We start from the raw sequence: 113,001 nt of genomic DNA, 5'->3' as shown, positions 1-113,001 counted from the left end.
TCAGGCCGCTGGACACGCCGACGCCAAGGTCGGTTTGCCAGCGACGCTCACCGCTCTGCGCGTCGAAGGCCATGACCCGGCCGCGCTCGTCGGCGGCATAGATCACTCCGTTGTCGAGCGAGGGTGCGATGGGGTAGGTTGCCCGGCCGAGGCCTTGGCCGACCCGCTGGCGCCAGTCGGTGTCGAGTTCGGCCTGGGCCTCGAAGCGCTGCAGCTGCTTGGGGCTGTAGCGCGGCTCCGCCTTGTTGGCGCAGCCGGCCAGCAGGCCGAGAGCCAGGATTCCCACCAGGGCGAGGGCGGATTTGCGAGCATTCATCGTCTTCATAGCGTGGCCTCTTCGACACCCAGGTCGTCGAGCTTGAGCTGGACGCCATAGATCGGCTGGTTACGTTGTTCGGCGACCGCGAGGGCCTCCTGCCAGGCCTGGCGGGCTTCGTCGTCGCGACCCAGGGCGCGCAGGGCATCGCCGCGCACATCGGCTTGCTGGGCGGCCAGGGCGGCGGGTACGTCACGTGCCAGCGTCTCGAGTGCGCCATCGGCATCGCCGTCGGCCACTTGCAGTCGGGCCAGGCGCAGTCGTGCCAGGCCCTGCACGTAGTCGCGTCCGCTGGATTCGATCACGCTCTCGAGCACCTGACGGGCTTCGCTCAGATCGCCCTCCTCGACGGCGAGACGGGCATCGATCAGGCGCGCCAGGTCGGCGTACAGCGTACGACCATGATTGTCGGTGATCTCGACCACCAGGCTGCGGGCCTCGTCGACGTTACCGCCGTCGGCCAGGTTGATCAGGTGCTGATAGCGCATGGAGGCGGCTTCCGCCTGGTTGTCCTGATAATTCTGCCAGGCGTTCCAGCCCACCACGCCGGCGATGGCGATGGCAACGCCGGCAATCAGCGAGGTGCCATTCTCCTTCCACCAGCGCTTGATGGCTTCCAGCTGCTCTTCTTCGGTTCTCAGCTCCGCCACGGGCGGTCTCCTTTACACGGCAAAATGCGGTTCGGTCAGGCGTGCTCGCTGCCCACCAGATCGGCCAGGGTCTTGGCCAGGGCGTCCTGGGTTAGGTTCAGCTGGTCGCGTTCTTCGCGCAGGAACTTCAGCGTCACGCGACCCTGGGCCAGCTCGTATTCGCCCAGCAGCAGCGCCAGCCGGGCGCCGCTCTTGTCGGCCTTCTTGATGCGGCTCTTGAAGCTGCCGCCGCCGCAATGCAGCTGCAGGCGCAGTGCGGGCAGCTCGCTTCTCACCCTTTCGGCCAGCAGCATGGCCTGGGCGGTGGCGACATCATCCATGGGCAGCACGTAGAGGTCCAGCTCGCCCAAGGCGGCCTCGGGCACCAGTTCCAGGGTCTCGAGCAGCAGGATCAGCCGCTCGATGCCCATGGCGAAGCCCACCGCCGGGGTCGGCTTGCCGCCGAGCTGCTCGACCAGGCCGTCGTAGCGGCCGCCGGCACACACGGTGCCCTGGCTGCCCAGCGCGGTGGTGGTCCACTCGAACACGGTGCGGCAGTAATAGTCGAGGCCGCGCACCAGACGTGGGTTGATCACGTAGTCGATGCCGGCGGCCTCGAGCAGGGCGGTGAGCCCCTCGAAATGCTCGCGCGAGGCGTCGTCGAGGTGGTCCATCAGCCGCGGCGCGTCGGCCAGCATTGCCGCCATGTCCGGGTTCTTGGAATCGAGGATGCGCAGCGGGTTGCTCGACAGGCGGCGCAGGGAGTCCTCGTCGAGCTGGTCGCGATGCTGCTCGAAGTAGGCCACCAGCTTGTCGCGGTAAGCGGCACGAGCCTCGTTGGAGCCAAGTGAGTTGAGCTCCAGGGTGACGTGCTCGATGAGGCCCAGCTCCTTCCACAACCGTGCCGACAGCATGATCACCTCGGCATCGATGTCCGGCCCCTCCAGGCCGAAGGCTTCCAGGCCGACCTGATGAAACTGCCGGTAGCGGCCCTTCTGCGGACGCTCGTGGCGGAACATCGGGCCCTGGTACCACAGCCGCTGGGTCTGGTTGTGCAGCAAGCCGTGCTCCATGGCGGCACGCACGCAACTGGCCGTGCCTTCGGGACGCAGGGTCAGGCTGTCGCCGTTGCGGTCCTCGAAGGTGTACATTTCCTTTTCGACGATGTCGGTGACTTCGCCGATGGAGCGCGCGAACAGGGCGGTCTGCTCGACGATGGGCGTGCGGATCTCGGCATAGCCGTAGCGCTTCATCAGCGCCTGGACGGTGCTCTCGAAGTACTGCCACAGGGCGGACTGGCCCGGCAACAGGTCGTTCATGCCGCGAATGGCCTGGATCTTCTTCTTGGTGCTGTCGGACTTGCTCAACTGCTGCTCCTTGATGGTCGACGACGAATCAGGCCCCGCGGGCGATGACGTCCTTCTCGGCCGCTTCCTTCTCGCGTACCTTCTCGCGAATCAGACGCTCCAGGTCGTCGACCAGATGGTCGTTGGTCAGCTTGGTGGCAGGCTTGCCGTCGATGTAGATCAGATTGTTGGGAGTGCCACCGGTCAGACCGATGTCGCTCTCCTTGGCCTCGCCAGGGCCGTTCACCACGCAGCCGATCACCGAGACGTCAAGCGGCGTCATGATGTCCTCGAGGCGCTCCTCAAGGGCGTTCATGGTACCGATCACGTCGAAGTTCTGGCGCGAGCAGCTGGGGCAGGCGATGAAGTTGATGCCCTTGCTGCGTAGGCGCAGGCTCTTGAGCATGTCGTAGCCGACCTTGATCTCTTCCACCGGATCGGCGGCGAGCGAGACGCGGATGGTATCGCCAATGCCGTCCATCAGCAGCATGCCCAGGCCGATGGAGGACTTGACGGTCCCCGAGCGCAGCCCGCCAGCTTCGGTGATACCCAGGTGGAGCGGCTGTTCGATCAGCTTGGCCAACTGGCGGTAGGCGGCCACGGCCATGAACACGTCGCTGGCCTTGACGCTGACCTTGTACTCCTGGAAATCGAGGCGGTCGAGGTGATCGATGTGGCGCATCGCCGACTCCACCAGCGCCTCCGGCGTAGGCTCGCCGTACTTGCGCTGCAGCTCCTTCTCCAGCGAGCCGGCGTTGACGCCGATGCGGATCGGGATGCCGTTGTCGCGGGCGGCGCCGACCACGGCGCGTACACGCTCCTCCTTGCCGATGTTGCCGGGGTTGATGCGCAGGCAGTCGACGCCGAGTTCGGCGACGCGCAGGGCGATCTTGTAGTCGAAATGGATATCGGCCACCAGCGGCACGCTCACCTGCTGCTTGATGCGGCCGAAGGCTTCGGCGGCGTCCATGGTCGGCACCGAGACGCGTACGATATCGGCACCGGCAGCCTCCAGGCGCTGGATCTGGGCCACGGTGGCGGCGACGTCCAGGGTGTCGGTGTTGGTCATGCTCTGCACCGAGATCGGGGCATCGCCCCCGACCGGTACCTGGCCGACGTGGATCTGGCGCGACTTGCGGCGCACGATAGGTGATGGGGAATGCATAGGCATCACTCTCCCAGGGTGAAACGGGCGACGTTATTGGCCCCGGCGCGAGCGCCCAGGTCGATGCGTTCGCCGGCCCAGCTCAACTCAACGCCAGTGGCATTGCCGATGGTCAGGCGGAACGGGGGCTCCCCTTCGACGGTCGCCGTGGTGCCGGGTTCCTGAAGACCGACGAAAACGCGCCGATTGTTGGCGTCGAAAATCTCGGTCCAGGACTGTTCGTTGAAGGTCAACTGCAGCACCGTGCGCTCGGTGGGCGGTGCCACCTCGGCGACTTCCGGCTCGTCCTCAGCGACGATCGGCTGCTCGACGGGCGCCTCGACGCTGGCCTCGTCCTCCATGATCGGCTCTTCCTCGCTCATGCCCGCGATCAGTTCGGCGCCGGCGGGATCGACCTCTCTGGGCGGTGCGGTTGCGCCTTCGATCGGATCGACGCCTTCCTGCGGTACCGGCGGCAATGCTTCCTCGACCTCGGGCCGCGGCTCCTCCTCGATGGTAGTGGTGCCATCCAGCGTTTCCACCGAAACCGGGCCGCTCTCGTCGACGGCCGGCGGCTCATTGCCGTCGCGGCTCTGCCACCACACCAGGGTAAGACCGATCAGGCCGGCAATGACCAGCAGGGTGACCAGCTTGAACAGCCAGGCGCCGATGCGCGACGGCGGTCGAGTGACCTGCACCGGCGTCACGCGCTGTTCGCTCTCCTGACTGCCGAAGCGTGCCGAGTAAGCCTGCAGTATGGGGCGGTCGTCGATGCCCAGCAGGCGAGCATAGGCGCGCAGGTAACCGCGGCGGTAGGTGGCCACCGGTACCTGCTCGTAGTTGTCCTCCTCCATGCCGATGACGACGGCAGGCCGAAGGTTCAGGGCGGTGGCAACCTCTTCGCGAGACAGTCCTTGCGTTTCACGCTCACGGCGAAGCAGCTCCCCTGGGGAGGCCGCGGATGCGAAGTCGATGGCATCGATGTCGTGGTTGTCGCTCATGGCTGAGCATCCTTCGTCTAGAGTCGTTGATCAAGGTGCGTCACGCGGGGTATCAGTGCCGGGGGTGACGGGCATGTTCGGGGCGCTGACGGCAATCTGCCGGGCCAGTACCTGGGCGTCCGGCGTCATGCCGGCGAGCCCTACGAATATTTCCAACTGCTGTCGAGCGCGTTCTGGGTTGCCCTGCTCCAGCTCGAGTTCAGCCAAGGAGAAATAGCTTCTCGGATTGCGCGGGTCGAGGCTGCGGGCGCGTTCCAGGCTCTGCCTCGCCTTGGCCGTTTCGCCGAGGCCCTGCTGGCACTGGCCGAGATTGACGAACAACTGGGCCCGGTTGGCATAGCCGGTATCCTGGGAGGCGACTTCGAGCTGCTCGCAGGCTTGCCTCACCTGGCCCTGCTCGTAGAGAAACACGGCATAGTTGTTGCGCGCCCGGCTGTTGCCGGGCGCGGCCTGGATGGCCTTCCGGAACATCTCGTCGGCACGCTCCTGTTCGCCCTGGCGCTGGTAGACGATGGCCATCGCCTGCAATGCCTCGGGGTGGTCGGGCGTGCGTTCCAGGGCGCGGTTGAGGGCCGCCATGGCGCGCGGCAGGTTGCCACGCTCGAGATAGGCCATGCCCAAATCGGTAAAGGCCTCGGTCGGATCCGTGTCGGCCTGCTGCTCGGGCTGACTGGCGCACCCGGCAAGCCACAGCGCAGCGACCGCCATCGCGACCAGCGGCATGCGTCGGCTTGGCAGATGGGGGAAGCGCGTCATGGCATCCTCATGGTCGGGCCTGTCGGGCTGTGGTTGTGTTGCTTGCCTGGCGCCCGAGCGGCGCTGGCCAGGGGCGAAAAAAAAGCCTGTCCATCAAAGCGCCGTGACGTGTTGAAGTCAAGGCGACACCCCGCTTCAGTCGGCGTCGATCTGGATCGAGCGGATATAGCGCTCGTGGCGGCGTGTGCGGTCCTTCACCCGGCCCACCAATTGGCCACAGGCAGCATCGATGTCGTCACCGCGGGTGCTGCGGATCGGTGCCGTGTAGCCCAGCTCATAGAGCCATTGTTGGAAGCGCATGACCTGGTTGCGCGAAGGCTTCTCGTAACCCGAATGGGGGAACGGGTTGAACGGAATCAGGTTGATCTTGCACGGCAGCTCGCGCAGCAGCTCGGCCAACTGCCTGGCGTGCTCCTGCTGGTCGTTGACGTCCTTGATCACCGTGTACTCGACGGTCACCATGCGCGTGTCGTCGCACTTGGCCAGGTAGCGATGGCAGGCGTCCAGCAGGGTGCGGATATTGTACTTGCGGTTGAGCGGCACCAGCTCGTTGCGCAGCTCGTCGGTGGCTGCATGCAGCGAGATGGCCAGGCTCACGTCGAGTTCGTCGCCGAGCTTGTCGAGCATCGGCACCACGCCCGAGGTCGACAGGGTTACGCGACGCTTGGATAGCCCGTAGCCGTTGTCGTCGAGCATCAGCTTCATCGCCGGTACGACGTTGTCGTAATTCAGCAGCGGCTCGCCCATGCCCATCATCACCACGTTAGTGACCGGGCGGTTGGCGGTGTCCTTGCGCGGGCCTACGCTGCGCTGTGCGACCCACACCTGGCCGATGATTTCGGCGGCGGTAAGGTTGCGCTGGAAACCCTGCTTGCCGGTGGAGCAGAAGCTGCAATCGAGCGAGCAACCCACCTGGGACGATACGCACAGGGTACGGCGCTTGCCGTTGTCGGCCGGAATCAGCACCGTCTCAACGTAGCTGCCATCTTCCACCTCCAGCACCCACTTGCGGGTACCGTCGCTGGAGGTACCTTCATAGACCACGCCGGGGCCGCGAATTTCTGCCACTTCGGCGAGTCGCTGGCGCAGCGCCTTGGAGAGGTTGGTCATGGCTTCGAAGTCGTCGCAGCCCTCGTGATGAATCCACTTCATCACCTGGGCAGCACGGAACTTCTTCTCGCCGATGGAGAGGAAGAAGTCCTCCATCTCCTCACGAGTCATGCCGAGCAGATTGGTACGTTGGGCGGTGGTGGTGGTCATGGCATCACGTAGATCGGGGCGGGACGAGAGCGGGGGCTGAAGTGCCCCCGCGAAGTGCTCGCTTGGCCGTGTTGGCTCAGCGCGGGCAGATCTCGTCCGCGTTGAAGAAATAGGCCACTTCGCGCTCGGCGGAGGCCGGCGAGTCGGAGCCGTGCACGGCGTTGGCGTCAATGGTCTCGGCGAAGTCGGCGCGGATGGTGCCCGGCGCGGCTTCCTTGGGGTTGGTGGCGCCCATCAGCTCACGGTTCTTGGCGATGGCATCCTCGCCTTCCAGAACCTGCACCACCACCGGGCCGGAGGTCATGAAGCCCACCAGGTCCTTGAAGAAGGGGCGCTCCTTATGCTCGGCGTAGAAACCGCCGGCCTTCTCTTCGGAGAGGTGCAGCATCTTGGCAGCGACGACCTTGAGGCCGGCCTTCTCGAAGCGAGCGATGATCTCGCCAATGGCGTTCTTGGCGACGGCATCGGGCTTGATGATGGAAAGGGTACGTTCGGTTGCCATGGGGGGCTCTCCGTTGTGATGGGCTTCGGTTCGAATGGCGATAGCGCCACGCCGCACCCGCTCCCGGCTGGGGTCGGTACGGCGCGGCGCTAAGGAAATTCACGGGTTCTCGCTGCCGCCTGCCTCGAGCGGTCGGCAGAGCGCTGCAGCGACGCTGTCGATAATGGGCGCAGAGTATACCGCTGTCGGCGGGCGTTGAACAATCGTCACCCGTGTGTCGGCCCTACGGTCACACGGTGAAGCTTTCACCGCACCCACACTGGTCCTTCACGTTGGGGTTGTTGAAGCGGAAGAAGCGGTTGAGCCCCTCCGAGACATAATCGACCTCACTGCCGTCGAGCATCGGCAACGCCTCGGGGAGACGAAGACGGTAACGCCGTGGTCCTCGAAGACTACGTCGTCATTGGCGGCTTCGTCGGCGAAGTCGAGTACGTAGCTGTAGCCCGAGCAGCCGCTGGGCTTGACCGAGACCCGCAGGCCCAGGCCGTGCCCGCGCTCCTCGAGCACGCGCTGGATCTGCTCGGCGGCGGCGTTGGTGATGGATAGTTGCGCCATGTTCGTTCTCCTGCAGCGAAGGTGGCTGGACAGCGATCGGCTGCGCGCGAAGCCGGCTAGTGTCGCAGGCCCGGGAGGGCGTGTTGGATGGCCTCGAGCGCCGCATCGATGTCGGCTGCGGTAGTAAAGCGGCCGAAGCTGAAGCGAAGCGAAGCCAGCGCCAGCGAGCGCGGCACGCCGATACCCTTTAATACATAGGATGGCTCGACGCTGGCGGAATTGCATGCCGACCCGGTCGACAGGGCAATGCTGCGCAGCGCCATCAGCAGCGATTCGCCATCCACGCCCTCGAAGGCCAGGTTGAGAATGTTGGGCACCGCCACCTCAATGGCGGTATTGCGGTGTATCCCGTCCAGGTCCGACAGCCCATCGAGCAGCCGGTTCCTCAGCGCCAGGATACGCGCCTGGTCTTCCTTGCCCTCGGCGCCGGCCAGACTGAAGGCTTCGCCCATGCCGACGATCTGATGGGTGGCCAGGGTGCCGGAGCGCATGCCGCGCTCGTGACCGCCGCCATGGATCAGCGGCTCGATGCGAATGTCCGGGCTGCGCCTGACATACAGGGCACCGATGCCCTTGGGGCCGTAGGCCTTGTGGCCGGAGAGCGACATCAGGTCGATACCCAGGCGGCCCACGTCGAGGTCGATGCGTCCTACGCCCTGGGCGGCGTCGACGTGAAATGCCGCGCCGCCGGCATGGGCCACCTCGGCCAGCGCCGCCAGGTCATGCACGCAACCCAGCTCGTTGTTCACTGCCATCAGCGACACCAATGCGGTGTCGGGGCGCATCGCCTCGCGCAGTTGTGCGGGGGTGACACGGCCATCGGCGCCCGGGGTCAGCCAGGTCACCTCGAAGCCTTCTCGCTCGAGGGCGGCGGCGGTGTCCACCACCGCCTTGTGTTCGATGACGGATGTCACCAAGTGACGGCCGCGCTCACGGTTGGCCCGCATGAAACCGATCAGGGCGAGATTGTCGGCCTCGGTGGCGCCACTGGTCCAGACGATCTCGCGCGGGTCGGCGGCGATCAAGTCGGCCACCTGGCGGCGTGCGCTCTCCACCGCCTGTTCCGCCTGCCAGCCGAGCATGTGGCTGCGCGAGGCCGGGTTGGCGTAGGTGCCATCCAAGGTGAGAAAGCGCTGCATGACCTCGGCGACACGGGGGTCGACCGGGGTGGTGGCAGCATAGTCGAGGTAGACGAGGGCGCTCATGGTCTCGCGGAAATCTCCAATCTGTTCCTCGACCGGTGTCAGGGCGAGGAGGTCAGGATGGTGTTGTCGTCGTGGCGGCTGCGCTGGCGCGCGGCGATGCGGCGCACATCGCCGTGTTCGACCAACTGGCCGAGGGTGATGCCGTCGAGGAAGCCGCGGATCTGCTCGGAGAGGTCGCACCACAAGTGGTGGGTCAGGCAGGTATCGCCCTGCTGACAGTCCGACAGTCCCTGGCAGCGAGTGGCGTCGACCGATTCGTCGACGGCGTCGATCACCCGTGACACCGAGATATCGGCGGCAGGTACCGCGAGCAGGTAGCCGCCACCCGGGCCGCGCACGCTATTGACCAGTCCGGCGCGACGCAGGCGGGCGAAGAGCTGCTCCAGATAAGGCAGCGAGATTTCCTGACGCCGCGAGATGTCGGCCAGGCAGATGGGGCCCTTGTCGGCGTTCAGGGCCAGATCGAGCATGGCAGTGACGGCGTAGCGTCCCTTGGTGGTCAAACGCATGGCGGGCTCTTCTGGCGCATCGGGAAGCGTACCTCGACACTGCGAACAGGCCGGTAGGTCAGCGAGCGCTCGCCGTTGGCGGCGAGCCGTCGTTCAGTACGCCATTATGGTAAAGCCTGACTGCCAAGGTCAACCATTCCCCCGAGGAGGTTCGGATCCGCCTTGATCCCGGTCATGTTCGGCGCCGGAAGCGGTGGATGTCGGGCCGCAGCAGGAGTCGACGTCGGACAGGATATCGGCGAAGTCCTCGTCGCGCAGCTCCGGCAGCTTGCCCTCGCGGTAGCTGGCATCGAGCTTGCGCAGCGTGCCGCACATGCGCTCGATACGCTCATCCACGGCATGCATGTGGTCGAGCATCGCCTGGATCGAGCGTGCTACCGGGTCGGGCATGTCCTCGCTCACGCCGTAGGCATCGAAGCCGAACTTGCGCCGCATCGCCTCGCGACGCTCGGGATCGACCTCCAGTACCTCGGCGACGTCCGGATCGGCGCGCTTGACGATCTTGCCGGGGATGCCGACCACCGTGGCACCGGCGGGCACTTCCTTGGTCACCACCGCATTGGAACCGACCTTGGCGCCGGCGCCGACGGTGAAGGGGCCGAGGATCTTGGCGCCGGCGCCGACGATGACGCCGTCTTCCAACGTCGGGTGGCGCTTGCCCTTGTGCCAGCTGGTTCCGCCCAGCGTCACGCCCTGGTAGAGCGTGACGTCGTCGCCGACCTCGGCGGTCTCGCCGATCACCACGCCCATGCCGTGGTCGATGAAGAAGCGCCGGCCGATCTTCGCCCCGGGGTGGATTTCGATCCCGGTAAGCCAGCGCGAGAAGGTCGACAGCGTGCGGGCCAGCCACTTGAGCTGTTTCTGCCACAGCCAGTGGGCGAGGCGGTGAAGCAGCAGTGCGTGCAACCCCGGATAGTTGGTAAGCACTTCCAGGAAGTTGCGTGCCGCCGGGTCGCGGGCGAATACGCTATTGATGTCCTCGCGCAGTCGTTGAAACATGCAGCGGTCCTTGGTGACGGAGGGGCGGCCTGGGCGGCGGGAAAACCTTCATGTAACGGTAGTTTGACCATATGGGGACGCAGCGGGCAACGTTCAAGGCGTCTACCGCTCGGAGCCCGAACGGCTGGTGCTGCTATCCATTCCACCGTTGCGACACTCCTGTTCCTTGGCGCTCGCCTCCATGATATCCGCCCCTGGCGTGGCGGCGCACTTTTCCGTGGCCGACAGGATGCCGCGCAGGATGTTGAGTTCCATGCGCTCCGGCCGGGCACGCAGGGTGAAGCGGCGCAGCCGGGCCATCAACTGGCGCGGCAGGGCTGGATCATGGAAGCCGATGGCGACCAGGGTACGCTCGAGGTGGGCGAAGTAGTGTTCCAACTCCTCGTGGCTGGCCAGCGGTTGCTGCGGCTCCTCGTCCTGCGCGGGCTCATCGCGGCTGGCTTCGAGCGACGCCAGACGGCACTCGTAGGCCAGCACCTGAACCGCGGCGGCCAGATTGAGCGAGCTGAAGTCGGGGTTGGTGGGGATGTGCACGTGAGCGTGGCAGCGCTGCAGCTCGGCATTCGAAAGCCCACTGTCCTCGCGGCCGAATACCAGCGCCACCCGTGAGTCGGGTCCGGACAATTCCTGCGGCAGGCGCTCGCCCAAGGCGCGGGGGGTGATCATCGGCCACGGCAGGGTGCGCGAGCGGGCACTGGCCCCCACGGCAAGCGTGCAGTCGGCCACGGCCTCCTCGAGAGTGGCCACGAGGTGTGCCGTGTGAACGATGTGGTCGGCTCCGGAGGCCCGCGAGATGCTCTCGCTGGTCAGCGGTTCGCAGCGCGGTGCGACCAGGGCCAGATCGGCGAGCCCCATATTGTGCATGGCGCGGGCGGTGGCGCCGATATTGCCAGGATGGCTGGTGCCGATCAGCACGATGCGAATGCGGTCGAGCATGGGAACTGCCTCTGCCGGTGACGGGTGATTCCGGAAAAGGCCAAGTCTAACACGCCCTTCGGCGGCGATGGCGCGGGGCCGGGAGTTCTGCTAGGATGCGCGCCACGCGTTCGGCCGAGCTCCTCGTGCGATACGGACTCCATGTCGAACTAGCCTGTTCTTTAACATCACCGACGCTCCAAGGCCCGATCATGCATCCGATGGTCCAATTCGCCCTGCGCGCCACGCGCAGCGCCGCCGAACAGTTCTTGCGCATCCGTGAGCGTATCGAGAACGCTCACGAGGAACACAACCTCGAGCGTCTGCTCGAGGACACCGCTCGCAATGCCGAAACGCTGATCGTTCGTCAGCTCAACCGCGGTTACCCCCAGCATGGGGTTGCCGGCCGCTTCACGCCCTACCGCGCCGGAGAAGGCGAAGGTCAGGATATCGAATGGCGCATCGAGCCCTTTCACGGTTACTCCAGCCTCGGCGTGGCCGGCAGTGGCTTTGCCCTCTCGCTGGTATGCCTGGTGAAGGGTCGCCCGGAGCATGCGGTGGTGATCTGCCCCTTCAGCGATGACGAATACCTGACCAGTCGTGGCCGCGGTGCCCAGCACAACGGCAAGCGTATTCGCGTACCCAAGGCCAGCACCATTCTCGGTGCGCGAGTGGCCATGAGTCTGCCCGAGAGCTGGCAGCGTTCACGTCATCTACCCGCCTACCTGACCCTCGTTCAGCAGCTCGGTCCCCAGGTCGAGACCCAACTGGCCAGCGGCAGCGGCCTGCTTGACATGGCCGAGCTGGCCGCGGGGCGCGCCGATGCCGTCTTCGTGCTGGGGTTGGAGGAGCAGGATCGCCTGGTCGGCTCGCTGCTGCTCAAGGAGGCCGGGGCGCTGATGGGCACCCCTGACGGCCAGCCCAGCGTAGAGACCGAGGGCCAGCTGATGGCCGCCGGCCCACGCCTGTACAAGGCCTTGGTACAGCAGCTCAAGCCGCATTTCTAAGCGTTGTCACAGCCCGAAACGAAACCGCCCCCGCAGTGCTGTTGCGGGGGCGGTTTGCGTTGCAGACCCCAAAGCACGGAAAGGCTCCGGGACGAAGCAAGTTGCAATGCCATTACCTAGGGAAGCTGTTCTTCCTCCTCATGCTCCTCCTTCTTCGGCGGAATCAGGTCCTTGCGCTCCAGTTTCACGGTGAGCAGCAGGGCCGCCGCTACGTAGATGGAGGAGAAGGTCCCCACCACGATGCCGATGATCAGGGCGACCGAGAAGTAGTGGATCATGTCGCCGCCGAGGAAAAACAGCGCGAAGAGCACCAGCAGCGTGGTACCCGACGTTGCCAGGGTGCGCGACAGGGTGAGGTTGATCGCTTCGTTGAAGATCGCCGGCATGTCGTCGATACGCGAGGTGCGGATGGTCTCGCGAATGCGGTCGTAGACAACGATGGTGTCGTTGAGCGAATAGCCGATTACCGCCAGCAGCGCCGCCAGCACGGTCAGATCGAAGTCGAACTGGAACAGCGAGAAGATGCCGACCACGACGATCACGTCGTGCATCAGCGCCAGCAGCGCGCCGATGGCGAACTTGTACTGGAAGCGGAAGGCTACGTATAGCATCACCACGCCCAGGGCCACCAGCAGGCCAAGCCCGCTCTGGTCGCGCAGCTGTTCGCCGACTTGGGCGCCGACGAACTCGGCGCGTACCAGCTGCACGCTTGTGCCATCGGCGCGCAGCAAGCCGACCACCTGGTCGCCGACATCGGGATCGAAGGCCTGCTGCAGGCGAATCAGCACCTCGGTGGAAGCGCCGAAGGTCTGCACCGAGACGTCACGGAAGCCGGCGGCTTCGAGGGTCTGGCGCACGGCGTCGAGCGAGGGTGCCACGGCGTAGCGCACCTCGACCAGCGTGCCGCCGGTGAAATCCAGCCCCAGATTCAGCTGCTGGAACAGCAGTGAGACGATCGACGCCAGGATCAGCAGGCCGGAGACCACGAAGGCGATCCGACGCTTGCCCATGAAGTCGAACTGTCGGTTGACGAGGGTCTTCATAACCACCTCATGTTGGTAAGCCTTAGATCCAGAGCTTCTTGACCGGTTTGCCGCCGTAGACGAGGTTCACCATGGCGCGGGTCACCAGCAGTGCGGTGAACAGCGAGGTGATGATCCCCAGCGACAGGGTCACGGCGAAGCCCTTGACCGGGCCGGTGCCGATCGAGAACAGGATGACCGCCACCAGCAGGGTGGTGATGTTGGCGTCGACGATCGAGCTGAAGGCGCGCTCGTAGCCGGCATGGATCGCCTGCTGAACCGACAAGCCGTTGCGCAGCTCCTCGCGTATTCGTTCGAAGATCAGCACGTTGGCATCCACTGCCATGCCCAGCGTCAGCACGATACCGGCAATGCCCGGCAGCGTCAGGGTGGCGCCGAGCAGCGACATGGCGGCGATCAGCAGGGTCAGGTTCAGCGCCAACGCCACGTTGGCGAAGATGCCGAAGATCTTGTAGCGAATCAGCATGAACAGCACCACCAGCAGCAGGCCGATCTGCACCGACATCACGCCGCGCTCGATGTTCTCGGCACCTAGGCTCGGGCCGATGGTACGCTCCTGAACGAAGTAGATCGGTGCCGCCAGCGAGCCGGAGCGCAACAGCAGGGCCAGCTCGGCCGCCTCGGTGGGCGAGTCGAGCCCGGTAATGCGGAAGCTGTTGCCCAGTGCGCTCTGGATGGTGGCCAGGCTGATCAGGCCGCGTTCAGTATAGGGCTCGCGTACCGTGACTTCCTCGCCATCTTCCATCACCACGCGATCACGGGTCTTGTGCTCGATGAACAGCACCGCCATGTTGCGCCCGATGTTGGTGCGGGTGGCGCGGTTCATCAGCGTGCCGCCGGTGCCGTCCAGGTTGATGTTGACCTGGGGGCGGCCGTTCTCGTCGAAGCTACGGTTGGCACTGGAGACACTGTCGCCGGTGATGATCACGTCGCGCATCAAGTCGGCGGTGCGACTTGGGTTGTTGCGGAAGGCGAAGGACTCGGTCTCGGCGTCCGGTGTATCCGGGCGAGCCTCAAGACGGAACTCCAGGTTGGCGGTGGCACCCACCACGCGCTTGGCGGCCACGGTGTCCTGCACGCCGGGCAGCTCCACCACGATACGATCCGGCCCTTGGCGCTGTACCAGCGGTTCCGCCACGCCCAGCTCGTCCACCCGGTTGCGCAGGGTGGTGAGGTTCTGGTTGATGGCGTAGTCCTGGATCTCCGCCACGGCCTGGTCGGTCAGCGTCATCACCAGCAGCGAGGCGCGGCCCTCCTGCTCGCTGGCGTAGTCGAAGTCACGGAATTCGCGGGCGATCAGGCGACGGGCGGTGTCGCGATCCTCATCGCTGGTAAAGACGATGGAGAGCGTGCGGCCCTCGATATCGGTGCCACGGTAGCGGATGCGCTCGCTGCGCAATTGCTCGCGAATGGCGCTGGCGTTGACCTCCAGGCGCTGGGTCACCGCGGCATCCATGTCGACTTCGAGCAGGAAGTGCACGCCGCCGCGCAGGTCCAGGCCCAGGGTCATGGGCGAGGCGGCCAGGCTCTGCAGCCAGGCAGGGGTCGATTCTGCCAGGTTGAGGGCGACCACGAAGTCGTTGCCGAGCTGTTCGGCAACCAGGTCGCGGGTACGCAGTTGGTGGTCGGCATCGTCGAGGCGGATCAGCACGCTGGCTTCCTCGCGTTCCACGGCCTTGATGCCGATGCCGGCATCGCGCAGCGTGCGTTGGACGCGTTCGAGCTGTGCGTCGTCGAGGGTGGAGTCGCCCTGGACGCTGCTGATCTGTACCGCCGGGTCCTCGGGGTAGAGGTTGGGCAAGGAGTAGATCAGGCCGCCGAGCAGCACGATGAGTATCAGCAGATACTTCCACAAGGGATAACGGTTGAGCATGGGAGCCCTGCCTAGGTTGCGTAAAGAAGGCTACGGGACGGCAGCGCGGCCGTATGTCCCGCTCCGCCAGGAGCGAAGGACACCGGCCGCCATGCGACCCTCGCCGTCACCCGGCTCGAGGAGGAGCCACCGGCAAGGGCGAGGAGCATCGACGTCAGATGGACTTGATGGTGCCCTTGGGCAGCACGTTGGCCACGGCGTTCTTCTGTACGTTGACCTCGGTGTTGTCGGCGATCTCCAGGGTAAGGAACTCGTCACCCACCTTGGTGATCCGACCCACCAGGCCGCCACCGATCACCACCTCGTCGCCCTTGGACAGCCCGCCGACCAGCTCGCGATGCTGCTTGGCCCGCTTGGCCTGGGGGCGCCACAACAGGAAATAGAAGATCAGCACGAAGCCGACCAGCATGACGATCTGGGCAATACCGCCACCTGCGGCGCCGGCGTCCTGGGCCATGGCCGGGGAGATGAAGAAGTCCAGCATGAGAAGCGTATCTCCTGAAAGGTAAGTTAAGTCGCGAATGAGAGTGTCGCTGCCGGCCGCTGCCACCACGGAACTGGTGCTGGCGGCCGGTCATTCAATCCGGTGCGTCAGGTACCGGCAGCCCCCGCTGCGCATAGTAGCCTGCCACGAAGTCAGCCAATGTACCCGCTTCGATGGCACCGCGCAAACCGGCCATCAGGCGCTGATAATAACGCAAGTTGTGGATGGTATTGAGCATCGAGCCGAGCATTTCGCCGCAGCGGTCCAGATGGTGCAGGTAGCTGCGGGAGAAGTTCTGGCAGGTGTAGCAGTCGCAGTCCTCTTCCAGCGGGCGGGTGTCGTAGCGGTGCTTGGCATTGCGGATCTTGATCGTGCCCTCGGCGGTGAACAGATGGCCGTTGCGCGCGTTGCGAGTGGGCATGACGCAGTCGAACATGTCGACGCCGCGGCGTACGCCTTCCACCAGGTCTTCGGGCTTGCCGACTCCCATCAGGTAGCGCGGGTACTCTTCGGGCATCCATTCAGGCAGATAGTTCAGTACCCCGATCATCTCCTCCTTGGGTTCGCCCACGGAGAGGCCGCCGATGGCCAGGCCGTCGAAGCCGATCTCGAGCAGGCCTTCCAGAGAGCGGCGGCGCAGTTCGGGGTACATGCCGCCCTGGATGATGCCGAACAGCGCCGAGGGCGAGCTGCCATGGGCATTCCGCGAACGCTTGGCCCAGCGCAGCGAACGTTCCATGGAGAGTTCGGCTTCCTTCTCGGTGGCCGGGTAGGGCGTGCACTCATCGAAGATCATCACCACGTCGGAGCCCAGCGAGCGTTGCACCGCCATCGACTCCTCGGGGCCCATGAATACCTTGGCGCCGTCCACCGGCGAGCGGAAGTGCACGCCCTCTTCGGTGATCTTGCGCATCTCGCCCAGCGAGAAGACCTGGAAACCGCCGGAGTCGGTGAGAATGGGCTTGTGCCACTGGGCGAAGTCGTGCAGGTCGCCGTGGGCCTCGATCACCTCGGTGCCCGGGCGCAGCCACAGGTGGAAGGTATTGCCGAGTATGATCTCGGCGCCGATCTCTGCCACCGAAGCGGGCGTCATGCCCTTGACCGTGCCGTAGGTGCCCACCGGCATGAAGGCCGGTGTCTCCACCGTGCCGCGGGGAAAGGTGAGGCGGCCGCGGCGCGCCCGGCCGTCGCTGGCCAGCCGCTCGAAGGACATGAAGCATTCGTTGCGCATGGAGTTCTCTTCTTTCGGCAAGACGTCGGTTCGGTGGACGTCTCGCGGGTCAGCCATTCTTGGGGTTCAGGAACGTTTCGGCTCAGGAGCGCTTGCGGGTCAACAGCATGGCATCGCCATAGCTGAAGAAGGCATAGCGCTCGGCCACGGCCTCGCGATAGGCCGCCATGATCGTCTCGTAGCCGGCGAACGAGGAGACCAGCATCAGCAGGGTCGACTCGGGCAGGTGGAAGTTGGTGATCAGGCCGTCCACGCAGCGCCACTCGTAGCCGGGATAGATGAAGATGTCGGTCTCGCCGCTGTAGGGCACGATCCTGCCATCGGTGCTCTGCCGGCACGCGCTCTCCAGGCAGCGCACGCTGGTGGTGCCCACCGCGATCACGCGGCGCCCCGCCGCCTGGGCGACGCGCACCTTGTCGCAGGCCGCTTCGTTCACCTCGATCCATTCGCTGTGCATCTGGTGCTCGCGAATGTCGTCGGCACGCACCGGCTGGAAGGTGCCGGCGCCCACGTGCAGGGTGACGAAGGCACTTTCGACGCCCTTCGCCGCCAGGCGTTCGAGCAGCGGCTCGTCGAAGTGCAGGCCGGCGGTGGGGGCGGCCACGGCGCCGTCGCGACGGGCATAGACGGTCTGGTAGCGGTCGCGGTCGGCGAGTTCGTCGGCGCGGTCGATGTAGGGCGGCAGCGGCATGTGGCCGTGGCGCTCCAGCAGCTCGATCAGCGGCGTCTCGCCGAGAAAGCGCAGTTCGAACAGCGCCTCGCGGCGGCCCTCGACCACGGCGCGAACGTCCCCTTCGAAGATCAGCTCGGTGCCGGGCTTGGGCGACTTGCTGGAGCGAATGTGGGCCAGGCCGCGGTGTGCGTCCAGTGGGCGCTCCAGCAGCATCTCCACCTTGCCGCCGCTGGCCTTGTGGCCGTGCAGTCGCGCCGGGATCACCCGGGTGTCGTTGAATACCAGCAGGTCGCCGGGCTCGAGCAGCTCCAGCAGGTCGGTGAAACGACGATGGGCCAGCTCGCCGCTCTCGCCGTTCACGCACAGCAGGCGGCAGTCGCTGCGTCGCTCGGACGGGTAGCGGGCGATCAGCTCCTCGGGAAGCTCGTAATGAAAGTCGGCGCGCTGCATGCAGGTCGGGTCCGCATTGGTCATCGAGAGGATTCGTGCGCGGCGGCTGGCGAGCCGCCGGAACAGCGGGCAAGGATACCGAAAAACGCCCTGCACGTCAGGCCTGGCGATTGACCTGTCGCACCGGCCACGTATAATGCTCGGCGCTGCCGGCGTGGCGGAATTGGTAGACGCAGCGGATTCAAAATCCGCCGCACGCAAGTGCTTGTCGGTTCGAGTCCGACCGCCGGTACCACTTTGAAAACAGTCGCTTACGAGCGACTGTTTGTGTTTCTGTCCTCCCTCTTTCTAGTGCGTAGTCGCAGTTTTTCTAGTGCGTAGTCGCAGTTTGGTCGCAGAAGGCCCCGCTCAAGCTCGGTAGACGTGAGCCAATATCGTCCAGGCCCGCATCGAACATGTGCGAGTAGCGACTGGTGACGATCAGGCTGGAATGCCCAGGCTCAGCCCGATGAGCGCTGCTAGGGCGATCACCCGTTTCTCGACAATCGAGTGGTCGGGGATGGCTTGGTTGTTGATGGTGCTCTGTGCACCTGTAAACACCTTGGTGAGACCTGCATAACGCTTCAGGCCGTATGAGGTTTAGTGATTTAGCTCCGCGAAGTGAAGATTCTGATCGAAATATTCGATAAGCAATTCGGTAAGAACCCGTATTTTTCTGGCGGGATGATGCCCTGGCGGGCGGATAACATAGGCACCTCCAGGACGCACAGGATAGCGAGTCATAACCGGATCGAGTGCACCAGAGGCTAGATGTTCCTTAATCAGCCCACTTGGAAGCATACCGATGCCAAGTCCGGCAACGGCGGCCGCGACCAACGCTGCACCATTATCGGCCTTGAAGCGCCCTTGCGGGCGAACTGTGATGATTTTGTTGCCATCCATGAATTGCCAGGCTTCGCTGCCTTGCAACAGGGCCTGATGGGCAAGGAGTTCTTCCGGTGTCTCCGGCGCCCCGTGCGCTTTTATATATTCTGGACTCGCAACAACTGTTCCGTAAATTGTTCCTACACGCCTTGCTACCAAGCTTGAATCCTCAAGATAGCCAAGTCGTATAGCGCAGTCATATCCTGCTGCGATAAGGTCAACGACATGATCACTATAGCAAGTGTGAATGTGGAGATGCGGGTGCCGTCGTGCCATTTCTGCGATCACGGGCGCGAAGTGAGTTGAACCGAAAGACAGAGGCGCAGAGACCCGCAGCCGGCCACGTAGGTCACCGGCGGGCAGGATCGTTTCCCTAGCCACATCAATTTCTGCGCAAGCTCTGGCTGCATGGTCGCGGAACGTAGCTCCAGCTTCTGTCAGTGCAGCGCCGCGAGTGGTTCGTGCTAGCAGTTGGATCCCAAGCTCCGTTTCAAGCCGGAAAAGCCGCCTGCTAACGATCGACTTGGAAACACCGAGTCGGCGAGCAGCGGGCGATATCCCCCAGTTTCAGCAACTTTCACAAACGTTAGCAAATCTTCAATGTTCAATTCTGTGTTCCCCTCTTTCACGGCGTAGCTGTTAAGAATTACAATAATGAACCTTTATAACAGTCGGGCTACACTTGTTCGTCCCCAAGACACGGCGTTCGTTCTGATAAAGCACCAGCCTTGCCAGCTAGCCAATCTGAATAGCCACGATCCCTGGATTTGTTCTAGAAAGTCGGCACGTAGGCAATGCTCTATACAAGCCAGGCATACCCTCGTGCGAAAGCTACGGGCCAGCTTGTCATAGCGCGTGGCGATTCGCTGTAGCTCCTTGAGCCAGCCAAAGTCGCACTCGATTGCGTTGCGCAGCCGAACCCCGAGCTTGTCGAACCCATATGGTAGTCTAGGGCGAGGTTATCGATGCATTTTTCGCTGTGCGATGATCGGCTTCATCTGGCGTCGATCGCAGTAGTGGCTCATCGCGCCCTTGGCGGAATCGAGCATATGCTATAAATCCCGCTACTTCGTTGGCTCGGGCTGCCCTGGAGCGGCCCCGAGCCTGTTGTGGCGTACAGTTGCGGATCAGTACAGTTTAGCCAACGCTTCCTTGGTGAAATCGCCCAGCGATTCCTCATCACGGGCACGCACCTTTTTCACCCACGCCGGATCGGCCAGCAACGCACGACCCACAGCGATTAAGTCGAACTCGTCACGTTCCATCCGTGCCACGAGATTATCTAGACTGGCTGGGGCCGAGCTTTCGCCGCTGAAGGCGCCCATGAAGTCGCTGGATAGGCCGACCGAACCGACGCTGATCGTGGGCGCGCCTGTGAGTTTCTTGGCCCATCCAGCGAAATTCAGACCATCGGTACCATCGAGTTCAGGATACTCCGGCTCCCAGAACCGGCGCTGCGAGCAGTGCAGAATATCCGCGCCGGCTTCCACCAGTGGGGCCAGCCAGGCAGCCATCTCATCCGGCGTATTGGCCAGGCGTACGTCGAAGTCTTGCTGCTTCCATTGACTGACGCGGAGAATGATCGGCATATCGGGGCCAACGGCTTCGCGAACGCTCTTGATGACGTCGGCGGCGAACCGGGAACGATCCTTGAGCGTGGCACCGCCGTAACGATCGTTACGCTGATTGGTGGCCGCCCAGAAGAACTGGTCGATCAAATAGCCATGGGCTGCGTGGATTTCGACCGTATCGAAACCGAGCCGCTTGGCGTCGGCAGCGGCTCGAGCATAGGCATCGAGCGTGTCAGCGATCGCTTGGTCGCTCATGGCGTTGCCGCGCGGCTGGCCGGGTGCGACGAGGCCAGACGGGCTTTCCACCGGCACGTCCGGTACCCACTCCGTGAGGAAACTGGCGACCGAGCCCACGTGCCAGATCTGTGGCCCCATGCGGCCACCCGCTGCATGCACACCATCGATGACGTTTTGCCAGCCAGCGAGCGCTTGCTCGCCATGGAAAAACGGGATGTTTGGCTCGTTGCGAGCGGTCGGTCGGTCGATGGTAGTGCCTTCGGACAGAATCAGGCCGACCTCGTTTTCGGCACGCCGACGATAATAGGCGGCGACGTTGTCGTCGGGTACGCCCGATGGCGAAAACGATCGCGTCATCGGTGCCATGACGATACGGTTCTTGAGCGAGAGTGATTTCAGTTGAAAAGGCTGAAACAGAACGTCGACGTTGGATGAGGCCATGGATGCTCCCAGTGATGGATGAGTCTCTAATCGTGGTATATGGTTTATACCAGATACCCGCTGGCCACTTTCAACTCACTAGGTATCCTTGAGGAAACCATCATGCCCAACTCAACTTATCCGATGGCGGCGGCTGATTGCCCCAGCCGCGTGATTCTCGACCAGATCGCAGACAAGTGGTCAGTACTGGTGCTGGCGGCACTGTGCAACGAGCCTCTGCGCTTCAATGCGCTAAGGCGTCAGTTGGAAGGCATCACTCAAAAGGCACTGAGCCATACGCTGCGTCGGCTGGAGCGCAATGGCATCGTCGAACGCCGCGTGATCGCATCGGCGCCGGTCGCCGTGGAATACCGGATTACGCCGCTTGGTCGAACGCTTGAAGCGCCTTTTCAGGCGCTGCATCAGTGGACGCTGCAATACCATCATGAAGTCGAAAAGGCGCGAAGCATTTACGATGCGCGCCAGCAGGCATTGGAGGACGAAACCGAGGGCTGCTAGCGGCCTCTGTGCAATTTTGAGAAGGCTATGGTCTTGCTTGATATGGCTTAGAAACTGAACCATGGTCTTCGAGCATGAGGCCGACTACCCCTCGCAATGGGCGCCTCTCGGCGCGCTCGATGCCGCAAGTTCACGTATCTCGAACTGCCCAGCGATAGTCTGTCGGGCTCATGTGCCGATACTTTTTGAATACCCGGGCGAGAACCTGATTCGACGAGTACCCGACCTCCTGGGCGATCTCAGTGACCGAAAGCTCCGTCAGTTCAAGGAGTTCGCTGGCTTTCTCCACTCTCAGTTCCGTCAGGTAGACTCGTGGCGGGACACCGACGCTCTGCTTGAACATGCGTGCAAAATGAAAAGTTGAGAGCTGTACCTCCGCTGCCAGTTCATCGAGGCTGATGTCTTCCGCAAGTCGTTCCCTCATCAGTTCCATGCAGCGACGCTTTGCCCACGGGGCCAGGCCGCCCTTTGTCGGCGCGAACGGCGTCCCGCTCAACCGGCACAGTTCGGCGAGAATCTCGCAGCCGGCGGCCTGCGCCAGGAGACGCGACGGCACCCCCTCCTCGTCAGACAAGGCCCACAGATTCCGCACCGCAGATTGTATGGCCAGCGAGTGAAATGACCCTCTATTCAGTCGCATGTTTTCCATCGAGAGCCGTCCGTCTGCGGCTTCATCGAGCACTTTCTGCCAGTGCGTTAGAGGAAACGACAAACTTCGAAGCTGATGGCTGGCATCGACCATGACCGTATTGGCGAAGTTCGGCGCGGCGAGAAAAAAACCGCCCCTTTCGCTCATCACATCGAAATGTCCGCCTCCCATGTTCCCGCTGACACGGCAGCCACCGAGCAGGTCCTGATACAGAGTGAGGTCCGGTACGGCCGGGTCGGACATGTCCCCGGCCGGTTGCGCTGCCTCAAGTAGACTTAGGATTCCGCCGGGCGATTTCATCATGCGTACATAGGAGGCGAGGCGCCCCTCGCAGTACCATTGGGTGAAGGACGAATAGGTTGTTGTTGTCACTGTAGTGTCCTCTAGTATTTTAGACTGACTCATGCGGAGAGCTTTCGGGCCGGCATGCACCTCATATCGCTCAGGCCCTATTAGGCGAACCCGGCCTCGGCCTCGTCTTAGTGATGGATTTTCTTCATGCCATGTTAATAAATAATGACGAAAAAATCCGTCTGTCGTCATGAGTGGCCGTTAGATACAGAGTATTTCGTAGGCCAATGTAAACTTAGGAGTCGAGTTTGTTGAGCTGGATAACCGATGCCTACTCTTTGTCAAAGGTACTGCTGTTTATTGAAAGGATATTGCGCACTATTCACTTCCTTTGAGTCGCCATCCAAAAATAACATTTCTTCCTTGCGATTAAGGTATAGCGTATCCTTGTAGCGCCCGGTAGATCTGGCACGCAAATAGCTGTGTTGCCAAATCCGGAACGCATACAGGATCGGCTGCCACCACAGTCACCATGGGGAAATTCACCACGCCGGTCGCTCCCTTTCCACGCTGTAAAGGGAGCAAGATCACCGCCGGTTTCGACGGCGGCGAGATCATCACCAATGATTGTTTCCTGTTGCTTCGCTAGCTTGATCGATTGCGCAGTGCGTTCGCGGACCTCCGCTCGTCCATGGTGACTACGCTGATTCCCCTCAAGCGCGATGAGTACCTTCCTCGGGATTGAACATCGATATGCCGGCTGCGCCTGCCGCTGCCGGCACTTCGTTCTGCAAGACATCCCAGTGCTCGGCTAGCTTGCCGTCCTCGACCCGGAAGATGTCGATCACCACCTGCGGCTCTTCCGCCCAGCCTCGGATCCGGCCGTGAATGGCGACAAGATCGCCTTCGGCGATGATAAGGCCCGGCTCGTAGTGGACGGAGGGTGACAGGGTCTCAACGACCCCCCTGTGGGATGTTCGGATTATGTTGGATGTAATTCTCCGTGTAGAGCCGTTCGACTGCCGAGGCATCGTGGCGTTGGAAAAGTGACGTCATTGCTTCAAGCACTAACGCCTTATTGCGCTGAGGGCGATCATCAGAAGTACGATCTGCGGGGCGTGTGATCGTAAATGCGCCGGTCATCCGCAGAAACTGGCCGTCAGGTAAGGTTGCGTGTGAATGAATCAGACCACGATCATAGTCTTGAACATTGGTGACCGTCGCACCACTCTGCTCCTGCCAGCTTACCGCGAAGAGGCTGTTGCCGAGAGGCACGACCTGAATATCTACCGTCTCGATTCGGGCAAATGACCCTTCCTTGAGCTCGAATTTCAATTGCGTCACTGATAGTAGCGTCAGAATGACTCGAAGCTTTGGATAAGAAACATGCATTTCCAAGCCAACAGGGAAGCTGGCTGTGGACATTTTACGGCCCTTTATTTTGACCCAGCCGGGCTGGCTGCGGTCATAGCCAATGGCATGACGGCTTCTTGTAAGAAGGATGACGAGACTCGAACAACCATTAGCTTTCTCGCGACGCGTCGCTGAAAAGTCTCGTCATCCCAGCTCAGGTTATCCTGCGCTGCCAGGCACCGGCGTATTGAGCAACTGCTGCTCCCACATGTAAGCGATGCTGCTGCCACCGCCATGCTGCTTCACGACCTCAAGCACCTCTGCAAGGTGTTCGGTCCGCGCCCAGTCTCGCTGCCATTCGGAAACCAATGCCATCCAGGTCATCATGTTCACGCCGGCCGCAATCATGCGCTGGATGGCAACTTCGTGGGCCTCCACTGACGTACCGCCCGACGCATCCGTGATTACAGTCACGTCCCAGCCCTCGCCAGCGGCCTGGATAGCAGGCATGGCAACGCACACCTCGGTCCATAGACCTGCAATGATCAGCTGCTTGCGGCCTGTTGCCTTGACCGCATCCACGGTCGGCTTGTCTTCCCAGGTGTTGACCCAGGTGCGGTCGATGATTTCCTGCCCAGGGAATACATCAGTGATCTGAGAAAAGATGTCGCCGCCCTGGGCAGCGACCACGCTTGTCAGGATGGTGGGAACGTTGAAGGCTTTGGCAGCCTTCGCCAGGGCCGTCGAATTGTTAAGCACCATCGTTGGTTCATGGCTATTCAGATTCGCGAGCTGGTAAGGCTGGTGGTCAATCAGCACTAGTACCGATTCTTCAGGACGGAGAAGAGAATCAAGACCGTTGCGAAATTTCATGCTTAAATCCTTTTGATTAGTGGAACGAAAGGGGCCACAGGAACAAAGTTTAGTGATTGGTTTTGAACCTTGTGGCGCACAACCTGCTGCGTTGGTGCCGATCTTGCTGCCGATGCGATTCATGTGACAGGGCAGGATCAAAGAAGATTGCAAATACGGCCGGAAACGGGGGAGACTGATTCTTTCCACAGCAGCATCATCGATCGGCCGGTCGCTCGCAACGATCCGAACGCTCCGTTATTCCATGGCGAGAAAGCGCGAGCCGGCTCGCAGAGTGTCATCGCCGACATGTACGCGTTGCGTGGCCGCTGGACCTTGTGAACTTACCGAAGGGCGATACCGCACCGAAATTGACCGCAAGATCGGCTACTGAACCGCAGCTTCCGCGCCGTCCTTCGTTAACATGCTTGCTAGAGTCAGCAGACTGGAACCACTGGGTGCTTTCGTTCGCAATGGAATTTATTTAAATAGAGAACGGCACGGCTCAACTGCCGACACCGCTCACCATGCCACCATCCTGACCCTGTCGTCTCCAGAATTGCTTAATCTCAACCAGAAGGAGCGCAGTCATGACTATAATTACCACATCCGACGGTACCAATCTCTATTACAAAGACTGGGGCCGAAAGGCGCGCAGCCAATGATGTTTCATCACGGCTGGCCGCTGAGCGCCGACGACTGGGACAGCCAGATGTTGTTCTTCCTGTTTCAAGGCTATCGAGTCATTGCACATGACAGGCGCGGCCATGGCCGTTCGGACCAAACCGATACGGGTAACGAAATGGACACGTATGCCTCGGATGTCGCAGCAATCGTTAAAGCGCTGGACCTCCGTGATGTCATCCATATCGGGCATTCGACCGGTGGGGGCGAGGTCGCTCGTTATGCCGCTCAAGCCGAGCCAGGCCGCGTTGCCAAGGCTGTGCTGATCGGCGCGGTTCCCCCTGTGATGGTCAAGTCCGACAAGAACCCGAACGGCATCCCGATGGAAGTTTTCGACGGATTTCGCGAGGCGCTGGCCCGGAACCGCGCGCAGTTCTATAAAGGTATCCCAAGTGGCCCGTTCTACGGCTTCAACCGCGAGGGTGCGGAGGTGAGCCAGGGCCTGATCGACAACTGGTGGCGACAGGGCATGGCCGGCGGTGCGAAGGCGCATTACGACTGCATCAAGGCGTTTTCCGAGACCGACTTTACCGAGGACCTGAAAGCGATCACCGTTCCGGTTCTTTTCCTGCACGGCGAAGACGACCAGATCGTTCCGATCGAGAACTCGGCGCATAAGGCGATCAAGCTGGTGCGGGACGGAACACTGAAAATCTACCCGGGCCTTTCGCACGGTCTGTTCGCTACCCACCCCGAGATCGTGAACGCCGACCTGCTGGCATTCATTCGCTCATGACGTGAGCATATGGCCCTGAACGGAGCATTCCGCTCAGGGCCAATATTCCAAAGCCGTGGCAGGACCGAGCACAATTGCGTCACGTTACTGGCAGGCTATCCGCCATGCTCGGTGTGAAAGGATCAATACATGAATGTTGCCAGAGTTGCAATCGCGGGTTTCGGAAGCGTCGGCCGCGCCACGGCCAATCTGCTCCTCTCCCGACGCGAAGCCTATCGGCAGGTCTATCGGACGGATGTGCGCCTGGTTGCGGTCTGTGGTTCGCGGTCCGGTATAGTGGATGCGAACGGCCTCGAAGCTGAGCGTTTCGATTTACTCGAATTTGGGCTGTCGGGGCCGGACTTCATTGAAGCGAGTGGCGCCGACATATTGATCGAAGCAGGGCCGAGTGATTTTCGCACCGGAGGCCCAGGCCTTGCCTACATTCGCTCGGCGCTATCAGCGGGGCGCGACACGATCGTCATATCCAAGGGAGCGTTAGTCCACAGTGGTCGAGAGCTACGGTCGCTCGCGCAGACTTCGGGCGTGATGCTGAAGCTCAGCGGCGCGGCAGCCGCCGCTTTGCCTACGGTCGATCTCCTCGAACATAGCCTGAAGGGCTGCAGGGTGCTCGAGATCGAGGGCATCCTCAACGCCACCACCAATTTCTTGCTCGATGCAATGACGACGCGAGGACTCGGCTTCGACGAGGCGCTGCGGCAGGCGCAGGCGGGCGGTTTCGCGGAGGCCGACCCGCGCAACGACACCGAGGGCTGGGATACCGCCAGCAAGCTGCTTATCATCGCCAATTTCGGGATCGGGGCCGAGCTGACGATGAACGATCTTGCCGTGGAAGGCATCCAGACCGTCACCCGTGAGCGCATCGAGGCGTGGCATGCTCAAGGCCTCGTCCCCAAGCTCGTCGGCCATCTCACGAACTCGAATGGTGAAATTCGCGCAAGCGTCGGCATCAAGACCTATCCCCTCGCCGACCCGCTGGCGAATGTGCGCGGAAAGGACAAGGCAATACGCATCATCACCGATGCGATGGGCGAGACCGTTGCCATCGGTTCAGGCAAGGAGCCGCTCGCCACCGCCGCCGCCGCGCTGAAGGACCTCGAGCTTATTCTCATGTCTCGTTGCGGCAGGCCGATACCTCTCAAGAAAACATCGAGCTGAGCGGGGCCTCACCCAACCGGTAAAGCTCGGCGAGTATTTCACAGCCAGCAGCCCGAGCCAGCAGACGTGATGGCGCGCCCTCACACAAAGCCTTGTGTCTCTCCGGGATTGTTGATTAGCTACCAGCAGGCCTGTCCTAGAAGCCTTCCAGCACGATCTTGCCACGTGAACGGCCGCTCTCGATCAGGGCGTGGGCACGGCGCATGTTGTCGACGTCGAGGGGCCCGAAATGCTCGGCCAAGGTGGTCCTCAGTACGCCTTCGTCGATCAGGGCGGCAACGCGCTCCAGCAGTTCGTGCTGGCGGATCATGTCCGTGGTCTGGAATATGGCGCGGGTGAACATCAGCTCCCAGTGCAGCGACAGGCTCTTGCGCTTCAAGGGCAGCGCGTCGAGCCGCTCGGGGTCGTCGATGAGTGCCAGGCGGCCCTGTGGTTTCAGCGCTTCGATCAGGTGCGCATAGTGCCTGTCGGTATGGATCAGGCTGGCGACCCCGGCGTGTGATCCTCAAGGGACTGCCATCGCACGATCAGGTTGAATAACTCTGGTGTTTCGATGCCTTGCGCGAGCATATGACCGCCGTAACCCTTGGCGCGGCTGAGCAAAGGCGCAACTTCGGTGAATGCACGCCTGAACTGCTCAATAAGCTCTTTGCGAACGGGCAGTAGCGCGATTTCATAAATCATTGGATGCTCCCTCAAGTCGAGTCCAACGGTTAAATATTCACACTGACGAGATGAGCTTGTGGCTCGACTGCTATTGCGATCTTTCCCTGAAGACCGTTCTTGGGGCTCTCCAGCAGAGCGTGAGCGACTGGAATGTCGGCTAGGGAGTACACCGCGCCTACATGTGGACGCAGCTGACCGCGCGCTACCAACGCACTCAACTCGTCCAGTTTGCCGCGGTTTTGTCGGGTGAAAACGAAGTGATAACTAGCATTTTTGCCCCAGGCCTCCACAAGGTTTTGTGGCTGAGTAATGTCCACAATCGATACCACTCGGCCAAGTTGTGCAAGCGCGTCGGGGCTGCGCGACAAGGTGTTGCCTCCAATGGTGTCGAACACTACATCGACGCCGTGGCCATCGGTTTCCCGCAGGATGACGTCGACGTAATCCTCCTCCTCGTAGTCGATGACCACATCTGCACCCATATTTCGTACGAAATCAACGTTTGTGTCGCGCACGGTGGTGAACACCATGGCGCCCATGGCTTTTGCCACCTGGATCGCCACATGGCCGACGCCGCCAGCGCCGCCGTGCACCAGGATGCTCTCTCCCACCCTGAGCGCCGCACGCACGACCAGCGCTTCCCACACCGTCCCGCCAACCAGGGTCAGGCTGGCCGCCTCGAGATGACTCAGCGAGGGCGGCTTCTTCCGATAATGCCTTCGGCAGCAACGTGGTACTCGGCATAACTTCCAGGGCCGTCAAAAATCTGCGGGGTGTACCAGACTTCATCGCCTGGCATGAAGCTCGTCACACCCGGCCCGACCGCTTCGACAACGCCGGACACGTCATGCCCGGTAATGGCCGGTAGTGACACCAGCTCGGGATAGTCACCACGTCGGACCTGGTAATCCAGCGGATTGATGGAGGTTGCGTGTACCCGCACCAGAACTTGTCCCGCATGCGGCACTGGCTTGGCTACCTCACTAAGCTCGAACGATTCTGGGCCGCCAAATGCTTTAAGTATCAGCGCTTTCATGATAGGTCCTCATTTCGACAAAAAGGGATATCAGGAGATGCAGCAATTAGGACATTTTTCAGTCGTGGATCATCGCGATGCGTACCTTGAGGGGCAGGATGGCGCCAAAGCTCCAGTGGCGAGCGGCGTCGACGGTAGGGCTGTGCCGCGCTCTTCAAGATGGGGTCCAATCCGAACGAAAGTGCTCGGTGGTTCCAGTCTGCTGACTCTAGCAAGCGTTTAGACGAAGCGTGGTGCAATCGCTGCGGTTTAGTTGCCGATCTTGCGGTCAATCACGGCACGGTAGCGTATTTCACCCTCGCGGGCATATAGCAGAAGCAGTTCGTTAAGCTACCGTCTGCTCAATGGCAAAACTTCTGGAGCAGCTGCGTCAAACGTTAACGCCGACTTCAAACTAGATTAGGAGAAGGCAACATTATGGCCCTTTCAAAAAACACCGTCAGAATCGAGGAAGCCAACTCGACTGTCTTGGTCTTGGAGCGTGGGCGCGGGGACATGCGGACTTGACTTAGGACGACAGCCTCGCTGCGATTGACCGCAAGACCGGCAACTAAACCGCAGTTTGCGCGCCGCAACTTGTCGAAGCGGTTGCTAGAGTGATCAGACTCCCATAGTGATCGCTCACTACGCGCAGTAGACCGGTTCCGTTCAGGTTCTCTTTTTCAGGATGCGACTGAGAAGAAGGCCTAATGATGGGCGCTATTGGCTTTGGCTGGCTGTAAGCAGTTGCTCTGCTAGGGGGGCACCGTCGCTGTGCCGCTTTTCGAGACACCTGGGTCAGCACCATATTCAAGGCGCGATCCATCAGTGCTGATATAGCCACCATTCAGCATTCTCCAGGAGAATTCTATCATGGCCAAAGCATCCGACCTGTTCATTCAGTGCCTTGAAGAGGAGGAGGTGGAGTACATATTTGGGGTCCCTGGTGAGGAAAATCTCGACATGCTCGACAGCCTCAGCCGCTCGACCTCGATTCAACTGATCCTTGCCCGGCACGAACAGGGGGCAGGCTTCATGGCTGCGACCTATGGCCGGCATACCGGCAAGGCTGGGGTGTGCATGGCAACGCTAGGGCCAGGTGCGACTAATTTAGTCACCTCCGCCGCCTATGCGCAGCTTGGCGGTATGCCGATCCTGATGGTCACCGGGCAAAAGCCGATCAAGAAGTCGAAACAAGGCCGATTCCAGATCCTCGATGTGGTTGACATGATGAAGCCGCTAACCAAGTTCACTCATCAGCTCGCCAGCGCCGACAACATCCCCAGCCGGGTGCGCGAAGCATTCCGGCTTGCCGAAGAGGAGAAGCCCGGCGCGACCCATATCGAGTTTCCCGAGGACATCGCCGCCGAGAAGACCGAATCAATGCCGCTCAAGCGCAGCCTCACTCGGCGACCCAATGCCGATGTGAAGTCGATTCGCGCTGCGGTGCATGCGCTTGAAAATGCCCAATCGCCGATCCTGGTGGTTGGTGCAGGCGCCAACCGCACCATGACCTGCCGGATGTTGCGGCAGTTCATCGAGAAGACCGGCATTCCGTTCCTTACCACTCAGCTCGGCAAGGGCGTGATCGACGAACGTCACCCAAAGTTTGTTGGTTGCGCGGCTCTGTCAGCGGGCGACTTTGTCCACCACGCGGTCGAAGCCGCCGATCTGATCGTCAATATCGGTCATGACGTAATTGAGAAGCCACCGTTCTTCATGCAGCCGGGCGGTGCGCAGGTGATCCATATTTCGTCCAAGACCGCTGAGGTTGATCCGGTCTATTTTCCGCAGATTGAGGTTGTCGGCGACATAGCCAATGCGATCTGGCAGATCAAACAGAACATCGTCCCCAATGGAGGCTGGACGTTCGATGCGATGCTGGCGGCGCGCAAGGGGCAGGTCGCGCACACCGCGTCGATCTCGGGGGATGCACGCTTCCCTATCTTCCCACCTTACCTAGTCGAACAGGTCCGCGCGGCGATGCCCGAAGACGGCATCATCTGCCTCGATAACGGGGTGTACAAGATCTGGTTCGCGCGCGACTATCCGGCCTACCGCCCCAATACCGTGCTACTCGATAACGCGCTCGCCACGATGGGCGCGGGCCTGCCCTCTGCCATGGCATCGGCGATGGTCTATCCCGAGCGCAAGGTGATGGCGATCTGCGGAGATGGCGGCTTCATGATGAACAGCCAGGAAATGGAGACCGCCGTTCGCTTGAAGCTCAACCTCACCGTGCTGATCCTCAACGACAACAGCTATGGGATGATCCGCTGGAAGCAGGCGAACATGGGTTTCAAGGACTGGGGACTCACCTATGGCAACCCCGATTTCGTCAAGTACGCGGAAAGCTATGGCGCTTTCGGCTATCGCGCCGAAAGTGCCGAGCATCTCAAGAAGCTGCTTGTACATACCCTCGATACGCCGGGCGTTCATCTGATCGACTGTCCGGTCGACTATTCAGAGAATGATCAGATCCTCAACATCGACATCAAGATGCTGTCGAAAGAGTTGCAATCGTTGCCCCTATCCCCGGCTTCGCCGGAAAACGGTATGCATCCCGGGAGTTTCGAATGACCAAGCTCAAGTCCATCTATCCGCTCTATCTCAACAACGTGGCGCAGCAGCCGAACGCCGATCTCACCGTGACCGACAAGTTCACCGGCGAGGTCGCGTTCCGCGTCGCGCAGGCCGATGCCGCGACAATCGATGCGGCAATCGCCGGCGCAGTCGAGGCGGCAGGACCGATGGCGCGGATGGCAAGCTACGAGCGACAGGCGGTGCTCACCCATTGCGTCACCCGCTTCACCGAGCGGTTCGACGAGCTCGCGTACGCGCTGTGCGTCGAGGCGGGCAAGCCGATCAAGGACAGCGAGGGGGAGGTCGGCCGGCTGATCGACACCTTCCGCATCGCCGCAGAGGAGTCGGTGCGGACGACCGGAGAGGTCCAGTCGCTCGACATTTCGGCGCGCGCCAAGGGCTATCAGGGCATCTGGAAACGCGTGCCCATCGGACCGTGCTCCTTCATCTCGCCGTTCAACTTCCCGCTCAACCTGGCCGCCCACAAGATCGCTCCGGCGCTTGCGGTGGGCTGTCCGTTCGTGATGAAACCGGCTAGCCGCACCCCCTTGGGCGCGATCATCATCGGCGAAGTGCTGGCCGAGACCGACCTGCCCAAAGGCGCATTCTCTATTCTGCCCGCCAGTCGCGACGGAGCCGACCTGTTCACCACTGACGATCGACTCAAGCTGCTCTCCTTCACTGGATCGCCCGATGTTGGCTGGGACCTCAAGGCCCGCTGCGGCAAGAAGAAGGTGGTGCTCGAGCTAGGCGGCAATGCCGCGGTGATCGTCGATGCTGATGCTGATCTCGACGATGCGCTCGAGCGCATCATTTTCGGCGCCTTCTACCAGTCGGGGCAGAGCTGTATCGGGGTGCAGCGCATCATCATCCATGCAAATATCTACGACCGTTTCCGCGATATGCTGGTCGCCAGGACAAAGACCCTGGTGGTGGGCGACCCCAAGCAGCGCGACACGTTCATCGGCCCGATGATTCATGTCAAGGAAGCGACGCGGCTCGAAACCTGGATCGACGAGGCAGTCGCCGCTGGTGGTACTCTGCTCTGCGGCGGCAACCGCGAGGGTGCGATGCTCGCTGCCACCCTACTCGAAGCCGTGCCTGCCGACACCAGGATCGTCACTGAAGAGGCATTCGGGCCAGTCGCTGTGCTGTCACGCTTCACTGATTTCAATGCTGCTCTCACCGAGGTCAATGCCTCCAAATTCGGGCTGCAGGCGGGCGTCTTTACCCGCGACCTGTTCAAGATGTTCGATGCCTGGGATCATCTCGACGTCGGCGGGGTGGTCATCAATGATGTGCCCAGCTATCGCGTCGACAACATGCCCTATGGCGGGGTCAAGGACTCGGGCCTAGGCCGCGAAGGCGTACGTTTCGCAATGGAGGACATGACCGAAATCCGCAACCTGGTGATTCGCCGACCCTAAGACGCGCCTTTAGGGGACGAAGCCGAGGACGTTAGGAAGAAATTCCTTCAACGCAAGCAACTTCTACGAATTTCTGTAGTTCTTCAATGTCCACTTTGGCGTTCCACGTATAGAGGCAATAGTTTCTATAAGGTGGTATCGCCAAATGGAAACTAGAATAGAACAATGCTGCTCCTAATAGGTATCGCCGTTGAGGGGGCACTGCCAACGGAGCTGGAAGAAGCTTCCCTGTTAGGAAATGCTGCTATATTTCAATGGCTTGTGGGTTACTTTGGCCTAGCGGACAGCTGCAATCTTCTCGCGTCACGCCGATCTGCCTAAATTAGGTATTCGCACGCGGCCGGTCGTGCTTAGGCTCCCGTTAAAGGCATGGCTTATTGGATATTGTGCAGTTGCGGTCATCCGGACCCCGTACACCAAACCGCAAGATTGGCACCGTCTCAGCAGAATCGGCGACGTAGAGCCAGAAAATGCTCGCTAGAATTTTCTTCAATACGTGGCTCCGTACCGCAACCGCTGCCAGCCAGCGGGATCACGGACCAGCATGCGCCATCAGCCGGAAAAGCGGCTAGACCGGAACGGAATGAACTGACAATGCCTACTCATGACACTCCGCCCCCACGCCTGACAACCAGCTCCGGTGCTTCCGTCGCTGAAAATCAAAACAGCCTTACTGTTGGTGCGCGCGGCCCGATCCTCATGCAGGACTGGCAACTGATCGAAAAACTGGCTCACCAGAACCGCGAGCGGATTCCCGAACGCGTCGTCCATGCCAAGGGTTGGGGGGCGCATGGCATGCTCAGGATAACGGGTGACATATCTCACCTGACTTGTGCTGACGTGTTACAACCCGGTGCCGAGACGCCGATGATCGCGCGATTCTCGACAGTGGCCGGTGAGCTGGGTGCCGCGGATCACGAACGAGACGTGCGTGGTTTCGCACTCAAGTTTTATACGGACGAAGGTAATTGGGACTTAGTCGGCAACAACTCGCCGGTCTTCTTCGTGCGTGATCCGCTCAAGTTCCCGGATTTCATCCACACGCAGAAGCGCCACCCGCGCACCAACCTGCGATCGGCGACGGCGATGTGGGACTTCTGGTCATTGTCTCCCGAGAGCCTTCATCAGGTAACGATCCTCTTCTCGGATCGCGGCCTGCCTGTGAGCCCGATGCATATGAACGGCTACGGTAGCCACGCCTACAGCCTTTGGAACGACAAAGGGGGTCGGGTCTGGGTCAAATTCCACTTCAAGACACGGCAAGGCCATCGCCATTACACCAACGCCGAGGCTGAGGAGGTCGTGGGCCGAACCCGCGAAGGCTATCAGGAAGCGCTGTTCGGCGCGATAGAGGCGGGAGAATTCCCGCAATGGACCGTGCAGGTACAGATCATGACGCAGGATCAAGCTGATGCCTGTCCATTCAACCCATTCGACCTTACCAAGGTCTGGCCGCATGCGGATTTCCCGCCGATCGAAATAGGCATTCTCGAACTCAACCGCAATCCAGAGAACTACTTCGCGGAGATCGAACAGCTTGCCTTCAGTCCATCAAATGTCGTCCGAGGCATCGGCCACTCGCCGGACAGAATGCTGCAGGGCAGGATCTTCTCCTATGCGGACGCCCATCGCTATCGGCTTGGCACCCATTACGAATCGCTGCCGGTCAACAGGCCACACTGCCCCGTGCACCATTATCACAAGGACGGGGCGATGCGCTTCTTCGACAACATGCCCAACCCGGATGCCTATTACGAGCCGAACAGCTTCGGCGGTCCGATGGAGGACCGATCATTCACCGAACCTCCGCTCGATCTGTACGGCCCGGCTGCTCGGTTCGATCATCGGGACGGTAACGACGACTTCAGCCAGCCGCGCGCCCTGTTCCTGCTGTTCGATGACGAACAGAAGGATCGGCTGTTCGCCAACATCGCGGCTGCGATGTGCGGGGTCCCCGCTTGGATCAGCGAGCGGCAGATAGAACTCTTCCGACAGGTCCATCCGGATTTCGGCGCAGGCGTCTCGGTGGCGCTGGACGCATTGGACCCGCAATTCTGAGTAGGTTCGAGCAGAAAAGGATGACATTCATGAATAGGAACCTAGTAATCGAAGCCATCATCGTTTCGCCTTCCCGGAAGATGCTGAACTAGTGTTGGCGGATGACAATAGCAGATTTGTGTATGAGGAGTAGGGAGAACTAGCGGCACCCCTTGCTCCATTTCACTACCCGTCGCTGATTGTTTTCCAAGATATTGAAATGCGCCCTATCCTTCGAAGGAGTAGTGTCATGTCAAAAGAATTTCTCGAAGTTTTGACCCCCGGAACAGCCAGATAATCTTCATCGATCAACAGCCACAAATGGCTTTTGGTGTGCAGTCTATTGACCGGCAAACCTTGAAGAACAATGTTGTAGGCTTGGCCAAGGCAGCGAAAGTGTTCGGCATCCCAACGACTATCACGACCGTCGAAACCGAAAGTTTTTCGGGTCACACGTACCCAGAGTTACTGGCTGTCTTTCCCGACCATGCGATTCTTGAGCGTACCTCGATGAACTCCTGGGATGATCAGAACGTGCGTGACTCTCTGGCTTCTAACGGCCGCAAGAAAGTGATTGTCTCCGGGTTATGGACTGAAGTGTGTAACACAACCTTCGCGCTTTCTGCCATGCACGATGCAGGATACGAAATCTACATGGTCGCGGACGCTTCCGGCGGTACCTCGCAGGAGGCCCACGACTATGCCATGCAGCGTATGATCCAGGCCGGCGTAGTACCGGTGACCTGGCAGCAGGTACTGCTGGAGTGGCAACGCGACTGGGCCCATCGGGATACTTACGATGCTGTTATGGGGATCGCTAAGGAGCATTCTGGCGCCTACGGTATGGGCATCGACTATGCTTACACCATGGTTCACAAGGCTCCTGAGCGTGTCAAACATGGTGACCGGATCGGTCCTAATCCAGCTGACAAATAAACACAGATCAAGTCTGGGTGAACGATACAGGGACGACTGTTCTCCCAGGCTAAGGCTAGGTAAAGAGGCGTTCAACTCCTTGTGAGAACAGTTTTCGGGTAAAGCGGGACACACGTATGTCAACCATTGAGGTGGGCTATGAAAATCTATGTCTTGTCATTGGGAGCTGGCCTACTAGTTGGCGTCATCTATAGTCTACTGAGCGTACGCTCACCGGCCCCCCTTTGGTAGCGTTAGTCGGTTTGCTCGGCATTCTGATCGGCGAACAGGTCGTTCCAATTAGTAAACATTTATTGGCTGGATCCGTATTCAGTGCCGCTTGTGCTAAGTCACAAACGCTCGATCATGTGCTTGGACAATTACCCGGTCGATATTCTTCGAAAAAGGCGCCAGAAGACAAACCGTCGTAAGCAGCGTATTAGAACGCTGACACGCTTCTTGTAAAGGAAGTACCCTCATGCCTAACTCTACTCCCGACATTATTTTCTATAACGGTCAGATAACAACGCTCGATCGGGCCAACCCAACTGCCACTGCGGTCGCGATCAAGGATGGTAAGTTCCTGGCCGTTGGTCCAGATCAGGAAGTCATGTCCCTGGTTGGCGTCAGTACCCGGGTCGTAGACCTAAGGCGTCGCAACGTGTTGCCTGGACTATACGATAACCATACCCATGTGGTACGCGGCGGCCTGAACTACAATATGGAGCTACGTTGGGATGGTGTGCGCTCGTTGGCTGACGCAATGGATATGCTTAAGCGTCAAGTCGCCGTGACTCCGGCGCCACAATGGGTACGTGTGGTGGGTGGTTTCACCGAGCACCAATTCGTTGAGAAACGTCTGCCGACGATCGCTGAAATCAATGCGATCGCCCCCGATACTCCTGTCTTTTTGATGCACCTGTATGACCGTGCGCTACTTAATGGTGCCGCCTTACGCGCCGTCGGCTATACGAAGAATACGCCCGAACCGCCTGGCGGCCAGATAACCCGCGATGCCAATGGCAACCCCACTGGCCTGCTGTTGGCTAAGCCCAACGCGATGGTTCTCTACTCCACGCTCGCAAAGGGGCCGAAGCTCCCGTTCGACTATCAGGTCAACTCCACACGCCATTTCATGCGTGAACTAAACCGCCTGGGGGTGACTGGTGTGATCGATGCGGGTGGGGGCTTCCAGAATTACCCAGAAGACTACGAGGTTATTCAGAAGCTTTCCGACGAAGGGAAGATTACCGTTCGTCTGGCCTACAATCTCTTCACGCAGAAACCGAAGGAAGAAAAAGAAGACTTCCTGAAGTGGACGTCCAGTGTGAAGTACAAGCAGGGTGACGACTACTTCCGCCACAACGGCGCCGGCGAGATGCTTGTGTACTCGGCTGCTGACTTCGAGGATTTTCGCGTTGAGCGTCCCAACATGCCGCCAGAAATGGAAGGCGAGTTGGAGGAAGTCGTGCGTGTGCTAGCAGAAAACAAGTGGCCCTGGCGGTTGCACGCCACCTACGACGAAACCATTACTCGCGCACTGGATGTATTCGAGAAGGTTAACCAGGACATTCCGCTGGATGGTATCAACTGGTTCTTCGACCACGCTGAGACCATCTCTGACAAATCCATTGACCGTGTCGCTGCACTGGGTGGCGGCATCGCGGTGCAGCACCGCATGGCCTATCAAGGTGAATATTTTGTCGAACGCTATGGTGCTCGCGCTGCCGAGGCGACCCCACCCGTCAAACGCATGCTCGAGAAGGGGGTTAAGGTATCCGCTGGAACCGATGCTACCCGTGTGGCCTCCTACAATCCCTGGGTGTCGCTGTCGTGGATGATTACCGGAAAAACAGTCGGCGGTCTCGGTTTGTATCCACGAGATAATCTGCTCGACCGCGAGACGGCGCTGCGCATGTGGACCGAGAAGGTGGCATGGTTCTCCAACGAGGAAGGCAAGCGGGGCCGCATCGAGGCCGGCCAGTTCGCTGACTTTATCGTACCGAGTCAGGATTTCTTCAGCGTGCCTGAAGACGAGATCTCCTTCCTGACTTCCGACCTAACGGTAGTAGGTGGGCGCGTTGTCTATGGTGACAATGATTTTGCGCCACTGGACGACAACACACTACCGCCTGCCATGCCTGACTGGTCGCCGACACGCACCTTTAAGGGCTACGGAGCCTGGGGCGAGCCAGAAGGCGCAGGCAAGAACTCCCTGGCACCCTTGCACGCTCAGGCGATGGCCACCTGCGGCTGTGCCAGTGCCTGTGGTCTACATGGCCATGCTCATGCCCAAGCTTGGGGCTCCCCAGTTCCAACATCGGATCTTAAAGGTTTCTTTGGAGTTCTCGGCTGCTCTTGCTGGGCCGTGTAAGGGGATACATCTCATGCATATATTTGTTTCGTTGGGGCCAAAGCCACGTGGTTTGCAAGGGCTAGAGACATGAACAAGGCCCCGTCCACTTCTCTTCCCGTATCGCCGGACAATGCGTTTTCTCCGTTGCGGCAGACCCTCTTCGCCGTACTCTGGGCGGCCACCATCATCGGCAGCATTGGTAGTTTCGTGCGTGATGTCGCCAGTGCTTGGTTGATGACGGATCTATCTTCCTCGCCCGCGGCTGTCGCGATGGTGCAGGCTGCTGCTGCACTGCCGATTTTTCTCTTGGCGATTCCGGCAGGTGTGCTTTCCGATATGCTTGACCGGCGTAAGCTGCTGATCGGCGTTCAGCTTCTGCTTGCTGGTGTCAGCGTTTGCCTTGTCATCTTATCGCTTACGAATCAGCATTCTGTAACATCGCTGATAATGCTCACTTTTATAGGAGGCATCGGCGTTGCTCTGATGGGGCCAACTTGGCAAGCTATTGTTCCTGAACTGGTAGACAAGAAAGACTTCAAGAACGCAGTGGGACTCAACTCGCTGGGGATCAACATTGCCCGTGCCGTAGGTCCTGCGTTGGGCGGCCTGCTACTGGCCAGTATGGGGGCAGCGTTTACCTATGGAGTAGACGTTCTAAGCTATGTATTTGTGATTGCTGCACTGATTTGGTGGAAACGGCCAGCAACGCAACGGGATGCCCTATCCGAACGTTTTCCAGGCGCTTTCCGGGCCGGGCTACGCTATGCCCGAGCCAGTCGTGAGCTGCATGTAGTTCTGCTGCGCGCCTTTCTATTTTTTGCGATGGCCAGCTCAGTCTGGGCACTGCTGCCTCTAGTAGCGCGTCAGTTACTGGAAGGTGGCCCAAGCTTCTATGGCATATTGCTTGGAGCTGTTGGCCTGGGGGCAATCGGAGGGGCTATTGTGATGCCTCGCCTGCGTATGTATCTTAGCGCCGATGGTCTACTTCTCACCTCGGCTTTAGTCACTTCGGCCGTCATGGTGTTGCTATCTCTGGCACCACCTAAATGGCTTGCAGTGTCTTCTCTATTAATCCTTGGGGCCGCTTGGATTACTGCACTGACGACGCTCAATGGTGTGGCTCAAGCCATTCTTCCTAACTGGGTGCGTGGCCGCTCTCTAGCGGTGTACCTGACGGTGTTTAATGGTGCCATGGCTGCTGGAAGTTTGACATGGGGGATAATCGCCCAAGGGATTGGCGTGCCGTTGGCGCTACTATCTGGCGCGGTCGGACTAGCGGCGATCGGATGTGTTGCACATCGTATCAAGTTGCCCAAGGGCGAATCCGACTTAGCACCGTCCAATCACTGGCCCGAGCCGCTAACGGCCACTCCAGTCGAGTATGACCGTGGACCGGTACTTATCCAAATAGAGTATCGAGTCGCCCCGGAAGATCGTTCAGCTTTTCTGAAAACATTGGCTAGGCTCTCGGCTGAAAGGCGGCGCGATGGCGCCTATGCGTGGGGAATTACCGAGGATTCCGCCGATCCCTGCCTGATGCTGGAATGGTTCCAAGTCGAATCCTGGGCCGAGCATCTGCGCCAACACAAGCGCGTTTCTAAATCAGCCGCCGATATTCAAGAGGAAGTTCTGCGTTTCCATCAAGGAAAGGAAGGTCCGGTTGTGCGCCATTTCCTGACTTTCAATTATCCACATGAAGGACGAGCGTGAGACTTTGTTCAAGGGGGTAAGTTCTGAGTATTGGTAGTTCTGTTAGATGCTATAGAAATAACAGGCTCCTGATGGCTATGGTTTATGGGGCGCATGTTGAGTTGTTTGCCGGGTAATTCAACAAGGAGAAAGCAATGTCTGGTACACCCGAAGCCTCTTTTTCCATTGAGCATGAAGCTGGCGATACCAAAGGGCGCTATATGGTCAAGCTCAATGGAATTAAAGCAGAGATGACCTACTCGAAAGCAGGTGGATCGGTGATTATTATTGATAGCACCGAAGTGCCTGATGCCATGCGTGGGCAAAAAGTGGGTGTGGCGCTAGTGTCTCAAGCGGTGGAGGATGCTCGCTCTTTGGGTAAGAAAATCATGCCGTTATGCCCATTTGCAAAAGCACAGTTTGCACGCCCTCAGAGTGGCGCGATGTGTTGCTGTAAGGTGCTCGCCACATTTACCTGCCCCTCATTTTGGAGAAAAACCATGAGTTGGATGCCTGATTTAGAGCCAAAGTGCCCATCCGTCGGTAGTTTGAATGACATAGAGACACTGATTGTTCCTCGCGCACGAGACTTGGGTGGTTTCGAGGTGCGTCGTGCGCTGCCTGCCCCAAAACGGCAGATGGTAGGGCCGTTCATTTTTTTCGATCAGATGGGGCCAGTCGAATTCCTTAAGGATGAAGGCATTGATGTTCGCCCACACCCCCATATTGGTCTGGCCACAGTTACTTATCTATATCAGGGAGAGTTTCAGCACCGTGATAGCTTGGGTACTAATCAAATAATTCGTCCTGGTGCGGTTAATTGGATGGTGGCGGGTAATGGAGTCACCCATTCGGAGCGCACCAGTGCTATCACTCGTCAGAGCAAGCACTCGGTATTGGGGGTGCAAACCTGGGTTGCGCTTCCCGAAGCTGATGAAGACCAGCCTGCCAGCTTCGAGCATCATGGCGAGGAGTCTCTACCGGTGCTGGAAGGTGAGGGTAAAGAAGTGCGCCTGATTCTAGGCACGGCCTGGGGAGAGCGGGCACCGGTGCAGACCTTCTCTGAAATGTTTTATGCGGATGCGATACTGCAGCCAGGTGCAAAGCTCCCGTTGCCGGATGGCCATGAAGATCGTGGTATTTATGTCATGTCTGGTAGTGTCGTTGTCGCAGGGGAAACCTTCGGCGCTGGCCGTATGATGGTGTTCCGGCCAGGCGACCCTATAACCATTGGGGCTGGTGAGGCTGGAGCTCGATTAATGTTGCTGGGAGGTGAAACATTAAATGGTCCTCGTTATATCTCCTGGAATTTCGTCGCTTCTTCCCGGGAAAAACTTGAGGATGCCAAGCAAGCATGGGTAGAGGGCGATTTTGAACATGGTCGCTTTCGCCTTCCGCCGGGCGATGACGCTGAATTTATCCCTTTCCCTGGACAGTCTGGAAAATGAAACCGAAAAAGTTAGCTGCCTAGGGTAAGGTGCGTGGAAAGCAACGCCCCGCGGCGGGGCAGGCTGAGCGAAGCGTCATGCCACTGCTGGGCTTCGCTATTTGCACTTTCCTTGATGTAGCTCCCTATCCGCTGCATGCTGAGGCCTATACTCGGTATTGAGGACTGCGCAATGGGTGTGAAGACATTTGCCTGGGTGCTGCTGGCACTGGGACTGGTGCTGGCGGTATTCGGCTGGCAGTCGTGGAATCCGGTGGCATTCGTGGGAGTGGCGCTGGCCGCGGTGGGTATCGTGGTGCTGGCCACGTCGGGGCGTCGCCCAGGCGGCTGAGCGTTCGCGCAGGTATGATCCAGGCCTGACATTCCCCGGGCTTGGGCTTATGATAGTGAGAGCCACAGTCCTTCTCCCCGCCCGGGGCGAAGGGCTGTTTTTGTTGCATGGCCGGCAGCCACTATTGCAAAGAGCGGCGCTGCCGGTGCCAAGGAGGTCGTATGTCGTCCCGTCCCCCCATCATCATCAACCGCCTGGATGCGGAGCGGCTGCAGCGCCTGATCGATCAGGCCAGTGATAAGGATCGTTTCGTCGCCGACTGCCTGGAAGAGGAGCTCGAGCGCGGCGAGGTGATCGATCCCGAGGAGATCCCGACGGACGTGGTCAGCATGAACAGCCAGGTGCAGTTCACCGATCTGACCCGTAACCGGCAGATGATACGCACGCTGGTCTATCCCCATGCGCTGGCGAGCACCGAGGACGGTATCTCGGTGATGGCGCCGATCGGCGCCGGGCTCATCGGCTTGCGCATCGGTGATGAGATCGACTGGCCACTGCCGGATGGCAGCAAGACGCGCCTGCGTATCGATGCCATCCTGTGGCAACCCGAGCGGGAAGGTCAGTTCCACCGCTGAGCCGACGCCGTCGTCGCCCACGAATCGTAGAGGAGCAGGGGATGCCGCTTTCCTTATGGATGTCACTGGTCGCCGTGTGCGCCATGGGTGCGATGTCACCGGGGCCGAGCCTGGCCCTGGTGCTGCGCCATACGCTCGGCGGCGGGCGCATGCCCGGCATCGTCGCGGCGCTTTCCCACGCCCTCGGGGTGGGCTTCTATGCCCTGCTCACGGTGCTTGGGCTGGGGGCGCTTATCGTGCGCTTCCCCACGCTGTTCCAGGCGATTACCTGGGGCGGGGCGGCCTACCTGGCCTGGCTCGGGATCAAGGCGCTGCGTGCCGGCAGGGCCGCGGCGCTGGAGGCCTCCGGTGTGGCCACGACGCGTCGCCAGGCGGCCCGCGAGGGGATGCTGGTGGCACTGGGCAATCCCAAGCTGATCCTGTTTTTCGTCGCCCTGCTGAGCCAGTTCGTCACGCCCGACATGTCGCTGTTGGCCAAGGCACTGATCGTACTCACGGCGATGATCATCGACGGGGGCTGGTACGTGCTGGTGGCGGTTTCGCTGACACATTCGCGCGTCCTGCCCTGGCTGCAGGTGCGGGCGCACTGGATACACCGCATTACCGGCGTGATGCTGCTGGCCCTTGCGCTGCGGGTGGTGATCGGCCCGCTCGGTTGAGCAGCAGCGTTGACAAGCGAGCCGGTCCATCTTCAGGGATGATGGTAGTCTCAGGATAATTCGAGAGCGAGCCTCCCTGATGAACCTTTTGGCGGATGTGGAAGAGGAGCGGGCACTCGCCATGGTGCTCGACGAGGATCCCGACGTGGTGGCGATCCTCTCGCTGCAGCTGCATGTACTGGGGCTCGAGAGCCGTTGTTACCGCCGTGCCGATGCCCTGTTGGCAGAACTCGATGAGTGTGCGCCGCAGCTGGTGATCATGGGGCTCGAGTTCGACGACCCGGATGGCATCGAATTGCTGCGGCTGCTGGCCGAGCAGCGCTTCGCCGGCTGGGTGCTGTTGCTTGGCGGCGTCGAGCGCAAGATTTCACGCATCGCCGAGCGGGTCGGCCACACCTTGGGACTACAGATGCTCGGCTCGCTGGACAAGCCGATGCGGCTGGCCGAACTCCGCCAGCGCCTCGATCGGCTGCGTCCCGGTGGCAAGCCTGCCATCGCGCCCGAAGACAGCCCATTCTTTTCCGCCGAGGAGCTGGAGTCCGCGCTTCAGCGCCATGAACTCACCGTGCACTACCAGCCGCAGTTCGAATTGATCAGCGGGCGCCTCAGTGGCGTCGAGGCGCTGGTGCGCTGGGCGCATCCTGCCATCGGCCTGATTGGCCCGGCGAACTTCCTGCCGATGCTGACCGCCCAGCAGAGCCGGCGTCTGACCTGCCATGTACTCGAGCAGGCGCTAGCCGATGCCAGGCGTTGGCGCGAACAGGGGGTATTGCTGTCGATCTCGGTGAACGTTACCGCCGATGACCTGATGGAATCGCACTTGCCGGCATTGAGTCGCAAACTGGCACCGAAGGATTCCCCCCTGGTGGTGCTCGAGATCACCGAGACGGCGGCCATGAACGATGAGCTGCTGGGGTCGGAGATCGCCGCGCGGCTGCACCTGAGCGGCATGGAGGTGGCGGTGGACGACTTCGGCGTCGGTTTTTCGTCGCTGGCCCGCTTGCAGATGTTGCCGATCAGCGAACTCAAGATCGATCGCAGCTTCATTCGCCACGTGCAGCAGGACAGTCAGGACGCGGCGATCGTCGAGGCCATCGCGCTGCTCGGCCGTCGCCTGGGTATCCGCGTGGTGGCCGAGGGCGTCGAGGAACTCGACTGCCTGCCGACGCTGGCCCACTACGGCTGCACTCACGTGCAGGGCTTCGGCCTGTCACGACCGGTGCCTGCCGAGGAGATTCCGGCGCTGGCGTCCGCTCAATCGCCGATTCGTGCCAGGATCGCCGCTAGCGGCGAGCCGGCCGGCAATACGCCATAGGCGGGACTGGCCTCCACCCCCAGCCGCGAACGGCAGAAGGTCTCGGCCACCTCGCCGGGAGCATGGCGCAGCAACAGCGCGGCTTGCATGCCTTGGGCCAGGCGCTGAGCCAGCCAGCGGGCACGTGGCTCGAGTTCTTCGGCAGGTAGCGCCAGGTCATGCTCGAGCCCGGCCAGGGCCAGATCGAGGTCCTGCTGCATGCCCTGGGCCGCGCGCAACTCGCTGCGCAGGGCTTCGATCGATTCAGGGTGGCGCGCCAGTACCCGCAGCAGGTCCAGGCAGATCACATTACCCGAGCCCTCCCAGATCGAATTGACCGGCGCCTCGCGGTATAGCCGCGCCAGGGGCGTCTCCTCCACGTAGCCGATGCCGCCCAGGCACTCCATGGCCTCGGCCATGAATCCCGGGCCGCGCTTGTTGTGCCAGTACTTGGCGAGCGTCGGCAGCACCCTCGCCAGGGCGGTCTCGTGGGGTTCGCCGCGGGTGTCGCCGTCGAAGGCGCGGGCGGCGCGCAGCACGAGCGCCAGGCCGGCTTCCACCTCCAGCGCCAGGTCGGCGAGCACCGCCTGCATCAGCGGTTGCTCCGCGAGTGGCCGGCCGAAGGCGTGGCGCTGGCGCACGTGGCGCCATGCTTCATCCAGCGCTTGGCGCATCATGCCAACCGGCGCGGTGGCGGCATCCAGCCGGGTCTGCTGCACCATGTCGATGATGGTGGCCACGCCGCGGCCGGGCTCGCCGACGCGCACGGCCCAGGCGCCGCGATACTCGATCTCGGCAGAGGCGTTGGCGCGGTTGCCGCATTTCTCCTTGAGCCGCTGGATCTCGATGGCGTTGCGCTCGCCATCCGGCGTGAAACGCGGTGCCAGGAAGCAGGTCAGCCCTTCGTCGGTCTGGGCCAGGGTAAGGAAGGCGTCCGACATCGGCGCACTGCAGAACCACTTGTGGCCGGTCAGCCGCCAGCCCTCGCCGTTGCGCTCGGCGCGGGTGGTGTTGCGGCGCACGTCGCTGCCGCCCTGTTTTTCGGTCATGGCCATGCCGAAGGTGAGGCCGCGCTTCTCACCAGCGGGCAGGGCGCGAGGGTCGTAGGCGCTGGCCAGCAGGCCCGGGGCCCATTCGCCTTCGACCTCGGGGCTGCGGCGCAGTACCGGCATGGCGGCATGGGTCATGGTCACCGGGCAGCAGAAGCCCGGCTCGGCCTGGGTCAACAAGTAGAGGGCAGCGACATGAGCCTGGTGTCCGCCTTTTCCCTCTTCGTGCCAGGCCACGGCGTGCCAGCCGCCCTCCAATGCCAGACGCATCAGCTCGTGGTAGGCCGGGTGATAGCGCACTTCGTCCAGGCGGCGGCCGTGACGATCGAACAGGCGTAGCTCCGGCGGGTGGTGATTGGCGGCCTCGCCGAGTTCCTGGATGCGAACGCTGCCCGTTTCGCGGCCCAGCGGTACCAGGCGTTCGGCCACCCAGGTCGGGGCCTCGCGCTGCAGCGCTTCGCGCAGCGGCAGGTCTCCGGCCAGCAGGTCCCGGTCGCCGGCGGGTTCGGGCTGGTTGGTCACATCATGAGTGGCCAGGCGGCTACGGGGGGCATAATGGCGCATGTCACCTGTCCTCGTATGCGTTTTCCCGGAGGGAGTCCTATCGCAGCATGGCCAGTCGTACGAGAGTGGTCAACGCTGCGGGCGTGACGAGGGTGGCGCTTCCCGGTAGGCTGGGAGGCCGGCGCGGGACGGCCGAAGATTGGGTTGCCCTGGTGCACGGAGTGGTGCTACGTGTAAAACGTGGCGTGGGGAAAAGCGACAGCAAGGCGGGCAGAGCATGGCCATCCACGAACACGAGTGCCGCACCTTCCGCGGCGAGCCCTTCAACCTGCGTGCCCTGCAGGGGCAGGTGCTGTTGATCGTGAACGTGGCCAGCCGCTGCGGTTACACGCCTCAGTTGGGAGAGCTGGAGCGTCTCTATCGCCGCCACCGCGACCGTGGCTTCACCGTGCTCGCTTTTCCCTGCAACCAGTTCGCCCGCCAGTCGCCGGAAACGGCACTCGATTTCTGCGCCTTCAGTACGAGCCAGTACGGCGTGACGTTTCCGCTGATGGAGAAGGTCAAGGTCAACGGTCCCGGGGCGCACCCGCTGTTCGCCGAACTCAAGCGCGAGGCGCCGGGACTGCTGCACACCAAGGTAATCAAATGGAACTTCACCAAGTTCCTGGTGGCGCGAGACGGCAGGGTGTTGCGGCGCTTCGCACCGCGGGAGAGCGGTCAAGAGCTGGAGCGTGAGCTGGAACAGGCGCTGGATGAGGACTTCCAATCCAATTCAGGAGTGCGGTGACTCGCCGCGCTCCATCATCACGCGAGCCATCAGTTCGTTCCAGCGATGCCGGGTCATCATCGTGGTCAGTCCCGAGAACAGCGCCCAGGTCTTGCGTCGCCACCCCTTGAGCCGCAGGTTGTGCGACACCAACTGCTGCATCAGCCGGTAATCGTCGAAGTCGCGCCACTTGCCGGCGATTGACATCTGGTTGCGTGCCAGTACCGGGGCCAGCTCGAGACGAAAGATCCACTCCAGTTCGTGCAGGCTCAGGTCGTGGCGCTGGATCACTTCCACCATATGGGCGAAGTCGCGCTCGCTGGGCTCTCGGTCCAGCCACAGCGGAGCCAGCGCCAGCCACAGCTCGCCACGTTCATCCACCAAGCTTTGGGCATCCATCGTGCTCTCCTGTGCGGGGCCGGGGTTGCATCGTGCCCCAGCTGCCGGCATCGCTCAAGTGCGGACAGATGGAGACGTGGCCGCTAGAATGTCGCCACTGCTCATTCGTATCGATCCGGCGCCTGCGAGGCGTTGGCACACCAATAACGAGGTATGTCGTGATCATCAAACCCAAGGTTCGCGGTTTCATCTGTACCACCACCCATCCGGTCGGCTGCGAGAAGAACGTGCTCGAGCAGATCGAGGCCACCCGGGCGCGCCAGTTCGACAAGGCTAACGGGCCGAAGAAGGTCCTGGTGGTTGGTGCCTCCAGCGGATATGGCCTGGCGGCGCGCATTACCGCGGCGTTCGGTTACGGTGCCGATACCCTGGGCGTGTTCTTCGAGAAGCCCGGCAGCGAGAAGAAGCCTGGCACCGCCGGCTGGTACAACGCCGCCGCCTTCGACAAGTTTGCCAAGGCCGAGGGGCTCTACAGCAAGTCGATCAACGGCGATGCCTTCTCCCACGAAGCGCGCGAGAAAGCCATCGAATTGATCAAGCAGGACATGGGCCAGGTCGACCTGGTGGTCTATTCGCTGGCCTCGCCGGTGCGCAAGCTGCCCGATTCGGGCGAGCTGAAGCGCTCCAGCCTCAAGCCGATCGGCGAGACCTATCGCGCCACCGCCATCGACACCAACAAGGACACCATCATCGAAGCCGAGGTCGAGCCCGCCACCGAGCAGGAGATCGAGGATACCAAGGCGGTGATGGGCGGCGAGGACTGGGAGCTGTGGATCGATGCCCTGGACAAGGCCGGCGTTCTCGCTCCCGGTGCCCGCAGCGTGGCGTTCAGCTATATCGGCACCGAGATCACCTGGCCGATCTACTGGCACGGCGCCCTGGGCAAGGCCAAGGAGGATCTCGACCGCGCCGCCGGTGAGATCGACGCCAGGCTCAAGGCCAGTGGCGGCGGTGCCAACGTGGCGGTGCTCAAGTCGGTGGTGACCCAGGCCAGCGCGGCGATCCCGGTCATGCCGCTCTACATCGCCATGGTCTACAAGGTGATGAAAGAGAAGGGCCTGCACGAGGGCACCATCGAGCAGCTCAACCGCCTGTTCGGCGAGCGCCTCTATGGAGGTGAGTTCACCACCGACGAGGCTGGCCGCCTGCGTCTGGACGACTGGGAGCTGCGTGACGACGTGCAGCAGGCGTGTAAGGATCTGTGGCCTCAGGTGACCACCGAGAACCTGTTCCAGATCACCGACTATGCTGGTTACAAGCACGACTTCCTGAAGCTGTTCGGTTTCGAGCGCGACGACGTCGACTACGACGCCGATGTGAACCCGGACGTGGATTTCGATGTCGTGACGTTATAGGGCAACACTGCACAACTGCCTGCGCGAGCGAATCGCTGCGTTGCGCGGTGCTCGGAATCCTCACCTATACCCCATAGGCTCCGGTTCCTGCGCTCCGTGCGCCTTGCGCTTCATCTCTCTCGGCGATTTGTGCAGCGTTTCCCTCAGGCCCGTCATTGCGGAACCCTGTTTCCCGACGGGCGAATCCAGTGCCAATGGGGAGGTGCCTCATGGATACCCGGGAGAGCAAGACGCCGCAAGAAGAGTACGAGCATCTCAGGGAAGTGAGAATGCCCGAGGACTACGAGCACCCCGAGCCCGATGCCGAGCAGCCGGAGGCCCAGCGTCCGGCGAAGGGCTGGCACTGGTTGCTGTTGGCGGTGGCCGTTGTCACCGGGCTATTCCTGGCCTACCGGTTGATGTCGGTGGCCTGGCTCTGACGCTTTTCTCATGCCTCACGGTACGCCCCGTAGCGGTTCAAGCTACGTGGCGTCGCTGATTCGGGTATTGCCGACGCTGCCGATCAAGTACCATTTCTGCTCCGCTTCGGCGTATGGCGCTGTGCAATGCCCGATATTTCGCCTCCCTCTTACCACAAGGCCGACTCCCGCTGGGTCGGTGTGCTGACGTTGCCGGGCTTTTCCCTGCTGGCGCAGGCCTGCGCGCTGGAGCCGCTGATGGTGGTCAACCAGTTGGCCGGGCAGCGGCTCTATCGTCTCCAGGCGTTCACTGCCGCGGGCAAGGAAGTGGCCAGCATGGCCGATATCAGCCAGGCGGCCGGCACGCCCTTCGAGCTGGCTTCCAGCGAGCTGGACATGCTGATCGTGTGTGCCCCGAGCCCGCTGCCCGCCATGCACGAGCATGCTCTGCTCGGGCATCTGCGGCTGCTGGGACGCAGCGGTGTGGTGCTGGTCGGGGTCGGTGGGGGCACCGAGCTGTTGGCCCGTGCCGGTATGCTGGACGGTTACCGTGCCACCTTGCCCTGGCAGCGCTTCGCCGCCTTCACCCGCGCCTTTCCCCGCGTGCGCCTCACCCAGCAATTGTTCGAGATCGACCGCGACCGCCTCACCTGCGGCGGCGGCACCGCTGCGATGGACATGATGATGACCTTGATCGCCTCCCATCATGGCAGTGAGTTGGCCGAACGCGTCTCCGAACACTTCGTGCTGGAGCGGGTGCGCATGGCCGACGAGCCGCAGCAAGTACCGCTGCGCTCCCGACTGGGACATGCCCCGGCATCGCTGGTGGATGCGGTGATGCTGATGGAGGCCAACATCGAGGAGCCCCTGACCACCCATGAGCTGGCCGAGCACCTGGGCATCTCGCGGCGTCAGCTCGAGCGGCTGTTCAAGAAATACCTGCAGGCGGTGCCGGGTCGCTACTACCTCGACCTGCGCCTGAAGGAGGCGCGGCGCCTGCTGCGCGAGAGCGACCTGCCCGCCGGCGAGATCGCCATGAAAACGGGCTTCTCCTCGCCCGCACACTTCTCCACCGCCTACCGTAACCATTTCGGCGTCACGCCCCGCGAAGAAAGGTTGTAGCCGGGCGCATGTGAAACGAGGCCAGGAGGGCGGGTGTTGCCTCTCATCAACAGCCTTTTATACAAATCGGGGTCCCATAGCTGAAAGCCGGCGTCGGCCAGGCTCCTTATACTCGACTGACATCACTGCGTTGCTATCACCCCCTTTGCAGGAATGGAGACCGAGATGAGCCATACCCCGACCCGCGCCGACTTCGACCGGTACATGGTGCCGAACTACTCCCCCCAGAAAGTCATTCCGGTGCGCGGCGAGGGTAGCCGGCTGTGGGATCAGGAGGGGCGCGAATACATCGACTTCGCCGGCGGCATCGCCGTGAACTCCCTGGGGCACTGCCATCCGGTGCTGGTGAAGGCCCTCACCGAGCAGGGCAACAAGCTTTGGCACCTCTCCAACGTCTACACCAACGAGCCCTCGCTCAAGCTGGCCAAGACCCTCGTGGAGCGTACCTTCGCCGACAAGGCCTATTTCTGCTCCTCGGGTGGCGAGGCCAACGAGGCGGCGCTGAAGCTGGCGCGGCGTTGGGCGCACGACAACTTCGGCGAGCACAAGCATCGCATCGTGTCGTTCTATCAGTCCTTCCACGGCCGCACCTTCTTCACCGTCAGCGTCGGTGGTCAGCCCAAGTACTCCCAGGGCTTCGGTCCGGTGCCGGGCGGTATCGTCCACGGCGAATTCAATAACCTCGACAGTGTGCGCGAGCTGATCAATGACGACACCTGTGCCGTGATGGTCGAGCCGATGCAGGGCGAGGGCGGCATCACTCCAGCCACCCAGGAGTTCCTGCAGGGGCTGCGCGACCTGTGCGACGCCCACGATGCGCTGTTGATCTTCGATGAGGTGCAGACCGGCGTGGGCCGTACCGGCTCGCTCTACGCCTACATGGAGTACGGCATCGAGCCGGACATCCTCACCAGTGCCAAGGCGCTGGGCGGCGGCTTCCCCATTGGCGCCATGCTCACCACCGACCGGGTCGCCCCGGCGCTGGCCATCGGTACCCACGGCTCCACCTACGGCGGCAACGCCCTGGCCTCGGCCGTGGCCCTGGCTGCGGTGGAGCACATCGACACGCCGGAAGTTCTCGGCGGCGTCAAGCAGCGCCATGACCTGTTCCGCGAGCATCTCGAGGCGATCAACCGCAAGTACGGGGTATTCAAGGAGATCCGCGGCATGGGCCTGCTGATCGGCGCCGAGATGACGCCCGAGTACGAAGGCCGGGCCAAGGACATCCTGCCGCTGGCCATAGAGGAGGGCGTGATGGCCCTGATTGCCGGTCCCAACGTGCTGCGCATGGCGCCGTCGCTGGTGATCCCCGAGGCCGACATCGCCGAGGGCATGGCGCGGCTGGAGCGTGCCATCGAGCGGCTGGTGGCGGCCGGGTGAAGGCTGGCCGAGCCATGCGCGACACCGCCAATCGACCAGGAGATCCCACCATGATGGTCGTACGCCCCGTTCGGCCGGCCGACCTGCCGGCCCTGGAGCGGCTGGCGGGCTTGGCCACGCCGAGCCTGACCAACCTGCCGGCCCATCGCGACCGCCTCGAGGAGCGCATTGCGCGCTCGAGGCAGTCATTCGGGCGCGAGGTGGACTTTCCCGGCGACGAACACTACACCTTCGTGCTCGAGGATCTCGAGCGCGACGAGGTCGTAGGCACGGCCACCCTGCGCGCCGAGGCCGGCGCGCGGGAGGCCTATTACACCTACCGCCAGGAAACCCTGATCCACGCCTCGCAGCAGCTCAACGTGCGCCGCGAGGTGCAGACCCTGTCGCTCTCCCACGAGGTTTCCGAGACTACCCAACTGTGCGCCCTGTCGCTGGATCCGCGCTACCGCGGTACCAGCGCCGAGAGCCTGCTGCGCCGCGCGCGACTGATGTTCATCGCCCAGTACCCCGAGCGATTCGCCGAGGTGCTGGCGATGGCGTTTCCGGGCTATCTCGACGAGCAGGGCGAGTCGCCGTTCTGGAACAGCGTGGGGCGCCACTTCTTCGTCCGCGACTACCACGACATCAACTACCTCGCCGGGGTGCGCTCGAAGAGCTTCATCGCCGAGGTGATGCCGCAGTTTCCGCTCTACCTGGCGCTGCTCACGCCCCAGGCGCGGGCCGCCATCGGCCGCGAGCACCCCGCCCATGAGGCGGCCATGGCCGAGATGCTGGCCGAGGGCTTCATGCGTTCGCGTCATGTCGATCTGTTCGACGCGGGTCCGGTGATCAAGGGCGAGCGTGATCGCCTGCACACCTTCCGCCGCGCCGCCTGGCATCCGGTACGGGTGCGGCCGGCCCATGCGCTGCCCGACGCCGAGCCGGCGATGATCGCCAACCAGCGCCTGGCCGAGTTCCGCTGCGTGGTGGCCCGCTATGCGCTGTCGCCAACCGGCCAGTTGATGCTATCGCCGGAGCACGCCGAGCTGCTCGGCGTGGAAGAGGGGCGGGCAGTACTGGCCGCGCCGCTGGCGCTGCCGTCCTCCGGCGAGGACGAACCGGGCTTCGACGAGGGAGAGCTGTGATGCGTATTCGACCGATTGCCGAGGGCGACCTGGACGAACTGCAGAAGATCGCCCGCGAAACCGGGGTCGGCTTCACCTCGCTGCCCGACAATCGCGAGTTCCTGAGCGACAAGATTGCCGCCGCCGTCGCTGCCTTCGAGCAGCGCACGCCAGTCGAGCGGCGCAACTACTTCTTTGTGCTCGAGGACGAGGCGAGCGGTGAGCTGGCCGGCTGTTGCGCCATCGAGAGCCAGGTGGGGCGCGAGGTGCCGTTCTATCACTATCGCCTGGGCACGCTGGCCCATTCGTCGGTGCAGCTCGACCTGCATCGCACCATCGACACCCTGTTCCTCAGCTCCGACCACACCGGCGACGCCGAGGTGGCTTCGCTGTTCCTGCGGCCGCAATACCGCGGCAAGGAGCGCTCGCACCAGCGCAATGGGGCGCTGCTGTCGATGATGCGCTGGCTGTTCATGGCCGAGTTTCGCGACCAGTTTCCCGACAAGGTGCTGGCCGAGATGCGCGGCGTATTCGACGAGCGTGGCAAGAGTCCGTTCTGGGAGTGCCTGGGCAGCCATTTCTTTCCCATGGACTTCGACGAGGCCGACCGCCTCACTGGGCTGGGCCAGAAGAGCTTCATCGGCGAGCTGATGCCCAAGTTCCCGATCTACACGCCGTTTCTCTCCGACGAGGCGCGGGCCTGCATCGGTCAGGTCCACCGCGACACCCGCCCGGCGCTGGTCATGCTCAAGCAGGAGGGGCTGCGTTGGGAAGGTTACATCGACATCTTCGATGGCGGACCGACGGTAGAGGCCTACATCGATGACGTACGCGCGGTGCGCAAGTCGCGTTGCTGCCGGGTCGAGATCCGTGCCAGCGACGAGCCGCCCCCCGCACGCCCGCGCTGGCTGGCGGCGAGTACGGTGATGGCCGACTTCCGTGCCGCCTGGGTGTCTCACGGCCCCGACGAGGAGGGCACCCTCACCCTGAGCGAAGCGGAGGCGCAGCGGCTGGGCGTGGTGGCCGGTGATTCCCTGCGCGTACTGGATACCGAGGAGACTTCATGAAAGCAATGCAACAGCTGATGATCGGCGGCAGCTGGCAGCCGGGCGAGGCAACGCGCTTCACCAAACGCGACCCGGTCTCCGGCGAGGCCCTGTGGCAGGGCGCGGCAGCCAGCGACGGCCAGGTAGCGGCGGCGGTAGAGGCCGCTCGCGGCGCCTTCCCGGGCTGGGCCCGGCTCGGCTTCGCCGAGCGCCTGAGCGTGGTGGAGCGCTTCCGCGAGCTGCTCGAAGCGCACCGCGAGGATCTGGCCCGCGCCATTGCCGGCGAGACCGGCAAACCGCTGTGGGAGGCGCGTACCGAGGTGGGCGCGATGATCGGAAAGGTGGCGATCTCGGCGCGTGCCTACCAGGAGCGCACCGGCGAGCGCAGCCGCGACGTCGGCGATACCACCGCCGTGCTGCGTCATCGCCCGCATGGCGTGATGGCAGTGTTCGGCCCCTACAACTTCCCCGGTCACCTGCCCAATGGACACATGGTACCGGCGCTGCTGGCGGGTAACACGGTGGTGTTCAAGCCCAGCGAGCAAACCCCGCTGACCGCCGATCTGACCCTGCAGTGCTGGCAGCAGGCGGGCCTGCCCGCCGGGGTAATCAACTTGGTGCAGGGCGCCGCTCCGGTGGGCCAGGCGCTCTCTTCGCACCCGGGCATCGATGGCTTGCTGTTCACCGGCAGCGCCCGTGTGGGCGGCCTGCTCAACCGCCAGTTCGCCGACCAGATGGAGAAGATTCTCGCCCTGGAGCTTGGTGGCAACAACCCGCTGGTGGTCAAGGACGTGCACGACCAGGACGCCGCGGTGCTCACCATCCTGCAATCGGCCTTCCTCTCCGGCGGGCAGCGCTGCACCTGTGCCCGGCGCCTGATCGTACCCGAGGGCCAGGTCGGCGACCATCTGCTCGATGCCCTGGTCGACGCCATCGCCCGCCTGCGGGTGGCGGGACAGTTCGAGGAGCCGGCGCCGTTCTACGGCGGCCTGGTCAGCCAGGAGGCGGCCCAAGGGTTGCTCAAGGCCCAGGACGAGCTGGAGGCGCTGGGTGGCGTGGTGCTGTCGCGCATGGAGTGCCTGCAGGAGGGCACCAGCCTGCTGTCGCCGGCACTGATCGACGTCACCGGGCTCGACGTGCCCGACGAGGAGCACTTCGGCCCGCTGCTCAAGGTCTATCGCTACCACGACTGGGACGAGGCCCTGCGGCTCGCCAACGATACCCGCTACGGCCTGGCCGCCGGGCTGATCGGCGGCGAGCGCACCGACTGGGACGACTTCCTGCTGCGCATCCGCGCCGGCATCGTCAACTGGAACCGCCAGACCACCGGCGCCTCCGGCGACGCGCCCTTCGGCGGTGTGGGCATCAGCGGCAACCATCGCCCCAGTGCCTATTACGCCGCCGATTACTGCGCCTACCCGGTGGCCTCGATGGAGGCCGAGACCCTCACCCTGCCCGACAACCTGCCGCCCGGAGTGGTGTTATGAGCCAAATGACGAACACCGACTACCGGGAAGTCAACTTCGACGGCCTGGTGGGGCCGACCCACAACTACTCGGGCCTGGCCCACGGCAACGTGGCCTCGATGCGCCACGGCGGGCTGGTTTCCAATCCCCGCGAGGCGGCGCTGCAGGGGCTGGCCAAGATGAAGGCGCTGATGGATGCCGGTTACGCCCAAGGCGTGCTGCCGCCCCAGCAACGCCCCGACCTCGGTGCGCTGCGCTCGCTCGGCTTCACCGGCAGCAACCGCGAGGTGCTGGCGCGGGCGGCCGAGGAAGCCCCCCAGGTGCTGCGCGCGGTGTGCTCGGCCTCGAGCATGTGGACGGCCAACGCCGGCACGGTGACACCGAGCCGTGATGCGCCGGACGGCCGGGTGCACTTCACCCCGGCCAACCTGCAGTCGAGCTTCCATCGCTTCCTCGAACCGGAGACCACCGGTCGCGTACTGGCGGCGATCTTCCGCAACGAGGCGCACTTCGCCCATCACCCGGTGTTGCCGGCCACGCCGGCCTTTTCCGACGAGGGCGCGGCGAACCACACGCGGCTATGCGGTGAGCATGGCGATGCCGGTGTTCATCTGTTCGTCTACGGCCGCCAGGCCTTCGGCGGGGACCCCGCCCATGAGCCCAAGCGCTTTCCCGCACGCCAGACGCTGGAAGCGAGCCAGGCGGTGGCACGCCAGCATGGGCTGGCCGCGGCGCAGACGGTGTTCGCCCAGCAGCACCCCGAGGCCATCGATGCCGGCGTGTTCCACAATGACGTGATTGCGGTGGGCAACGGACCGGTGCTGCTTTACCACGAGATGGCCTTCCTCGATGAGCAGGCAACGCTGGATGAGCTGCGCGCCAAGATGGCCACCCCCCTGATTCCGGTGCGTGTGCCCAGCGAGGCGGTGAGCATGGATGACGCCGTGGCCTCCTATCTGTTCAACTCGCAGCTGCTGAGCAACTCCGACGGCAGCATGACCCTGGTGGTGCCCGGCGAGTGCCAGGAGCGCGAAGCGGTGTGGCGCACCATCCAGGATCATCTGCTGGCCGGCCACAATCCCATCGGTGAAGTGATCGTCAAGGACGTCAAGCAGAGCATGCGCAACGGCGGTGGCCCCGCCTGCCTGCGCCTGCGGGTGGTGCTCTCCGCCGAGGAGCGCACCGCGCTGACCGGCCGCGTGCTGCTCACCGACGCGCTGCACGACGAGCTTGCCGCCTGGGTCGAGCGCCACTACCGCGACCGCCTGGCGCCCGACGACCTGGCCGACCCGCAGCTGGCTGACGAAACCCTCACCGCACTGGACGAGCTCACTCGCATCCTGCAAATTGGTTCGGTCTACCCCTTTCAGTTGAGATCTTCCAGTTGAGATAAGGACGTCATGCACGGGATCACCATCGTACGCCTGAGCCCCGAATCGGATCATGTCGCCACCGTGGCAAGCTGGACCTATGCCGAGTGGGGGCACCTCAACCCCGGCTATACGGCCGACACCTGGCGTGAGGCCTTTCGTCGCGAGTGCGGTGAAGGCGGCGTGCCTTCGGTCTTCGTGGCCATGCAGGGCGATCAGCCGGTGGGAACGGCGGCGCTGTTGGCCGAGGACATGGACAGCCGCCGCGAACTCACGCCCTGGCTGGCCTCGGTGTTCGTGCTGCCGGAGTGGCGTGGACAGGGCATCGCCTCGACGTTGATCCGGCGGGTAGAAGAGGAAGCCGTAGCCTGCGGTGTTCGTCGATTCTATTTGTTCACGCCCGACCAGCAGGCGCTCTACCGCCGGCTCGGCTGGCGCGACCACGAGGAACTGCGCTACCGGGGCGAAGACGTCACCATCATGCTGCGCCGGCTCGAGACATGACGGCCGCTTCACCGCTGGCACTGTACCGCGAGGCGGTGGAGCGCCAAGGCTTCGCTCCTGACGAGGCCCAGCAAATTGCCGCCGCGCGGCTCGACGCATGCTTCCAGGCGCTGCACGGGGAAGGCGCCTCGTCAGAGAGCCGGGCCGTACCTGGTGTCTACCTGTGGGGGCCGGTAGGCCGCGGCAAGACCTGGCTGATGGACGGTTTTCAGCGCCACCTGCGGGTGCCCTCCCGGCGACTGCACTTCCATCACTTCATGCGCTGGGTGCACCAGCGCCAGTTCCAACTCAGCGGCACCGCCGACCCTCTCACTGCGCTGGCCCGTGAGCTGGCGTCCGAGGTGCGCGTGCTCTGCCTCGATGAGCTGTTCGTCAGCGACATCGCCGATGCCATGCTGCTTGGCCGCCTGCTGCAGGCGCTGTTCGACCACGGTGTGGTGCTGGTGTGTACCTCCAATCAGGCGCCGAGCCAGCTCTATGCCGATGGCTTCAACCGCGAGCGCTTTCTGCCCGCCATTGCCGCCATCGAACGCTGTATGGAAGTGGTGGAGCTGGACGGCGGCTTCGATCACCGCCTGCACCCCGGCCGGGCGTGCCAGCGCTATTGGGTGGCCGAGCCCAGCCGGCCGAGCGCACTGGCGGCGGTATTCGGGTGCTTGAGCGAGGGGCAGCCGACGAGCAGCGAGCCCATCGAATTGGGCCATCGCAGCATCAGGGTGGAACGGCGCAGTGAAGGAGTTGTGTGGTGCCGCTACGCCGAGCTGTGCGAACAGCCGCTGGCGGCGCTCGACTTCATCGCCCTGGCCGACGCGTTCGACCATGTCATGCTCAGCGAGGTACCGCGGTTGAGCGGTGCCGCTTCGGCGGGACGCATCGCCCGCGGCACCGAGGATGGCGCCGAGCGCATCGAGGCCGGGGAGCGGGAACTGCCGCCGCTGTCGCGGCGCGACGATGGGGTGCGCCGCTTCATCGCCCTGGTCGATGAGTGCTACGACCGCCGCGTGCCGCTTTACATCGAAGCCGAGGTCGCCATGGACGAACTCTACGCCCATGGCTACCTGTCGTTTGCCTTCCGGCGCACCCTCAGCCGGCTGCGCGAGATGCAGCTGGCGAGGTTTGGGGGCGGCGCTTAGCTGCTGGCCGCCCCACCGACGATGCCGCCGTGCAGGCTGCCCTGGCGGTCGCTGCCGCGCAGGTGCTTCGCCACGGTGTCTTCCGGCGAGCCGGCCATTTCGCGGAACATGCCCATGGAGCCGAGCAGGGCGGAGGACTCGTAGGGCACGAACACCCGTTCGCCGTCCTTGGCCATGTTCGGCAGGACCTTGATGTAGCTCTGGCCGAGCAGGTAGCCCACTACGGTGCGCTTGTGCTCGTCACTGTCGCCGATGGCGTTGAGTACCAGCTTGATCGACTCCTGCTCGCCCTGGGCGCGCAGAATGGCCGACTCCTTGTCGCCCTGGGCGTTGAGGATCGCCGATTCGCGCTGGCCCTGGGCCTTGGCGATGGCGGCGGCCTTCTCGCCCTCGGCTTCCGTCACGGTGGCACGGCGCTTGCGCTCGGCGGCCATCTGCAGGCGCATGGCCTCCTCGACCTCCTCGGGCATGGCGATGTCCTGCACCTCCACCCGCGAGATCTTCACCCCCCACTTGGAGGCGGGCTCCTCCATGGCGGCCTGGATCTCATTGTTGACCTCGGCGCGGGACTCGAACAGCTTGTCGAGTTCCATCTTGCCCACCACCGAGCGCAGGGTGGTCTTGGCCAGTACCTCCACCGCCTGGCTCATGTTCTCCACTTCGTAGACGGCGCGGCGCGGGTCGATGATCTGGAAGTAGAGCGCACCGTTGATGCGCACGGTGACGTTATCGGTGGTCACCACCGGCTGGCCGGGGAAGTCCATCACCGTCTCGCGGCGGTCGATGCGCACCTCGCTGGTGGTAACGGCAACATACTCCTCGCCGCGCTTCTGGTAGCGGATCATGGTGATGGCACGGGGCTGCTCGATGAACGGAATGATGATGTTGATACCGCTCTCCAGCAGTCGGTTGAACGACCCCAGTCGCTCGATGACCATCACCTCGGACTGGCGCACGATGACCAATCCCTTGGCGATGATCAGGATGCCGATGACGACGACGATGAGGGCCAATAGCAGCCCCGGATTGATGGGTAGATCCATGTTCACGTTCCCTTATGCAGTGGCGTAGATGTGAGCGGGGCCGTCGTGCGCCCCCCAAACGGTCATGCTCGGTTCAGCGCGGTTGAGCGTGGCTGACGATGGCGGTGGTGCCGTCGAACTGTTGAAAGACCACAAGGGTGCCTTCAGGCAGCTCGGTCTCGCCGGTTTCGGCCACGCGCAGGCGGTAGAAGTCGCCGTTGATCTTGACCCCGCTGGCGCCGTCGAAGTCGCGCTTCAGGGTGGTGTAGGTGCGCCCCTGCTCCACGCCTGTGCCGGTGGTGCCATAGGACACCCCGCTAGGCGAGAACCAGGGGCGGATCACCTTGACCGCCAGCGGGATCAAAATGCCCGAGAACACGCCCATGGCGAGCAGTTGCCAGGGTAGGGTCAGCCCCAGTGCCGCCAGTGCCGAGGTGAGAGCGGCAGCCACCCCCAGCGACAGCAGCACCAGGCCGCCGGAGGAGAGTTCGGCCAGGCCCAGCAGCAGGGCGATGGCCAGCCAGATCAGGGCGGGGTTCCAGTCCATGGTAGTCTCGGTAATGAATTGTTTCCCGATGCGCCGCTGCAACGCACTGCGCGGCGCTTGGTTCTATCGTAGTCGTACGATCCCTATGGTAAAGGAGAGCACCATGTCGCACACCCTGGCATTACGCCCCCTTTCGGCACTTGCCGTCATTCTCGCCGGTGGCGCCCTGCTGGCTGCCCCAGTGCTGGCGGCGGAAGAGGAGGCCCAGGCGCAGGAACGGATCGAGCAGGCTTCCGAGCGAGCCGAGACGCAGCAGGACGACGCTCAGGTGAACGAGGCCGAGGACGGGGCAGGCGAGGGGGGCGAGTCGGAGGAAGACGTGACCGGCGTAGAGGCCGATCATGCGGGGCACACCGAGCATGTCATCGAGCCCGAAGAGGACGAGCATGCCGACAACCCGGCCGTACAGGCCTATCGTGAAATTGCCGAGCGCATGCACGCCGAGATGCAGACCGAGTACAACGGTGATCCTGACGTCGACTTCGCCCGCGGCATGATCGCCCACCATCAGGGCGCCATCGACATGGCCAACGTGGTTCTCACCCACGGCGAGGACGAAGCGATCCGCGATCTCGCCCGCGAGATCATCGAAGCCCAGGAGGAGGAGATCGCCTTCCTGCGCGACTGGCTGGCACAGCACGGTCACGACGAAGCCGAATGAAGGCCTTCGCGTGAGAGCGTTCGGTTCTTCATGAATCCGTCGGCGGCATGCCTCCCATGCCGCCGGCTCCTACCCCGCCGTTTTTTCCTACGCCCCACCCATACGCCATCGCTACGCCCCCGGGGAGGAGGACGCCTGCGCCGCGATTGGCGAGCCTAGGCGAGTTCCTTTCGCCGTGCCGCAACGGCAGCGGCATCGATAACAACAACCAGGAGGTTCTCTCATGCCTTGGACACGCCATGCTGTGAGCTTCACCATGCTGGCCGCGCTCGGCAGCGGCCTGGCCTTTTCCGCCTATGCCTTCGACGATGATCGGTTGACGATCTGGATGGGCGACAACAAGGGCTACGACGGCATCCGTGAGGTGGCGAGCCAGTTCACCGACGACACCGGCATTGCCGTCGACATCGTCAATCCCGACAACCTCACCGACCGCTTCCAGCAGGCTGCCGGCAGCGGCCAGGGACCTGACATCGTGATCTGGGCGCACGACCGCATCGGCGAGTGGGCCCAGAGCGGGCTGCTGGACCCCGTCTCGCCCTCCACGGATTTCCGCGAGCGCTACTTCGATTTCACCTGGGATGCCACCCTGTGGAACGGCGAGCACTACGGCTACCCCATTTCGGTAGAGGCGCTGGGGCTGATCTACAACAAGGCGTTGGTCGAGACGCCGCCGGAGAGCTTCGAAGAGCTGAAAGCGCTCGATGCCGCACTCGCCGAGCAGGGCAAGAAGGCGATCCTGTTCGACTACGGCGAGCCCTACTACGGCTGGACGCTGCTGGCGGCCAACGGCGGCTATCCCTTCCGCCAGACCGAGGAGGGCTTCGACGTCGACGACATCGGCGTCAACAACGAAGGGGCCCTGCAGGGCGCCGAGCTGCTGGTGGAGCTGATCGAGAGCGGCGTGCTGCCGCGCGGCACCGACTACAGCATCATGGACACGCGCTTCAATCGCGGCGAGGTGGCCGCCATGATCAGCGGCCCCTGGGCCTGGAGCAACCTGGAGCAGAGCGGCATCGACTATGGCGTGGCGCTGCTGCCCAGGGTGGGCGAGGAGCGCGCCAAGCCGATGTTCGGCGTGATGGCGGCGATGATCAACACCGCCTCGCCCAACGACTTCCTGGCCGTGGAGTTCCTCGAGAACTACCTGCTCAGTGAGGAGGGCATGCGCACCTTCAACAGCGACGGCACCCTGGAGCGGTGGCGCATATCGCCTACCAGCAGGAGCTGGCGAGCGACCCCAACATCGCCGCCACCCTGGAGAACGCCGAACTCGGCATGCCGATGCCCAACATTCCCGAGATGGGAGCCTTCTGGGCCGCCATGGAGCCGGCGTTGCAGAACATCGGCAGCGGCCGTCAGTCGCCGCGCGAAGCGCTGGATGCCGCGGCCCGCCGCATGCGCCAGTAAGCCCACCTCGCTCGAAGCCCAGCCGGCGGCCAATGTCGCCGGCCCGGCGCAGGACGCTACCCATGTACACCACCAATGCTTCCCGGGGGCTACCCCGGCATCGCTCCCGCTACCCCGCCGAGCGCTATACCCGCTGGGCACTGCGCGGCCTGGTGGCAGCGCTGGTCTTGGCCCTGCTGTGGCTGGTGCTGGCCTTCCACCTCCACGGCCAGCCGATCTTTGCGCTGCTGTTCCTGGTGCTCGGCGCGGCGCTGGGCGTGGTCTTCTCCCGCCGTCGGCTGATGAGTCATCGCTATATCTTCCCCGCCGTGGCCGGCATGGCACTGTTCGTCATCTTTCCGCTGCTCTATACCATCGGCATCAGCTTCAGCAATTACAGTTCCAGCAACCTGCTCAGCGAGGAGCGGGTGCGTTCCCAGCTGCTCTCGCGTACCTATCAGGAGGAGAGCGCCACCTTCGGCTTTCAGCTCTATTCGACCGACGAAGGCGTGCGGCTCCATCTGGAGCGCGAGGGTCGCCCGAGCGAGTCTGGCGGGAACGTGGACGAGGGCGAGGCAGAAGCCGAGGCAGCGCTGCGCGGCGTGACGCGCTTCACCACGGGGCCGATTCCGCTTGAGGGCGAAGGGCCGCGCCATGTTCAGATCCACCCCGCCGAGGGCGAGCCAGTGGGCGAGCCGCTGGCCATGCGCGAGGTGATCGCCTATCGTGCTGCGCTGCAAAATCTGGTGCTGGCGACGCCTGAAGGGCTCGAGCTGCGCATGGCCGGCCTGCGCCACTTCGCTCCCATGCTGGATCGCTTCGAGGCGCGCGACGACGGCAGCCTGTACGATCGCCGTGACGACCGGCTATTGATCGCTGATAGAGAGACGGGTTTCTTCGTTACCGACGAGGGTGAACGCATCACCCCGGGCTGGCCGGTGGCGGTGGGGCTGGACAACTACGCCAGGATATTTCTCGACCCCGACATCCGCGGCCCCTTCATTCAGATCTTCGTCTGGACCTTCGCCTTCGCCGGGCTCACCGTGCTGTTCACGCTGATGGTCGGCTTCGTACTCGCCTCGCTGCTGCAGTGGGACCAGCTGCGCGGCAAGGCGCTCTACCGCACCCTGCTGATCCTGCCCTACGCGGTGCCGGCGTTCATCTCGATCTTGATCTTCAAGGGCATGTTCAACCAGCACTTCGGCGAGATCAACCTGATCCTCGACGCCCTGTTCGGCGTACGTCCCGGCTGGTTCACCGACCCTTGGCTCGCTCGCAGCATGCTGCTGATCGTCAACACCTGGCTCGGCTATCCCTACATGCTGCTGCTGTGCATGGGGCTGATCCAGTCGATTCCCAAGGATCTCTACGAAGCCTCGGCGGTGGACGGAGGCGGTCCGCTCACCAACCTGTTCCAGATCACCCTGCCGCTGATCATCAAGCCGCTGACGCCGCTGTTGATCGCCTGCTTCGCTTTCAACTTCAACAACTTCGTGCTGATCGCGCTGCTCACCGGGGGCAACCCGGACATTCTCGGCGCCAGTACGCCGGCGGGCACCACCGACCTGCTGGTGAGCTACACCTACCGCATCGCCTTCCAGGACGCCGGGCAGAACTTTGGCCTGGCCGCCGCCATCGCCACGCTGATCTTCGTGCTGGTGGCAGGACTGGCGCTGCTCAACCTGCGCCTGGCCAAGGTCAGGGTCTGATTCGCAAGGTCACAGGAGAATCGTCATGGCCATGGTTCAACCGCGTACCCTACGCTGGCGCAAGCTGGCGGCCCATCTCAGCCTGTGCGGCTTTCTGGTGCTGATTCTGTTTCCCTTGCTGCTGGTGATCTCGATCTCCTTTCGCGAGGGTAACTTCGCCACCGGCAGCCTGATTCCCGAGAGCTTCTCCCTGGAGCATTGGTCGCTGGCGCTGGGCATACCCTGGGAGCGCGCCGACGGTAGCGTAGTGCAGCCGCCGTTCCCGGTGCTGCTGTGGCTGTGGAACTCGATCAAGGTGGCGCTCGTTTCATCGTTGCTGATCGTGCTGCTCTCCACCACCAGCGCCTATGCCTTTGCTCGCATGCGCTTCGCCGGCAAGGGGCCGATCCTCAAGGGCATGCTGATCTTCCAGATGTTCCCGGCGGTGCTCTCGTTGGTGGCGCTCTACGCCCTGTTCGACCGCCTGGGGCAGTTCGTCGGCTGGCTCGGCATCAACACCCACGGCGCGCTGATCGTCGCCTCGCTGGGGGCGGTGGCGCTGCATATCTGGACCATCAAGGGCTACTTCGAATCGATCGACGGCTCGCTGGAGGAGGCTGCCATGGTCGACGGCGCCAGCACTTGGCAGGCGTTCCGCTATATCCTGCTGCCGCTGTCGCTGCCGATCCTGATGGTGGTGTTCATCCTCGCCTTCGTGATGAGCATCATGGAGTACCCCATGGCCTCGGTGCTGCTGGTCGACGAACACAAGCTGACGCTGGCCGTCGGGGCCCAGCAGTACCTCGCCGACCACAACCAGCGCTGGGGCAACTTCGCCGCGGCGGCGGTGCTCTCCGGCCTGCCCATCACCGTGGCCTTCCTGATCTGCCAGCGCTGGATCATCGGCGGGCTGACGGCGGGGGCGTGAAGGGCTGACGACAAGCCAATACTGGCTGCACTCATGGCAAGACGCCCCGATCTCTGACGAGATCGGGGCGCCGTTGGTAGCCGTGGACGCTGGTGCTAGGGAAGCGCTGCACAAATTGGCGAGCGAGATGAAGCACAAGGCGCCCGGAGCGCAGGAACCGGAGCATATGCGGTATATGTGAGGATTCCGAGCACCGCGCAACGCAGTGATTCGCGCGCGTAGACATTTGTGCATTGTTTCCTAGTGGGTCACGCCGGGAATCCGTACTTGCCTGGGGCAGGCCGTGCCGTCGGCTCCGAACAGGTGGCAGCGTTCGCCGGAGAGGCCAAGCTCGATGTGCTGGCCGTCATCGAGGTGGGCCAGGCCGTCGAGGCGCTGGGTCAGGGTCTCGCCGACGCCCTCCACGCGCAGGTGAGCGAGGGTCTCGTAGCCGAGCTTCTCGGCTACCAGCAGTCGCGCGGCGAGACGCGCCTCGGCGTCGGTCGGGGCGACGAAGTCTTCGGCGCGCACCGCCAGGGTGGCACTGTCGCCGGCTTTCAGGCGAGCGCCATCCACCGCCACGGCCAGCGTCTCGCCGCTGGGCAGGCGCACCGTGGTGCGCTGGCGGCCGGGGTCGAGCACCTCGACCGGCACGACGTTGATGCGCGGCGAGCCGATGAAGCGCGCCACCTCTAGCGTGGCCGGGTAATGGTAGAGCGTGAGGGGAGCGCCGACCTGGGCGATGCGGCCGCCGGCCAGCAGCACGATGCGGTCGGCCAGCGTCATCGCCTCGGTCTGGTCGTGGGTCACGTAGATCATGGTGGCACCCAGGCGCCGGTGCAGCTCGGCGATCTGCACGCGCATGTCGACCCGCAGGGCGGCATCGAGATTGGAGAGCGGCTCGTCGAACAGGAACACCGCCGGCTCCTTGACCAGGGTGCGGCCGATGGCCACCCGCTGGCGCTGGCCGCCGGAGAGTTCCTTGGGCTTGCGTTCGAGCAGCTCGCCCAAGTGCAGTATTTTGGCGGCGTGTTCCACCCGGCGCCGGATCTCGGCCTTGTCGGTGCGAGCGAGCTTGAGGCCGAAGGCCATGTTCTCGGCCACGCTCATGTGCGGGTAGAGGGCGTAGGACTGGAACACCATGCCGATGTCGCGCTCCTGCGGCGGCACCTCGTTGATGCGCTCGCCATCGAGACGCATCTCGCCGTGGCTGATCTCCTCGAGTCCGGCAATCATGCGCAGCAGGGTCGACTTGCCGCAGCCGGAGGGACCGACGAAGACGACGAACTCGCCGTCCTCGATGGTCAGGTCGATGTCGCGGGAGACCTCGACCCTCTCGTAGTCCTTGCCAATACCGGTCAACGTCAAACGTCCCATGTGACTTCCTCCTCGACTGGGCAGCGAGCGATGGCGACGCCGTGGGGGGTAGGTGCAGCCGGCCCTCTTGCCAACGGCCGTTCACCAGCGCCGGGGCATCGTCGAGGGGGCTCGCTTCGCGCGGTGCGGGCAGGGTGCGCGGCTCGGCACTGAAGTTGAGCGCCACCAGCAGGCGCTCGTTCGGTGCCCGGCCGGGATGGCGGCGCTCCAGGCAGAGCACGTCGTCGCGCAGCGGGTGGTAGCGCACTTCGCCTTTTACCAGCGCTGCGTGCTCGCGACGAAAGGCGAGGAAGGCGCGGTAGGCGTTGAGCAGCGAGTCGGGATCGTCGTCCTGCCGGTCCATGGCCAGCGCCAGGTGTTCGTCGGGCACCGGCAGCCAGGGCTCGCCCCGGGAGAAGTCGCCGTGGCGGGTATCGGCGCACCAGGGCTGCGGGGTGCGACAGCCGTCGCGGCCCTTGTAGGCCGGCCAGAAGGTGATGCCGGCCGGATCGACCAGTTGCTCGAGGGTCAGTTCGACCTCGGGCAGGCCCAGCTCTTCGCCCTGATAGAGGCAGACGCTGCCGCGCTGGGTCAGCAGGAAGGCCAGGTACAGGCGCAGCCGGGCTGCGTCACCCTCGGCGTGCCAGCGCGTGGCGACACGTGGCACGTCGTGATTGCCCAGCGCCCAGCACGGCCAGCCGTCGCCGATGCGTGCCTCCATGGCGGTCAGCGTTGCGTGCAGGAACTCGGGGTCGTGGCGCTCGCCGAGCAGGTCGAAGGAGTAGGCCATGTGCAGGCGGTTGCCACCCTGGGTATAGGCCGCCATCACGCCCAGCGAATCGTCGTCGCCCACTTCGCCGACGCTGGTGGTGCCGGGATACTCCTCGAGCAGGGCGCGCAGCCGCTCGAGGAAGATCAGGTTCTCGGGCTGGGTCTTGTCGTGAAGATGCTGCTGGAAGCCGTAGGGATTGTCCGGCCGCGTGCCGAGGAAGCTCTCCACCGCCTCGTGGCGGGGCGGATTGTCCCGAAGCTCGCCATGGGTACAGAAGTTGATGGCGTCGAGGCGGAAGCCGTCGACACCGCGATCGAGCCAAAAGCGTACTTCGTCGAGGATGGCTTTGACCACCTCAGGGTTGCGGAAGTTGAGATCCGGCTGGCTGGCCAGGAAGTTGTGCAGGTAGTACTGGCAGCGACGGGTATCCCACTGCCAGGCGCTGCCGCCGAATACCGACTGCCAGTTGGTGGGCGGCGAGCCGTCGGCCTTGGCCTCGGCCCATACGTACCAGTCGGCCTTGGAGTTGTCGCGGCTGGCCCGGCTCTCGCTGAACCAGGGGTGCTGGTCGGAGGTATGCGAGAGCACCTGGTCGATGGTGACCTTGAGCCCGCGGGCGTGGGCGGCCTCCACCAGACGGTCGAAATCCTCCAGGGTACCGAACATGGGGTCGACGCCGCGATAGTCGGCGACGTCGTAGCCGAAGTCCTTCATCGGCGAGGTGAAGAAGGGCGAGAGCCAGATGGCGTCGACGTTCAGCGAGGCGATGTAGTCGAGCTTGTCGATGATGCCCGGCAGGTCGCCGATGCCGTCGCCGTTGCTGTCCATGAAGCTGCGCGGGTAGATCTGGTAGATCGCCGCGCCGCGCCACCACTCCTGCCCCTGCCTGCCGTAGAGTTGCTGTGCGTTCATGCGTTGTCCTTGTCGCTTGCCATACGGGGAAACGTAGGGACGATGGTGACCCCGGGGACAACGGGAGGAATCCTCTACGCCCAGGATGAGTGAGGCGTAGAAAGGGGGAGGAGGCGTAGAAGGGAGGAGACCGGTGTCTACTCCCCCTGGATGCGCGTGAGCAGCTCGCCGGCCAGCGCGATGGCCTCCTCGCGGCGGCGGATGTGCTGCTTCTGGTAGAGGCTGCGGATATGGGTCTTGACCGTGGTAGGCGCCACCGAGAGCTGCTCGGCGATCTGCTCGTTGGAGAGCCCGGCGTGGATCAGGCCGAGGATCTGCCATTCGCGGCGGGTCAGTGGCGAGGTACGGATCAGCTCCGGCACGTCGGGGCGGGAGACGATCTCTTCGATCACCGAGTCGTCGAGCAACAGGCGCACGGCGCGGCCGAACTCGCGCTGGCGCCGAGCGAGTTCGAGCAGCCGTTCGGCGTGACTCCTGGCCAGCGGGTCGAGGCCGTCATCTTCCAGCAGCGGCGCGAGCATCTCGGGCAGTGCCCGTCCCAGGCGCAGGAAACTGCCGGCCAGTGCGGTGCGGGTGGCAAGCGTCAGTGCCTGGCGCAGGTGGTCCGAGGCTTCGTCGTGACGGCCGCGCTGCCAGGCCAGCGCCGCCAGGCACAGGCGGTTGCGGTTGGCGTCGGTGACGAGCCCCAGGCGTTGGGTCTGGCGCTCGAGCTCGACGAGCAGCGCTTCGGCTTCGTCGAAGCGGCCGAGCAAGGTCAGTGCGCGGGCGTGGTTGCGCAGGTTGCACTGGGCGAAGTGGTTGCTGGCCCGTGCCGGATCGCCCGCGGGGGCCTCCTGCAGCCACCGGGCCACGGCGTCGAGGTCGCCGTTGGCCTGCCACCAGGCGAGCAGGGTGGCGTGGGCATTGGCCTGCCAGTCGATGTGGTAGTCGCCCTGGACCAGGATCTTGCGTACCCGGCGGATATGGTCGGCGCACTGGGCGGGGTCGCCCCGCGACAGTGCCACCTTGGCCAGGCCGACGTGGCACTGCAGGGTCCAGCGCTCGCCCTGGGTGTCGAGCACCTCGATGCCCTTCAGCGCCGCCTGCTCCGCTTCGTCGAGGCGCTGCCACTCCCACAGCAGCTGGCTGCGAATGCGATAGAGGAATTCCGCCACCGGCAGACGGTCGAGGCCGCAGCGCTCGACGTGGGCCATGGCGCGCTCCTGCACATCGTAGGCGGCCTGCAGGCGTCCCTGCGCCACCAGCGTCTCGGACTGGTGGCACAGCGCCCACAGCCGGCGCTGCTCGTCGCCGAGGCGCGCCGCTTCGTGCTCCACACGGCGGGTCCGCTCGAGCGATTCGGCCAGCTCTCCCTGGACGAAGCGAGCCTCGGCGAGAATGGATGCGGCGGTGAGCGGCGTGCTGGCCAGGTAGCGAGGCGGCAGGGTTAGGGCCTGCTCGGCCAGCGGGGCGGCGCGCTCGGCGTCACCCTCGTTGATCGCCAGTTGGGCACGCAGGGTGGCGAACTCGGCGGCAAGCGCGGCCCACTCGGGCGCTTCGAGCTGCGCCTCGATCCAGTCGATGGCCTGGCGGGTGCGGTCGAAGTGGTACTGGGCATGGGAGGCCCAGCCGTGCAGCAGGGTCAGCCGGGGCGAATCGACCAGGCGAGTGTCGCCGAGGGCGGCAAGCCCGCGTGCCAGCAGCGCGAAGTGGCCGTTGGCCAGCAGGGTGGGCCCCTGCTGCTCGAGCAGTTCGGCCAGCGCCTTGGGCGCTTCGGCCTCGATCGCCTGGGCCAGCGCCAGGGCCGGGTTGCCCAGGCGCAGCCAGGCGGTGCTGGCGCGCTGGTGCAGTTCGCGCTGGGTGGCCAGGCTGAGTTCATGACGTCGGTGACGCAGATAGCCGGCGAACAGCGGATGGAAGCGCAGCCATTGAGAGTGAGGCTCGACTCGCTCGAGGAACAGGCTACCCTGTTCGAGCGCCTCCAGCCGCTGCGAGAGCCGTTCGCCCTCCAGCAACCGGGCCACCAGGTTAGGCGAGAAGCGCTCCAGCACGCCAAGCTGCAGCAGCAGCTGACGGTCCTGGTCGTCGATGCTGCGTTCGAGCAGCTCGTCGAACCAGGCGACGAAATCCGGATGGCTGCCATCGAGACGCTCGAGCAGGCTGTCGAAAGACGCCCGGGTGGTGGTGCGCTCGATCAGCCAGGCCAGCGCCAGCGGCCAGCCCTCGGTGCGGCGCAGGGCACGTTCCAGGCTGACCCGGGTCGGCGGGAAGCTGAGCTGCTCGGCGCACAGCGTCTGGGCCTCCTCCAGCTCGAAGGCCAGCTCGGCCATGCCGATCTCCTCCAGCTCGCCACGCAGCCGTAGCCCCGCCGTACCCAGCGCGGGGCGGGTGCGTGACGCCAAGGTGAGAGTGAGCCAGGGAGGCTGATGGTCGAGCCAGTGGCGCAGGGCCTCGAGAATCTGCGGATGGCGCAGGTGGTGGAAGTCGTCGAGCACCAGCCTGCCAGGCGGGGCCTCGCGCGGCAGGGCGGCGAGCCAGGCCTCCATGGTGGCTGGCAGGTCGCCCGGTGGAGGCAGCGTCGGCGCGAGACCGAGCCGGCGGCAGAGTTCGGCCAGGGTGGCGTGGAAGTAGGCAGCGAAGCGTTCGGGGTGTCGTCGCGTGCATCCAGGCGCAGCCAGGCCGCCGGTTGGTCCAACTGCGGCAGACGCTCGGCCAGCAGCGCGCTCTTGCCGTAGCCCGGGGGGGCCTGAACCACCAGCAGGCGCACCCGCTCGGTCAGCGCGAAGCGATCGTTGAGCCGCTCCCGGGCGACGACGCTGACGGGCAGGGCAGGCGGAGTGAGCTTTTCCTGGAGCAGGGGCATGGCGGCCGGCACGAATCTGTAACGATTCAGTCAGTATGCCTGCTATCGCTCATCGAAAGGACAGGCTTCGACCAAGGGCGTAGAAGCCGCGCCGTTCTCGCCGAAGCGGCGCGGTATTCAGGCAAAGCCCCTCACAAAGGCCCCTCACAACAGCCCGTCACAGCCCCAGGCGCTCCTTGACCCTGCCGAAGGCGGCCAGGGCGAACTCGAGGTCGTCGCGGCTCAGCGCAGCGGACATCTGGGTACGGATGCGCGCCTTGCCCTGGGGCACCACCGGGTAGGAGAAGGCGATCACGTAGACGCCCTCCTTGAGCATCTCCTCGGCGAAGCGCGCGGCAAGCCCGGCATCGTGCAGCATCACCGGCACGATGGGATGCTCGCCGGGCAGCAGCTCGAAGCCGAGCCGCTCGAGGCCTTCGCGGAAGAAAGCGGTGTTCTCGGTAAGGCGGTCGCGCAGCTCGCGGGACTCGGCGGCCAGCTCGATGGCCTTCAGCGCGCCGGCGACCACCGGCGGCGCCACGGTGTTGGAGAACAGGTACGGGCGCGAGCGCTGGCGCAGCAGCTCGACGACTTCGCGCCTGCCGCTGGTGTAGCCGCCGCTGGCACCGCCCAGTGCCTTGCCCAGGGTGCCGGTGGTGATGTCGATGCGGTCCATGCAGCCGCGGTATTCGTGGGTGCCACGGCCGCCCTTGCCGAGAAAGCCAGTGGCGTGGCAGTCGTCGAAGTGCACCAGGGCGCCGTAGCGTTCGGCCAGGTCGCAGATCTCATCGAGCCGGGCAATGTAGCCGTCCATGGAGAACACGCCATCGGTGGTGATCAGCTTGAAGCGCGCGCCGTCGTGGTCGGCGGCCTTGAGCTGCGCCTCGAGGTCGGCCATGTCGTTGTTGCGGTAGCGGTAGCGCCGGGCCTTGCACAGGCGCACGCCGTCGATGATGCTGGCGTGGTTGAGTTCGTCGGAGATCACCGCGTCCTCGGCGCCGAGCAGGGTCTCGAACAGGCCGCCGTTGGCGTCGAAGCAGGAGGGGTAGAGGATGGTGTCCTCGGTGCCGAGGAAGTCGGTGAGGCGTTGCTCGAGCTGCTTGTGCAGGCTCTGGGTGCCACAGATGAAGCGCACCGAGGCCAACCCGTAGCCCCACTCCTCGAGCCCGGCCCTGGCGGCGGCGTTGACCTCGGGGTGCTGGGCCAGACCCAGGTAGTTGTTGGCGCACAGGTTGAGTACCTCAGTGCCGGTATTGATGCCGACATGGGCGCCTTGAGGCGTGGTCAACTGGCGCTCGTGCTTGTACAGCCCGGCCTGGCGAATGGCGTCGAGCTCGCCGTGCAGGTGCTGCTTGAAGGCTCCGTACATGTCATGTCTCCCAGTTGAGAACGACCTTGCTCGCTTCGCCGCTGAGCATGGCGTCAAAGCCGCGCTGGAATTCGCTATAGGGCAGACGGTGGGTGATCACCGGCGAGATGTCGAGGCCGGAGTCGACCATCACCGACATCTTGTACCAGGTCTCGTACATCTCACGGCCGTAGATGCCCTTCAGCGTCAGCATGTTGAAGATCACCGTGTTCCAGTCGATGGCCATCTCCTCGGTGGGAATGCCGAGCATGGCCACCTTGCCGCCATGGCACATGTTGGCCAGCATGTCGCGGAAGGCGGCGGGGCTGCCGGACATCTCCAGGCCCACGTCGAAGCCTTCGCTAAGGCCGAGCTCGCGCTGCACGTCGGCAAGCGTCTCGTGGCGTACGTCCACGGTGCGGGTGGCGCCCAGTTGCCTGGCCAGTTCAAGGCGGCCCGGGTTGAGGTCGGTGACCACCACATGGCGTGCCCCGGCATGGCGGCACACTGCCGCGGCCATGGCGCCGATCGGCCCGGCGCCGGTGATCAGCACGTCCTCGCCGAGCAGATCGTACTGCAGCGCGGTATGCACGGCGTTGCCCAGGGGGTCGAAGATGGCGGCCACGTCGAGGTCGATGCCGGGCTTGTGCTCCCACACGTTGGACATGGGCAACGCCACGTATTCGGCGAAGGCGCCGGGCCGGTTGACCCCCACCCCGCTGGTGTGAGCGCACAGGTGGCGGCGCCCAGCCAGGCAGTTGCGGCAGCGCCCGCATACCACATGGCCCTCGCCGGAGACGATCTGGCCGGGGTGGAAGTCGTTTACGTTGGAGCCGACCTCGACGATCTCGCCGACGAACTCGTGGCCCACCACCATGGGTACCGGAATGGTCTTCTGCGCCCAGCTGTCCCAGTTGTAGATGTGCACGTCGGTGCCGCAGATGGCGGTACGCTTCACCTTGATCAGCACGTCGTTGATGCCGACCTGTGGGTCCGGCACCTCTTCCAGCCAGAGGCCGGGTGATGCCTCTTTCTTGATCAGTGCTTTCATGTTCTGCCTTCCTGACTTGTGGTTGGAGATTCAGGTGGTTGAGCTGCGAGGGGCTGGCATTTCGCAACGAAATATTTACTATAGGAGAACGATTTCCAGTATTGCAGAACACTTCCTCAATGCAAGAAAATTATCCTTCATGTTGGATTTTTTTCTGGCAAGGCATGGGTTGAGTCGTCTGTCTTGGTCCTATTCATGGTCCATGTCTTAGCCCCATGTCTTGGGTATAGAGGAAAGAGCGAGGTGAATGACAAAACGATGGCAGACGAAGCACAAACGGAAGCCGGTAGCCTTTCCAGCCGCGTGATCGAGCTACGCAAGGGGCGTGGGCTCACCCTGGAGCAACTGGCGGCGGCGTCTGGCGTCAGCCGCTCGATGCTCAGCCAGATCGAACGCGGCAAGGCCAACCCGACACTGGCGGTAACGCTGCGTATCGCCCAGGCTTTCGACATGAACATCGGCGATCTGGTGGATCAGCCCTGGACGGCCTCGCGTATCGAAGTGGTGCGCGGCAACGATGCCAGCCAGCTGTTCCGCGACGACCGCGACTGCCGCATCCGCACGCTCTCGCCGCTGCACATGGAAAAGAACGTCGAGTTCTACGAGATCCGCCTGGCGCCCGGGGCGCGCTTGAAAAGCGCAGCCCATTTCGAGGGCACTCGCGAGCTGCTGACCGTGACCCAGGGGCAAGCTCGGGTCATTGCCGGGGAGAATCGCTGCGAGCTCAATCCCGGCGATTCGGCCCACTACCATGCCGACCTCGAGCACACCATCGAGAATGACGGCGAAGAGGAGCTGGTGAGCTTTCTCGTCGTGACCTATCAGTGACAGCGCAGTTGTCTGCCTGGCAATTTTCTGGTCCGCGTTTCAGGAGAAGGACTTGACGTCTCTGGTGTACTGGCTGGACATGGCGGGCGTAGTCGTCTTCGCCCTTTCGGGAGTGATACTGGCCTGCCGCTCGCGCATGGATCCCTTCGGCATGCTGGTGCTGGCGGCGGTTACCGGTATCGGCGGCGGCACCCTGCGTGACCTGGTGCTGGGCGTGCGGCCGGTATTCTGGGTCGCCGACCCGACCTACCTGTGGGTGATTCTTGCCACCGTGGGCCTCTCCATCGTCGGCTTCCACTACATTCATCGCCTTTCTCGCGTGTTTCTGCCGGTGGCCGATGCCTTCGGCCTGGCGCTGTTCACGGTGATCGGGGCGCACAAGGCGCTGCAACTGGAGGCGCCCGGCGTGGTGGCGGTGTTGATGGGATTGTTGACCGGCGTGGCCGGCGGCATGGTACGCGACGTTCTGGCACGCCGTGTGCCGATGGTGCTGCGCGAAGAGGTATATGCCACCGCCTCCATCGCCGGTGGTATCGCCTATGTGGGCCTGGGGGCGCTAGGCGTACCGGCCGGTGTCGCCATCGGCCTGGCGCTGGTGGTAACGCTGGGGCTGCGCCTGGCGGCCATCTACTGGGGGCTGGCACTACCGGTATTCGCCTGGGTGGTCATTCCCCCACCCGCTCCGCTGCCAGCGGCAGTCGAAAACGAATCTCCGGAGGAGTCGGATTCCCGGAGGCAGGTCGACCAGCCCAGGGTAAGGCCCAAGGTCAGGGTGCGCATGATCTCGCCCAAGCAGAGGCGTGGGCGGCAGAACAAGGACGGTAGCGGAAGATGACGACAGCAATGAGCGAGGGCGCGGCACAGAGCGGCGCGTGCGTGGCGGCGTTGCGTCTTGCGGTGCGCAGTTGGCTCGCTCTGCTCTTGCTGGCATGGCTCGCCGGCTGCGCCACTCCCCTGGTGTCGCCAACGTTCGATGAGAAGGCAACGGGCCAGGCCATTCAGGCCGTCTACGAGGCCGCTCTGCCCGGCTTGCCCCAGGACAAGCAGCGCCACTATGCCCAGCGGCTCTATCGCATCAGCGGCGATCCGCGTTATCTCTCGATCATGGAAACCCATGGCCGGCTGTTGCTGGGCCAGCTCGAGCGCGACATCGCCGGGCTCGAAGAGCCGGGTTATGCGGCGGAACGCGCCCGTGAGGTCGTGGCAAATTATCCGCAGCGCACCGCCAAGCAGCGTGCGCGCAAGGCCATGCTGGCGGAGTGGGGCGAGATCGCCTTCGGCAGGCAGCTTCTCTTTCGCTTGATGCAGGCGGACTACTACGGATTGCTGGATGCAGTGCCGCAGCGGCACCTCGCTTTCGGCTATCTGGCAGGCCTCGAGTGGCAGCGATTCCTGACGGATCCGCAGGTCATTCGCATTTACGCCGCCCAGGTGGCGAACCAGGCCTGGTTCCTCCACCAGCTCGGCATCGTCGATCTGCGCGAGGAAATGCTCGAGGCGTTCCGCGGGGTGTATCCCACCGCTGCCGTGGCGGCGCTGGGCGAGGCGGATTACCACAACAGGCTATACGGTATGACCCACGTGGTGATTGCCGACAGTCGCTACTACCAGCGTTGGGTAGAAACTGAGCCGCATGCCTGGATCCTCGATGCCTTTGCCGCCGAGAGCGAGCGTATCCTCGCCGAAGCCACCGAGGACATCCTGGCCGAGGTGGCGCTGACGTTCCTGCTGACCGGTTATGAGGGACATCCTCTGGTGGCCCGGATTCGCCAGCGTCTGGTGGAGGCGGTCGATCCGCAGGCCGGCATCATTCCTTCTACCAGAGGAGGCAGCGACCTGGCGCGTGGCGAGCATCGCAACGTACTTGCCATCATGGTGCTCACCTGGCCTGGGCAGTTGCATCCCGGGCCCGATCTATCACGGCTCTTCCAATATGCGGAGCGGGAGTGGGGCAACATTGGCGATCGCCCGCGGCAACTGGCTGGCGAGCTGCCTGTGAATATGCCGGTAGGGTTCGAGCAGTTCACGACGCATCTCGCGCTGCGCCATGACGTTGTCGATATAAAAGGCATTGCGTCGGCCATGTAGCTCGATGGCATCGCCGATGCGCTGGAAGCGAAATCCCGACATGGCCAGCAGCCGCGGCAGGCGAGACGCCATCATGGCAAAGATATGGCGGCGATCCACCAGTCCAACCAGCGCATGGGTGGCCAGGAACAGGGCGATTGTCAGTAGTGGAAAGACGCGTCGCTCCTCAAGGGTAAAGTCGTAGGTGGGTTTGTCGAGCGTCTCATGATTGATCGGGCGATTGCGGAACTCACGGGCGGTAGCAAAGCGCGATATCTCGCAAATTTCCTCAATGGGCAGCAGGCTTGGGTGCAGCGCCTTGTGGGTCAGACTAGTTCCGCCATATTCCTGTAGCGGGAGCCTTATCTTCGGATCTTTGCCTGGAGCGGGCAGTACTAATCGGAAACAGCCCGCTGCAATACCCGACTTGCGGTGCACAAGGAGGCAGTGTAGAGCGCTTTCGTCGTAGGCATCCTGCTCTAGGGCCGCATCGTCCTCGTTAGGTGGGTTGTATCCGATCTCCTGGCAATAGATTCGATATCTCAGGCGATAGACGCGTTGCCTGGACCGTTCGTCATGAGCCAGCGTGAAGGCAAAATCCTCCTCCAGTTGCGAGAAAAGGTCGCTTCGGTTATCCCTTCCAAGCTCGGAAATTCTGCTGCGTCCCATCGTGCACTCCTTGCCTGGCTAGTGTTGTGGTGAAGTCCTCTTTCGAAACGTCAACTGCTGGCAATGGCAAAGGTATCGCTCAGTAGAGCCGGTTTCCCCAGATAGTAACCCTGACCATACGAGATACCATAGGAAGTCAAAAGGGGTATCAATGCCTCCTGATCGACGAACTCGGCAATGGCCAGCTTGCCGAAGCCTGCCGCGATATCGGCAATGGCCTTGACGATGACCTGGCTGTCCGGGCTGGTGATCAGGGTGCGTATGAAGGCGCCATCGATCTTGATGAAGTCGACGGGGAGTTCGCCGAGATAATGGAAGCTGCTGAAGCCAACCCCGAAGTCGTCGAGGGCGGTGCGGCAGCCCAGGTCGCGCAGGGCCTGGAGGACGCCTCGTGCGCTGGAAAAATCGGTAACCGCCGCGGTCTCGGTAATCTCGAGGATCAAGTGGCGAGGATCCGCGCCGGTGGCCGACAGCTCTTCCATGAGAAACTGTTGAAGCTCCTCGTCGTGCAGCGTCTGCCCCGACAGGTTGACGGCGAGGCTGATGCCCTGCGCCTGGACATGACTCAAGGCGCGCAGGCTATGGCGCAGTACCCAGCGGTCGATCTGTACAATCTGCCCGCTGCGCTCCGCCACCGGAATGAAGTGGGCGGGTGAGATGAGTGCTCCCTTGGGGCCGCGCATGCGCAAGAGCACTTCGTAATGACGCACGTCGCCATCGCTCAAGCGTACGATCGGCTGTACCATCAGCTCGAAACCCTCTTCGTCGATCGCCTGGCGAATCCGTTCCACCCAATAAACACGCTCCTGCAGCTCGTCCTTGGCGCGCTCGAGGGTCGAGAGCAGATGCCAGCGCTGGGCGCTGCTCTCCTTGGCCTTGTACATGGCCAGGTCGGCATTGGCCATCAGGTCGGCGGGGTTGTCGCCGTGGATCGGGAACAGGGCGATACCCAGGCTGGCTGTCGCCCGGTGAAGCTGTCCTCCGGCATCCAGGCCGGTATTGTCGAGCAGCGGGGTGATCTGTTTGGCGATGCTGATGGCGCGCCGGGTGTCGGCGCCTTCCAGCAACAGCGCGAACTCGTCGCCGCCCAGGCGGGCGATGATGCCGCAGTGACCGAACTCCTGATATAGCGTATCGCCCACCCTGCGCAGGAGCTGGTCGCCGGTGTGGTGCCCGCTGAGCTCGTTGACGTCCTTGAAATGATCGAGGTCGAGCAGCAGAACCGCGCCGCTGCGTCCGCGCCGCATGGCGCTGCCTAGCGCTTCCTGGAAGTAGCGCCGATTGTATAGCTCCGTGAGCGGGTCGCGTTCGGCTAGCCAGGTGAGGCGCGCCTCGGCGAGCTTACGTTCGGTGATGTCGAGGCCGACCGAGATGCGTGCCGCCCGCGCGTCGCTGCGTGATAGCGGGGCGTGGTACCAGGCGATGGTCCGCTGGAGTCCATCCGCCGTGGTCAGGCTACGCTCCTCCTGGGGCACTTCTTCGCCGGCGTTGTCACCGTCACCGCCGCGTGAGAGAAAAACCTCATCGAACGAGCGGCCAAGCAGGCGCTCTTCCTGCATGGCCAGGGTCGTGAGGGCATAGTCGTTGACCAGCGTGATGTAGCCTTGCTCATCCTGGGTGACGATGAAAACGCGTGCCGTGTCCAGCAGGCTGCCGACGAAATCGCGCTCGCGGGCCAGCTCGTCGACGCGCTCGGCAAGCTGAGCGCCACGTGCGCTGACCTCCCGTTCCAGGGTTTCCAACTGCTCCGATAGCGCCAGCGTGGTGCCTTCCAGCACGTCGATCTCGTCCTCCAGCCGGCTGCGTGAAATGGGAATCGCGCTGCGAGCTTCGGCGAAGCCGCCGTGGGCCAGGGCCGGGAGAACACCGGCCAGCCGGCGCAGCCTGGCCATGGGGCGCAGCAGGATGGCCAGCAGCAGCAACTCGGCTGCCAGCCAGCCGCCGATGCCGACCAGCAGCAGGTTGCGTGTGTCCTTCTGGATGGCGCGAATCTGTGCGGTAATGTCGGTCGCGAGGAGAAAGAAGCCGGTGCTGCGCCGCCCGTTATCGGCCTCCATACGCACCACGGACAGCTCGTAATCACGACCGTCGTGCTGTAACCGCAGCGGCGTTTCAAGAATGTCGTTGAGCATGGCCATGCGAGCGGCCCGCTGCAGTATCGGAAGATAGTGTTCGGCATGGGTCAGTGCGACCAAGTAGCCGTTCCAGTTGGTCAGGTGTCGTTCGGGCTCTTCCTCCGTTTCATGGCTGCCGCTGACCAGCAGCGCAACGTCGCTGCCAGAGACCTGCTGGGCCTGGCGGGTCACGTCCGCCAGGGAGCGCGACAGAATCACCATGCCCACGCTCGCGCCCTCGACCAGTATGGGGACGGCGGCATATTGTCGGCAATCGTTGGCGCAGCGCAGTGCCGAGAGCGGGTACTCGGTCTCCATGACTTGATGAACCCAGTCTTGCATCGGCCGATCCTGGTCTAGCTGGCCTTCGCCCCACTCGGCCTGTTGCCTCCCATCGGCGTCGAATACCAGGATCTCCTCGATACCTGCCTCGAGCTGCAGCGTGGGCCATTGTGACGCAAGCGAGCCGACCAGCTCCGCCTGGTTCCTCGCGGCCAGGGCCGGGCCCAGATCGGGAGATGCCGCGATCAGCGCGGCGATACGCTGCAGGCCGATCTCGGAGCGCTGCAATGCGAGTTCGATCTCGCGCGACTCGCGTGCATTGCTCTCCTTGCGACTTTCCTCGAACTGACGGGTCAGGTTGGTGTGGCCGAGCCAGGTGAACAGTACCACCAGCACGAGCAGTACCAGGCTGCTCAAGGCCAGCACTCGCCAAGTCAGGCTCAGGCGGGGGCGAGGTACTTGGGAGGTGGGTTCGCTCATACTGGCATTCCCTGGCCGATTCATGAAAGATGGCGGGCCAATTCTCAGAAGCGCAGAGAGAGCTGAAATAGCAGCATGTTCCAGCGTCGGCGCGTCTCTGAGGGGTCGGGCTCATCTTGTAGTGGTAACCAGCCCGTACCATCGACGTGATGGTATTCAGCAGCGAGAAGAACCCGAGGTGTCACGGTCCATTGAACGCCTAGAGTCACGTCATTGGCGTATTGGGTGTGGGCTGGCCCGCCTCCCATGGCCTCGAAGGCCTTCCCCGACCTATCGTCCCGATTATTGACCAGGCGATCATAGCGAATCAGCCATTGCCAATTGCCATTGAACCGACGCGCGTATTGTACGTACCAGCTCTCTCCGGTGACATCGAAGTTCATGAATGGATTGGCAAAGCCATCCAAGGTCGAGCTTCTGAGAGCGTACTCACCCGTTAGGCTCCACTGTTCGGCGTTATATTGCAGCGACAGTATCCAAGGTTGGAACTTGAAATTCCCATCGCTCATGCCGGGGGTGCCGGCCTCGAAGCGAGCACGAGCGCTGGCGCCGCTGAGTGCGGCCACAATGCGGCCCCCGTCATGTTCGTAACGCACCTGTCCGATGACCGAACTCCTGGGTTCCAACGATCCAGGAGTGTTTTCCAGTCGCATGGTGCGTCTCAGGTCGTCACCTGCTTGTGTATTACCTATCCCCAACTGCGTACGAACGGTGCCGGTAGGAATTCTCTCTTCGTAGTAGGCGGTCAAGCCATCCGCAGCAAGTCCCAGCGAGCGGGTACGATCGAAATAGATCGACTGGGGCAGCAGGATGCTGGGGCGTGTGAAGGCGACGTCCCGGGTTTGGTTGTAGAAGCCGAAAGGGTTCTTGAAACGCCCGAGCTGAATGCCCAGGGTACGCCGCTGGTCGGAGAGCGGTTGATAGTCGATCACGCCATAGTCGAGCGCCGGTCGAGCATCGCTGCCGTCGCCACCGGCCCGGCGGCTGAGCACTTGGGCGGCCACCAGGACATCGGGGCGTGGGCGGATCGAGGCATTGGCGCCGATCTCGGTGTACTTGAGACTGCCGCCGCCACTGCTGCTGGGCCCGAAGAAATTGTTGTGATCGGTAATGACCAGCGCCTGGCTGAGGAAGCCATGTACCTGCAAGGTATCCATGACGCCTTCCGCCACGGCCGCAGGCGCCCAGGCGAGAGCCAGTGCCAGGAGCACCGGACGCGAGCGGCGGCTAATCCATGGTGATGACTTGGACTCTCTCATCCAGATACTCCCTTTCCAGATACCCAAGGGCGCCAGGCGTGGTGGCGACGCGTTCCAGCATCTCAGACTGGGTGTTGACTTGGCTCGGGGCCTGTCCCGTTCCCGAGAACACCATGCGATCCCAGGCCAGCTGCAACTGGTGTGGATACACGGTCAGCCGCTCCTTGGCGAAACGTGCATGCACGGGATGATCGTTGGGCAGCACGAAGACCCGAACGGCTTGGCCATCGGGCCAGCTGCGCTGACGCATGGCGAAGATCGCCCGGGTGGTATCGCGGGTCAGTGAGGTGTTGGCGACGTTCGGATGAGCGATCAGCACGACCTGCCGCTCAAGAGCAGTGGCCGACAGGGGCAGAAGTCCCAACACCAGGGTCAGCATCAGCGCACGTGTCAGCCCAGCCACGTGCCACCTTCCCGAAGGCATTGCTGGGCTGATCCCGTTCGGCTCGGCAAGATGGCCCTCATGCCTGGCCCATCGGCGCCGACGGTCGGCCAGGACTTCATGAGCGTCTCGATAGCGTTATCCCCCCGATCCCTTACCGAGCCGGAACGGCCATGACCCGGTAATGTCGTGCTCCCTGATGATTATGTGTCGTACTTTAGCCGTTAGGCGTCGTTGCACAATATAGGCATTTCGCGAGAATGACGAGCCCATGCAAGGACGTCAAAACCCATGATGCCCTGTCATGCTTCGTTTCACATTAACATGGATTCCATGGCTGATGCGGCGGTGCGGCGACCATGTACCGAAGCGACGGACGGGCCGCCATCCTGCCCGGTCGAAGTGGCCGCGCCGGTGGAAAAAATGGCATCATCAACCCCTTGAGCACTTCCAACCAAGGACAGGCCAGAGCACGCATGTTTCTCGACCCTTACCACACGCAGGCTGACGCGGGCATCCGCATCTCGGCACAGCAGGCCAGCGACTTCGCCAAGCGCGTCGCCGGGGACTTCAATCCCATACACGATGCGGGGGCCCGGCGCTTTTGCGTACCCGGCGACCTGCTATTTGCCCTGGTGCTGAGCCGGTTCGGCCTTTCACGGCACATGGACTTTCGCTTTCGCAGCATGGTAGGCGATGGAACCTTGCTGAGCCTGGAGAAGAACGCGGCGGGCCAGATCGAGGTCAGGGACGAAGAGGGCAAGCAGTACCTGGAAGTGAGCTGCGAGGGCGATACCAACCACGATGCCGCGGCCATTGAAGCCTTCACTCGCTGCTATGTGGCCTTTTCGGGAAAGAACTTCCCGCACGTGTTGAAGCCGCTGCTCGAGGCGCAGGGCGTCATGTTCAACCCCAAGCGCCCGCTGGTGATCTACGACAGCATGGGCTTTTCGCTCGACCGGATCGACCTTGTCGCTCCCTCCCTGGAGCTGGTCGACTCGAGCCTCGACGTCACCGGCAAGCGTGGCGACGTCAGGCTCGAGTTCCGCATCACCGATGGCGGCGTGCCTGTCGGCAGCGGCTCGAAGAAGCTGGTCGTCAGCGGCCTCAGCGACTACGATGCCGCCGCCATGAACGACATCGTCGCTGAGTTCTATCGCCTCAAGTCGGCTTACGAGAACGGCAGCTGAGCGAAGCCGGACGGAGCGAGGCTAGACCACTACCGTGATCGGGCAGTGGGCCAGATCGATGGCGCGATGACTGACGCTGCCTACCAGCTTCTCACGTAGAGTCCCCAAGCCTCTGCGTCCCATGACGATGACCGGGTTATCGGGCAGGCTGTGGGCGAATTCGGTGATCGCTTCCGCGTAGCGGTCGCCTTCCAGCAGATGGGTTGCGATACCTGCCGGTATTTCCCCCAAGTGCTGTCGCGCCTGGGCGAAGAGCTGTTCGGACTCGTCTTGCTTGCCCTTCTGGGGCGGCGGGGCGCCTGCCGGGCGGCAGAACAGCAGGTCCACTCGGGCGCCTGCGCTACGGGCCAGGTCGCCTGCCAGTCTGGCGGCGTTATCGCTGTGGCGGGAGCCATCGACTGGAACGACCACTCGGCCGATACGCTTGATGTCTTCGGTGACTGCCTCGGGGTGCACCACGGTGACCGGACAGGGGGCCTTGTGTACGACCTCGTCGCTGATGCTGCCCTCGACGAACTTGCCGAGATCGCTCAGGTGACGGGCACCGACCACCAGCAGGCAGCCCTCGTGCCGGCGCGCATAGTCAACGAGGGTGCGGGCCGGATGATGGACGAAGCCCTCTTCTTCCAGCGTGACTTCCTCTGGAGGGGAGTCGAGCGTTGGGTCGATGGCCTGCCTGGCGCTGGCGAAGGCATTCTGGGCTGCTGCCAGGCGCTGCGAGCGGTCGCGGTCCTTTTCGGCCTGTCGATTGGCCGGGATATCGCTGAATTCGGCCGGGTTGAGAGGCATGACATGCACCAGCCGCAGGGGGGCATGGAGCAGGTGAGACAGCAAGGCGGCATGGCGTGTTGCCGCATGTGCCGTGGGTGAGTCGTCCACCGGTACGATCACGAGCGAAATGAGCTCACTCATGCAAGGTTCCCTCTGAGTTCGAGTAACAGGCGCCCGAACGGGGCCATCCTTCGCTTTCCAGGCATAGCCTAGCGTACTTGCGTTGCGGAAGTCTGCTGCTCTTCCGGTACGTAAAGCGTCTTGCCGAACAGCATGCCACCCCAGGGTAGCCGATTGGCTACCCAGTTCAGCCCTATCGAGCCGGCCATGCCCACCACGATCAGCAGCAGGGAATAGACCAGTAGCGAGAAGGGAGCGAACTCTTGCGCGAAGTCGACCATGGCGAAGAACATGGGATGCGCGAGATAGATACCGAACGAATAGCGGTTGACGGTCTTTACCAGGGGCGTGGCTCGAACGTTACGCAGCCGAGTGACGGTGAACAGCGTGAACAGGATGAAGAGCGGCACGACCCAGGTTTCCTTGGAGGAGTATTCCAATTCGCCGCGCAGGGTCAGCAGCACGATTACGCCGACGAAGACCAGCAGTAGTGCCGGCCGCGAAAGCCACTTGAGCCAGGGCACTTCCGCCAGGCGATCGGGGGCGAGCCGAGGGTAGTAGTGCACCACCAGCATGGCCAGGAAGAACAGGTAGATCCAGCCGAGCGGGGCGATCCAGAGCAGGTAGCCTGGCGGTTCGATGTCGTAGTGGCGGGTCAGGCCCCAGTAGGCGATGCCGATGAGACTGCCGAGAACCAGCCAGGGGCCGGGCGGCAGCCAGCGCTCCAGACCATAGCGGGAATAGAGCCAGTAGAAGGCGTAGAACTGCATGGCGATGATCAGGAAGTAGCCGTGCCAGCCGGCGTAGATCAGATACTCGACCAGGTTGGCGACGAAATCGATCGGCACGCCCTCCCGCCTCAGGTTGACGTACTTGGTCAATGAATAGATCAGACCGTAGACGACATACGGCACCATGACGTACTGCAGGCGCTTGACCAAAAATCCCGAAGGAGGGCGGTCGCCGTAGCGGAACGAGAACAGGAAGATCGAAATGAAGATGAAGATGGGGGTGCCAAGCACGGTGGGAATACGTGCCAGGTCGACGTAGACGTTATCGATATGCTGGTTCAAGCGATCGAGGAAGTGGTAGCCGAACACGGCCAGGCAGCCATAGAAGCGCAGCCAGTAGATTTCTTCGATCCGCCTCATGAGCGCCTTGCCTTCCTTGGTACCAGATCCTCGGTGCGAGGAACATCGATCGTCGACATGATGTCGGACCATGACGAAGCGGAAAAATTCCATTAACAGGCTAGTGTTATTTTCGCACAGGGAGTCAAGTGCTATGCGACTCAAGCGCACCATTGCCGCGTGGATCGTGGCAGCGCTGTGGGGCGGCTCGCCAGTCCATGCCGGCGAGGTCACCTACCATCACTTCGCATCGGAGGTGCTGGGGCGGGATTACCATTACGCGCTCTACCTTCCGGATGGTTACCACGAGTCCAATCAGGCCTATCCCATCCTCTACCTGCTGCACGGCTCGTTCGGCAACGAGCGGGACTGGGTCGAGAGCGGCGATCTCGAGCGGACCGTCGATCGCATGATCCGGGACGGCCTCATCCCGCCGCTGGTCATCGTCATGCCGGGCAGCGAGAGCTGGTGGATCGACGGGCACAACGAGGCGGCACGCACGGCTTTCCTCGACGAACTCATGCCTTGGGTAGAGGAGACCTGGCAGGTCGTGCCACTGCGTGAATGGCGCGCCATCGCCGGACTCTCCGCCGGTGGCTATGGCACGCTCAACTTCATGCTCGAGCGCCCCGACCTGTTTGCCGCCGCGGCGGCCCTGAGCCCGGCGAGCTATCATCCGCTGCCGCCCCGCAACTCCTCGGCCTGGCGCCACCCGGCCTTCCTCGACGAGACGGGAAACTTCGATATCGCGCTGTGGCAGCGGCGCAACTATACCGCCCACCTGGATCGCTACCTGGAACGGGAAGAGATCGTGCCGCTCTATCTCAGTGCCGGCAATCGCGACGCCTACAATGCGGAACACCATGCTCGCCTGGTGCGTCAGGCGCTGGCGCCGCATCAGCCTGACCTAGTGGCGATGGAGGTGCTCAATGGCGGCCATACCTGGCGCGTGTGGCGTGCCAGCCTGCCCAATGCCTTGGCCTGGATGGGGCGTTTCCTGCAGGGACCCGTGCCGCTCGAAGCGCTGGCCGAGGACGCCGCTGTGGCAGAGAAGGCCGCTCTCGACGACTGACTACTACCAAGCGACGTGACGGGGGGAGTCGAAAGCGGGGTTGGCGAAGGGCCTTGCAGACTTTAGTCTCATAGGCTCGACTTCTTTCAGGCCCCTGAAATGCACCCACAACGCGAACGTCTGCACAACGAACTGCACGCCCGCCCATCGATCTACTTTTCGGAGCCAGCCCATCTCTATCACTACGCCTTCCTGGCCAACGCCGAAGAGCATGCCGGCCTGCTGGCGCACCTGGGCGAAACCACCGGCCGCGCCTTCGATAACGAGCAGGTTCAGCAGATCGTCACCCTTGACGGCAGGGTGCTGAAATGGGAACGGCATACGGAGTTCTCCACCCTGACCCTGATGGTACCCAAGGCGCCCGAGAGCGATCCCTGGGCGGCTCCTCCAGCATGGCTGGCGCAGGTCGTCGAGGCTTACGGTGCCACCCTGGTCAACGCCACGCTGGTGCTGGTGGAAGGCAGCGATGCCTGGCGGGGAAGCGCCGAGGCCTACGGCTTCATCGACCCTGCCGGTTCGCAGGTGGGCGGCGGCGATGCCACGGTGTGGGGCGACTTTCATCTCGATGCGGACGGCGTCAATCGCCTGCTGCTGCTCAACCATGGCCTCAACGACTTCCGCCTCGGACGCATGGTGCGCCGCCTGCTGGAGATCGAGACCTACCGCATGATGGCCTCGCTGTCACTGCCCTGGCCAAGGAACTGGCGCTGGAACTGCATGCCTACGAGATGGAGCTGGGCGAGCTATCCGACCGCAATGCCGAACAGGAAGACGCCAACCCGCGCCCGTTGCTGACTGCCCTGTCGCAGCTCTCAGCCCGGCTGGAGCGCAGCGGTACCCGATCGCGCCAGCGCTTCAGCGCGACCGATGCTTATGCGCGCATCGTTTTCTCACGCATCGAGGAACTGAGAGAGTCGCGGATCGATCACTGCCCGCGGCTCGGTACCTTCATCCTGCGGCGCTTTCGCCCCACGGTGCACTACTGTGCTGCCATTCATCAGCGCCAGGAGAGCCTGGCCGAGAGTGCTGCCCGCCTCAACGACCTGTTGCGTACCCGTGCCCAGGTCGAGATCGAGGAGCAGAACTCGAGCATCCTCAACAGCCTCAACGAGCGAGCCAGCAGCCAGCTCAAGATTCAGAAGGCAGTGGAAGGGCTCTCGATCATCGTCATCAGCTACTACATCTTCAGCTTGTTCAAGCTGGGCCTGGAGAGCCTGGAAGCGCTTGGGGTCGAGGTGCATCCGCACACGGCAGCGGCCATCCTCGGGCCACTGGGCGCGGCCATCATCGCCTTGCTGGCCTGGCGCATCTGGCGGGTGAAGCGGCACTGAACGGCAGTCTCAGCGGCCCGCCAGCCGCACCCGGGCGCGCAGCAGGATGAGACCCAGGATCAGCAGCGCGATCAGGGCGACCAGCAGTAGCGGGAAGGCCGCAGTGCCGGCACGCTCCAGCAGTGGTCCGGTCAGCGAGGGTAGTGCCATGCCGCCGATCCCGCTGGCCAGGAAGATCCAGCCGGTGGTACGCCCGTTGGCCGGCATCAGTTGGTTGCTCAAGCCGAACAAGGTGGGAAAGACCGCCGAGGCGGCGAGGCCGAAAAGCAGGGCGACGAGTGGCAGCGGCAGCCACTGGCCGTGCAGTGCCAGCGTGCTAACCAGGCCGAGCCCGAGGCAGCCGCGCAGTACCATCCATGGCGTCAGCAGGCGCACCAGCGGAATCGCCAGCAGGCGCCCGGCCGACAGCGTCAGCCAGAACAGCGTCACCAGCAGGGCGGCATCGGCCGGCGCCATGCCGCTGAGCACGCCATAGGCAGTGATCCAGCCGGCGAAGGTGACTTCCATGCCCACGTAGAGGCCGAACATCAGCAGGAAGATTGCCAGTCGCCAGCCATCCTGTGGCGGTGGGGCCGTGCGATCGCCCAGCGACATGTCGGGTGGGCGTGGACTCGGCAGGCGCAGCAGCGGAAGCAACAGCAGCACGACGTACAGGGCGACGAGCCAGAACGCCCAGGCGAAGGAGAGCTGCAGGTGGAGTACCGCCACCAGCACCAGCGGGACCAACATGTTGCCCAGGCCGAAGCAGAAGTGCAGCGCGCTGATCCAGGGGGGCGATGCGGGGCCGTGGGTCCACAGCAGCAGGGTGTTGGCGCCGGCGTTGACCGACACCTCGGCCAGGCCGAGCAGGAACATCACGGCTGTGAGCAGTGCCAGCGCCTGGCTGAACGGTACCGCGGCGAGCCCCGCCGCCAGCAGCAACAGCATCGCCGCCAGCACCCGGTGGCCATCGAAGCGGTCGATCAGCAGGCCGGAGAACACCGATCCCAGCATGGTGCCCAGCGCGCGGGCGGTGAACAGGATGGCGATCTGCCCCATGCCCGATCCCGTCATGACGGCAAGGTGGGGCAGGGCCGGGCCGAGCAGGCCGACGCACATGCCGATGGCGATGAAGGCGACGAAATAGGTCAGGGTGACCCGTCTTCCATGATCGAGCGTCGGCATGTCGTCTCCAAGGGTAAACGTAGGGCAAGCGGGGCTCGCGCGCGCTTATACTCTCCGAGAATGGCGCCTGGGGAAACACCCGTCGCCAGCAAAGACACCAGTGAGGCTTTATGACTCTTATCGCCAATACCCCGGAACCGCCCTACTACGCCGTCATCTTCACCTCGCTGCGCACGCCGGAGGATCATGGTTACGGCCTGATGGCCGAGCGCATGGCCGAGCTGGCCGCCCAGCAGCCGGGTTTTCTCGGCATGGAGTCGGCACGCGACGAACTCGGCGTCACGGTTTCCTACTGGGAAAGCCTGGAGGCGATCGCGCAGTGGAAGCGACAGGTAGAGCACCGCGAAGCGCAGCGCCTCGGGCGCAGCGACTGGTACGCGGCCTACCGGGTGCGGGTCGCTCGGGTGGAGCGCGACTACGGCTTCGGTGAGCAAGACGCCATCTAGGCCGTTTCACCCCCCGCTTGATTCACTGCTCGCCGTCGATCCTCTCGAGTAGATCGGCCACCGCCGCCTCGAGCTGACGGTCGCGCTCGGCCACTTCATCCTGGGGTGTCTGCTCGACCAGCAGATCCGGCCTGGCGCCGTTGTGCTCCATGTCGGTGCCGTCCGGCATGTACCAGCCGCGGAAGGGGCGGCGCACGGTAGCTCCGTCGATCAAGGTATGGCTGTTGGTGGAGATCACCCCGCCATAGGTCTGCTGGCCCACCAGCGTGCCGCGACCCAGCGTGGTGAAGGCGTGGGCCAGAATCTCCGCATTGGAGTAGCTCTTCTCGTTGGCCAGCATGTTGATCGGCAGGGTATAACGCGGCGCGTCGAGGCGATCCTGCGGGTAGTGGCCGGTTTCATCGCGGTCGGCACCCGCCGGTATCGTGTAGGCATGCTCGCCGGCCATGATCGAGGTGAGGATGCGGTCCGTGGTGTTGCCGCCACCGTTGTTGCGCACGTCGATGATGAGACCGTCCTTGTCGGCCGCCGCGGCGTAGAGATCGCCCTGAAAGCCCTCCAGCGAGGTCTGGTTCATGGCCTGGATGTGCAGGTAGCCGAGGCGTCCGTCCGACAGCTCTTCGACGAGGCGCCGGCTCTCCTCGCGGAAGGCGTCGTACTTGAGCCGGGCCAGCTCGGACAGCCCTACGGTCCTCAGCATGGTACGGTATTCGGTATAGCCCTCCTCGCCCGGGCGGTCGAAGGTGACGATCACCTCCTGGTCTACTTGGCCGCTCAGCCGTTCCAGCAGCGTCTCGTTCTCCTCGAAGGGGCGCAGGCCGATCGCAGTGACGATGTCGCCCGGGGCCAGGGGCATGGGGCCGCGGGAGGCGGGGCCGGCGGGAATCACCTCGGTGATGCGATAGCCGATACGGCCGTCCTGTTGCGAGACGATGCGTTCGTATTCGAGACCCAGCCGGCCCGAAGGCTCGCGCAGGGCCGACACCGGTCCCGGGTTGGCCACCCCCATGTGCGAGGCCGCCAGCTCCCCATCAGGCGATTGGCGATATCGCTGAATTCGCTCGAGGTGCGGGCACGGCGGATCAAGGCGGCATACTCCTCGACCACCGCGGGCCAGTCCAGGCCCTTCAGGTCGGTGCGATAGAAGTTCTCGCCGATGACCCGGGCGGCCTCGTGGAATTTCTGCAATGCCTGCTGGCGCAGGTCGATGCGCAAGCGGTCGGAAATGTCGAGGTAGCGGGGTGAGCCACTGCCGGAAAGATTGGCCACGGCGACCCGGCCGTTGGCGATATAGACCACCTGCTCGCCGGTGATGTTGAGGTGCTGGACGTTGGCGCTCGGGCCGATGCGGGTACGGTTGCTGCCATCCCAGTCCATCGCCACGAGCCCTTCGCTGCCGGCGTTGAAGACATAGCGGTCGCCGCCCGGCGTCATCTCGTTGGCGGTCTGGTGCGCGGGCGAGGCAGTGATGCGTTCGACGCGTCGCCAGGCATCTTCCAGTTCGAGCTCCGCGACTTCCCGATCCGCCTCTGTCGCGTCTTGTGCATCGTCTACCGGTAGCGGTGACTGGGCCAGCGCCTGATTCCGGGCGTTGCGGTAGTACGTGCTGAGTTCGCGCGGGGTGTAGCTTTCGATGTCGCGGTCCAGGTAGACCCGGTAGAGATCGTAGTTCTCTCCGGAACGGTTGGAAATGAAGGTCAGCTTGCGGCCGTCGGCCGACCAGCGCGGGTTGAGGTCGTTGCGTGGATGCCGGGTGATGTTGACCGGTTCCGCCGAGCCGTCGGCCGGCACCACGAAGATGTTGGCACTGAAGTCGAGATCGTTCTGGGAGTAAGCGATGTAACGGCCGTCGGGCGACCAACGCCACTGCATGAAGCTGTCCCAGCCCTCTACCAGGGTGCGTTCTTCGCCGCTCTCGAGGTCGCGGATCACCAGGTCGCCACGACCACGACGGAAGGCCAGGGAGCGTCCGTCCGGCGATGGCGAGACGTCGCGGTCGTTGGTCTCTTCGGCGATTACCGGGGTGACCTCGAACTGGATCGCATCGTGCCAGCGGGTCGGGTCGCGATCGGCGGGGACGTCCTCGGGCAATTCCTCCTCAAGTTCCTCTTCGGGAATGCTTTCGACATCTACCGGCGGCTCCTGGGGCGGCGGTGGAATGTCGGCGGGATCGCCTGGCAGGGGAATCAGGATCGGGTCCAGTATCAATCCGGGATCCTGGGGGCGAAGGGATCTTCCGGCTCCTCGCCGCGCACGGCCAGGTCGGGGTCGAGTTCGGCGTCGGGATCGTCTTCCCGGTCCGGGTCCTCGGCGGGGCTCGCAGCGGCGAGCGAGACGGTGGGATCGCCGTCCCAGCGGTGGGAAACGCGGCCTCGCGCGCGCTGGCGCTCGTGGCTGCGGCGCACCTCCTCGCGGGTCAGCGTCACGTGCGCCTGGTAGATCGACTCGCTGCCATCGGCATCGTTGACGAAGTAGAGCCGCAATCCATCCGGCGACCAGGCCAAGCTGTGGTGGCGGGCATGGGTCCCTGGCGTAACCAGCAGCGTCGGACTCTGCTCGTCGACATGGCGCAGGTAGACGCGCCCGTAGGCGACGTAGGCCATGGTCTGGCCGTCCGGGCTCAGGGCCGCTTCGCTGATGTCCCGGTCGATGCGGCGCAGCGCATGGGTATCGCGGCCGTCGTCGGGGGCGCGCAGGGCGATGGACTCGGGCTGGGCATCCTCTTCTTCGAGGTCGAGAGTCAGCAGGGTGTCCCAGACCTGGAGCACGGCCGTGCTGCCATCACGCGAGACGTCGAAATACTGCAGGTCACGCTCGTCGAACTGGGTGAGCCGCTCGATAGTGCGCTCGGCATCGAGTTCCATGCGATAGAGGTTGACCGTCTGGTCCTCGCGGTCGGACATGAACAGCAGGGTGTCCTCGTCGACCCAGCGTGCCATGCCGTCGTCGCCGTCGCGTTCGGTCAGCGGCTCGAAGCGATCGGTCCCGAGCTCGTGTAGCCAGACGTTCATCGCATCCGGGCCGCGGTAGTGGCGCCGGTTCCAGTCGTGATAGGCGCCGCCCCGGGTAAAGACGACGCTGCGGCCATCGGGCGAGAGCTGCGGCTCGGAGCCAAACGCATCGTGTAGCCGGGTATACTCGCCACCCTCCGCGGAGAGCAGATAAGGCCGCTGGTCGCGATACACGTCGGCCTCGAGCATTCCCGAGAACGTGATGACCGTCTCGCCGTTCGCATCGCGGCCGAAGGCAGGGTTGCGCAGGTGCTGGTCGCCGTGGGTGAGCTGCATCAGTTGACTGCCGTCGCGGCGCATACGCCACAGGTTGAGGTAACCGTCGCGCATCGAGGCGAACACGATCCACTCGCCATCGGGGCTCCAACTGGAGTGCAGGTCGTCGAGATTGTGGCGCGTCAGCCGCACCGCCTCACCACCTTCGGTCGCGACGCGCCACAGGTCGCCGCGCCAGCTGAAGATGAGTTCCGAGCCGTCCGGGCTGATGGAGGGGAAGCGCGGTAGGCCGACCTGCCCCGATTGTGCCAACACGCCCGCCGGCAGGCTGGCCAGCAGACCCCCCAAAGTCGTCACGAGAGAGAGCCTGCGCAGGGCGATACAGAGTGGCGTGCGAAGATTACGAGAGCCTAGCATTCCCGAGCCTGTCCTTTGCCGATGCCGTGCCTTCCCAACGTAGCAACGATTGCGCACCTCTTCGAATGCGAATCGGTCAGCTTTGGCTCGTTCAGCCAGCCTGGGCTAGGCTGCTGGCTGGAAGCGGGCGTTTCGTCATCCATGCAAGGAAGGAGAGGCCATGAGCGACGCACGCGATCCGTATCCCGATGCGCTGCGTGCGGTTGCGCTGCTGATCGTGGTCCTCGGGCACTGGGTGGCCACGCTGCCACGGGTCGAGCATGGCATGCTGGTGGAAACCGGGCACCTTCTCGACGCCTGGACGCCGGCCGGCTTTTTCACCTGGCTGTTCCAGGTCGTGCCGTTGTTCATCTTCGTCTCCGCCGCAGTCAGCTCGGAAGGGGTGTGGGAGCGTTACCGGGCCGGCGACCCGCATTCCCACTGGTGGGCGGAGCGTGCCCTGGGGCTGGCCCGACCGACCGTGACCTACCTGGCCATACTGACGCTCTTCGTGGGCATCGCCTTCTTCACTCGCGAGGGGGTGCTGGGGCCGCTCAACCACTCATTGACCGTGCATCTCTGGTTCCTGCTGATCCTGCTCGGCGTACAGCTGCTACTGCCGCTCAGCGTGTGGGCCGACCGGCGCTTCGGCCTGTGGGCGGCGGCCGGCCTGATCGTCGGCATCGCCATGGTGGACCTGCTGCGCGCACGTCCCGCCGCGCTTGAGGAGTGGCTCGCCCTGGGCCGGTTCGTCACCGCGCGGCACGATGCCTTCGCCTGGATCAATACACTGCTCTTCTGGCTGCTGCCGCAACAGCTCGGCATTGCCTGGTGGAACGGACGCTTCGCCGGGCGACGCCTGGGGCTTGCGCTGGTGGCGGTAGGGCTGGCCTGGTTGGTAGGGGCCGTCGCTCTCGGCTACCCCGCCTCGATGGTCAACGGTAACCCCGGTGGCGATACCAACCTGCTGCCGCCGACGCTGGCCCTGCTCGGGGTCATGTGGTTCCAGGTGGGGCTGGTGGTGTTGTTCGAAACACCGGTAAGGCGCTTTCTGCAGCGTCAGCACTTGGGGCGCTGGATGGCAATGTTCGGCGCCTTCGGGCTGCAGCTCTATCTCTGGCACAAGCTGGCCGAACTGCCCGCGGCATGGCTCGGCAAGCGGCTCGACTGGCCGATCGATGCCGGCATCCCGGGCGAGCCGGGATTCTGGATCGGCCGCCTGGAGTGGATCGGGTTGTGCGCCCTGATGATGGTACCGGTGATGGCCGCAGTGGTGGCCTTCGAGCGCTACCGCAAGCAGCATGTCGCCGTTACGCAGCAACCCTGGCGCATTGCCGTCGGCGGGCTGGCGCTGTTCCTGGGGCTTGCCGTCAGCCTGGTGCTGGGAGCGCGCCCCGGAGCGCTGTTCGGCCTGGCGCTGGTGGCCGTAGCCTCCTGGCTGCTGCGCGCTCCGCGCCAGGCCTGAGGGAACCTACGGTACCGTCCATGGCCTGGTGTCGTGGACTGTGTTCAGGTATCGCCGGTTGCCCGGGGAGGCACTATCACCCAGGGCTCACGCGCGACCTCATCGCGACAGCTGTCGTCGACGGGGCTGTAGGGGTCGTCGAGAAACGCCTGGACCATGGTCGAGCGGCACTCGTTGACGGGGTTATGTCCGAGCGCTTGGTAAACGACATATTGCAGGTTCGGCATGGTGCGTCCCAGGTGCTCGCTCCAGCGCGGGGTGCAGCAGGGGTCCATCTCGCCGTGAATCGCCAGCGCCGGTGTCTCGCTGACCGGCGGGTCGTTGTGCTCGGCGGGCACGTCGCCATCCTCGCCCCACCAGGCGCACAGCCAGGGCGGCTCGAAGCCGAGCACGGCAGGCTCGCGGGCCACCGCAGCGGTGGAATCGGCCACGCTCGGGCGGTTGGTTCCCATGTCGTTGCATACGTGGGCGAGGAAGTAGCCTAGCGCATAGTTGGGTGCCTCGGGCTCGGGGTCGTAGTCATCGACACGGAAGAAATCGGGCAGGCGTGAGTAGTCGCCCGCTTCGACATCCGCGATGAGGCTCGGCAACTCAGCGTAGTCGCTGGCCAGGGTCAGGTAGAGGGTGTCGAGGAAGGCCGCGCCATCGAAGTAGAGCGTTTTGTCGCTGCCATCGGTCTCTTCCACCTGGGTGATGAAGGGGCGGCCGTCCAGGGCGCGGCGTGTGCGGTCTATGGCTTGCAGCCAGTTCGGCAGCAGCTCGCGGCAGGCCTCGTCGTCGGCAACGCACAGCGCCAAGGCGTCGGTGAACGACTGCTTGGCCGTGTAGAGTTCGTCTACCGGTGGACGGTTGCGCAGGTGGTTGTACCAGGCCCAGCCGAGTATCGCGGCGCGGATGCTGTCGGGGTGATACTGGATGAACGAGACCAGGGTGCCGCTACCCGTGGACGAGCCGAAGCCGTCGATCCGCTCGTAGCCGAGCAGCTGGCGTATCTCGTCCACGTCGCGCGATACCGCACGGGCGTTGTATTGGCTGACATCGATGCCCTCGTCGACCAGCTTGCGATAGCAGTCGCTCACCACGCCGGAGATCGCGTCCAGGCGCTCCATGGGATCCAGCGAGGCGGTGATGGCCGGGGTATGGATGATGTTGTGGTACGGCGAGACGGCGGCGTACTCCGGACACTCCAGGGCCGGTTCGGCATGGATGAACCCGCGGTTGTCCATGGTCACCAAGGTGCGTTGGCCGATGTCCTCGAGTAGCTGTTCCATGTACTCGCGTTCGCCCAACGACGAGTAGCCCGGGCCACCGGGAAAGAAGAACACCGGAAGCGCCTCCTCGTCCGGTGCACCACCCTCCGGTTCGATCACCGCCACGGGCAGCGAGATCGTGTTGCCGCTGGGAGCGTCCCAGTTCTCGGGGGCATGGAAGGTATGGCAGGTGGCGCCCAGCTCGCGCAGGGCCTGGGTCGGACACTCCGCACTCTCCAGGCGGGGCAGGTCGTCGGTCGCCGCCTGGACCAGGACGGGGGAGACGAGCAGAAGCGTCAGCGGCAACGCCCCCCGCCACCAGACTCGAGCATCCTTTCCGGTCATGATGCGATCCCTCTGAATTGTCGTTGTCGATTTGGGATTGGCTTGGCTTCGCTAGTCAAGCTAGCAGCCGAGAGGGACGCGTCAACGCCGAACACCTGCGGTAACCGACGGCAATAAACAAAGACAGAGAGGGTTTTGAAGCCCGCATGGGGGGCAGCTATTTTTCTACGGTAAGACATCGCAAAGCAGGAAGCGGCACGGCTTCAGCCGTGCGATACGTCGATGAAAGGAGGTACGAGATGCAAGTTCGCGAAGTGATGACCAAGCGCCCGGACTACTGCCCGGCAGACGCTACCATTCGCCAGGTTGCCGAGCGCATGCGCAAGGACAACTCTGGCTTCGAGCCCCTCGTCGAGGGAGACCGCATCGTGGGTACCGTGACCGATCGCGACCTCACGGTTCGCGCCCTCGCTGAAGGCAAGAGCCCCGACGACAAGGCGAGTTCCATCGCCACTTCGGATGTGCTGTACGCCTTCGAGGATCAAGATGTGAAGGATGTGCTGCGCAACATGCAGGAGCAGCATGTGCAACGTCTGGTAGTGCTCAATAATCAGAACGACAAGAGTCTCGTCGGCGTGGTGACGCTCAGCGATATCGCCGACCGCTGCGAAGACGACCAGATGGCTCGCGAGATTGCCAACTGCAGCAAGCACTATCACTGAACCATTGCCCAGCTCCACTGCTGAGAGCGAGCAAGAACGTTCCCCTATGGATGCTGAAGGGCATCGCCGAGGCGATGCCCTTTTTCATGGGTCGTGCTCTTGGCGTGACGCGGCCAGGGAGATACGTTAGCGTGGCGGGAGGTTCCCGTATTGAGAAGCACGATGCTCCCGCCACGTCTCGATATCGCCACGCCCATCGGGGTGATCTCAGACACCCACGGCTTGCTGCGTGAGGAGGCGGTAACGCTGCTGGCAGGCTGTGAGCTGATCCTGCACCTGGGCGATGTGGGAGCGAAGCCGGAGGATGTCGCCATACTCGAACGCCTGGGCGAGCTGGCGCCACTTTACGCCGTTCGCGGCAACATCGACACGGCCGGCTGGGCCGAGTCCCTGCCGCAGTGCCAGGATCTCGTCGTCAACGGCTGGCGCCTGCACCTGGTTCATGCCCTGGCCGATTTCGACCCTACCACCGCGTGCGATGCCGTGCTGCACGGCCATTCCCACAAGCCGCGCCATGAGTGGCAACGGCAGCGGTTGCTGTTCAACCCCGGGGCGGCGGGCAAGCGCCGCTTCCGGCTGCCGATCACCCTGGGCAAGCTGTGGGCCGACTCGCGCGGCCTGCGTGGTGCGATACTTCACCTGCTTTAGAGACTCTCGACCCCTCATGACGCCTCGCGAATCTCGCCTGCCAGGGTGCTGTCGTGGGCGCCCACCACGCCCTGGCAGGCGACCTCCAGCACGGCGCGCCGGGTAAAGGCCGAAACGTTGGCCATACGCCCCATGGTTTCGCCATCGGCGGTGAGTGTACGCGCATGGCGCAGCTGTACGTGGCACTGGGGCGAGCGCAGGTGAACCACGGTGTCGTCGCCTTCGGGTGGATGCCCCAGCAGGCGCGTGGAGAGATAAGAGAGCAGCAGGCGAAACCAGGCGCGTTGCCGTACCGCCACGATGTCCAGTTGGCCGTCGTCGATACGCGCACCCGCGATACCGTGACCGCCACCGAAATAGGCTCCCGAAGCGATGGCGATGGTCAGCCAGCGTCCCTCGACGGTCTGGTCGTCGCCCTCGATGCGCCCGTGAAAGCCTCGCTGTACGCCGAGCTTTCTGGCCAGGGTGACGAGATAGCTGAAGCGTCCCAGCAGTTTCTTCTCTCGTGGGGAGGCCTCTCGGGCGGGCACAGTGCCAAGCCCGATATGGGCAACGTTGAGATAGAGCTGGCCGTTGATCCAGGCCACGTCGACCTTGGCCGTGTGCGCCCCGAGCGCCACCCGGCATACGTCCACGGGATCGTCGGGCAGCCCCAGGTTGCGGGCGAAGTCATTGGCCGTGCCTGAGGGCAGCACGCCCAGCACGGCACGGCGCTCGATGCAGAGCGCCGCGGCACTGTTCACCGAACCATCGCCACCGGCGACCAGTAGCCGGTCGCCGGGTTCGATCTGGCGGTGCCAGTCGGTTTCGACAATATCTCGCACCTGTAGGCTATCGAGGCCTGCGGCGAGCAGGCGCTCGCGCCAGAAATTGGCATCGTGGCTGCCGTCGCCGGCAGCGGTGTTGGCCATCAGCCAGTAGTTCATGGTGTCTCCTTCACCTGGGCCCTCTCCTGATCACAAGGATAGCGAGCTAGCGGACGCGTCGCCCGTGTCATTTGCCACCGGAAGCAGAGGGCGGCGGTACAAGAAAGAATCCCCAGTCGCAGCCGCCCAAAACAGAAAAAATACCCAATCATCAACGGTATGCAGCCCCCAGCAGGGCATGATTCAATCTGCCCATATCGACACGCCGGACAGGCTGCCCCACCTCATTCGTTTCCCCGTTGCACTTCGACCCCGGTCGGCGCGAACCGCGCGCTGGCTCTTCGGCATGTCGTTGCCTGGGGCCGCGCGGCGACGAGGGCAGGGGAGGGAGGCTTCGGCCAAGCGTGGAGAGCAGGTAACCGCCAACGAGGCTCAGCCAGGAGGACCATCGTGCCCACAGAGAACGTACCGACCATTCCGGCCACCATGAACGCCATGGTCCTGACCGGCCACGGCGGGATCGACAAGCTGGTGTATCGCACCGATGTCGCCACGCCCCGGCCGGGTCCGGGTGAAGTGCTGGTGCAGGTCACCGCCACGGCCAAGAACAACACCGACCGCAAGGCCCGAGAGGGACTCTATCCGACCAAGGACAAGGGCGAGGTAACCTCCTTCGCCATGGGCGGCGAGCCGACCCTGACCTTTCCGCGCATCCAGGGCGCCGACGTGGCCGGACGCGTGGTGGCGGTGGGCGAGGGCGTGGATGCCTCGCGTATCGGCGAGCGCGGCCTGCTCGACTTCAACCTCTACGCCGACGCGCGGCGCGACATCAACCTGACACCGGACTACTACGGCCACGGCGCCGACGGTGGCTACGCCGAGTACGTCGCCGTGCCGTCGGATCAGTTCCATCACGTACCCAACCCGGAGCTCGCCGACGCCGAGCTGGCGGCGATGGGCATGTGCTCCTACCAGACCGGCTACCACATGATGACTTCGGCCAGGGTCGCGGCGGGCGAGCGGGTGCTGGTCAGCGGCGCCAGCGGCGGCGTGGGCGCGGCGCTGATCCAGATGTGCCGGATCGTCGGCGCGATTCCCTATGCGGTGAGCCAGCCCGACAAGGCGGAGGCGCTGCTGGCGCTGGGCGCCGAGGCGGTGATCGACCGCGGTGACTTGCCCACCTTCGTCGAGCGCGTGCTCGAGGCCACCGGCAGTGCGCCCATCGATGCGGTGATGGACCTGGTCGGCGGCGAAATGACTGATCTGTTCATTGACACCATGATCGGCGACATGAAGGCGCGCAGCACGTATCCGCGGCTCTCCATCGCCGGGGCCAGCGGCGGCAATCTCAGCGAGATCATGTGGACGCGAATCTACCTCTACCAGGTGCAGATCTTCGGCGTTTCCCACGGTACCCGCGAGGAGGCCGAGCAGCTCGTCGAGTGGATTCGCACGGGGGAGCTCAAGCCGGTGCTGCACGCCGCGTTCAAGCTCTCCGAGCTGCACGAGGCGGAGCGCTACTTCGTCAACCGCGGCAGCAACTACCTGGGCAAGATCGTCATCGTGCCCGATTCCCAGTGGGCCGAGCATGGCGCGCCCTTCGCTCTCAAGGAAAACGTATGAGCCACGAACTCACCCTGCAACTGCTCGACACCCATGCCGGCGGCGACGTCAGCCGCATCGTGATCGGCGGCATCGACCCGCTGCCCGGCACCACCGTGCGCGAGCAGATGGAGTACCTGGAGAACGACGCCGACGGCCTGCGCAAGCTGCTGCTGAACGAGCCCTATGGCATCCCCGAGATGTCGGTGGACCTGATCGTGCCGGCCTGCGATCCCCAGGCACAGATGGGCTACATCATCATGGAAGTGATGGGCTACCCGGTCTATTCCGGCTCCAACACCATCTGTACCGCCACGGCGCTGCTCGAAACCGGGCTGATTCCCAAGCGCGAGGGGATCCAGCACTTCACGCTGGAATCCCCCGCCGGCCTGGTGCAGATCGAAGCGCGGGTCGAGAACGGCGTGGTCGAGGCGATCACCTGCGGCGGGCTGCCCAGCTACATCGACACCCACCGGGCGCAGATCCACGTGCCCGGAGTGGGCGATGTGACCTACAGCATCGCCTACAGCGGCGGGTTCTATGCCCTGGTGGACGCGGCCGAACTCGGCTTCTCGCTCAAGCGCGAGGAGGAGCGCGCCCTGGCCGAGTGCGCGCATCGCATCGTCGAGGCGATCCAGGCCCACAGCGGCTTCTCCCACTACACCCTGGGCGACGTCGGGCCGCTGCCGTTCCTGCACTTCATGGGGCCGGTGGAACAGATTGCCGACGACTTCTACCGCTCGCGCTCGACCACCTACGTGCATCCCGGCGTGATCTGCCGCAGCACCACCGGTACCGGTACCTCGGCGCGGCTGGCGCTGATGCACTATGAGGGCACCATCAAGCCCGGCGACAAGCTGGAGACCGTATCCCTGCGCGAGACGGGCTTCATCGGTGAAGTCGTCGCGGTGCGCGAGGCCGGCGGCAAGCATCAGGTGGTGGAGAACACCATCACCGGCAAGAGCTATGTGTTGGCGCGCTCGGAGATCGTGGTCAACTGCGACGACCCGATGGTGGATTGTGGCGGCGTGCACCACATTCTCAGTGATCGTCATCCCGTGGCGGTCAATCGTAGCGACGCCGCCACTGCTTGACGGCGATCTGTTCCTTCATCAGTTCGAGCATGTCGACGAGCACCTGTTCGGTCACCCGATCGGTGTGCTCGTCGACCTGTAGCCAGGTATCGAAACCGCTGTCGGCCAGGCGCTCGACCAGTGCGGTGAACTCCGGCGAGCGCAACCCTTCCATGGCCTCGTGGACCAGGCGACAGGCCAGCTCCGAGAGACTCGACTGCATGCTGCGGGCCACGGCATCGCCCATCGGTAGCCTGCGCAGACGGCGTATCTCCTGGCTCTCCGCCACGGTGCGACCGACCAGGGCGCTGACGTAGCGCATCGTTTCCTCGCGGTTGCGCGCATAGGCGTTACCGGTCATCTCCTCCAGCCGCCGTGACAGTTCATGGATCAGCTGCTGCTTGCGCGGCATCACCACCCGGTCGATGACCCGTGTCGACAGCGAATCGCTGGAACGGATCTGCTCCTGCATGTTGCCCAGCAGGCGGATCGCCACCCGGTCCGAGAGCTCTTCGAAGAAGATCTCGTAATACTTGGCATAGACGGCATAGAGCCGCCAGCGGCGCACGTCGATCAGGCCCAGGCGATGCAGACGGGTGAGCAGCGAGATGACGCGCAGGATGCGCAGCAGGCGAAAGCCGCCCACCGGGATGCAGCCCAGCACGTCGTACCAGTGCACGAAGGGATAGAAGAACCAGCGATGATAGCGTCGTTCGGCGATGGCCACCGCCCAGCCCAGTAGGACGTCGAGCACGAACACCGCCACGAAGATCAGGTCGATCTCGATGAAATTGGCATGAACGTGGCGGTCGTAGGCGCCATGCAGGCCCGGGGCGAGGGCAGCGAAGGCATCGTTGAGCGGGCCGAGCAGGAACAGCGCGTCGAACAGCAGCAGCGTTAGATTGGCCACCACCAACACCAGGATCAGCAGATCCCATACCAGATGCAGGCGCTCCAGCCCCGGACTCAGCGGGCGCGAGACTCTTCTCGACGGCATGGGGGCTCCTTGGCTCGACACAACGTTGCGTTAAGCCTAGCAGCCGCCAGTGAACTAGAGCTTGGGCTTGCTGCGCAGTGCCTTGGTCTGCCCCTTCTTCGTCTTGCTATCCATGCGCTTCTGCTTCGAGGCGCGGGTCGGTTTGGTCGGCTTGCGTGCCTTGCGCGTCTTCACCGCCTCCTGGATCAGCGCCTTGAGGCGCTCCAGGGCATCCTCGCGGTTCTGTTCGAAGGTGCGATGGCTCTGGGCCTTGATCACCACCACGCCTTCCTTGGTGATGCGGCTGTCTGAGAGCGCGAGCAGGCGCTCCTTGTAGAAGGGCGGTAGGCTGGAACGGGGGATGTCGAAGCGCAGGTGTACCGCGGAGGCCACCTTGTTGACGTTCTGGCCGCCTGCGCCCTGGGCGCGTATCTGGCTGATCTCGATCTCGTGGTCGGCCAGCTCCACGCTATTGGAGAGTCGCAGCATGTCGGCCTCTTGCGTACGGGTTGAGTCGTCGAGCAGCAACAAAGGCTAGCACAACCGCTACAGTCCTTGCCTGGCGACCCTCCATGGCGTGAGTTAGGCTGCTCGGGTCATCCACGAAAGCTGACGGTGGAGGAGCGCATGACCACGCTGGTGATCGGTGCCAACGGCCAGATCGGCCGCCAATTCTGCGAGCTGGCCGAGGCGGCAGACCTACCCATCCGGGCCATGATCCGTGATGTGGCGCAGCAGCCCTGGTTCCAGGAGAGAGGAATCGAGACTGTCATCGCCGATCTCGAAGGTGAGCTCGACGGCGCCTTCGACGGCTGCGACCAGGTCATTTTCACGGCCGGTTCCGGGCCGCACACCGGCCCCGACAAGACACTGCTGATCGACCTCTATGGCGCCATTCGCGCTGCCGACCTCGCTACCGAACGTGCCCTGTCGCGCTTCATCATGGTCAGTGCCATGCGCGCCGAGCGTCCGTTGGAGGCACCCGAGAAGCTGCGACCCTATATGGCGGCCAAGCATGCCGCCGATGCCCACCTGCGTGTCGCCCCGGTGCCTCACGTGATCCTCAAGCCGGGACGGCTGATCGATGAGCCCGTTACCCAGCGCGTTGCCACCTCGCTGGAGGAAACCGGCGGTGAGAACAGCGTCTCGCGAGCCAATGTCGCTCATGCCCTGCTGCACCTGGCCCAGGCACGCGATCTGCTGAATCGGGAGTTCGTGCTGCTCGACGGCGAGCGACCCATTGCCGAGGCGCTGAGCTGAGCGAGGCAGTCTCTCAGGCTTCGTGGCCATAGGCCAGGCGCACCTCGTCGAACAGCCACGCCTCGAAAGCCTCCATGGCGCCGCTAGGCGGTCTCGACTTGAGCCGGGTGAGCCAGTAGCTGCCGAGTGCCGCGTGGATGTCGAAGGGCTGCACCACCTGGGCACTGCTCAACTGGCGAGCGAACATGCGCGGCGGGGCGAGAGCCACGCCCACGCCCTGGACCGCGGCCTCCATCATGGCCAATGAGGAGTCGAAGGTGACGCCGTGGGTACGCGCCGGAGGGCGCGACACACCGGCGGCGGTGAACCAGTGTGTCCATTCGTTCTCGCGATAGGAGCGCAGCAGGGTGTGACGGATCAGGTCCGCCGGCGCCTCGAGGGACTGGGCCAGACGCGGCGTACACAGGGGGGAGAGTGGCGCATCGAACAACCGCTGTGCCTCGAGCCCATGCCAGGCACCGTCACCGAAACGAATGGCGTAATCCAACCCCTCGAGTGTCATGTCGACCCGGTTGTTGTGGGTCGACAGGCGTACCTCGATCAGCGGGTGGCCGGCCTGGAAGCGTGCCAGGCGCGGCAGCAGCCAGCCCACGGCAAACGTACCCACGGCCCCGATATTGAGTATGTCACGCACCTTGCCGCCCTCGAGCCGCTCCAGCATGTCCGCCATGCGGTCGAAGGACTCTCGCATCACCGGCAGCAGCGCCTCGCCCTCGGCAGTGATCATCAGCCCGCGGGGCAGACGCTTGAACAGCGCCACGCCCAGCCGCTCCTCCAGCAGCTTGACCTGGTAGCTGACCGCCGCCTGGGTCACGTTCAGCTCGTCGGCGGCGCGGGTGAAGCTCAAGTGGCGGGCCGAGGCCTCGAAGGCTCGCAGGGCATTGAGCGGCAGGTAGGGTCTCGTCATAAGCCCAAGCTCAGTTTATGTCTCCTGCAAGATATCATGGTTTGTGGGCTTGGGTGCCATCCCGCTAACCTGCCATCCGACGCGTCCTCAACCCTTGAATAACTGAAGCATGACGAGTGGATGGAGCCATGACCCTGAAAACGATACCCATAAAATCATTGGTGGCCGGCGCCTTGCTGTTGGCACTAACGCCCTTGAGCGCCATAGCCGAAACCTGGCAGGAACGTGCCGATTGGCATGAGATCTTCCGCGCCAACGAGGCTAGCGGCACGCTGCTGGTGGTCGACAAGCGCGATGGTGCCGCCACCGCGATGGTGCACGACGGCGAGCGTGCCCGGCAACGCTTCGTGCCCGCCTCAACCTTCAAGATACCGCACACCCTGTTCGCCCTGGATGCCGGCGTGGTGGAGGATGAATTCCAGGTCTTTGCCTGGGACGGCGTCGAGCGGGACTTCCCGCAGTGGAACGCCGACCACGACCTGCGTTCGGGCATGCGCCTTTCGGTGGTGTGGCTCTACCAGCACTTCGCCAGGGAACTGGGCGAGGAGCGCGAGCGCGACTACCTGGAGGCGATCGACTACGGCAACGCCGACATCGGCGACCGGTTGGAGCACTTCTGGCTGGAAGAAGACATGCTGGAAATCTCCGCTGAAGAGCAGATCGAGTTCCTCGAGCGGCTCTACCGCAATGAGCTGCCGTTCGACGAGGCGGACCAGCGGCTGGTCAAGGACCTGATGATCGTCGGCGCAGGAAACGACTGGATTCTGCGTGGCAAGACCGGCTGGACCGGCCAGCTCGGCTGGTGGGTGGGCTGGGTGGAGCGCCCCAGCGGCCCGGTGTTCTTCGCCCTCAACATGGAAACGCCCAACCGCATGGCCGACCTGCCCAAGCGCCAGGGCATCGTCGCCGAGGCGCTGCGCACCATCGAGGCGCTGCCTGCCGAGGACTGATGCCGCAATGCCGGAGCCGCTCCGCGCCGCCGTGGGGCGGCTTCCAGGCTCAATCGAGGCGTCGTTCGATGGCCTCGAAATAATCGCGTATACGGGCCGCGTTGGTGCCCATGTCACCTCGGCCCAGCCGCGAAGCCGAGCGCACGTCGATACGCACGCCCTCGTCGGTTTCGGTCAGGCGGATCGACACGTCGTCCTTGAAGCCGAACCAGGTGGTGGTGTCGGTGGCCTCGATCCGGGTCAGCGAGTTGTCGGCAATCTCCCAGCCCAGGTCCAGCACTGCGGCTTCGGCGACGTCACGTGCCAGGCCCAGTGGCAGCTCGAGCACCAGCGGCTCGATGTCGGGATAGGCCTCGCGCTGCTGGCGGGCGAAAGCCTCGCCGGGGTACTCCACCGCGTTGGGGGCCGCCTCGCGGGCCGCAGCCAGCGCCTCGAAGGCAGGCGGGTCCTCGGTATCGGTAGTGATGTCGTGTATCGGTGGTGCCGTCTGGGCACGCTGCCAGTGCAGCCACGGCACGGCGAGCATGATGGCGGCGGCGGCCACCACCAGTCCGCCGAGCAGCGCCGGTTGCAGACGCCGGCATAGGGTGGCGACAAGCAGCGCCAGCAATCCCACGGCCGCGGCGCCGGCCGTGATCTGAATGCCGCGCCGCAGCATGCCGAAGGCGCTGCCCAGCGGCAGCAGGTCCAGGCGGTAGGCCGGGCCGGCACCGGCCAGCAGCAAGGCGGCCAACAGCAGCAATAGTACGCTGAGCCAGGCGATGCGCGCCGGCCAGCGGCCTCCACGAAGGCGACGCTGACGATTCAGAGCGGACATGGATCCCTCGGCTAGCCATGGGTCGTATCTCTTAGCATATCCGGCCAAGCGCGGGCGTGCCGAATCCGTTTTCTTCCGCTGCCTGCGTGTTGTGCGCCGATGGCTGCTATCGTTGCCTCAAGGGCATATGCCCAACGCCACGCAAGGAAGCCATGCACCGGCGCGGAGCGCTGCGCCGCTTCAGGAGGCAACGGATATGCCGACCCGCTCTGACGCCGATCGCTACGGCAGCTCCAAGCGGCACAACCTGCTCGGTATACCCGTACACCGCGCCGTCTTCCTCATTTCCGCCAGTGTCATTCTCACTCTGGTGATCGTCGGGGCCGCCATGCCGGGACGGCTCCAGAGCGGCGCCGAGACGGTGCAGGACGCCATCGCCGACAATCTCGGCTGGTTCTACCTGCTGGCGATGAACGCCTTTCTCATCCTGGCGCTTTACCTGATCTTCAGCCGCTATGGCAGCGTACGCCTCGGCGGTGAGGACGAGCAGCCCGAGTTTTCCAACTGGGGCTGGTTCTCGATGCTGTTCGCCGCCGGCACCGGGGTGGGGCTGCTGTTCTACGGCGTGGCCGAGCCGGTCTCGTTCTTCGCCGACCCGCCTTTCGGCGAGGCTGAAACCGAACAGGCGGCAAGCGATGCGCTGGTGCACAGCTACTTCCACTGGGGCCTTCATGGTTGGTCCATGTACGGTCTGGTGGGGCTATCGCTATGCTATTTCTGCTTCAACCGTGGCCTGCCGCTGACCATCCGTTCGGCCTTCGTGCCGCTGCTGGGAAAGGCGCGGGTGGAGGGACCGATCGGCAACGGCATTGACGCCATGGCGGCGGCCGGCACGCTGATCGGCGTGGCGGTATCGCTGGGCCTGGGCGTACGCCAGATCAACACTGGCCTGGAGCACGCCTATGGCGTGCCCGACAACCTTGGCGTGCAGCTCGGGCTGATCGCGGGCATCACCACGGTGGCATTGCTTTCGGTGCTCTCGGGTCTGGCCAAGGGCATTCAGCGCTTGTCGAAGCTGGCCCTGTTGATCGGTGCGGTGCTGGTGGTTTACGTCCTGCTGTTCGGCCCTACTCAGTTCATCTTCGATTCGATGCTGCAGAGCCTGGGTAACTACATTAACGAGATCCCCAGCCGCGGCACTTTCACCGAGGCTTTCCATTCCCCCGATGCCGAGAGCTGGCAGAACGAATGGACGCTGTTCTACTTCGCCTGGTGGATCTCCTGGTCGCCCTTCGTCGGCCTGTTCATCGCCCGGGTCTCGCGTGGGCGTACTCTGCGCGAGTACCTGCTCGGCGTGCTGCTGGTCCCTACTGGCACCTCGGTGCTGTGGCTCACGGTGATGGGTGGCTCGGCGCTCTATCGCGAGCTGTTCGAGGCGGCCGGCCTGGTTGATATCGTCGAGGACGAGCCGGAGCTGGCGTTCTTCCTATTCCTCGACAACTTCCAGCTCCCCGAGTGGGTGGTGACGACCAGCATGACCCTGATGATCGCCACCGTGGCCATCTTCTTCGTCACCTCGTCGGACTCCGGATCGCTGATCATCGATATCATCACCTCCGGTGGCGACCCGCATCCGCCCAAGACCACGCGGGTGTTCTGGGCCACCATGGAGGGCGTGGTGGCGGCCATCCTGCTCACGGCCGGCGGCCTGGAAGCGCTGCAGGCAGTGGCAACGATTTCGGGGCTACCGTTCGTGGTGATCCTGCTGTTCATGTGCGCTGGGCTCTATCTCGGGCTGCGGCGATGCGAGAGTGCCAAGGCAGAGTCCGGGACCTCGCGCGGGACGGACGACAGGCGCCGCAGTTGAGCGCAGCGCGTCCTTCTTTCTAGGCTGCCAGGAAGAGTGAGAGAAGACGCTCGGCAAGGGGCGAGGACAGGAGTCGAGGAGGCAAGAACATGCCGATGCAACGTGAGTACATGAGCGAAGCGCCGAGTCTCGAGCGGGTCCATGGCTTCGAGGGGCTTACCGTGCTTGAGTTCGGCACCCCTTGGTGCGGTTACTGCCAGATCGCCCAGCCCGGGATCGAACGGGCCTTGGCCTCGCGCGACGAGGTGCGCCACCTCAAGATCGAGGATGGCCCTGGGCGTCGCCTGGGGCGTGCGTTTCGCATCAAGCTGTGGCCGACGCTGGTGTTTCTCCACGATGGCGAGGAGATGGCGCGACTGGTACGTCCTACCAGCGCCGAGGCCATTGCCCAGACGCTCGACCGGGTTGCGGCTTGACGAAGTTCCGCTCCCGGGCCAGCTTGTGATGACAAGGGAAGTCAACGAAACGGTGAAGCCAAGGAGGCCGACATGAGCCGTTATCATCAACGCCGGGCCGATGAACTCGAGACCGATATTCGTCAGACCCGTGCCCAGCTCGACGACACGCTGCACGCCCTCGAAAGCCGGCTCTCGCCTACGCAGCTCAAGCACAGCATTTCTCAGCACCTGCCCCGCAGAAATGGTACCGCAGCCGGCTTTCTCAGCAGCCTGGGGCATTCGATTCGCGAGCACCCCGCTCCTGCGCTGATGACCGGCATTGGCTTGGGTTGGTTGTTCGTTTCCCAACTGCGCGCCTCGCGCCGCGATGCCCAAACACACGCCCCTCGCTTGCAGGGCGCACCGATTCCTACCCGACAGGAAGCGCCACAGCGCATGATTGCTACCCATCTGGGCACCCAGCAGGGGCGGGCAAGGGCCTCGACGCATCGGCCGGATGTGATCGGCGTGGCTACGCACCTGGGGACCGGTCAGGGCTGGCGCGGCTACGTGCATCCAGCGCAGTGAGGTGGCGTTGCACGATCGTGACATGAGATTCCTGGCGATAACGTTTTGTTTCGTTGTGTTACTGGAGGCTCGGTATCGACGCTGCCTATCTTGACCCAATAGGACCCACCCAAGGAGGATGTGCCATGCAAAGGACACTATTGGCGATTGTCATCGGCGCCATCTCTGCCGGGCTTGCCGGTGGCGCTTTGGCACAGGACACCGAGGCCCAGCTCAACGATGACGCTGCGGTTAGCGAAGAGCAGGCCGCCGAGACCCAGGAGTCTCAGGACCAGGAATCCCAGGCTGAAGCCGAGCGCCCCGAGGAAGAGCAGGACGCACAGACCGACGAATCGGCCAGCGAAGAAGCGTTGCCCGACGCAGGCGATGATGCCGAGGACTATCAGGAAGTGCGAGACGCAGAAGGCGCAACTGACGATCAGCCTGAGGATGGCGCCCAGGCGAGTGATGCCGATCAGGAGGCGAATGGTGGCGAAGAGGAGGCTGGCGATGCCGCCTCGGTTGAAGAACAGGAGGCCGCCGACGACACGGACATGCAGACCGACCCGGGGAACAGGCGACCTCTGCCGAGCCCTCCGCAGAACAGGCCGAGCAGACTCCCCAGGGTGAGCAGGAACAGCAGGCCGGACAGGCCGCTCAGCAAGACACCGAGGCAGGCTTCGAGGAAATGGGGCCGACAGGTGTGTCGCTGGACCCCTCGATTGCCTCTCTGCAAGTCAGCGAGGTCGAAGGCATGACCATCGTCAACGCCGAGGGAGAAACGCTCGGCCAGGTCGAGAACGTGCTGCGCCATGACGATGCCGGCGACCTGCATGCCATCGTCTCGGTGGGCGGTTTCTGGATCTTCGGCGGTTCCGATGTCGCTCTGCCGTTGGCCGACATGCGGCTTGAAGGCGAGCAACTGGTGTTGCAGGACATCATCGGCCAGGACGAGCTCGATGACCTTGCGACCGACTACGACGAGGACCGCCACAGCGAAGTGGATGGCGACATGACCCTATCCGAGGCGATGGGACGCTAAGGGAGGCTGAAGCCTAGCGTCATCCCAAGCGAAACGCTTACGCTTCGTTGCCATTTATTTCCCTAATTTTCTTTTGGCCGTCAGCGTAAGCGCTATTTTCAAAAGGTGGGTACCGAGTCAACTCTAGGAGGGAGTGCAATGAAAAGGACCTTGCTGGCCATCATGATCGGCGCCATTTCCACCGGTATTGCCGGAGGCGCCCTGGCCCAGGACAACGGTGAAGAAGAGAACGGGCTCAATGGCGATGCCGCCGTTGGCGAAGAGCAATCCACCATGGGCGATACCGGCGCCGAACCGATGGATGAGGGTGCCGAACCGATGGATGAGGGCACCGAGCCGACGGACGAAGGTGCCATGGGCACCGATGACGCGGGCGGTGCCGATGCCATGGCCACCGGCAGCCAGCTCGACGATTCGCTGCGCGACATGCAGGTCAGCGAGATCGAGGGCATGACCGTGGTCAATCTCGAGGACGAGGAGATCGGCGACGTGCAGAGCGTGGTGCGAGACAACGACACCGGCGATTTGCACGTGGTAGTCACCGTGGGTGGCCTCTGGGGCATGGGCGGTACCGACATCACCTTGCCGCTGGCGGAAATGCAGCTCCAGGACGATCAACTGGTGATCCAGGAGAGCTATGGCGAAGAAGAGCTCGAGGAATCCGCCGAGGAATATGACGAGGAGCGCTACAGCGAACTGGACGACGATGAAATGACCCTGGGCGATGCCTGGGGGCAGTAAGACCCTCCAATCCTAGCTTGCTGGATCGATCGTAAGGGCAAGGCCATATGGCCTTGCCCTCTTTATTGGGTCGATACCTGCTCCCGCTCGTCCTACCATCTGGCAGACTACGCTGTAGGCGTATCCCGAGGATTCGAGACAAGGAAGCGACACGACATGAGCGAGACGAACAAGCCTTGGGCCGAGCCCATGCCGGAACGGCAGTTCACCCTGATGCGGCGTATTCTGGATGCGCCCAGCCCCGTGGGGCTGGAAGGCGCGATGACCTATGGCGTGCTCAAGCCCCATTTCGAGAGCTTCGCGCCACGGGACTGGCACATGCGCCAGTACAAGGGACACGCCGGGGTGGTGTGGGACACCCACCCGGGCCGCGATGACCTGTTCAAGGTGATGATCATTGGTCATGCCGACAAGATCCGCATGCAGGTGCGCAGCATCGGCGACGACGGCAAGATCTGGATCAATACCGACGCCTTCCTGCCCAACGTGCTGGTCGGCCACGAGGTCAAGCTGTTCAGCGAGGACCCCGAGGCGCCGGGGAGCTACCGCATCATCCAGGGCGGCACGGTGGAGGCGCTGGGTGCCATCCACTTTTCCGACGCCGCGCAGCGTGAGGGCAGCAAGGGCATCAAGAAGGAGCAGATCTACCTCGACCTGCAGATTCACGGCGAGAACAAGAAGCAGCAGGTGCTCAACCTGGGTGTGCGCCCCGGGGACTCGATCATCTTCGACCGTCCCATCCGTCACGGCTTCAGCCCCAACACCTTCTACGGCGCCTACCTGGACAACGGGCTCGGCTGCTTCGTTACCGCCGAAGTGGCACGGCTGATCGCCGAAGCGGGCGGCACCGAGAAGGTGCGCCTACTGTTCGCCATTGCCAGCTACGAGGAGATCGGCCGCTTCGGCAGCCGTGTACTGGCCGGCGAGCTCAGGCCCGATGTGGTGATCGGCGTCGACGTGAACCATGACTACGTGGCCGCACCCGGCATCGGCGAGCGGCGTATGCAGCCACTGGAAATGGGCAAGGGCTTCACCATGTCGGTGGGGGCGATCGCCAGCGAGCAGCTCAACCGCATCATCGAAACCACGGCCCGGGAGCATGGCATCCCCATGCAGCGTGACATCGTCGGCGCTGACACCGGCACCGACGGCATGGCCGGCGTGCTCGCCGCAGTGGACTGCGCCGCCACCTCCATCGGTTTTCCAATTCGCAACATGCACACCATCTCGGAAACCGGCAACACTCAGGACGTGCTGGCCGCCATTCATGTGCTCACCCGCACGCTCCAGGCGCTGGATGCCCTACCGGATCCGCACCGTGAGTTCCTCGACAACCACCCGCGGCTCGACCAGGCCGAGCGGCTGACGCATCAGGGCTCGGCCAAGCCCGAGGAGCATCGGGGCGAGACGGGCCATCGGCAGAAGCATCCCTCATGAACAACGACGGCGGGAGAAGTTGCTCCCGCCTCGAGTTCCCGTCATGGAGAGTGTCGTCATGCTGACTAGCCAGGCCCGCCACCTGCTCGAAGCGACACCGGCTTCGGCGCTGCCGCTGACCTACCAGAAGCTCGCCGAGGCGCTGGGGCTTACCCCGCCGCGGACCATCCAACGCGTGGCCCAGGCGCTCGAGGCGCTGATGCGCGAGGATGCCGAGCGGGGTCGGCCGTTCGTCGCCGCCTTGGTGGTCAGCCGGCGCGATGGGCTGCCGGCCCAGGGCTTCTTCGAGCTGGCCGTGGCGCTGGGTCGTTTCCCCGCCGATCCGGGCCGGCATGTCGAGGCTTATCGCGAGGAGTTCCGCCGGGCACTCGCCGAGCGGCCTTGCGCTGACCCGGGCTCATGACCGGCGCAGCGGATCGAGCAGGGCGCCCAGTCCGTTGTGGTCGATCTCGTGCATCAAGTGCAAAAGTTCGCCAATCTCGCCGGGCGGAAAACCCTCGCGGGCGAACCAGTTGAGGTAAGGGCCAGGCAAGTCGGCGATCAGCCAGCCTTCGTACTTGCCGAACGGCATCTTTCGCGTGACCAGCTTTTCCAGGTATTCAGGCTGCACTTCGTTCTCCTCCGTTCTGCTTTCTACGCTGCTGCGTATCCCACCAGCAAACCCATTCCCGGGCAAGCAGGTAATCTCCTACCTGGCGGCAACACACGGTAACCGGGGAGGCATTGAATCGTCGCAGAGGCGGGCTAGGGTCTGATAAGGCTTATCCGAAATCCCAAGGCCCGAAATCCCAAGGAAAGGAGGTCCACGCATGGAGCCCGATCGTTCCCACGACCCCGCACGTCGCAAGTTCGTCGGTGGCCTGGCCAGCGGTATGGCGGCAGCGGTTGCCGCGCCTGCCTTCGGCCAGCAGAACGGCGCTGGCCAGGCCTCGGCCGAACGCAGCGCCGCGGGCGACAACCCCCTCGCCCAAAAGCAGAACCCTCTCGAGCAGTACCCCGGCCGCCGTTTCCCGAACAGCCCCAGGAGTGGCCGGGCCTGGCCGGCGAGATGGAGCCGCGGCCGGACCACGGCGAAGAGAGTTACCGCGGTAGCGGGCGCCTGAACGGTCGCAAGGCGCTGATCACCGGCGGCGACTCCGGTATCGGCCGGGCGGCAGCCATTGCCTACGCTCGCGAGGGCGCCGACGTGGCGATCAACTATCTGGAGGTGGAGGAGCCGGATGCCCGCGAGGTGATCGAGCTGATCGAGGCGGAAGGGCGCACGGCAGTCGCCATTCCCGGAGACATCCGCGATGAGGCGTTCTGCCAAGAGCTGGTTGAATCGGCCGTGGAGCAGCTCGGCGGGCTCGACATCCTGGTCAACAATGCCGCACGTCAGCAATGGGCCGAGTCGATCACGGACATCAGCACCGAAGACTTCGATGCCACCATGAAGACCAACCTCTACGCGATGTTCTGGATTACCAAGGCCGCGCTTCCGCATCTCGAGGAGGGCGCTTCGATCATCAATACCTCCTCAGTGGTGACCTACGACCCGCCGGAGATTCTCGTCGATTACTCGATGACCAAGGCGGCCATCACCAACTTCAGCAAATCGTTGGCCAAGCAGCTCGCCGACCGGGGCATTCGCGTCAATGCCGTGTCGCCCGGCCCGTTCTGGACAGCGCTGCAGCCCAGCGGCGGCCAGCCCCAGGAGAACGTCGCCTCGTTCGGTCAGGACACGCCCATGGGGCGGCCCGGCCAGCCGGTGGAGCTCGCTGGCGTCTACGTGCTGCTGGCCTCGCAGGAATCCAGCTACGCCACTGGCCAGGACTACGGCGCCACGGGCGGTGAGGGCAAGCCGTAGCCCGCCGACAGCGATTCCGAGCATGGCGAGACACCGCCACGTATCGCCGTGCTCCTTTTTCCCTCCGCACCGTCTTCGCTTGTCGCGTGGGACTCGCGGCGTTCTGTCGTCAGAAGCAGGCACCTTCATCCACTGCTAAGCTTTCTTTTGATTGAGTGGCCGGAGGTGCCTTGTCTAATCGTGGGCCTTGTCTAATGGTGGGAAAGGGATATTGGCAGTGAGTGTGACGGAACGGAAGCCGCAACAGGAACTGCAACAGGCAGTGCCCATAGCGTCTCTGCAGGTCATGACGATCAACGTGCACAAGGGCTTCAACGTGTTCAATCGTCGTCATATCCTGCCGGAGCTGCGTGACGCCGTGACCACGCTCTCCGCCGACATGGTGTTCCTCCAGGAGGTGCATGGCGAGCACAAGAAACACCCCCTGCGCTACCGCGACTGGCCGGACGTGCCGCAGTACGAATACCTGGCCGATACCATGTGGCCGGAATTCGCCTATGGCCGCAACGCCGTCTATCCCCACGGCGATCATGGCAATGCGCTGCTGTCCCGCTACCCGATCCTTCAGTACGAAAACAGGGATGTCTCCATCCACGGCACCGAAAGACGCGGGCTTCTTCACTGCCAGTTGGCGGTTCCCGGACAGCCCACGGTGCATGCGATCTGCGTGCATCTTGGGCTGCGCCACAAGCATCGCCTGCGCCAGCTCAAATTGCTGTGCGAGCTACTGGACACGATACCCGAGGATAAAGCGGTCATCGTGGCGGGAGACTTCAACGACTGGCAGTTGAAGGCCGACAGGGTGCTGGCCGAATGCGGGCTGCATGAAGCGTTCGTGCACTGTCATGGACGACCGGCGAAAACGTTCCCGGCGCATTGGCCATTGCTGCGCCTCGATCGTATCTACGTGCGCAATGCCGTATGTCGCAACCCCCGCGCCCTCTATCGAAAGCCGTGGTCGCATCTCTCCGATCATGTTCCCCTCATTGCAGAGATAGGCTTGTGAAATTCCAGTGGAAGGAAGGCAACGACGCCGAATTGTTGATCAATGGCAGCGAGTACTTTCCCGATGTGTTCGAGGCGATTCGCTCGGCGCGTCGGGAAATCCTGATCGAGACCTTCATTATCTTCGACGATGAG

General features: G+C 63.6%; 105 protein-coding genes, 1 tRNA gene and 6 pseudogenes (2 of these 112 only partly in view). 57 read left to right on the top strand and 55 right to left on the bottom strand.

What is annotated here, in order from left to right; translation table 11 throughout:
* The 13 genes and pseudogenes from bamB to trmJ all read right to left on the bottom strand — a co-directional run.
* Positions 1-325 carry the beginning of an outer membrane protein assembly factor BamB gene (gene bamB / locus EKK97_RS19910; RefSeq protein ID WP_159554596.1) on the bottom strand. Its footprint begins 842 nt before the window's first position, so 325 of the gene's 1,167 nt are visible here — the first part of the coding sequence; it begins with the start codon at positions 323-325; the stop codon falls past the left edge of the window.
* Positions 322-966 carry a YfgM family protein gene (locus EKK97_RS19905; protein ID WP_159554594.1) on the bottom strand — a complete coding sequence of 215 codons (645 nt, stop codon included), beginning with the start codon at positions 964-966 and terminating at the stop codon, positions 322-324. The genes bamB and EKK97_RS19905 overlap by 4 nt, the downstream gene beginning before the upstream one ends.
* A 35-nt stretch (positions 967-1,001) precedes the next feature.
* Positions 1,002-2,312 (bottom strand): histidine--tRNA ligase, encoded by a 1,311-nt coding sequence (gene hisS / locus EKK97_RS19900; protein ID WP_267964090.1) that lies wholly within the window; start codon positions 2,310-2,312, stop codon positions 1,002-1,004.
* Between the two features lie 28 nt (positions 2,313-2,340).
* Entirely contained in the window at positions 2,341-3,456 is a 1,116-nt protein-coding gene (gene ispG / locus EKK97_RS19895) for a flavodoxin-dependent (E)-4-hydroxy-3-methylbut-2-enyl-diphosphate synthase (RefSeq protein WP_159554592.1), read from the bottom strand.
* A gap of 5 nt (positions 3,457-3,461) precedes the next feature.
* Positions 3,462-4,436 (bottom strand): RodZ domain-containing protein, encoded by a 975-nt coding sequence (locus EKK97_RS19890; protein ID WP_159554590.1) that lies wholly within the window; start codon positions 4,434-4,436, stop codon positions 3,462-3,464.
* Positions 4,437-4,466: 30 nt separating this feature from the next.
* A complete protein-coding gene (gene pilW, locus EKK97_RS19885; protein WP_159554588.1) occupies positions 4,467-5,192 on the bottom strand; it encodes a type IV pilus biogenesis/stability protein PilW in 726 nt (241 codons plus the stop codon).
* Between the two features lie 135 nt (positions 5,193-5,327).
* Positions 5,328-6,452 carry a dual-specificity RNA methyltransferase RlmN gene (gene rlmN / locus EKK97_RS19880; protein ID WP_159554586.1) on the bottom strand — a complete coding sequence of 375 codons (1,125 nt, stop codon included), beginning with the start codon at positions 6,450-6,452 and terminating at the stop codon, positions 5,328-5,330.
* Positions 6,453-6,528: 76 nt separating this feature from the next.
* The gene (gene ndk, locus EKK97_RS19875; protein ID WP_159554584.1) at positions 6,529-6,954 is read right to left on the bottom strand and encodes a nucleoside-diphosphate kinase; all 426 of its coding nucleotides are present in this window, start codon (positions 6,952-6,954) and stop codon (positions 6,529-6,531) included.
* A 229-nt stretch (positions 6,955-7,183) separates the two neighbouring features.
* Positions 7,184-7,509: pseudogene (locus EKK97_RS19870) on the bottom strand (HesB/IscA family protein).
* Positions 7,510-7,565: 56 nt separating this feature from the next.
* Positions 7,566-8,714 carry an aminotransferase class V-fold PLP-dependent enzyme gene (locus EKK97_RS19865; RefSeq protein WP_159554582.1) on the bottom strand — a complete coding sequence of 383 codons (1,149 nt, stop codon included), beginning with the start codon at positions 8,712-8,714 and terminating at the stop codon, positions 7,566-7,568.
* A gap of 38 nt (positions 8,715-8,752) precedes the next feature.
* Positions 8,753-9,223: a Fe-S cluster assembly transcriptional regulator IscR gene (gene iscR, locus EKK97_RS19860; protein WP_159554580.1), complete on the bottom strand. Its 471-nt coding sequence runs from the start codon at positions 9,221-9,223 to the stop codon at positions 8,753-8,755.
* 129 nt (positions 9,224-9,352) lie between these two features.
* A complete protein-coding gene (gene cysE / locus EKK97_RS19855) occupies positions 9,353-10,222 on the bottom strand; it encodes a serine O-acetyltransferase (RefSeq protein ID WP_159554578.1) in 870 nt (289 codons plus the stop codon).
* Positions 10,223-10,324: 102 nt separating this feature from the next.
* Complete coding sequence (trmJ, locus tag EKK97_RS19850; protein ID WP_234286704.1) at positions 10,325-11,158, bottom strand: tRNA (cytosine(32)/uridine(32)-2'-O)-methyltransferase TrmJ; 834 nt, start codon at positions 11,156-11,158, stop codon at positions 10,325-10,327.
* Positions 11,159-11,349: 191 nt separating this feature from the next.
* On the opposite strand from trmJ, the gene EKK97_RS19845 reads away from it, so the two are divergent.
* A complete protein-coding gene (locus tag EKK97_RS19845) occupies positions 11,350-12,144 on the top strand; it encodes an inositol monophosphatase family protein (RefSeq protein WP_159554576.1) in 795 nt (264 codons plus the stop codon).
* A gap of 116 nt (positions 12,145-12,260) precedes the next feature.
* Here the strand turns inward: EKK97_RS19845 and secF are convergent, their stop codons facing one another.
* From secF to queA, 5 genes are all read right to left on the bottom strand, one after another.
* Complete coding sequence (gene secF, locus EKK97_RS19840) at positions 12,261-13,187, bottom strand: protein translocase subunit SecF (protein WP_159554574.1); 927 nt, start codon at positions 13,185-13,187, stop codon at positions 12,261-12,263.
* Between the two features lie 22 nt (positions 13,188-13,209).
* Positions 13,210-15,060 (bottom strand): protein translocase subunit SecD, encoded by a 1,851-nt coding sequence (gene secD, locus EKK97_RS19835; RefSeq protein WP_159554572.1) that lies wholly within the window; start codon positions 15,058-15,060, stop codon positions 13,210-13,212.
* 154 nt (positions 15,061-15,214) lie between these two features.
* Positions 15,215-15,544 (bottom strand): preprotein translocase subunit YajC, encoded by a 330-nt coding sequence (yajC, locus tag EKK97_RS19830; RefSeq protein WP_159554570.1) that lies wholly within the window; start codon positions 15,542-15,544, stop codon positions 15,215-15,217.
* Positions 15,545-15,638: 94 nt separating this feature from the next.
* Positions 15,639-16,757, bottom strand: coding sequence for a tRNA guanosine(34) transglycosylase Tgt (gene tgt, locus EKK97_RS19825; protein WP_479688645.1), 1,119 nt, complete (start codon positions 16,755-16,757; stop codon positions 15,639-15,641).
* A gap of 100 nt (positions 16,758-16,857) precedes the next feature.
* Complete coding sequence (gene queA / locus EKK97_RS19820; protein ID WP_159555882.1) at positions 16,858-17,898, bottom strand: tRNA preQ1(34) S-adenosylmethionine ribosyltransferase-isomerase QueA; 1,041 nt, start codon at positions 17,896-17,898, stop codon at positions 16,858-16,860.
* Between the two features lie 148 nt (positions 17,899-18,046).
* Between queA and EKK97_RS19815 the strand changes: the two genes are divergently transcribed.
* Positions 18,047-18,133: transfer RNA gene (locus tag EKK97_RS19815), tRNA-Leu, on the top strand.
* A 344-nt stretch (positions 18,134-18,477) separates the two neighbouring features.
* Here EKK97_RS19815 and EKK97_RS19810 read toward each other — a convergent pair.
* The 3 genes from EKK97_RS19810 to EKK97_RS19800 form a co-directional block, all read right to left on the bottom strand.
* Positions 18,478-19,281, bottom strand: a complete 804-nt coding sequence (locus EKK97_RS19810; protein WP_422673582.1) for a LysR family transcriptional regulator — start codon at positions 19,279-19,281, stop codon at positions 18,478-18,480.
* 143 nt (positions 19,282-19,424) lie between these two features.
* Positions 19,425-19,664, bottom strand: a complete 240-nt coding sequence (locus tag EKK97_RS25525; protein WP_422673581.1) for a hypothetical protein — start codon at positions 19,662-19,664, stop codon at positions 19,425-19,427.
* 225 nt (positions 19,665-19,889) lie between these two features.
* Positions 19,890-21,011 carry an NADH:flavin oxidoreductase gene (locus tag EKK97_RS19800; protein WP_159554566.1) on the bottom strand — a complete coding sequence of 374 codons (1,122 nt, stop codon included), beginning with the start codon at positions 21,009-21,011 and terminating at the stop codon, positions 19,890-19,892.
* Positions 21,012-21,113: 102 nt separating this feature from the next.
* Here EKK97_RS19800 and EKK97_RS19795 point away from each other — a divergent pair, with 102 nt between their 5' ends.
* Positions 21,114-21,509 (top strand): winged helix-turn-helix transcriptional regulator, encoded by a 396-nt coding sequence (locus tag EKK97_RS19795; protein WP_159554564.1) that lies wholly within the window; start codon positions 21,114-21,116, stop codon positions 21,507-21,509.
* 130 nt (positions 21,510-21,639) lie between these two features.
* Here the strand turns inward: EKK97_RS19795 and EKK97_RS19790 are convergent, their stop codons facing one another.
* The 4 genes from EKK97_RS19790 to EKK97_RS19780 form a co-directional block, all read right to left on the bottom strand.
* Positions 21,640-22,530, bottom strand: a complete 891-nt coding sequence (locus EKK97_RS19790; protein WP_201296950.1) for a helix-turn-helix domain-containing protein — start codon at positions 22,528-22,530, stop codon at positions 21,640-21,642.
* 632 nt (positions 22,531-23,162) lie between these two features.
* Positions 23,163-23,480, bottom strand: a complete 318-nt coding sequence (locus EKK97_RS25990; RefSeq protein WP_340162901.1) for a nuclear transport factor 2 family protein — start codon at positions 23,478-23,480, stop codon at positions 23,163-23,165.
* Positions 23,404-23,874 carry a nuclear transport factor 2 family protein gene (locus EKK97_RS24025; RefSeq protein WP_201296948.1) on the bottom strand — a complete coding sequence of 157 codons (471 nt, stop codon included), beginning with the start codon at positions 23,872-23,874 and terminating at the stop codon, positions 23,404-23,406. The genes EKK97_RS25990 and EKK97_RS24025 overlap by 77 nt, the downstream gene beginning before the upstream one ends.
* A gap of 147 nt (positions 23,875-24,021) precedes the next feature.
* Complete coding sequence (locus EKK97_RS19780) at positions 24,022-24,675, bottom strand: hydrolase (RefSeq protein WP_159554560.1); 654 nt, start codon at positions 24,673-24,675, stop codon at positions 24,022-24,024.
* A 640-nt stretch (positions 24,676-25,315) separates the two neighbouring features.
* Here EKK97_RS19780 and EKK97_RS19775 point away from each other — a divergent pair.
* Both EKK97_RS19775 and EKK97_RS19770 read left to right on the top strand, forming a co-directional pair.
* Entirely contained in the window at positions 25,316-26,074 is a 759-nt protein-coding gene (locus tag EKK97_RS19775; protein ID WP_236551295.1) for an alpha/beta fold hydrolase, read from the top strand.
* Positions 26,075-26,203: 129 nt separating this feature from the next.
* Entirely contained in the window at positions 26,204-27,232 is a 1,029-nt protein-coding gene (locus EKK97_RS19770; RefSeq protein WP_159554558.1) for a homoserine dehydrogenase, read from the top strand.
* 136 nt (positions 27,233-27,368) lie between these two features.
* Here EKK97_RS19770 and EKK97_RS19765 read toward each other — a convergent pair whose 3' ends face one another.
* From EKK97_RS19765 to EKK97_RS24015, 4 genes are read right to left on the bottom strand one after another with little or no spacing between them, the layout of a single operon-like run.
* Positions 27,369-27,653 (bottom strand): zinc-binding dehydrogenase, encoded by a 285-nt coding sequence (locus EKK97_RS19765; protein WP_340162988.1) that lies wholly within the window; start codon positions 27,651-27,653, stop codon positions 27,369-27,371.
* Positions 27,654-27,709: 56 nt separating this feature from the next.
* A complete protein-coding gene (locus EKK97_RS19760) occupies positions 27,710-27,916 on the bottom strand; it encodes an antibiotic biosynthesis monooxygenase family protein (protein WP_159554556.1) in 207 nt (68 codons plus the stop codon).
* A 29-nt stretch (positions 27,917-27,945) separates the two neighbouring features.
* Positions 27,946-28,545 carry a zinc-binding dehydrogenase gene (locus EKK97_RS24020; protein ID WP_201296947.1) on the bottom strand — a complete coding sequence of 200 codons (600 nt, stop codon included), beginning with the start codon at positions 28,543-28,545 and terminating at the stop codon, positions 27,946-27,948.
* A 41-nt stretch (positions 28,546-28,586) separates the two neighbouring features.
* Positions 28,587-28,934 (bottom strand): alcohol dehydrogenase catalytic domain-containing protein, encoded by a 348-nt coding sequence (locus tag EKK97_RS24015; protein WP_201296946.1) that lies wholly within the window; start codon positions 28,932-28,934, stop codon positions 28,587-28,589.
* An 852-nt stretch (positions 28,935-29,786) separates the two neighbouring features.
* On the opposite strand from EKK97_RS24015, the gene EKK97_RS19750 reads away from it, so the two are divergent.
* The 12 genes and pseudogenes from EKK97_RS19750 (at position 29,787) to EKK97_RS19695 (ending at position 44,247) form a co-directional block, all read left to right on the top strand.
* Positions 29,787-31,493 (top strand): acetolactate synthase large subunit, encoded by a 1,707-nt coding sequence (locus EKK97_RS19750; RefSeq protein ID WP_159554554.1) that lies wholly within the window; start codon positions 29,787-29,789, stop codon positions 31,491-31,493.
* The gene (locus EKK97_RS19745) at positions 31,490-32,923 is read left to right on the top strand and encodes an aldehyde dehydrogenase family protein (RefSeq protein WP_159554552.1); all 1,434 of its coding nucleotides are present in this window, start codon (positions 31,490-31,492) and stop codon (positions 32,921-32,923) included. Before EKK97_RS19750 ends, EKK97_RS19745 begins: the two co-directional genes overlap by 4 nt.
* 594 nt (positions 32,924-33,517) lie before the next feature.
* Complete coding sequence (locus EKK97_RS19740; RefSeq protein ID WP_159554550.1) at positions 33,518-34,981, top strand: catalase; 1,464 nt, start codon at positions 33,518-33,520, stop codon at positions 34,979-34,981.
* A 300-nt stretch (positions 34,982-35,281) separates the two neighbouring features.
* Positions 35,282-35,896 (top strand): hydrolase, encoded by a 615-nt coding sequence (locus EKK97_RS19735; protein ID WP_201296945.1) that lies wholly within the window; start codon positions 35,282-35,284, stop codon positions 35,894-35,896.
* A gap of 138 nt (positions 35,897-36,034) precedes the next feature.
* Positions 36,035-36,306, top strand: a pseudogene (locus EKK97_RS26190) (XapX domain-containing protein).
* A gap of 47 nt (positions 36,307-36,353) precedes the next feature.
* Positions 36,354-38,249 carry an amidohydrolase gene (locus EKK97_RS19725; protein WP_159554548.1) on the top strand — a complete coding sequence of 632 codons (1,896 nt, stop codon included), beginning with the start codon at positions 36,354-36,356 and terminating at the stop codon, positions 38,247-38,249.
* Between the two features lie 69 nt (positions 38,250-38,318).
* Complete coding sequence (locus EKK97_RS19720) at positions 38,319-39,941, top strand: MFS transporter (RefSeq protein ID WP_159554546.1); 1,623 nt, start codon at positions 38,319-38,321, stop codon at positions 39,939-39,941.
* 134 nt (positions 39,942-40,075) lie between these two features.
* A complete protein-coding gene (locus tag EKK97_RS19715; protein ID WP_159554544.1) occupies positions 40,076-41,368 on the top strand; it encodes a pirin family protein in 1,293 nt (430 codons plus the stop codon).
* Between the two features lie 171 nt (positions 41,369-41,539).
* Complete coding sequence (locus EKK97_RS19710) at positions 41,540-41,698, top strand: hypothetical protein (RefSeq protein WP_159554542.1); 159 nt, start codon at positions 41,540-41,542, stop codon at positions 41,696-41,698.
* Between the two features lie 161 nt (positions 41,699-41,859).
* Positions 41,860-42,273, top strand: coding sequence for a nucleoside diphosphate kinase regulator (gene rnk, locus EKK97_RS19705; protein ID WP_159554540.1), 414 nt, complete (start codon positions 41,860-41,862; stop codon positions 42,271-42,273).
* 41 nt (positions 42,274-42,314) lie between these two features.
* Complete coding sequence (locus tag EKK97_RS19700) at positions 42,315-42,932, top strand: LysE family translocator (RefSeq protein WP_159554538.1); 618 nt, start codon at positions 42,315-42,317, stop codon at positions 42,930-42,932.
* A 79-nt stretch (positions 42,933-43,011) separates the two neighbouring features.
* Positions 43,012-44,247, top strand: coding sequence for an EAL domain-containing response regulator (locus EKK97_RS19695; protein WP_159554536.1), 1,236 nt, complete (start codon positions 43,012-43,014; stop codon positions 44,245-44,247).
* On the opposite strand, the gene EKK97_RS19690 is transcribed toward EKK97_RS19695, so the two are convergent.
* Positions 44,187-45,839: an acyl-CoA dehydrogenase family protein gene (locus tag EKK97_RS19690; protein WP_159554534.1), complete on the bottom strand. Its 1,653-nt coding sequence runs from the start codon at positions 45,837-45,839 to the stop codon at positions 44,187-44,189. The genes EKK97_RS19695 and EKK97_RS19690 overlap by 61 nt on opposite strands.
* A gap of 217 nt (positions 45,840-46,056) precedes the next feature.
* Between EKK97_RS19690 and EKK97_RS19685 the strand changes: the two genes are divergently transcribed.
* Positions 46,057-46,566 carry a glutathione peroxidase gene (locus tag EKK97_RS19685; RefSeq protein ID WP_159554532.1) on the top strand — a complete coding sequence of 170 codons (510 nt, stop codon included), beginning with the start codon at positions 46,057-46,059 and terminating at the stop codon, positions 46,564-46,566.
* On the opposite strand, the gene EKK97_RS19680 is transcribed toward EKK97_RS19685, so the two are convergent.
* The gene (locus EKK97_RS19680; RefSeq protein ID WP_159554530.1) at positions 46,552-46,944 is read right to left on the bottom strand and encodes a DUF7079 family protein; all 393 of its coding nucleotides are present in this window, start codon (positions 46,942-46,944) and stop codon (positions 46,552-46,554) included. The genes EKK97_RS19685 and EKK97_RS19680 overlap by 15 nt on opposite strands.
* Positions 46,945-47,102: 158 nt before the next feature.
* Between EKK97_RS19680 and fabV the strand changes: the two genes are divergently transcribed.
* From fabV to zapE, 10 genes are all read left to right on the top strand, one after another.
* Positions 47,103-48,299: an enoyl-ACP reductase FabV gene (gene fabV, locus EKK97_RS19675; protein WP_159554528.1), complete on the top strand. Its 1,197-nt coding sequence runs from the start codon at positions 47,103-47,105 to the stop codon at positions 48,297-48,299.
* Positions 48,300-48,508: 209 nt separating this feature from the next.
* A complete protein-coding gene (locus tag EKK97_RS19670) occupies positions 48,509-48,718 on the top strand; it encodes a hypothetical protein (protein WP_159554526.1) in 210 nt (69 codons plus the stop codon).
* 126 nt (positions 48,719-48,844) lie between these two features.
* Positions 48,845-49,819 (top strand): GlxA family transcriptional regulator, encoded by a 975-nt coding sequence (locus EKK97_RS19665; protein WP_201296941.1) that lies wholly within the window; start codon positions 48,845-48,847, stop codon positions 49,817-49,819.
* A 165-nt stretch (positions 49,820-49,984) separates the two neighbouring features.
* Positions 49,985-51,199, top strand: coding sequence for an aspartate aminotransferase family protein (locus tag EKK97_RS19660; RefSeq protein WP_159554524.1), 1,215 nt, complete (start codon positions 49,985-49,987; stop codon positions 51,197-51,199).
* Between the two features lie 50 nt (positions 51,200-51,249).
* A complete protein-coding gene (locus tag EKK97_RS19655; protein WP_159554522.1) occupies positions 51,250-52,323 on the top strand; it encodes an arginine N-succinyltransferase in 1,074 nt (357 codons plus the stop codon).
* The gene (gene astA / locus EKK97_RS19650; RefSeq protein WP_159554520.1) at positions 52,323-53,369 is read left to right on the top strand and encodes an arginine N-succinyltransferase; all 1,047 of its coding nucleotides are present in this window, start codon (positions 52,323-52,325) and stop codon (positions 53,367-53,369) included. Before EKK97_RS19655 ends, astA begins: the two co-directional genes overlap by 1 nt.
* Positions 53,366-54,835, top strand: a complete 1,470-nt coding sequence (astD, locus tag EKK97_RS19645; protein ID WP_159554518.1) for a succinylglutamate-semialdehyde dehydrogenase — start codon at positions 53,366-53,368, stop codon at positions 54,833-54,835. Before astA ends, astD begins: the two co-directional genes overlap by 4 nt.
* Entirely contained in the window at positions 54,832-56,202 is a 1,371-nt protein-coding gene (gene astB, locus EKK97_RS19640; RefSeq protein ID WP_159554516.1) for an N-succinylarginine dihydrolase, read from the top strand. The genes astD and astB overlap by 4 nt, the downstream gene beginning before the upstream one ends.
* 12 nt (positions 56,203-56,214) lie before the next feature.
* Positions 56,215-56,688 (top strand): GNAT family N-acetyltransferase, encoded by a 474-nt coding sequence (locus EKK97_RS19635; protein ID WP_159554514.1) that lies wholly within the window; start codon positions 56,215-56,217, stop codon positions 56,686-56,688.
* Positions 56,685-57,821 (top strand): cell division protein ZapE, encoded by a 1,137-nt coding sequence (gene zapE / locus EKK97_RS19630; RefSeq protein ID WP_159554512.1) that lies wholly within the window; start codon positions 56,685-56,687, stop codon positions 57,819-57,821. The genes EKK97_RS19635 and zapE overlap by 4 nt, the downstream gene beginning before the upstream one ends.
* On the opposite strand, the gene EKK97_RS19625 is transcribed toward zapE, so the two are convergent.
* Positions 57,818-58,864 (bottom strand): SPFH domain-containing protein, encoded by a 1,047-nt coding sequence (locus EKK97_RS19625; RefSeq protein ID WP_159554510.1) that lies wholly within the window; start codon positions 58,862-58,864, stop codon positions 57,818-57,820. The two genes, zapE and EKK97_RS19625, sit on opposite strands and share 4 nt — an antisense overlap.
* A 73-nt stretch (positions 58,865-58,937) precedes the next feature.
* Entirely contained in the window at positions 58,938-59,390 is a 453-nt protein-coding gene (locus EKK97_RS19620; RefSeq protein ID WP_159554508.1) for an NfeD family protein, read from the bottom strand.
* Between the two features lie 103 nt (positions 59,391-59,493).
* Between EKK97_RS19620 and copM the strand changes: the two genes are divergently transcribed.
* The 4 genes and pseudogenes from copM to malG all read left to right on the top strand — a co-directional run bounded on the left by copM (position 59,494) and on the right by malG (position 64,056).
* Positions 59,494-60,051 carry a CopM family metallochaperone gene (gene copM, locus EKK97_RS19615; RefSeq protein ID WP_159554506.1) on the top strand — a complete coding sequence of 186 codons (558 nt, stop codon included), beginning with the start codon at positions 59,494-59,496 and terminating at the stop codon, positions 60,049-60,051.
* A gap of 256 nt (positions 60,052-60,307) precedes the next feature.
* A pseudogene (gene malE, locus EKK97_RS19610) lies at positions 60,308-61,461 on the top strand (maltose/maltodextrin ABC transporter substrate-binding protein MalE).
* 62 nt (positions 61,462-61,523) lie between these two features.
* Positions 61,524-63,149: a maltose ABC transporter permease MalF gene (gene malF / locus EKK97_RS19605; protein ID WP_159554504.1), complete on the top strand. Its 1,626-nt coding sequence runs from the start codon at positions 61,524-61,526 to the stop codon at positions 63,147-63,149.
* A 25-nt stretch (positions 63,150-63,174) separates the two neighbouring features.
* A complete protein-coding gene (malG, locus tag EKK97_RS19600; RefSeq protein ID WP_159554502.1) occupies positions 63,175-64,056 on the top strand; it encodes a maltose ABC transporter permease MalG in 882 nt (293 codons plus the stop codon).
* A gap of 240 nt (positions 64,057-64,296) precedes the next feature.
* On the opposite strand, the gene ugpC is transcribed toward malG, so the two are convergent.
* The 5 genes and pseudogenes from ugpC to tdh all read right to left on the bottom strand — a co-directional run bounded on the left by ugpC (position 64,297) and on the right by tdh (position 72,295).
* Positions 64,297-65,412 carry a sn-glycerol-3-phosphate ABC transporter ATP-binding protein UgpC gene (gene ugpC, locus EKK97_RS19595; RefSeq protein WP_159554500.1) on the bottom strand — a complete coding sequence of 372 codons (1,116 nt, stop codon included), beginning with the start codon at positions 65,410-65,412 and terminating at the stop codon, positions 64,297-64,299.
* Positions 65,400-67,075, bottom strand: a pseudogene (locus EKK97_RS19590) (alpha-amylase family glycosyl hydrolase). The gene ugpC and the pseudogene EKK97_RS19590 overlap by 13 nt, the downstream one beginning before the upstream one ends.
* A 137-nt stretch (positions 67,076-67,212) precedes the next feature.
* A complete protein-coding gene (gene malT / locus EKK97_RS19585; protein WP_236551471.1) occupies positions 67,213-69,669 on the bottom strand; it encodes an HTH-type transcriptional regulator MalT in 2,457 nt (818 codons plus the stop codon).
* A 405-nt stretch (positions 69,670-70,074) separates the two neighbouring features.
* Complete coding sequence (gene kbl, locus EKK97_RS19580) at positions 70,075-71,265, bottom strand: glycine C-acetyltransferase (protein WP_159554498.1); 1,191 nt, start codon at positions 71,263-71,265, stop codon at positions 70,075-70,077.
* 1 nt (position 71,266) lies between these two features.
* Positions 71,267-72,295, bottom strand: a complete 1,029-nt coding sequence (gene tdh, locus EKK97_RS19575; protein ID WP_159554496.1) for an L-threonine 3-dehydrogenase — start codon at positions 72,293-72,295, stop codon at positions 71,267-71,269.
* A gap of 243 nt (positions 72,296-72,538) precedes the next feature.
* Here tdh and EKK97_RS19570 point away from each other — a divergent pair, with 243 nt between their 5' ends.
* Genes EKK97_RS19570 through EKK97_RS19560 form a run of 3 tightly spaced genes read left to right on the top strand, consistent with a single transcriptional unit; the run spans position 72,539 to position 75,211 of the window.
* Positions 72,539-73,123 carry a helix-turn-helix domain-containing protein gene (locus EKK97_RS19570; protein ID WP_234286695.1) on the top strand — a complete coding sequence of 195 codons (585 nt, stop codon included), beginning with the start codon at positions 72,539-72,541 and terminating at the stop codon, positions 73,121-73,123.
* 52 nt (positions 73,124-73,175) lie between these two features.
* Positions 73,176-73,958, top strand: a complete 783-nt coding sequence (locus tag EKK97_RS19565; protein ID WP_159554494.1) for a trimeric intracellular cation channel family protein — start codon at positions 73,176-73,178, stop codon at positions 73,956-73,958.
* Positions 73,955-75,211 (top strand): DUF3541 domain-containing protein, encoded by a 1,257-nt coding sequence (locus EKK97_RS19560; RefSeq protein WP_234286694.1) that lies wholly within the window; start codon positions 73,955-73,957, stop codon positions 75,209-75,211. The genes EKK97_RS19565 and EKK97_RS19560 overlap by 4 nt, the downstream gene beginning before the upstream one ends.
* Here the strand turns inward: EKK97_RS19560 and EKK97_RS25065 are convergent.
* The 4 genes and pseudogenes from EKK97_RS25065 to EKK97_RS19540 all read right to left on the bottom strand — a co-directional run.
* A pseudogene (locus EKK97_RS25065) lies at positions 75,173-75,859 on the bottom strand (PEP-CTERM/exosortase system-associated acyltransferase); the annotation flags it as partial. The gene EKK97_RS19560 and the pseudogene EKK97_RS25065 sit on opposite strands and share 39 nt — an antisense overlap.
* Before the next feature lie 50 nt (positions 75,860-75,909).
* Entirely contained in the window at positions 75,910-78,735 is a 2,826-nt protein-coding gene (locus EKK97_RS19550; protein WP_159554490.1) for a bifunctional diguanylate cyclase/phosphodiesterase, read from the bottom strand.
* Between the two features lie 44 nt (positions 78,736-78,779).
* Positions 78,780-79,994 (bottom strand): OprO/OprP family phosphate-selective porin, encoded by a 1,215-nt coding sequence (locus EKK97_RS19545; protein ID WP_234286693.1) that lies wholly within the window; start codon positions 79,992-79,994, stop codon positions 78,780-78,782.
* On the bottom strand, positions 79,963-80,397 hold the full coding sequence (locus tag EKK97_RS19540; RefSeq protein WP_234286692.1) for a substrate-binding domain-containing protein: 435 nt from the start codon (positions 80,395-80,397) through the stop codon (positions 79,963-79,965). Before EKK97_RS19540 ends, EKK97_RS19545 begins: the two co-directional genes overlap by 32 nt.
* 455 nt (positions 80,398-80,852) lie before the next feature.
* On the opposite strand from EKK97_RS19540, the gene EKK97_RS19535 reads away from it, so the two are divergent.
* Positions 80,853-81,566, top strand: a complete 714-nt coding sequence (locus EKK97_RS19535; protein ID WP_159555873.1) for a DUF3581 domain-containing protein — start codon at positions 80,853-80,855, stop codon at positions 81,564-81,566.
* A 21-nt stretch (positions 81,567-81,587) separates the two neighbouring features.
* On the opposite strand, the gene EKK97_RS19530 is transcribed toward EKK97_RS19535, so the two are convergent.
* Together EKK97_RS19530 and EKK97_RS19525 are read right to left on the bottom strand one after the other, a co-directional pair.
* Positions 81,588-82,478 (bottom strand): universal stress protein, encoded by an 891-nt coding sequence (locus tag EKK97_RS19530; RefSeq protein ID WP_159554488.1) that lies wholly within the window; start codon positions 82,476-82,478, stop codon positions 81,588-81,590.
* A 68-nt stretch (positions 82,479-82,546) separates the two neighbouring features.
* Positions 82,547-83,608 carry an acyltransferase family protein gene (locus EKK97_RS19525; protein WP_159554486.1) on the bottom strand — a complete coding sequence of 354 codons (1,062 nt, stop codon included), beginning with the start codon at positions 83,606-83,608 and terminating at the stop codon, positions 82,547-82,549.
* Between the two features lie 133 nt (positions 83,609-83,741).
* Between EKK97_RS19525 and EKK97_RS19520 the strand changes: the two genes are divergently transcribed.
* Positions 83,742-84,659, top strand: a complete 918-nt coding sequence (locus EKK97_RS19520) for an alpha/beta hydrolase (RefSeq protein ID WP_159554484.1) — start codon at positions 83,742-83,744, stop codon at positions 84,657-84,659.
* Positions 84,660-84,758: 99 nt separating this feature from the next.
* A pseudogene (locus EKK97_RS26185) lies at positions 84,759-85,990 on the top strand (DUF3422 domain-containing protein).
* Positions 85,991-85,999: 9 nt separating this feature from the next.
* On the opposite strand, the gene EKK97_RS19510 reads toward EKK97_RS26185, so the two are convergent.
* Entirely contained in the window at positions 86,000-87,154 is a 1,155-nt protein-coding gene (locus EKK97_RS19510; RefSeq protein ID WP_159554482.1) for an MFS transporter, read from the bottom strand.
* Between the two features lie 110 nt (positions 87,155-87,264).
* Here EKK97_RS19510 and EKK97_RS19505 point away from each other — a divergent pair, with 110 nt between their 5' ends.
* Positions 87,265-87,600, top strand: coding sequence for an antibiotic biosynthesis monooxygenase family protein (locus EKK97_RS19505; RefSeq protein WP_159554480.1), 336 nt, complete (start codon positions 87,265-87,267; stop codon positions 87,598-87,600).
* A 22-nt stretch (positions 87,601-87,622) separates the two neighbouring features.
* On the opposite strand, the gene EKK97_RS25050 is transcribed toward EKK97_RS19505, so the two are convergent.
* Genes EKK97_RS25050 through EKK97_RS23990 form a run of 3 tightly spaced genes read right to left on the bottom strand, consistent with a single transcriptional unit; the run spans position 87,623 to position 91,184 of the window.
* Positions 87,623-88,603, bottom strand: coding sequence for a S41 family peptidase (locus EKK97_RS25050; protein ID WP_236551470.1), 981 nt, complete (start codon positions 88,601-88,603; stop codon positions 87,623-87,625).
* Complete coding sequence (locus tag EKK97_RS23995; protein WP_201296940.1) at positions 88,486-89,808, bottom strand: PD40 domain-containing protein; 1,323 nt, start codon at positions 89,806-89,808, stop codon at positions 88,486-88,488. Before EKK97_RS23995 ends, EKK97_RS25050 begins: the two co-directional genes overlap by 118 nt.
* On the bottom strand, positions 89,805-91,184 hold the full coding sequence (locus EKK97_RS23990) for a PD40 domain-containing protein (protein WP_201296939.1): 1,380 nt from the start codon (positions 91,182-91,184) through the stop codon (positions 89,805-89,807). Before EKK97_RS23990 ends, EKK97_RS23995 begins: the two co-directional genes overlap by 4 nt.
* A 220-nt stretch (positions 91,185-91,404) precedes the next feature.
* On the opposite strand from EKK97_RS23990, the gene EKK97_RS19495 reads away from it, so the two are divergent.
* Entirely contained in the window at positions 91,405-92,688 is a 1,284-nt protein-coding gene (locus tag EKK97_RS19495; RefSeq protein ID WP_159554478.1) for an acyltransferase family protein, read from the top strand.
* Between the two features lie 44 nt (positions 92,689-92,732).
* Here the strand turns inward: EKK97_RS19495 and EKK97_RS19490 are convergent, their stop codons facing one another.
* The gene (locus EKK97_RS19490) at positions 92,733-94,283 is read right to left on the bottom strand and encodes an alpha/beta fold hydrolase (protein ID WP_159554476.1); all 1,551 of its coding nucleotides are present in this window, start codon (positions 94,281-94,283) and stop codon (positions 92,733-92,735) included.
* 239 nt (positions 94,284-94,522) lie between these two features.
* Between EKK97_RS19490 and EKK97_RS19485 the strand changes: the two genes are divergently transcribed.
* Both EKK97_RS19485 and EKK97_RS19480 read left to right on the top strand, forming a co-directional pair.
* The gene (locus tag EKK97_RS19485) at positions 94,523-94,945 is read left to right on the top strand and encodes a CBS domain-containing protein (RefSeq protein WP_159554474.1); all 423 of its coding nucleotides are present in this window, start codon (positions 94,523-94,525) and stop codon (positions 94,943-94,945) included.
* Positions 94,946-95,107: 162 nt separating this feature from the next.
* Entirely contained in the window at positions 95,108-95,593 is a 486-nt protein-coding gene (locus tag EKK97_RS19480) for a metallophosphoesterase family protein (RefSeq protein ID WP_159554472.1), read from the top strand.
* A 14-nt stretch (positions 95,594-95,607) separates the two neighbouring features.
* Here the strand turns inward: EKK97_RS19480 and EKK97_RS19475 are convergent, their stop codons facing one another.
* Complete coding sequence (locus EKK97_RS19475; RefSeq protein ID WP_159554470.1) at positions 95,608-96,519, bottom strand: diacylglycerol/lipid kinase family protein; 912 nt, start codon at positions 96,517-96,519, stop codon at positions 95,608-95,610.
* 426 nt (positions 96,520-96,945) lie between these two features.
* Between EKK97_RS19475 and EKK97_RS19470 the strand changes: the two genes are divergently transcribed.
* Positions 96,946-98,082: an alcohol dehydrogenase catalytic domain-containing protein gene (locus EKK97_RS19470; RefSeq protein ID WP_159555872.1), complete on the top strand. Its 1,137-nt coding sequence runs from the start codon at positions 96,946-96,948 to the stop codon at positions 98,080-98,082.
* Positions 98,079-99,155: a proline racemase family protein gene (locus EKK97_RS19465; RefSeq protein ID WP_159554468.1), complete on the top strand. Its 1,077-nt coding sequence runs from the start codon at positions 98,079-98,081 to the stop codon at positions 99,153-99,155. The genes EKK97_RS19470 and EKK97_RS19465 overlap by 4 nt, the downstream gene beginning before the upstream one ends.
* Here EKK97_RS19465 and EKK97_RS19460 read toward each other — a convergent pair.
* Together EKK97_RS19460 and arfB are read right to left on the bottom strand one after the other, a co-directional pair.
* Positions 99,127-100,131, bottom strand: coding sequence for an ion transporter (locus EKK97_RS19460; protein WP_159554466.1), 1,005 nt, complete (start codon positions 100,129-100,131; stop codon positions 99,127-99,129). The two genes, EKK97_RS19465 and EKK97_RS19460, sit on opposite strands and share 29 nt — an antisense overlap.
* A gap of 54 nt (positions 100,132-100,185) precedes the next feature.
* A complete protein-coding gene (gene arfB, locus EKK97_RS19455; protein ID WP_159554464.1) occupies positions 100,186-100,599 on the bottom strand; it encodes an alternative ribosome rescue aminoacyl-tRNA hydrolase ArfB in 414 nt (137 codons plus the stop codon).
* Positions 100,600-100,737: 138 nt separating this feature from the next.
* On the opposite strand from arfB, the gene EKK97_RS19450 reads away from it, so the two are divergent.
* On the top strand, positions 100,738-101,370 hold the full coding sequence (locus EKK97_RS19450) for an SDR family oxidoreductase (RefSeq protein WP_159554462.1): 633 nt from the start codon (positions 100,738-100,740) through the stop codon (positions 101,368-101,370).
* Positions 101,371-101,383: 13 nt separating this feature from the next.
* Here EKK97_RS19450 and EKK97_RS19445 read toward each other — a convergent pair whose 3' ends face one another.
* Positions 101,384-102,277: a LysR family transcriptional regulator gene (locus tag EKK97_RS19445; RefSeq protein WP_159554460.1), complete on the bottom strand. Its 894-nt coding sequence runs from the start codon at positions 102,275-102,277 to the stop codon at positions 101,384-101,386.
* 128 nt (positions 102,278-102,405) lie between these two features.
* On the opposite strand from EKK97_RS19445, the gene blaOXA reads away from it, so the two are divergent.
* Positions 102,406-103,227, top strand: a complete 822-nt coding sequence (blaOXA, locus tag EKK97_RS19440) for a class D beta-lactamase (protein WP_159554458.1) — start codon at positions 102,406-102,408, stop codon at positions 103,225-103,227.
* Positions 103,228-103,276: 49 nt separating this feature from the next.
* On the opposite strand, the gene EKK97_RS19435 is transcribed toward blaOXA, so the two are convergent.
* On the bottom strand, positions 103,277-104,044 hold the full coding sequence (locus EKK97_RS19435) for a DUF1499 domain-containing protein (RefSeq protein WP_159554456.1): 768 nt from the start codon (positions 104,042-104,044) through the stop codon (positions 103,277-103,279).
* Between the two features lie 196 nt (positions 104,045-104,240).
* On the opposite strand from EKK97_RS19435, the gene EKK97_RS19430 reads away from it, so the two are divergent.
* The 8 genes from EKK97_RS19430 (at position 104,241) to EKK97_RS19395 (ending at position 110,418) form a co-directional block, all read left to right on the top strand.
* A complete protein-coding gene (locus EKK97_RS19430) occupies positions 104,241-105,851 on the top strand; it encodes a BCCT family transporter (RefSeq protein WP_159554454.1) in 1,611 nt (536 codons plus the stop codon).
* Positions 105,852-105,940: 89 nt separating this feature from the next.
* Positions 105,941-106,267, top strand: coding sequence for a thioredoxin family protein (locus EKK97_RS19425; RefSeq protein WP_159554452.1), 327 nt, complete (start codon positions 105,941-105,943; stop codon positions 106,265-106,267).
* Positions 106,268-106,339: 72 nt separating this feature from the next.
* On the top strand, positions 106,340-106,816 hold the full coding sequence (locus EKK97_RS19420) for a DUF3618 domain-containing protein (protein WP_159554450.1): 477 nt from the start codon (positions 106,340-106,342) through the stop codon (positions 106,814-106,816).
* A 125-nt stretch (positions 106,817-106,941) separates the two neighbouring features.
* Entirely contained in the window at positions 106,942-107,553 is a 612-nt protein-coding gene (locus tag EKK97_RS19415; RefSeq protein ID WP_159554448.1) for a hypothetical protein, read from the top strand.
* Positions 107,550-107,837 (top strand): PRC-barrel domain-containing protein, encoded by a 288-nt coding sequence (locus EKK97_RS19410; RefSeq protein ID WP_159554446.1) that lies wholly within the window; start codon positions 107,550-107,552, stop codon positions 107,835-107,837. Before EKK97_RS19415 ends, EKK97_RS19410 begins: the two co-directional genes overlap by 4 nt.
* A gap of 138 nt (positions 107,838-107,975) precedes the next feature.
* The gene (locus EKK97_RS19405; RefSeq protein WP_159554444.1) at positions 107,976-108,578 is read left to right on the top strand and encodes a PRC-barrel domain-containing protein; all 603 of its coding nucleotides are present in this window, start codon (positions 107,976-107,978) and stop codon (positions 108,576-108,578) included.
* Positions 108,579-108,734: 156 nt separating this feature from the next.
* A complete protein-coding gene (locus EKK97_RS19400; RefSeq protein ID WP_159554442.1) occupies positions 108,735-110,015 on the top strand; it encodes a M20/M25/M40 family metallo-hydrolase in 1,281 nt (426 codons plus the stop codon).
* Positions 110,016-110,073: 58 nt separating this feature from the next.
* Positions 110,074-110,418, top strand: coding sequence for a hypothetical protein (locus tag EKK97_RS19395; protein ID WP_159554440.1), 345 nt, complete (start codon positions 110,074-110,076; stop codon positions 110,416-110,418).
* Here the strand turns inward: EKK97_RS19395 and EKK97_RS19390 are convergent.
* Entirely contained in the window at positions 110,413-110,625 is a 213-nt protein-coding gene (locus tag EKK97_RS19390; protein ID WP_159554438.1) for a DUF3820 family protein, read from the bottom strand. The two genes, EKK97_RS19395 and EKK97_RS19390, sit on opposite strands and share 6 nt — an antisense overlap.
* A gap of 141 nt (positions 110,626-110,766) precedes the next feature.
* Here EKK97_RS19390 and EKK97_RS19385 point away from each other — a divergent pair, with 141 nt between their 5' ends.
* From EKK97_RS19385 to clsB, 3 genes are all read left to right on the top strand, one after another.
* Complete coding sequence (locus EKK97_RS19385) at positions 110,767-111,861, top strand: SDR family oxidoreductase (protein WP_340162987.1); 1,095 nt, start codon at positions 110,767-110,769, stop codon at positions 111,859-111,861.
* Positions 111,862-112,123: 262 nt separating this feature from the next.
* Positions 112,124-112,867: an endonuclease/exonuclease/phosphatase family protein gene (locus EKK97_RS19380; RefSeq protein ID WP_234286687.1), complete on the top strand. Its 744-nt coding sequence runs from the start codon at positions 112,124-112,126 to the stop codon at positions 112,865-112,867.
* On the top strand, positions 112,864-113,001 hold the 5' end (the start) of the coding sequence (gene clsB / locus EKK97_RS19375) for a cardiolipin synthase ClsB (RefSeq protein WP_159554436.1). 1,074 nt of this gene lie beyond the right edge of the window; the window shows 138 of its 1,212 coding nt (coding positions 1-138); it begins with the start codon at positions 112,864-112,866; the stop codon falls past the right edge of the window. Before EKK97_RS19380 ends, clsB begins: the two co-directional genes overlap by 4 nt.

Origin of the sequence: Billgrantia tianxiuensis (assembly GCF_009834345.1) — a bacterium.
Classification (GTDB): Bacteria; Pseudomonadota; Gammaproteobacteria; order Pseudomonadales; family Halomonadaceae; genus Halomonas; species Halomonas tianxiuensis.
This window is presented reverse-complemented; position numbering and strand designations above follow the sequence as displayed.

Excerpts from the sequence above, each read along its gene's own strand:
- ispG (WP_159554592.1), bottom strand. The coding sequence starts at position 3,456 with ATGCATTCCCCATCACCTATCGTGCGCCGCAAGTCGCGCCAGATCCAC.
- EKK97_RS19890 (WP_159554590.1), bottom strand. The coding sequence starts at position 4,436 with ATGAGCGACAACCACGACATCGATGCCATCGACTTCGCATCCGCGGCC.
- pilW (WP_159554588.1), bottom strand. The coding sequence starts at position 5,192 with ATGACGCGCTTCCCCCATCTGCCAAGCCGACGCATGCCGCTGGTCGCG.
- rlmN (WP_159554586.1), bottom strand. The coding sequence starts at position 6,452 with ATGACCACCACCACCGCCCAACGTACCAATCTGCTCGGCATGACTCGT.
- ndk (WP_159554584.1), bottom strand. The coding sequence starts at position 6,954 with ATGGCAACCGAACGTACCCTTTCCATCATCAAGCCCGATGCCGTCGCC.
- EKK97_RS19865 (WP_159554582.1), bottom strand. The coding sequence starts at position 8,714 with ATGAGCGCCCTCGTCTACCTCGACTATGCTGCCACCACCCCGGTCGAC.
- iscR (WP_159554580.1), bottom strand. The coding sequence starts at position 9,223 with ATGCGTTTGACCACCAAGGGACGCTACGCCGTCACTGCCATGCTCGAT.
- cysE (WP_159554578.1), bottom strand. The coding sequence starts at position 10,222 with ATGTTTCAACGACTGCGCGAGGACATCAATAGCGTATTCGCCCGCGAC.
- trmJ (WP_234286704.1), bottom strand. The coding sequence starts at position 11,158 with ATGCTCGACCGCATTCGCATCGTGCTGATCGGCACCAGCCATCCTGGC.
- EKK97_RS19845 (WP_159554576.1), top strand. The coding sequence starts at position 11,350 with ATGCATCCGATGGTCCAATTCGCCCTGCGCGCCACGCGCAGCGCCGCC.
- secF (WP_159554574.1), bottom strand. The coding sequence starts at position 13,187 with ATGAAGACCCTCGTCAACCGACAGTTCGACTTCATGGGCAAGCGTCGG.
- secD (WP_159554572.1), bottom strand. The coding sequence starts at position 15,060 with ATGCTCAACCGTTATCCCTTGTGGAAGTATCTGCTGATACTCATCGTG.
- yajC (WP_159554570.1), bottom strand. The coding sequence starts at position 15,544 with ATGCTGGACTTCTTCATCTCCCCGGCCATGGCCCAGGACGCCGGCGCC.
- tgt (WP_479688645.1), bottom strand. The coding sequence starts at position 16,757 with ATGTCCTTCGAGCGGCTGGCCAGCGACGGCCGGGCGCGCCGCGGCCGC.
- queA (WP_159555882.1), bottom strand. The coding sequence starts at position 17,898 with ATGCAGCGCGCCGACTTTCATTACGAGCTTCCCGAGGAGCTGATCGCC.
- EKK97_RS19800 (WP_159554566.1), bottom strand. The coding sequence starts at position 21,011 with ATGGCCTCATCCAACGTCGACGTTCTGTTTCAGCCTTTTCAACTGAAA.
- EKK97_RS19795 (WP_159554564.1), top strand. The coding sequence starts at position 21,114 with ATGCCCAACTCAACTTATCCGATGGCGGCGGCTGATTGCCCCAGCCGC.
- EKK97_RS25990 (WP_340162901.1), bottom strand. The coding sequence starts at position 23,480 with ATGCCTCGGCAGTCGAACGGCTCTACACGGAGAATTACATCCAACATA.
- EKK97_RS24025 (WP_201296948.1), bottom strand. The coding sequence starts at position 23,874 with ATGTCCACAGCCAGCTTCCCTGTTGGCTTGGAAATGCATGTTTCTTAT.
- EKK97_RS19780 (WP_159554560.1), bottom strand. The coding sequence starts at position 24,675 with ATGAAATTTCGCAACGGTCTTGATTCTCTTCTCCGTCCTGAAGAATCG.
- EKK97_RS19775 (WP_236551295.1), top strand. The coding sequence starts at position 25,316 with ATGATGTTTCATCACGGCTGGCCGCTGAGCGCCGACGACTGGGACAGC.
- EKK97_RS19770 (WP_159554558.1), top strand. The coding sequence starts at position 26,204 with ATGAATGTTGCCAGAGTTGCAATCGCGGGTTTCGGAAGCGTCGGCCGC.
- EKK97_RS19760 (WP_159554556.1), bottom strand. The coding sequence starts at position 27,916 with ATGATTTATGAAATCGCGCTACTGCCCGTTCGCAAAGAGCTTATTGAG.
- EKK97_RS24015 (WP_201296946.1), bottom strand. The coding sequence starts at position 28,934 with ATGAAAGCGCTGATACTTAAAGCATTTGGCGGCCCAGAATCGTTCGAG.
- EKK97_RS19750 (WP_159554554.1), top strand. The coding sequence starts at position 29,787 with ATGGCCAAAGCATCCGACCTGTTCATTCAGTGCCTTGAAGAGGAGGAG.
- EKK97_RS19745 (WP_159554552.1), top strand. The coding sequence starts at position 31,490 with ATGACCAAGCTCAAGTCCATCTATCCGCTCTATCTCAACAACGTGGCG.
- EKK97_RS19740 (WP_159554550.1), top strand. The coding sequence starts at position 33,518 with ATGCCTACTCATGACACTCCGCCCCCACGCCTGACAACCAGCTCCGGT.
- EKK97_RS19735 (WP_201296945.1), top strand. The coding sequence starts at position 35,282 with ATGGCTTTTGGTGTGCAGTCTATTGACCGGCAAACCTTGAAGAACAAT.
- EKK97_RS19725 (WP_159554548.1), top strand. The coding sequence starts at position 36,354 with ATGCCTAACTCTACTCCCGACATTATTTTCTATAACGGTCAGATAACA.
- EKK97_RS19720 (WP_159554546.1), top strand. The coding sequence starts at position 38,319 with ATGAACAAGGCCCCGTCCACTTCTCTTCCCGTATCGCCGGACAATGCG.
- EKK97_RS19715 (WP_159554544.1), top strand. The coding sequence starts at position 40,076 with ATGTCTGGTACACCCGAAGCCTCTTTTTCCATTGAGCATGAAGCTGGC.
- EKK97_RS19710 (WP_159554542.1), top strand. The coding sequence starts at position 41,540 with ATGGGTGTGAAGACATTTGCCTGGGTGCTGCTGGCACTGGGACTGGTG.
- rnk (WP_159554540.1), top strand. The coding sequence starts at position 41,860 with ATGTCGTCCCGTCCCCCCATCATCATCAACCGCCTGGATGCGGAGCGG.
- EKK97_RS19700 (WP_159554538.1), top strand. The coding sequence starts at position 42,315 with ATGCCGCTTTCCTTATGGATGTCACTGGTCGCCGTGTGCGCCATGGGT.
- EKK97_RS19695 (WP_159554536.1), top strand. The coding sequence starts at position 43,012 with ATGAACCTTTTGGCGGATGTGGAAGAGGAGCGGGCACTCGCCATGGTG.
- EKK97_RS19690 (WP_159554534.1), bottom strand. The coding sequence starts at position 45,839 with ATGCGCCATTATGCCCCCCGTAGCCGCCTGGCCACTCATGATGTGACC.
- EKK97_RS19685 (WP_159554532.1), top strand. The coding sequence starts at position 46,057 with ATGGCCATCCACGAACACGAGTGCCGCACCTTCCGCGGCGAGCCCTTC.
- EKK97_RS19680 (WP_159554530.1), bottom strand. The coding sequence starts at position 46,944 with ATGGATGCCCAAAGCTTGGTGGATGAACGTGGCGAGCTGTGGCTGGCG.
- EKK97_RS19670 (WP_159554526.1), top strand. The coding sequence starts at position 48,509 with ATGGATACCCGGGAGAGCAAGACGCCGCAAGAAGAGTACGAGCATCTC.
- EKK97_RS19665 (WP_201296941.1), top strand. The coding sequence starts at position 48,845 with ATGCCCGATATTTCGCCTCCCTCTTACCACAAGGCCGACTCCCGCTGG.
- EKK97_RS19660 (WP_159554524.1), top strand. The coding sequence starts at position 49,985 with ATGAGCCATACCCCGACCCGCGCCGACTTCGACCGGTACATGGTGCCG.
- EKK97_RS19655 (WP_159554522.1), top strand. The coding sequence starts at position 51,250 with ATGATGGTCGTACGCCCCGTTCGGCCGGCCGACCTGCCGGCCCTGGAG.
- astA (WP_159554520.1), top strand. The coding sequence starts at position 52,323 with ATGCGTATTCGACCGATTGCCGAGGGCGACCTGGACGAACTGCAGAAG.
- astD (WP_159554518.1), top strand. The coding sequence starts at position 53,366 with ATGAAAGCAATGCAACAGCTGATGATCGGCGGCAGCTGGCAGCCGGGC.
- astB (WP_159554516.1), top strand. The coding sequence starts at position 54,832 with ATGAGCCAAATGACGAACACCGACTACCGGGAAGTCAACTTCGACGGC.
- EKK97_RS19635 (WP_159554514.1), top strand. The coding sequence starts at position 56,215 with ATGCACGGGATCACCATCGTACGCCTGAGCCCCGAATCGGATCATGTC.
- zapE (WP_159554512.1), top strand. The coding sequence starts at position 56,685 with ATGACGGCCGCTTCACCGCTGGCACTGTACCGCGAGGCGGTGGAGCGC.
- EKK97_RS19625 (WP_159554510.1), bottom strand. The coding sequence starts at position 58,864 with ATGGATCTACCCATCAATCCGGGGCTGCTATTGGCCCTCATCGTCGTC.
- EKK97_RS19620 (WP_159554508.1), bottom strand. The coding sequence starts at position 59,390 with ATGGACTGGAACCCCGCCCTGATCTGGCTGGCCATCGCCCTGCTGCTG.
- copM (WP_159554506.1), top strand. The coding sequence starts at position 59,494 with ATGTCGCACACCCTGGCATTACGCCCCCTTTCGGCACTTGCCGTCATT.
- malF (WP_159554504.1), top strand. The coding sequence starts at position 61,524 with ATGTACACCACCAATGCTTCCCGGGGGCTACCCCGGCATCGCTCCCGC.
- malG (WP_159554502.1), top strand. The coding sequence starts at position 63,175 with ATGGCCATGGTTCAACCGCGTACCCTACGCTGGCGCAAGCTGGCGGCC.
- ugpC (WP_159554500.1), bottom strand. The coding sequence starts at position 65,412 with ATGGGACGTTTGACGTTGACCGGTATTGGCAAGGACTACGAGAGGGTC.
- kbl (WP_159554498.1), bottom strand. The coding sequence starts at position 71,265 with ATGTACGGAGCCTTCAAGCAGCACCTGCACGGCGAGCTCGACGCCATT.
- tdh (WP_159554496.1), bottom strand. The coding sequence starts at position 72,295 with ATGAAAGCACTGATCAAGAAAGAGGCATCACCCGGCCTCTGGCTGGAA.
- EKK97_RS19560 (WP_234286694.1), top strand. The coding sequence starts at position 73,955 with ATGACGACAGCAATGAGCGAGGGCGCGGCACAGAGCGGCGCGTGCGTG.
- EKK97_RS19550 (WP_159554490.1), bottom strand. The coding sequence starts at position 78,735 with ATGAGCGAACCCACCTCCCAAGTACCTCGCCCCCGCCTGAGCCTGACT.
- EKK97_RS19545 (WP_234286693.1), bottom strand. The coding sequence starts at position 79,994 with ATGAGAGAGTCCAAGTCATCACCATGGATTAGCCGCCGCTCGCGTCCG.
- EKK97_RS19535 (WP_159555873.1), top strand. The coding sequence starts at position 80,853 with ATGTTTCTCGACCCTTACCACACGCAGGCTGACGCGGGCATCCGCATC.
- EKK97_RS19530 (WP_159554488.1), bottom strand. The coding sequence starts at position 82,478 with ATGAGTGAGCTCATTTCGCTCGTGATCGTACCGGTGGACGACTCACCC.
- EKK97_RS19525 (WP_159554486.1), bottom strand. The coding sequence starts at position 83,608 with ATGAGGCGGATCGAAGAAATCTACTGGCTGCGCTTCTATGGCTGCCTG.
- EKK97_RS19520 (WP_159554484.1), top strand. The coding sequence starts at position 83,742 with ATGCGACTCAAGCGCACCATTGCCGCGTGGATCGTGGCAGCGCTGTGG.
- EKK97_RS19510 (WP_159554482.1), bottom strand. The coding sequence starts at position 87,154 with ATGCCGACGCTCGATCATGGAAGACGGGTCACCCTGACCTATTTCGTC.
- EKK97_RS19505 (WP_159554480.1), top strand. The coding sequence starts at position 87,265 with ATGACTCTTATCGCCAATACCCCGGAACCGCCCTACTACGCCGTCATC.
- EKK97_RS19495 (WP_159554478.1), top strand. The coding sequence starts at position 91,405 with ATGAGCGACGCACGCGATCCGTATCCCGATGCGCTGCGTGCGGTTGCG.
- EKK97_RS19490 (WP_159554476.1), bottom strand. The coding sequence starts at position 94,283 with ATGACCGGAAAGGATGCTCGAGTCTGGTGGCGGGGGGCGTTGCCGCTG.
- EKK97_RS19485 (WP_159554474.1), top strand. The coding sequence starts at position 94,523 with ATGCAAGTTCGCGAAGTGATGACCAAGCGCCCGGACTACTGCCCGGCA.
- EKK97_RS19480 (WP_159554472.1), top strand. The coding sequence starts at position 95,108 with ATGCTCCCGCCACGTCTCGATATCGCCACGCCCATCGGGGTGATCTCA.
- EKK97_RS19475 (WP_159554470.1), bottom strand. The coding sequence starts at position 96,519 with ATGAACTACTGGCTGATGGCCAACACCGCTGCCGGCGACGGCAGCCAC.
- EKK97_RS19470 (WP_159555872.1), top strand. The coding sequence starts at position 96,946 with ATGAACGCCATGGTCCTGACCGGCCACGGCGGGATCGACAAGCTGGTG.
- EKK97_RS19465 (WP_159554468.1), top strand. The coding sequence starts at position 98,079 with ATGAGCCACGAACTCACCCTGCAACTGCTCGACACCCATGCCGGCGGC.
- EKK97_RS19460 (WP_159554466.1), bottom strand. The coding sequence starts at position 100,131 with ATGCCGTCGAGAAGAGTCTCGCGCCCGCTGAGTCCGGGGCTGGAGCGC.
- arfB (WP_159554464.1), bottom strand. The coding sequence starts at position 100,599 with ATGCTGCGACTCTCCAATAGCGTGGAGCTGGCCGACCACGAGATCGAG.
- EKK97_RS19450 (WP_159554462.1), top strand. The coding sequence starts at position 100,738 with ATGACCACGCTGGTGATCGGTGCCAACGGCCAGATCGGCCGCCAATTC.
- EKK97_RS19445 (WP_159554460.1), bottom strand. The coding sequence starts at position 102,277 with ATGACGAGACCCTACCTGCCGCTCAATGCCCTGCGAGCCTTCGAGGCC.
- blaOXA (WP_159554458.1), top strand. The coding sequence starts at position 102,406 with ATGACCCTGAAAACGATACCCATAAAATCATTGGTGGCCGGCGCCTTG.
- EKK97_RS19435 (WP_159554456.1), bottom strand. The coding sequence starts at position 104,044 with ATGTCCGCTCTGAATCGTCAGCGTCGCCTTCGTGGAGGCCGCTGGCCG.
- EKK97_RS19430 (WP_159554454.1), top strand. The coding sequence starts at position 104,241 with ATGCCGACCCGCTCTGACGCCGATCGCTACGGCAGCTCCAAGCGGCAC.
- EKK97_RS19425 (WP_159554452.1), top strand. The coding sequence starts at position 105,941 with ATGCCGATGCAACGTGAGTACATGAGCGAAGCGCCGAGTCTCGAGCGG.
- EKK97_RS19420 (WP_159554450.1), top strand. The coding sequence starts at position 106,340 with ATGAGCCGTTATCATCAACGCCGGGCCGATGAACTCGAGACCGATATT.
- EKK97_RS19415 (WP_159554448.1), top strand. The coding sequence starts at position 106,942 with ATGCAAAGGACACTATTGGCGATTGTCATCGGCGCCATCTCTGCCGGG.
- EKK97_RS19410 (WP_159554446.1), top strand. The coding sequence starts at position 107,550 with ATGACCATCGTCAACGCCGAGGGAGAAACGCTCGGCCAGGTCGAGAAC.
- EKK97_RS19405 (WP_159554444.1), top strand. The coding sequence starts at position 107,976 with ATGAAAAGGACCTTGCTGGCCATCATGATCGGCGCCATTTCCACCGGT.
- EKK97_RS19400 (WP_159554442.1), top strand. The coding sequence starts at position 108,735 with ATGAGCGAGACGAACAAGCCTTGGGCCGAGCCCATGCCGGAACGGCAG.
- EKK97_RS19395 (WP_159554440.1), top strand. The coding sequence starts at position 110,074 with ATGCTGACTAGCCAGGCCCGCCACCTGCTCGAAGCGACACCGGCTTCG.